111 protein-coding genes and 2 pseudogenes (1 of these 113 running past the window's edge) are annotated in these 115,343 nt (G+C 40.0%); 38 read left to right on the forward strand and 75 right to left on the reverse strand.

Features of this window, described 5'->3' with window-relative positions:
- On the forward strand, nucleotides 1-269 hold a 269-nt coding region (locus tag H6G79_RS36520), incomplete at its 5' end, for a hypothetical protein (RefSeq protein ID WP_206758803.1).
- A 653-nt stretch (nucleotides 270-922) separates the two neighbouring features.
- Nucleotides 923-2,167, forward strand: a complete 1,245-nt coding sequence (locus H6G79_RS22315; RefSeq protein WP_190592099.1) for a ParM/StbA family protein — start codon at nucleotides 923-925, stop codon at nucleotides 2,165-2,167.
- A 92-nt stretch (nucleotides 2,168-2,259) separates the two neighbouring features.
- On the opposite strand, the gene H6G79_RS22320 is transcribed toward H6G79_RS22315, so the two are convergent.
- The 3 genes and pseudogenes from H6G79_RS22320 to H6G79_RS22330 form a co-directional block, all read right to left on the reverse strand.
- Nucleotides 2,260-2,703: a hypothetical protein gene (locus H6G79_RS22320; protein ID WP_190592098.1), complete on the reverse strand. Its 444-nt coding sequence runs from the start codon at nucleotides 2,701-2,703 to the stop codon at nucleotides 2,260-2,262.
- Nucleotides 2,704-2,811: 108 nt separating this feature from the next.
- Nucleotides 2,812-3,153: a hypothetical protein gene (locus tag H6G79_RS22325; RefSeq protein ID WP_190592097.1), complete on the reverse strand. Its 342-nt coding sequence runs from the start codon at nucleotides 3,151-3,153 to the stop codon at nucleotides 2,812-2,814.
- Between the two features lie 153 nt (nucleotides 3,154-3,306).
- Nucleotides 3,307-3,450 (reverse strand): annotated as a pseudogene (locus H6G79_RS22330) (IS630 family transposase); the annotation flags it as partial.
- Between the two features lie 287 nt (nucleotides 3,451-3,737).
- On the opposite strand from H6G79_RS22330, the gene H6G79_RS22335 reads away from it, so the two are divergent.
- The 5 genes from H6G79_RS22335 (at nucleotide 3,738) to ppsA (ending at nucleotide 12,665) form a co-directional block, all read left to right on the forward strand.
- Nucleotides 3,738-4,187 (forward strand): pyridoxamine 5'-phosphate oxidase family protein, encoded by a 450-nt coding sequence (locus H6G79_RS22335; protein WP_190592096.1) that lies wholly within the window; start codon nucleotides 3,738-3,740, stop codon nucleotides 4,185-4,187.
- Between the two features lie 45 nt (nucleotides 4,188-4,232).
- Nucleotides 4,233-6,878, forward strand: coding sequence for a cation-translocating P-type ATPase (locus tag H6G79_RS22340; protein WP_190592095.1), 2,646 nt, complete (start codon nucleotides 4,233-4,235; stop codon nucleotides 6,876-6,878).
- A complete protein-coding gene (gene mgtA / locus H6G79_RS22345; RefSeq protein WP_277877313.1) occupies nucleotides 6,875-9,451 on the forward strand; it encodes a magnesium-translocating P-type ATPase in 2,577 nt (858 codons plus the stop codon). Before H6G79_RS22340 ends, mgtA begins: the two co-directional genes overlap by 4 nt.
- Before the next feature lie 183 nt (nucleotides 9,452-9,634).
- Nucleotides 9,635-9,913 (forward strand): hypothetical protein, encoded by a 279-nt coding sequence (locus H6G79_RS22350; protein WP_242048514.1) that lies wholly within the window; start codon nucleotides 9,635-9,637, stop codon nucleotides 9,911-9,913.
- A gap of 133 nt (nucleotides 9,914-10,046) precedes the next feature.
- Nucleotides 10,047-12,665: a phosphoenolpyruvate synthase gene (ppsA, locus tag H6G79_RS22355; protein WP_190592094.1), complete on the forward strand. Its 2,619-nt coding sequence runs from the start codon at nucleotides 10,047-10,049 to the stop codon at nucleotides 12,663-12,665.
- Between the two features lie 56 nt (nucleotides 12,666-12,721).
- On the opposite strand, the gene H6G79_RS22360 is transcribed toward ppsA, so the two are convergent.
- The 5 genes from H6G79_RS22360 to ssb form a co-directional block, all read right to left on the reverse strand.
- The gene (locus H6G79_RS22360; protein ID WP_190592093.1) at nucleotides 12,722-13,708 is read right to left on the reverse strand and encodes a ParB/RepB/Spo0J family partition protein; all 987 of its coding nucleotides are present in this window, start codon (nucleotides 13,706-13,708) and stop codon (nucleotides 12,722-12,724) included.
- A gap of 84 nt (nucleotides 13,709-13,792) precedes the next feature.
- Nucleotides 13,793-15,076 carry an RNA-guided endonuclease IscB gene (gene iscB, locus H6G79_RS22365; RefSeq protein ID WP_190592092.1) on the reverse strand — a complete coding sequence of 428 codons (1,284 nt, stop codon included), beginning with the start codon at nucleotides 15,074-15,076 and terminating at the stop codon, nucleotides 13,793-13,795.
- Between the two features lie 207 nt (nucleotides 15,077-15,283).
- Nucleotides 15,284-16,078 carry a ParA family protein gene (locus H6G79_RS22370; protein WP_190592091.1) on the reverse strand — a complete coding sequence of 265 codons (795 nt, stop codon included), beginning with the start codon at nucleotides 16,076-16,078 and terminating at the stop codon, nucleotides 15,284-15,286.
- Between the two features lie 138 nt (nucleotides 16,079-16,216).
- Nucleotides 16,217-16,636 (reverse strand): hypothetical protein, encoded by a 420-nt coding sequence (locus H6G79_RS22375; RefSeq protein ID WP_190592090.1) that lies wholly within the window; start codon nucleotides 16,634-16,636, stop codon nucleotides 16,217-16,219.
- Nucleotides 16,637-16,709: 73 nt separating this feature from the next.
- Entirely contained in the window at nucleotides 16,710-17,093 is a 384-nt protein-coding gene (ssb, locus tag H6G79_RS22380; protein WP_190592089.1) for a single-stranded DNA-binding protein, read from the reverse strand.
- A gap of 235 nt (nucleotides 17,094-17,328) precedes the next feature.
- Between ssb and H6G79_RS22385 the strand changes: the two genes are divergently transcribed.
- Nucleotides 17,329-18,504, forward strand: a complete 1,176-nt coding sequence (locus H6G79_RS22385; RefSeq protein ID WP_190592088.1) for a hypothetical protein — start codon at nucleotides 17,329-17,331, stop codon at nucleotides 18,502-18,504.
- A gap of 42 nt (nucleotides 18,505-18,546) precedes the next feature.
- Complete coding sequence (locus H6G79_RS22390; RefSeq protein WP_190592087.1) at nucleotides 18,547-19,245, forward strand: hypothetical protein; 699 nt, start codon at nucleotides 18,547-18,549, stop codon at nucleotides 19,243-19,245.
- Between the two features lie 3 nt (nucleotides 19,246-19,248).
- Here H6G79_RS22390 and H6G79_RS22395 read toward each other — a convergent pair whose 3' ends face one another.
- The 5 genes from H6G79_RS22395 to H6G79_RS22415 all read right to left on the reverse strand — a co-directional run bounded on the left by H6G79_RS22395 (nucleotide 19,249) and on the right by H6G79_RS22415 (nucleotide 24,638).
- A complete protein-coding gene (locus H6G79_RS22395; protein WP_190592086.1) occupies nucleotides 19,249-19,920 on the reverse strand; it encodes a hypothetical protein in 672 nt (223 codons plus the stop codon).
- 78 nt (nucleotides 19,921-19,998) lie between these two features.
- Nucleotides 19,999-20,874, reverse strand: coding sequence for a DNA polymerase III subunit delta' (locus tag H6G79_RS22400; protein ID WP_190592085.1), 876 nt, complete (start codon nucleotides 20,872-20,874; stop codon nucleotides 19,999-20,001).
- Nucleotides 20,871-21,830 (reverse strand): DNA polymerase III subunit delta, encoded by a 960-nt coding sequence (holA, locus tag H6G79_RS22405; protein WP_190592084.1) that lies wholly within the window; start codon nucleotides 21,828-21,830, stop codon nucleotides 20,871-20,873. The genes H6G79_RS22400 and holA overlap by 4 nt, the downstream gene beginning before the upstream one ends.
- Nucleotides 21,831-21,950: 120 nt before the next feature.
- Complete coding sequence (locus H6G79_RS22410) at nucleotides 21,951-22,733, reverse strand: hypothetical protein (protein WP_190592083.1); 783 nt, start codon at nucleotides 22,731-22,733, stop codon at nucleotides 21,951-21,953.
- 84 nt (nucleotides 22,734-22,817) lie between these two features.
- Nucleotides 22,818-24,638 (reverse strand): 3'-5' exonuclease, encoded by a 1,821-nt coding sequence (locus tag H6G79_RS22415; RefSeq protein ID WP_190592082.1) that lies wholly within the window; start codon nucleotides 24,636-24,638, stop codon nucleotides 22,818-22,820.
- Between the two features lie 146 nt (nucleotides 24,639-24,784).
- Here H6G79_RS22415 and H6G79_RS22420 point away from each other — a divergent pair, with 146 nt between their 5' ends.
- Entirely contained in the window at nucleotides 24,785-25,411 is a 627-nt protein-coding gene (locus H6G79_RS22420; RefSeq protein WP_190592081.1) for a 2-phosphoglycerate kinase, read from the forward strand.
- Between the two features lie 109 nt (nucleotides 25,412-25,520).
- Here H6G79_RS22420 and dnaX read toward each other — a convergent pair whose 3' ends face one another.
- The 18 genes from dnaX to H6G79_RS22510 all read right to left on the reverse strand — a co-directional run bounded on the left by dnaX (nucleotide 25,521) and on the right by H6G79_RS22510 (nucleotide 41,430).
- A complete protein-coding gene (gene dnaX, locus H6G79_RS22425; RefSeq protein WP_190592080.1) occupies nucleotides 25,521-26,810 on the reverse strand; it encodes a DNA polymerase III subunit gamma/tau in 1,290 nt (429 codons plus the stop codon).
- Nucleotides 26,811-26,872: 62 nt separating this feature from the next.
- Nucleotides 26,873-28,243 carry a DNA polymerase III subunit beta gene (gene dnaN, locus H6G79_RS22430; protein WP_190592079.1) on the reverse strand — a complete coding sequence of 457 codons (1,371 nt, stop codon included), beginning with the start codon at nucleotides 28,241-28,243 and terminating at the stop codon, nucleotides 26,873-26,875.
- 80 nt (nucleotides 28,244-28,323) lie between these two features.
- Nucleotides 28,324-29,316 carry a DUF5895 domain-containing protein gene (locus tag H6G79_RS22435; RefSeq protein ID WP_190592078.1) on the reverse strand — a complete coding sequence of 331 codons (993 nt, stop codon included), beginning with the start codon at nucleotides 29,314-29,316 and terminating at the stop codon, nucleotides 28,324-28,326.
- Nucleotides 29,317-29,427: 111 nt separating this feature from the next.
- Entirely contained in the window at nucleotides 29,428-29,715 is a 288-nt protein-coding gene (locus tag H6G79_RS22440; RefSeq protein ID WP_190592077.1) for a hypothetical protein, read from the reverse strand.
- A gap of 220 nt (nucleotides 29,716-29,935) precedes the next feature.
- Complete coding sequence (locus H6G79_RS22445; protein ID WP_242048515.1) at nucleotides 29,936-30,991, reverse strand: SAM-dependent DNA methyltransferase; 1,056 nt, start codon at nucleotides 30,989-30,991, stop codon at nucleotides 29,936-29,938.
- Nucleotides 30,954-31,301 (reverse strand): hypothetical protein, encoded by a 348-nt coding sequence (locus tag H6G79_RS22450; protein WP_190592076.1) that lies wholly within the window; start codon nucleotides 31,299-31,301, stop codon nucleotides 30,954-30,956. Before H6G79_RS22450 ends, H6G79_RS22445 begins: the two co-directional genes overlap by 38 nt.
- Entirely contained in the window at nucleotides 31,298-31,981 is a 684-nt protein-coding gene (locus H6G79_RS22455) for a hypothetical protein (protein WP_190592075.1), read from the reverse strand. Before H6G79_RS22455 ends, H6G79_RS22450 begins: the two co-directional genes overlap by 4 nt.
- 44 nt (nucleotides 31,982-32,025) lie before the next feature.
- A complete protein-coding gene (locus H6G79_RS22460) occupies nucleotides 32,026-32,883 on the reverse strand; it encodes a ThiF family adenylyltransferase (protein WP_190592074.1) in 858 nt (285 codons plus the stop codon).
- The gene (locus tag H6G79_RS22465) at nucleotides 32,871-33,467 is read right to left on the reverse strand and encodes a Mov34/MPN/PAD-1 family protein (protein WP_190592073.1); all 597 of its coding nucleotides are present in this window, start codon (nucleotides 33,465-33,467) and stop codon (nucleotides 32,871-32,873) included. Before H6G79_RS22465 ends, H6G79_RS22460 begins: the two co-directional genes overlap by 13 nt.
- 2 nt (nucleotides 33,468-33,469) lie before the next feature.
- A complete protein-coding gene (locus H6G79_RS22470) occupies nucleotides 33,470-34,192 on the reverse strand; it encodes a prokaryotic E2 ligase family D protein (RefSeq protein WP_190592072.1) in 723 nt (240 codons plus the stop codon).
- A complete protein-coding gene (locus H6G79_RS22475) occupies nucleotides 34,189-34,917 on the reverse strand; it encodes a hypothetical protein (RefSeq protein ID WP_190592071.1) in 729 nt (242 codons plus the stop codon). The genes H6G79_RS22470 and H6G79_RS22475 overlap by 4 nt, the downstream gene beginning before the upstream one ends.
- A gap of 43 nt (nucleotides 34,918-34,960) precedes the next feature.
- Nucleotides 34,961-35,383: a hypothetical protein gene (locus H6G79_RS22480; protein WP_190592070.1), complete on the reverse strand. Its 423-nt coding sequence runs from the start codon at nucleotides 35,381-35,383 to the stop codon at nucleotides 34,961-34,963.
- 5 nt (nucleotides 35,384-35,388) lie between these two features.
- Nucleotides 35,389-35,871 carry a hypothetical protein gene (locus H6G79_RS22485; protein WP_190592069.1) on the reverse strand — a complete coding sequence of 161 codons (483 nt, stop codon included), beginning with the start codon at nucleotides 35,869-35,871 and terminating at the stop codon, nucleotides 35,389-35,391.
- Between the two features lie 2 nt (nucleotides 35,872-35,873).
- On the reverse strand, nucleotides 35,874-36,866 hold the full coding sequence (locus H6G79_RS22490; protein ID WP_190592068.1) for a bifunctional DNA primase/polymerase: 993 nt from the start codon (nucleotides 36,864-36,866) through the stop codon (nucleotides 35,874-35,876).
- Between the two features lie 67 nt (nucleotides 36,867-36,933).
- Nucleotides 36,934-37,158, reverse strand: a complete 225-nt coding sequence (locus tag H6G79_RS22495) for a hypothetical protein (RefSeq protein WP_190592067.1) — start codon at nucleotides 37,156-37,158, stop codon at nucleotides 36,934-36,936.
- A 28-nt stretch (nucleotides 37,159-37,186) separates the two neighbouring features.
- Nucleotides 37,187-37,933, reverse strand: a complete 747-nt coding sequence (locus H6G79_RS22500) for a hypothetical protein (protein WP_190592066.1) — start codon at nucleotides 37,931-37,933, stop codon at nucleotides 37,187-37,189.
- A 100-nt stretch (nucleotides 37,934-38,033) separates the two neighbouring features.
- Nucleotides 38,034-40,754: a DEAD/DEAH box helicase gene (locus H6G79_RS22505; protein WP_190592065.1), complete on the reverse strand. Its 2,721-nt coding sequence runs from the start codon at nucleotides 40,752-40,754 to the stop codon at nucleotides 38,034-38,036.
- A gap of 322 nt (nucleotides 40,755-41,076) precedes the next feature.
- Nucleotides 41,077-41,430 (reverse strand): four-helix bundle copper-binding protein, encoded by a 354-nt coding sequence (locus H6G79_RS22510; RefSeq protein ID WP_190592064.1) that lies wholly within the window; start codon nucleotides 41,428-41,430, stop codon nucleotides 41,077-41,079.
- A 321-nt stretch (nucleotides 41,431-41,751) separates the two neighbouring features.
- Here H6G79_RS22510 and H6G79_RS22515 point away from each other — a divergent pair, with 321 nt between their 5' ends.
- From H6G79_RS22515 to H6G79_RS22545, 7 genes are all read left to right on the forward strand, one after another.
- A complete protein-coding gene (locus H6G79_RS22515; protein WP_190592063.1) occupies nucleotides 41,752-42,465 on the forward strand; it encodes a DUF305 domain-containing protein in 714 nt (237 codons plus the stop codon).
- Nucleotides 42,466-42,944: 479 nt separating this feature from the next.
- A complete protein-coding gene (locus tag H6G79_RS22520; protein ID WP_190592062.1) occupies nucleotides 42,945-44,627 on the forward strand; it encodes an efflux RND transporter periplasmic adaptor subunit in 1,683 nt (560 codons plus the stop codon).
- 23 nt (nucleotides 44,628-44,650) lie between these two features.
- Nucleotides 44,651-47,794: an efflux RND transporter permease subunit gene (locus H6G79_RS22525; protein WP_190592061.1), complete on the forward strand. Its 3,144-nt coding sequence runs from the start codon at nucleotides 44,651-44,653 to the stop codon at nucleotides 47,792-47,794.
- 43 nt (nucleotides 47,795-47,837) lie between these two features.
- Nucleotides 47,838-48,332, forward strand: coding sequence for a hypothetical protein (locus H6G79_RS22530; protein WP_190592060.1), 495 nt, complete (start codon nucleotides 47,838-47,840; stop codon nucleotides 48,330-48,332).
- 103 nt (nucleotides 48,333-48,435) lie between these two features.
- Nucleotides 48,436-49,374: a hypothetical protein gene (locus H6G79_RS22535; RefSeq protein WP_190592059.1), complete on the forward strand. Its 939-nt coding sequence runs from the start codon at nucleotides 48,436-48,438 to the stop codon at nucleotides 49,372-49,374.
- Nucleotides 49,375-50,133: 759 nt separating this feature from the next.
- On the forward strand, nucleotides 50,134-50,619 hold the full coding sequence (locus tag H6G79_RS22540) for a DUF2808 domain-containing protein (RefSeq protein WP_190592058.1): 486 nt from the start codon (nucleotides 50,134-50,136) through the stop codon (nucleotides 50,617-50,619).
- Between the two features lie 107 nt (nucleotides 50,620-50,726).
- Nucleotides 50,727-51,215 (forward strand): DUF2808 domain-containing protein, encoded by a 489-nt coding sequence (locus tag H6G79_RS22545; protein WP_190592057.1) that lies wholly within the window; start codon nucleotides 50,727-50,729, stop codon nucleotides 51,213-51,215.
- A gap of 156 nt (nucleotides 51,216-51,371) precedes the next feature.
- On the opposite strand, the gene H6G79_RS22550 is transcribed toward H6G79_RS22545, so the two are convergent.
- The 15 genes from H6G79_RS22550 to H6G79_RS22620 all read right to left on the reverse strand — a co-directional run bounded on the left by H6G79_RS22550 (nucleotide 51,372) and on the right by H6G79_RS22620 (nucleotide 66,947).
- Entirely contained in the window at nucleotides 51,372-52,310 is a 939-nt protein-coding gene (locus H6G79_RS22550) for an IS5 family transposase (RefSeq protein WP_190592056.1), read from the reverse strand.
- 366 nt (nucleotides 52,311-52,676) lie between these two features.
- On the reverse strand, nucleotides 52,677-53,558 hold the full coding sequence (locus tag H6G79_RS22555) for a hypothetical protein (RefSeq protein WP_190592055.1): 882 nt from the start codon (nucleotides 53,556-53,558) through the stop codon (nucleotides 52,677-52,679).
- Nucleotides 53,559-53,679: 121 nt separating this feature from the next.
- Nucleotides 53,680-53,925, reverse strand: a complete 246-nt coding sequence (locus H6G79_RS22560; RefSeq protein WP_242048516.1) for a hypothetical protein — start codon at nucleotides 53,923-53,925, stop codon at nucleotides 53,680-53,682.
- An 81-nt stretch (nucleotides 53,926-54,006) separates the two neighbouring features.
- Complete coding sequence (locus tag H6G79_RS22565) at nucleotides 54,007-54,168, reverse strand: copper chaperone (RefSeq protein ID WP_190592054.1); 162 nt, start codon at nucleotides 54,166-54,168, stop codon at nucleotides 54,007-54,009.
- Nucleotides 54,169-54,387: 219 nt separating this feature from the next.
- Entirely contained in the window at nucleotides 54,388-54,795 is a 408-nt protein-coding gene (locus H6G79_RS22570) for a heavy metal-responsive transcriptional regulator (protein WP_190592053.1), read from the reverse strand.
- A gap of 156 nt (nucleotides 54,796-54,951) precedes the next feature.
- A complete protein-coding gene (locus H6G79_RS22575; RefSeq protein WP_190592052.1) occupies nucleotides 54,952-58,131 on the reverse strand; it encodes an efflux RND transporter permease subunit in 3,180 nt (1,059 codons plus the stop codon).
- A 35-nt stretch (nucleotides 58,132-58,166) separates the two neighbouring features.
- Nucleotides 58,167-59,513: an efflux RND transporter periplasmic adaptor subunit gene (locus tag H6G79_RS22580; protein WP_190592051.1), complete on the reverse strand. Its 1,347-nt coding sequence runs from the start codon at nucleotides 59,511-59,513 to the stop codon at nucleotides 58,167-58,169.
- Nucleotides 59,514-59,620: 107 nt separating this feature from the next.
- On the reverse strand, nucleotides 59,621-59,815 hold the full coding sequence (locus H6G79_RS22585) for a heavy metal-associated domain-containing protein (protein ID WP_190592050.1): 195 nt from the start codon (nucleotides 59,813-59,815) through the stop codon (nucleotides 59,621-59,623).
- A 294-nt stretch (nucleotides 59,816-60,109) separates the two neighbouring features.
- Entirely contained in the window at nucleotides 60,110-60,736 is a 627-nt protein-coding gene (locus H6G79_RS22590; protein ID WP_190592049.1) for a class I SAM-dependent methyltransferase, read from the reverse strand.
- Nucleotides 60,737-60,753: 17 nt separating this feature from the next.
- Nucleotides 60,754-61,167, reverse strand: a complete 414-nt coding sequence (locus H6G79_RS22595) for a heavy metal-responsive transcriptional regulator (RefSeq protein WP_096585246.1) — start codon at nucleotides 61,165-61,167, stop codon at nucleotides 60,754-60,756.
- 150 nt (nucleotides 61,168-61,317) lie between these two features.
- Entirely contained in the window at nucleotides 61,318-62,232 is a 915-nt protein-coding gene (locus H6G79_RS22600) for an NAD(P)-dependent oxidoreductase (protein WP_190592048.1), read from the reverse strand.
- A gap of 154 nt (nucleotides 62,233-62,386) precedes the next feature.
- A complete protein-coding gene (locus H6G79_RS22605) occupies nucleotides 62,387-62,842 on the reverse strand; it encodes a DoxX family protein (RefSeq protein ID WP_190592047.1) in 456 nt (151 codons plus the stop codon).
- Between the two features lie 31 nt (nucleotides 62,843-62,873).
- Nucleotides 62,874-63,293, reverse strand: a complete 420-nt coding sequence (locus H6G79_RS22610; protein ID WP_190592046.1) for a VOC family protein — start codon at nucleotides 63,291-63,293, stop codon at nucleotides 62,874-62,876.
- A gap of 166 nt (nucleotides 63,294-63,459) precedes the next feature.
- A complete protein-coding gene (locus tag H6G79_RS22615) occupies nucleotides 63,460-64,398 on the reverse strand; it encodes a cupredoxin domain-containing protein (protein ID WP_190592045.1) in 939 nt (312 codons plus the stop codon).
- Between the two features lie 287 nt (nucleotides 64,399-64,685).
- On the reverse strand, nucleotides 64,686-66,947 hold the full coding sequence (locus tag H6G79_RS22620) for a heavy metal translocating P-type ATPase (RefSeq protein ID WP_190592044.1): 2,262 nt from the start codon (nucleotides 66,945-66,947) through the stop codon (nucleotides 64,686-64,688).
- Nucleotides 66,948-67,306: 359 nt separating this feature from the next.
- On the opposite strand from H6G79_RS22620, the gene H6G79_RS22625 reads away from it, so the two are divergent.
- From H6G79_RS22625 to H6G79_RS22635, 3 genes are all read left to right on the forward strand, one after another.
- Nucleotides 67,307-67,822 (forward strand): DMT family transporter, encoded by a 516-nt coding sequence (locus H6G79_RS22625; protein WP_082370731.1) that lies wholly within the window; start codon nucleotides 67,307-67,309, stop codon nucleotides 67,820-67,822.
- Nucleotides 67,823-67,846: 24 nt separating this feature from the next.
- Complete coding sequence (locus H6G79_RS22630; RefSeq protein WP_190592043.1) at nucleotides 67,847-68,308, forward strand: DMT family transporter; 462 nt, start codon at nucleotides 67,847-67,849, stop codon at nucleotides 68,306-68,308.
- A gap of 66 nt (nucleotides 68,309-68,374) precedes the next feature.
- Entirely contained in the window at nucleotides 68,375-69,568 is a 1,194-nt protein-coding gene (locus H6G79_RS22635; RefSeq protein WP_190592042.1) for a phytochelatin synthase family protein, read from the forward strand.
- A gap of 155 nt (nucleotides 69,569-69,723) precedes the next feature.
- Here H6G79_RS22635 and H6G79_RS22640 read toward each other — a convergent pair whose 3' ends face one another.
- Both H6G79_RS22640 and H6G79_RS22645 read right to left on the reverse strand, forming a co-directional pair.
- Nucleotides 69,724-70,083, reverse strand: a complete 360-nt coding sequence (locus tag H6G79_RS22640) for a hypothetical protein (RefSeq protein ID WP_190592041.1) — start codon at nucleotides 70,081-70,083, stop codon at nucleotides 69,724-69,726.
- A gap of 42 nt (nucleotides 70,084-70,125) precedes the next feature.
- On the reverse strand, nucleotides 70,126-70,431 hold the full coding sequence (locus H6G79_RS22645) for a hypothetical protein (RefSeq protein WP_190592040.1): 306 nt from the start codon (nucleotides 70,429-70,431) through the stop codon (nucleotides 70,126-70,128).
- A 280-nt stretch (nucleotides 70,432-70,711) separates the two neighbouring features.
- On the opposite strand from H6G79_RS22645, the gene H6G79_RS22650 reads away from it, so the two are divergent.
- The 13 genes from H6G79_RS22650 (at nucleotide 70,712) to H6G79_RS22710 (ending at nucleotide 80,633) form a co-directional block, all read left to right on the forward strand.
- Nucleotides 70,712-70,981, forward strand: coding sequence for a thioredoxin family protein (locus H6G79_RS22650; RefSeq protein ID WP_190592039.1), 270 nt, complete (start codon nucleotides 70,712-70,714; stop codon nucleotides 70,979-70,981).
- 391 nt (nucleotides 70,982-71,372) lie between these two features.
- Nucleotides 71,373-72,074 carry a DUF305 domain-containing protein gene (locus H6G79_RS22655; protein ID WP_190592038.1) on the forward strand — a complete coding sequence of 234 codons (702 nt, stop codon included), beginning with the start codon at nucleotides 71,373-71,375 and terminating at the stop codon, nucleotides 72,072-72,074.
- 99 nt (nucleotides 72,075-72,173) lie between these two features.
- Nucleotides 72,174-72,350: a YHS domain-containing protein gene (locus tag H6G79_RS22660; protein ID WP_190592037.1), complete on the forward strand. Its 177-nt coding sequence runs from the start codon at nucleotides 72,174-72,176 to the stop codon at nucleotides 72,348-72,350.
- 16 nt (nucleotides 72,351-72,366) lie between these two features.
- On the forward strand, nucleotides 72,367-74,541 hold the full coding sequence (locus H6G79_RS22665; RefSeq protein WP_190592036.1) for a heavy metal translocating P-type ATPase: 2,175 nt from the start codon (nucleotides 72,367-72,369) through the stop codon (nucleotides 74,539-74,541).
- Nucleotides 74,542-74,562: 21 nt separating this feature from the next.
- On the forward strand, nucleotides 74,563-74,805 hold the full coding sequence (locus tag H6G79_RS22670) for a hypothetical protein (RefSeq protein WP_190592035.1): 243 nt from the start codon (nucleotides 74,563-74,565) through the stop codon (nucleotides 74,803-74,805).
- A gap of 44 nt (nucleotides 74,806-74,849) precedes the next feature.
- Complete coding sequence (locus H6G79_RS22675) at nucleotides 74,850-75,083, forward strand: DUF2933 domain-containing protein (RefSeq protein ID WP_190592034.1); 234 nt, start codon at nucleotides 74,850-74,852, stop codon at nucleotides 75,081-75,083.
- 53 nt (nucleotides 75,084-75,136) lie between these two features.
- Nucleotides 75,137-75,790 (forward strand): isoprenylcysteine carboxylmethyltransferase family protein, encoded by a 654-nt coding sequence (locus H6G79_RS22680; RefSeq protein ID WP_190592033.1) that lies wholly within the window; start codon nucleotides 75,137-75,139, stop codon nucleotides 75,788-75,790.
- A gap of 21 nt (nucleotides 75,791-75,811) precedes the next feature.
- Complete coding sequence (locus H6G79_RS22685) at nucleotides 75,812-76,507, forward strand: VTT domain-containing protein (RefSeq protein ID WP_190592032.1); 696 nt, start codon at nucleotides 75,812-75,814, stop codon at nucleotides 76,505-76,507.
- 85 nt (nucleotides 76,508-76,592) lie between these two features.
- Nucleotides 76,593-76,907 (forward strand): DUF5676 family membrane protein, encoded by a 315-nt coding sequence (locus tag H6G79_RS22690; protein ID WP_190592031.1) that lies wholly within the window; start codon nucleotides 76,593-76,595, stop codon nucleotides 76,905-76,907.
- Nucleotides 76,908-77,052: 145 nt separating this feature from the next.
- Nucleotides 77,053-77,316, forward strand: a complete 264-nt coding sequence (locus H6G79_RS22695; RefSeq protein WP_190592030.1) for a peptidoglycan-binding protein — start codon at nucleotides 77,053-77,055, stop codon at nucleotides 77,314-77,316.
- A 261-nt stretch (nucleotides 77,317-77,577) separates the two neighbouring features.
- Complete coding sequence (locus H6G79_RS22700; protein ID WP_190592029.1) at nucleotides 77,578-78,090, forward strand: DUF1269 domain-containing protein; 513 nt, start codon at nucleotides 77,578-77,580, stop codon at nucleotides 78,088-78,090.
- A 179-nt stretch (nucleotides 78,091-78,269) separates the two neighbouring features.
- Nucleotides 78,270-80,129, forward strand: a complete 1,860-nt coding sequence (gene glgP, locus H6G79_RS22705) for an alpha-glucan family phosphorylase (protein WP_190592028.1) — start codon at nucleotides 78,270-78,272, stop codon at nucleotides 80,127-80,129.
- 30 nt (nucleotides 80,130-80,159) lie between these two features.
- Entirely contained in the window at nucleotides 80,160-80,633 is a 474-nt protein-coding gene (locus H6G79_RS22710) for a universal stress protein (protein WP_190592027.1), read from the forward strand.
- 22 nt (nucleotides 80,634-80,655) lie between these two features.
- On the opposite strand, the gene H6G79_RS22715 is transcribed toward H6G79_RS22710, so the two are convergent.
- Nucleotides 80,656-81,984, reverse strand: a complete 1,329-nt coding sequence (locus H6G79_RS22715; protein ID WP_190592026.1) for a hypothetical protein — start codon at nucleotides 81,982-81,984, stop codon at nucleotides 80,656-80,658.
- A 14-nt stretch (nucleotides 81,985-81,998) separates the two neighbouring features.
- On the reverse strand, nucleotides 81,999-83,096 hold the full coding sequence (locus H6G79_RS22720; RefSeq protein WP_190592025.1) for a cysteine synthase family protein: 1,098 nt from the start codon (nucleotides 83,094-83,096) through the stop codon (nucleotides 81,999-82,001).
- 806 nt (nucleotides 83,097-83,902) lie between these two features.
- Here H6G79_RS22720 and rppA point away from each other — a divergent pair.
- From rppA to H6G79_RS22735, 3 genes are all read left to right on the forward strand, one after another.
- Nucleotides 83,903-84,655 carry a two-component system response regulator RppA gene (rppA, locus tag H6G79_RS22725; RefSeq protein WP_190592024.1) on the forward strand — a complete coding sequence of 251 codons (753 nt, stop codon included), beginning with the start codon at nucleotides 83,903-83,905 and terminating at the stop codon, nucleotides 84,653-84,655.
- A complete protein-coding gene (rppB, locus tag H6G79_RS22730; RefSeq protein WP_190592023.1) occupies nucleotides 84,642-85,985 on the forward strand; it encodes a two-component system sensor histidine kinase RppB in 1,344 nt (447 codons plus the stop codon). The genes rppA and rppB overlap by 14 nt, the downstream gene beginning before the upstream one ends.
- Before the next feature lie 123 nt (nucleotides 85,986-86,108).
- Complete coding sequence (locus H6G79_RS22735; RefSeq protein ID WP_190592022.1) at nucleotides 86,109-86,519, forward strand: hypothetical protein; 411 nt, start codon at nucleotides 86,109-86,111, stop codon at nucleotides 86,517-86,519.
- Between the two features lie 55 nt (nucleotides 86,520-86,574).
- Here the strand turns inward: H6G79_RS22735 and H6G79_RS22740 are convergent, their stop codons facing one another.
- The 19 genes from H6G79_RS22740 to H6G79_RS22830 all read right to left on the reverse strand — a co-directional run bounded on the left by H6G79_RS22740 (nucleotide 86,575) and on the right by H6G79_RS22830 (nucleotide 109,988).
- On the reverse strand, nucleotides 86,575-87,423 hold the full coding sequence (locus H6G79_RS22740; RefSeq protein WP_242048517.1) for a hypothetical protein: 849 nt from the start codon (nucleotides 87,421-87,423) through the stop codon (nucleotides 86,575-86,577).
- Nucleotides 87,423-87,881: a hypothetical protein gene (locus H6G79_RS22745; protein WP_190592020.1), complete on the reverse strand. Its 459-nt coding sequence runs from the start codon at nucleotides 87,879-87,881 to the stop codon at nucleotides 87,423-87,425. The genes H6G79_RS22740 and H6G79_RS22745 overlap by 1 nt, the downstream gene beginning before the upstream one ends.
- 367 nt (nucleotides 87,882-88,248) lie before the next feature.
- Nucleotides 88,249-89,091, reverse strand: a complete 843-nt coding sequence (locus H6G79_RS22750; protein ID WP_190592019.1) for a hypothetical protein — start codon at nucleotides 89,089-89,091, stop codon at nucleotides 88,249-88,251.
- Nucleotides 89,092-89,119: 28 nt separating this feature from the next.
- Nucleotides 89,120-90,538, reverse strand: a complete 1,419-nt coding sequence (locus H6G79_RS22755) for a DUF6884 domain-containing protein (protein WP_190592018.1) — start codon at nucleotides 90,536-90,538, stop codon at nucleotides 89,120-89,122.
- Between the two features lie 73 nt (nucleotides 90,539-90,611).
- Nucleotides 90,612-90,812 (reverse strand): hypothetical protein, encoded by a 201-nt coding sequence (locus tag H6G79_RS22760; protein WP_190592017.1) that lies wholly within the window; start codon nucleotides 90,810-90,812, stop codon nucleotides 90,612-90,614.
- Nucleotides 90,813-90,816: 4 nt separating this feature from the next.
- Nucleotides 90,817-91,623, reverse strand: coding sequence for a hypothetical protein (locus tag H6G79_RS22765; protein ID WP_190592016.1), 807 nt, complete (start codon nucleotides 91,621-91,623; stop codon nucleotides 90,817-90,819).
- A 301-nt stretch (nucleotides 91,624-91,924) separates the two neighbouring features.
- Complete coding sequence (locus H6G79_RS22770) at nucleotides 91,925-94,429, reverse strand: hypothetical protein (RefSeq protein ID WP_190592015.1); 2,505 nt, start codon at nucleotides 94,427-94,429, stop codon at nucleotides 91,925-91,927.
- 85 nt (nucleotides 94,430-94,514) lie between these two features.
- A complete protein-coding gene (locus H6G79_RS22775; RefSeq protein ID WP_190592014.1) occupies nucleotides 94,515-96,281 on the reverse strand; it encodes a type IV secretory system conjugative DNA transfer family protein in 1,767 nt (588 codons plus the stop codon).
- 143 nt (nucleotides 96,282-96,424) lie between these two features.
- Nucleotides 96,425-97,837 carry a hypothetical protein gene (locus H6G79_RS22780; RefSeq protein ID WP_190592013.1) on the reverse strand — a complete coding sequence of 471 codons (1,413 nt, stop codon included), beginning with the start codon at nucleotides 97,835-97,837 and terminating at the stop codon, nucleotides 96,425-96,427.
- Between the two features lie 6 nt (nucleotides 97,838-97,843).
- Nucleotides 97,844-98,695, reverse strand: a complete 852-nt coding sequence (locus tag H6G79_RS22785) for a hypothetical protein (protein ID WP_313934010.1) — start codon at nucleotides 98,693-98,695, stop codon at nucleotides 97,844-97,846.
- Nucleotides 98,692-100,521 carry a TrbI/VirB10 family protein gene (locus tag H6G79_RS22790; RefSeq protein ID WP_190592012.1) on the reverse strand — a complete coding sequence of 610 codons (1,830 nt, stop codon included), beginning with the start codon at nucleotides 100,519-100,521 and terminating at the stop codon, nucleotides 98,692-98,694. Before H6G79_RS22790 ends, H6G79_RS22785 begins: the two co-directional genes overlap by 4 nt.
- Nucleotides 100,522-100,545: 24 nt before the next feature.
- Nucleotides 100,546-101,322: a hypothetical protein gene (locus H6G79_RS22795; protein WP_190592011.1), complete on the reverse strand. Its 777-nt coding sequence runs from the start codon at nucleotides 101,320-101,322 to the stop codon at nucleotides 100,546-100,548.
- Between the two features lie 13 nt (nucleotides 101,323-101,335).
- Nucleotides 101,336-102,487, reverse strand: coding sequence for a hypothetical protein (locus H6G79_RS22800; protein ID WP_010993862.1), 1,152 nt, complete (start codon nucleotides 102,485-102,487; stop codon nucleotides 101,336-101,338).
- Nucleotides 102,488-102,557: 70 nt separating this feature from the next.
- Nucleotides 102,558-103,289 (reverse strand): hypothetical protein, encoded by a 732-nt coding sequence (locus tag H6G79_RS22805; protein ID WP_190592010.1) that lies wholly within the window; start codon nucleotides 103,287-103,289, stop codon nucleotides 102,558-102,560.
- A 112-nt stretch (nucleotides 103,290-103,401) separates the two neighbouring features.
- A complete protein-coding gene (locus tag H6G79_RS22810) occupies nucleotides 103,402-106,230 on the reverse strand; it encodes a hypothetical protein (RefSeq protein WP_190592009.1) in 2,829 nt (942 codons plus the stop codon).
- On the reverse strand, nucleotides 106,227-106,595 hold the full coding sequence (locus H6G79_RS22815) for a hypothetical protein (RefSeq protein ID WP_190592100.1): 369 nt from the start codon (nucleotides 106,593-106,595) through the stop codon (nucleotides 106,227-106,229). The genes H6G79_RS22810 and H6G79_RS22815 overlap by 4 nt, the downstream gene beginning before the upstream one ends.
- Nucleotides 106,596-106,688: 93 nt before the next feature.
- Complete coding sequence (locus tag H6G79_RS22820; protein ID WP_190592008.1) at nucleotides 106,689-107,288, reverse strand: hypothetical protein; 600 nt, start codon at nucleotides 107,286-107,288, stop codon at nucleotides 106,689-106,691.
- Nucleotides 107,289-107,659: 371 nt separating this feature from the next.
- Complete coding sequence (locus H6G79_RS22825; RefSeq protein ID WP_190592007.1) at nucleotides 107,660-108,226, reverse strand: DUF192 domain-containing protein; 567 nt, start codon at nucleotides 108,224-108,226, stop codon at nucleotides 107,660-107,662.
- Nucleotides 108,227-108,350: 124 nt separating this feature from the next.
- A complete protein-coding gene (locus H6G79_RS22830; RefSeq protein WP_190592006.1) occupies nucleotides 108,351-109,988 on the reverse strand; it encodes an ATP-binding protein in 1,638 nt (545 codons plus the stop codon).
- Nucleotides 109,989-110,187: 199 nt separating this feature from the next.
- On the opposite strand from H6G79_RS22830, the gene H6G79_RS22835 reads away from it, so the two are divergent.
- A complete protein-coding gene (locus H6G79_RS22835; RefSeq protein ID WP_190592005.1) occupies nucleotides 110,188-110,766 on the forward strand; it encodes a hypothetical protein in 579 nt (192 codons plus the stop codon).
- Nucleotides 110,767-110,956: 190 nt separating this feature from the next.
- Here the strand turns inward: H6G79_RS22835 and H6G79_RS22840 are convergent, their stop codons facing one another.
- Nucleotides 110,957-112,321, reverse strand: coding sequence for a HEPN domain-containing protein (locus H6G79_RS22840; protein ID WP_190592004.1), 1,365 nt, complete (start codon nucleotides 112,319-112,321; stop codon nucleotides 110,957-110,959).
- 80 nt (nucleotides 112,322-112,401) lie between these two features.
- Between H6G79_RS22840 and H6G79_RS22845 the strand changes: the two are divergent.
- Nucleotides 112,402-112,542 (forward strand): annotated as a pseudogene (locus tag H6G79_RS22845) (tyrosine-type recombinase/integrase); the annotation flags it as partial.
- Between the two features lie 49 nt (nucleotides 112,543-112,591).
- On the opposite strand, the gene H6G79_RS22850 reads toward H6G79_RS22845, so the two are convergent.
- The 5 genes from H6G79_RS22850 to H6G79_RS22870 form a co-directional block, all read right to left on the reverse strand.
- A complete protein-coding gene (locus tag H6G79_RS22850) occupies nucleotides 112,592-113,572 on the reverse strand; it encodes an SLOG family protein (protein ID WP_190592003.1) in 981 nt (326 codons plus the stop codon).
- Complete coding sequence (locus H6G79_RS22855; protein WP_190592002.1) at nucleotides 113,562-113,783, reverse strand: hypothetical protein; 222 nt, start codon at nucleotides 113,781-113,783, stop codon at nucleotides 113,562-113,564. The genes H6G79_RS22850 and H6G79_RS22855 overlap by 11 nt, the downstream gene beginning before the upstream one ends.
- A 48-nt stretch (nucleotides 113,784-113,831) precedes the next feature.
- Nucleotides 113,832-114,206 (reverse strand): hypothetical protein, encoded by a 375-nt coding sequence (locus H6G79_RS22860; protein ID WP_190592001.1) that lies wholly within the window; start codon nucleotides 114,204-114,206, stop codon nucleotides 113,832-113,834.
- 183 nt (nucleotides 114,207-114,389) lie between these two features.
- Nucleotides 114,390-114,839, reverse strand: coding sequence for a hypothetical protein (locus tag H6G79_RS22865; protein WP_190592000.1), 450 nt, complete (start codon nucleotides 114,837-114,839; stop codon nucleotides 114,390-114,392).
- 428 nt (nucleotides 114,840-115,267) lie between these two features.
- Nucleotides 115,268-115,343: the end of a siphovirus Gp157 family protein gene (locus H6G79_RS22870; RefSeq protein WP_190591999.1), read on the reverse strand. It continues 527 nt past the right edge of the window; only the last 76 of its 603 coding nucleotides appear in the window; its start codon lies off the right edge, out of view; it ends in the stop codon at nucleotides 115,268-115,270.

Below are 115,343 nucleotides of genomic sequence, written 5' to 3' on the forward strand. Positions count from 1 at the left end.
CCTCTAAACTATCACTAACTGTCTCAAACCCTTATGGCTCCGTTTTTACGAAGATATCAAAGTTTTGCCTCAAAGCTTTGAACAATCTGGCTTTGGAGTTTTCGGACAAGTCTTTTGCCTTCGCTTGTGATACTTACGTAATTTCCTCCTTTGTCCCGTTTGTCATTGTGGGCAGTATTTTTCAGAGTGCGATGGCTACGCCTGCCGTAGGCATCGCGTTAGGCACTGTTGCTAAGAAGTGCTTTGTACCTCTTAACAAAGCACATTGAGAAGAAGTTTTTGCCCAAGCACCTGCATTATTCAAAGTTTCGATTAAACCATTTCGCCATACACTTGGTCAAAGCTTGTGATCGAGTGCATTAACAGTATTTGACCGAACTGGAGAGGCGATCGCACTCTAACTCCGGAGGTGCAATTGCCTTCATGATATTTCATTTGTAAAAGTTGCAATCAACAATTTTGCAGCAAAGCAAATTTGTAATAAACCCCATTGGACATACCTTGTTATTGTACAAGACTGCCCAATTGTGGTGCTTTTAGTGAGGTAAATGTGGGGATGATTGAGGTAATACTGGGTGTAATAATCACAATTACATTATTTATTTGACAAGCCAAAGACAAATATTATTTTGTAATTCAACTTTTAGTTGATACAGAATTAGGGTGTGATTGGGGTAATTTGTTCATGATGTAGGAGGTAATTTAACCAGCGCGTATTGAAGAAATTTTTAATACATTAATCTACTTAGAATCTACAGTTTTGGTTTGGTATTAGTGTTATAGAAGAAAATGATTGTAATGGTTTTTCTTTGTATGTAAAAAACCTGTTAACCCCTGTAAAGAAAGTGTTTTGCACTACAGCATCATTCCTATTTCAGGTAAATTAGTAACAATAGGAAAAGTTAATAAAACATCAATATATATGCCTAAAATTAAGGAGAAAACAGACGTAAAAAAGATAGTAATTACGATTGATATGGGTGCAAGTAAAACTAAGGCTATCGTTCAGGAGTATCCAGAAGGAAAGCCTGTTGTTTTACTTTTAGACTCAGAAATAGCAGATGTTGCTAAAGCCTCAATTGAAAGCGTCCAACCTGAAGGTAGTCCTGAATCTCGTGCTTGGGTAGGGATAGGCGATGAGTATTTCGCCTTGGGAGAACTTGCCCGTCGTCGGTTTGGGGGTATATCGCAACTGAAGGAGCTAAAGTACGAATTGGCAATCCCCAAAATTTGCGGAGCATTTTGGCTGGCTAAGGAGAAGTTGAACCTGGGTAATGATGTTTCAGCTTACTTGAGTGTCCTGCTGCCGCCGGGTGAAGTGCAAGACAAGGAACAGTTACAAATTCGGTTGAAGGATACGTTTCGGGGGTTTGATACACCAGCAGGTAAGATGCGGGTGAAAATGCTTCGTTATGATGCAGCTTCTGAAGGTAGTGGAATATTTTTCCACCGTAGGCGAACGCTTGGCGATCGTGTACCTGTTTCGATGTACGTAATGCTTGGTTATCGCAACGCGAGTATTTTCACCTTTCGGAGTGGTTCGATTGGCGCAGGAATAACCAGCAATTTTGGTATGTCTTGGTTAGTAAATAATTTGATTTCCAAAACATCGGGACTAAGCCCTGATAATTCCAATATTATTGAGGTACTGATAGAAGCTGGAGCCAGTTGTGACTCCCAGGTGATGCAAAAACTCTCACGCAAGCGCAAAGGTGATGAGATTCAACTTGATGGAGAGTCGATGTCCAAAGCTTTATTACTTGCCAGAGACGAATATTGGCGTGCGATCGCCAGGTGGTTGCGCTCAAAGATGGATGAGGATATTGAAGAACTGGTATTTTGTGGAGGAACTGCGGATTACATTCGTCCTGAAATAGATGCTTACTTCCAGAAAGAGGGGATGAAAGTATCTTGGCACGCTAATATTTTTATACCTGATGAAATATCTTCTGGTATGGGCAATCGGATGGCGGATGTTTGGGCTTTTCACCAGCACATGATTATTCAGTTTGATAAGTTAACTGGTTATATACGCTCTGAGGTTGTACCGTTAAATAAATCTGTTGAAGGTAATACAAATAATACAGGTGAAGAAGTCAAACGTAGGTATAACTTTACGCCTTGTGAGCGGCCTAGTACCTTTATTGCTGTAAACGAGAATGTTTGATAGGTTCAGGCAAAAATAAATGTAGTAAAAAAAGAATCAGCTAGAGTGAAGTGCTGCATAAAACAGTACTTTCTAACTGATTCTTTGAGATTTTAGTATGGCTGTTGATCTAGCATTTGGTAGCAATCAACATGAGAATTGGTAATTTCTGGAATGTGTTGAATTACAGAGTTAATTTGCTCCATGTCTGCATATTGTTGTTCTCGTCTTTTGCGGAGTTCCCATGATTTACGGTTATAAGCTAACAAGTCTTCCAAACTCATGTTGAATTTGTATTTGGCGAAATTCAATAATTGTTCTGTGGTGTAACGACAATCTTCAGGACGACCAAAACAAATTTCAAACTGAAGCTTAAAAGCTTTCCAATCGAAATTGTCAGACCCCAGTTGCCGTTGTGATTCGCGTCCGTAAAGGTCACGAATTGAATAGAAAATTGTGTTGTATTTACGCACGTCGAATGATTCAATCTTGAATTGCTCCATTGTTGAATCATCGACTGTAGCAGCTTGAGGTTTAGTAGATTTATTAGTAGCCATAGTTGTTTCCTTGATGAGTGTTTCGCTTTTAGCTGCGTCAGCATTAGTCAAAAAAATAAATCCCACTCTGTATGAGCGAGATTTTCTGTAAAATCAGATGATTTGTGATTATTTTGCTAATAAACGTTCGCGTTGTAGCCAAGTACGTTTGTTGACTTCGAGTAATTCTTCTAAGCCTTTGTTGAAGTGCTTAATGGAATAGTCAACTATTTGTTGTACACTGTATTTGGGGTTTTCGACTGAGCCGAACGTAGCAATAAATCGAGCTTTAAAAGCATCCCATTGTGTTTTATTCCAGTTAGTCTGTGACTGTGCTTGAATAGTTTTACCCCAGGTTTCTTGTAGCCCGTAGTAGACTGCTTTAAACTTACGCTCGTTGTAGTCAGCAATTTTGTAAATACCCATTGCGTTGTCATCAATTAAACTAAATTTTTTGGTTCTAGTAGCCATAATTTTTATCTCCTATGTGAGAGTTACTTCTTAAGGATTTGAGCGTTAGCTATAGTGCTTTCTCTTCTTTATTTGGACGTAAGTCCGCGTAGAAAATAACAATCTTAAATTGGAAATGAATGCTAACGCCTCTGCTACTAAGCTAATCAGCATTTAAGCTGCAATATAGCTAAAATTACCTTTATGTTTGATTTTCCGATGCCACTTAATAACTAACTCACCTTGATGCAATAGCTTATCTAGCAGTGACCTTAACTCATCTACTGATTTAAATAAGCGATGAGCAATATATTCCTTAATAAGTATAAACTTTTGCTGTCAAATATCATGTTTGATTGAATGTTTTAGTTCTAGATAAAATATACAATTCTTAATAAAATATTCAAAAGGATTAGATAAAAATTAACTTATTTACCTAGCAAGATAGAAGAAATATTTGCTGTTTTATATTTTATTGGGAAATCAGGTTATTAATCAGTAATTTGTGCAGACATTGAGAGTTAATCAACAGAAAGTAAGTTGGGACAATAAAATCAAATTATCCGAACGATAAACCAATTAATTGAATATTAAGAAAAACAGTCATGTTAGATATTGATGAAATGAGTTTAAAAGAAATACATGAACTGCTACACAAAGTAGGATATGGTCATCTGGGCTGTATACATGAAGGTAAACCCTACGTGATACCAATGTATTATTATCTCGAAGAAGAGGACATCTACCTGTTTACAACAGTTGGGATGAAAACTCATGACATAGATGCGAATCCAGAAATCTGCCTACAGGTGGAAGAAATTAACGGGCCTCTGCATTGGCGTAGCATAATTGTGAATGGTCAAGCCTCACGCCTCACCGAACAACCAGACATCGATCGCGCAATGAACTTGATCAAAGAGCGCAATACAACGCTGTCACCTGCCATCAATCGAACTTGGATTGATGCTGAGGGACGTTCAGAAGCCATCGCCATCTACCGCATTCATGAGAGTGAAATAAGTGGACGAACCACTAATGGAATTAGCAGTCGCTAAGAACCACAATACTGTTTTTGATGTTTCATAGGAAAAAGCAGAATTATGGTTTCGACGGTCGATATCAATACCGTAGCTGGCTTATCTGAGCAAGAGGCGATCGCTCGGCTCAAAGATGAAGGCTACAATGAACTCCCCTCGGCTCGCTCTCGCACTATTTTATCGTTTGCGTGGGAAACCGTTCAAGATCCGATCTTCCTGTTGCTGGTCGGTGGTGGTATCATCTATTGGATTTTAGGCGACCTACACGAATCCCTGATTTTACTGGGTTTTGTCTTCTTCATCACAGGGATCAGTCTTTACCAGGAAGGTAAAACCGAACACGCCCTAGAAGCCTTGCGCGATCTTTCCAGTCCTCGCGCCTTGGTGATTCGGGATGGTGAGCGAAAACGGATTGCGGGGCGAGAAGTTGTTAGGGGAGATATCTTAGTTCTAGCAGAAGGCGATCGCGTACCTGCCGATGCAATGGTACTATCTTGCACAAATCTTTCAACTGATGAGTCATTATTAACTGGGGAATCTTTACCAGTCCGTAAAATTGCTGCTGCCGGTACTGTGGAAATGGCACGTCCAGGGGGAGATGAGTTGCCGTTTGTATATTCTGGAACCTTAGTAGTTCAAGGACAGGGAATTGCTCAAGTTCAAGCGGTGGGCGCTCAAACGGAGATGGGTAAGATTGGTAAGGCTTTGCAAAAAGTCAAGCCAGAACCAACTCCTCTACAACAAGAAATGACTCGGTTGGTGAGTCGCTTATTTGGCATCGCTTTATTGTTGTGTGTGGCGATCGTTGTTATTTATGGAATCACACGAGGAGATTGGCTCAAAGGATTCCTTGCGGGTATTACCTTAGCAATGGCAATTTTGCCGAATGAATTTCCAGTTGTCGTGACGATTTTCTTAGCATTAGGAGCTTGGCGCATTTCTCAGAAACACGTTTTAGCTCGTCGCGCTTCCGCCGTGGAAACTTTAGGTTCTGCAACGGTTCTGTGTGTGGATAAAACTGGGACACTAACCCTGAATCAGATGGCTGTACAACAGCTATTTGCATACAACCAGGCAGAAAACCCCCACCCATATAATTTGGAATTGCATTTACGCGAGTTGCTCCCCGAAGCATTTCATGAATTAGTCGAGTTTTGCATTTTGGCGAGTCAGCGAGATCCCTTTGATCCGATGGAGAAAGCATTTAAGCAATTAGGCGATCGCTATCTCGCACATACTGAACATCTGCATAACGATTGGAAGTTGTTACGAGAATATCCGCTTTCACCGCAGCTATTGGCAATGTCTCACGTTTGGCAATCAGCCGATGGACAACAGTATGAAATTGCTGCCAAAGGAGCGCCGGAAGCGATCGCGGATCTCTGTCATTTCACCCCCCAACAGCAGAAAATTCTTGCAGCCCAAATCAGTGAAATGGCAGATCAAGGATTGCGTGTATTAGGCGTTGCCAAAGCCTCTCTTGTTGATGCACCGCCACCATTTTTACCACCTCATCCCTCCCTCAATCCGCATCATTTACCCGACGAGCAACATGACTTTCCTTTTCAATTTCTCGGATTAGTGGGACTGTCTGATCCAGTGCGTCCAAATGTGGCGGCGGCGATTCAAGAATGTTACACCGCAGGTATTCGAGTGGTGATGATTACGGGTGATTATCCAGGAACGGCTCAAACTATTGCCCGTCAGATTGGATTGATGCAAATGGGAGCTATTTTGACGGGAGCAGAATTGGATCTCATGAGTGACCTTGAACTCCAGGAGCGCATTCAAAGTACAAACATCTTTGCACGCGCTGTTCCCGAACAAAAACTGCGGTTAGTTAATGCTTTGAAATCCCAGGGTGAAGTCGTCGCCATGACTGGGGATGGTGTGAATGATTCCCCTGCGCTCAAATCTGCCCAAATTGGGATTGCGATGGGACAGCGAGGTACAGATGTGGCTCGTGAGTCGGCGGCTTTAGTGTTATTAGATGATGATTTTTCGTCCATTGTGCAAGCGGTGAAAATGGGACGGCGAATTTTTGATAATCTCCGCAAAGCAATGGCATATTTGCTAGCGATTCACATTCCCATTGCTGGGATGTCTTTAATTCCAGTGTTATTTAAGTTGCCGTTAGTATTACTTCCCGTTCACGTTGCCTTTCTACATTTAATTATTGATCCAGCTTGCTCAATTGTTTTAGAAGCCGAACCCGCAGAAGCAACAGTGATGCAGCGTCCTCCCCGCAACCCCAAAGAACCATTATTTGGTAAGAAGACTTTGGCTTTGGCAGTGCTACAAGGGCTAGGGATTTTAGCAATCGCTCTCGTCATCTTTGTCGTTGCACTATATCGCAGACAAGGCGAACTTGATGCCCGTGCTTTAACTTTTACGACGTTGATTTTGGCAAATTTAGGACTAATTTTGAGCGAAAGTTCTTCATCTCGCCTCAGCCTCAAAATACTGAAATCTCCCAATAATGCCCTTTGGTGGGTGATTGGTGGGGGACTGGTTTTTCTCGCCTTCGTATTGTATGTTCCCTTCTTGCGTCAATTGTTTAGCTTCTCCTTCTTACACCCAATCGACCTGGCAATTTGTTTGGGCGGTGGGGTGATCGCTCTACTTTGGTTTGAACAGTTAAAGTTTCTCAATCGACCCCAACGAGCTATTCAATCCAAATCAAGAAAACCTACCCCAGAAAATCTTTGATTTACCTTCCCCAACTGTCCACGTTTTGGAGCTTATCCAGCGAGCAGGTGCTTCAGCAGATGCACTCTACAACCGCAGGGTTAAGCCGTCAAGATGCCAAACAACGCCTAAGCGAGTTCGGCGCAAACAGCCTCAAACAAAAACACAAATCGAGCGCATGGATGCTGTTGCTCAATCAGTTCAAGAGTCCGATTATCTTGATTCTGATTTTTGCGGCAGTGCTATCGATTTTTCTGAAAGATCCGGCAGATGCCATAATCATTTTGACGATTGTCTTCATTAGTGGGCTATTAGGATTTTGGCAAGAGCGAGGAGCCTCGAACGCCGTCGAAAAACTATTGGCATTAGTGCAAGTTAAAGCAACTGTTTTAAGGGATGATCAATCTCAAGAAATCCCCACAGAGGAAATAGTCAGGGGCGACATTGTGTTGCTGAGTGCAGGTAAAAATATTCCAGGTGACTGTCTAGTTTTAGAGTCGAAAGATTTATCGGTGGATGAAGCAGCACTGACAGGAGAAACTTATCCAGTTGACAAATTAAGTGGCGTATTGCCTGCGGAAACTGGACTAGCCCAACGCACCAATTCCCTCTATATGGGAACTAATGTTATAAGTGGAACGGCGAAAGCAGTAGTCGTTCATACCGGAAAGGAAACTGAATTCGGCAAAGTATCGGAACGCCTGAAACTCAGACCGAGCGAAACGGAATTTGAAAGGGGACTGGGCAAGTTTGGCTACTTTCTCATGGAAGTAACGCTGATTTTGGTAGTGCTAATTTTTGTCGCCAACGTCTACCTCCATCGCCCAGTACTCGAATCATTTCTGTTTTCGCTGGCGCTGGCAGTTGGTTTGACTCCCCAACTGCTACCTGCGATCGTTAGCGTTAATCTGGCTCGTGGTGCCAAGAAAATGGCGAAAAAGCAGGTGATTGTAAAGCGCTTACCTGCAATTGAAAACTTTGGCAGTATGAATGTGTTTTGCACCGATAAGACGGGGACGCTGACGGAAGGAGAGGTGAAAATTCACGCTGCGGTTGATGTAGAAGGGAAAGAAAGCGATCGCGTTCTGCTTTACGCTTATTTGAATGCCGCATCTGAGTCTGGTTATGTTAATCCCATCGATGCAGCGATTCGCCAACACAAAACCTTCGATATTTCTGACTATCAAAAGTTAGATGAAGTGCCTTATGACTTTAACCGCAAACGTTTAAGTATTCTATTCAAAAAAGCGGAAAATGCGGTCTTGGGGTCTGCCCAAGTAGAGCAATTTTCCAAGACAGAAAATACGCATTTAATTATCACGAAAGGCGCACTGAAAAATATTTTGGATGTTTGCTCAAATGTTGAGACTGTTGAGGGGAAAACAATCGACATTGCAGATCAGCAACAAAAACTCCACCAACAGGCTGAAGACTTGGGAAAAAAGGGATTTAGAGCCTTGGGTGTGGCCTATCGTGATTTTAATCGAGATTCTTTCAGTAAAGACGATGAAACGAACATGACATTTCTCGGCTACCTTGCTCTCTTCGATCCGCCAAAAGCTGGCATTGCTGACACCCTCAAAGAGTTGGAACTGCTGGGAATCACCCCGAAGATGATTACCGGAGATAGCAAGGCAGTGGCGATGAGTATCATTCAACAGGTAGGACTGCCTCAACCAAAGGCATTGACAGGTTCCGAACTAGAAAAGCTCAGTGATGAAGCTTTGATACATCGAGTACAGCAAACAAATGTCTTTGCTGAGGTAGAGCCAAACCAAAAAGAGCGGATCATTATCGCCCTCAAAAAAGCAGGGAATGTAGTTGGATATCTGGGAGATGGCATTAACGATGCTTCTGCGCTTCATGCGGCTGATGTTGGCATTTCCGTTGAGAGTGCAGTTGATGTCGCTAAAGAAGCTGCTGATATTGTGTTGATGGCAAAGGATTTAAATGTTCTCGTCGAAGGTGTAAAGGAAGGACGGATTACATTTGCCAACACTTTAAAGTATGTATTTATGGCAACTAGCGCCAATTTTGGCAATATGTTTAGTATGGCGGGAATTTCTCTGTTTCTGCCCTTTTTGCCGCTACTACCCAGTCAGATTTTGCTGACGAACCTCCTCACCGATTTCCCAGAATTGACGATCGCCACAGACCGGGTAGACAGGGAGTTAGTCAACAAACCTCGTCGGATGGATATCAAGTTTATCCGCAACTTTATGATCATCTTTGGTTTGTTGAGTTCAGTATTTGATTACCTCACCTTTGGGGCGCTGCTGTTGCTGCTGCACGCTCAACCAGAACAGTTTAGAACAGGCTGGTTTTTGGAGTCTGTTATTTCTGCATCGCTGGTTGTGCTAGTCGTTCGTACTCGCCAATCCATTTTCAACAGTAAGCCAGGAAAATACTTGTTGATGGCAACGCTAGCGACTATCGGAGCAACAATAATTATTCCTTGGACACCGTTGGCAAGCCTATTCGGATTTCAACCTTTGTCGTTGAGTTTTATGCTAGTTCTGGGGGCGATCGTGGTGTTCTACGTGACTGCGGCGGAGAATGTCAAACGAGTTTTTTACAGCCACGTAAAATTTTAGTAGTCAAGTGTACATACTCACCGTTCGCGTAATGGGTGATGAGTTTGGTGAAATAGATGAAATAAGAGTAGAGTATCAAAACAGGCGATGGCGTTCCGCCCACCGTAGGTGATCGTTTCCCGCCGCCTTTGTGCTAGGAAGAAAGTTGTGCAGGGTGTAACAGTTTAATGGTAAGTGTGAGAAATGGCACATTTACCCCAACAAATCATCTCAGAACGAATCGACGATGTGGTTCTGTTGCTAGAGGTGATGAAAAAAATGGGACTACCACAAATCCTCAACCAACATTTGCCACGTCACTGGAAACAGGAAGGACTGGATTGGGGATGGGTGGCTTGCATTTGGTTATCATATATCATCTCACAGGGCGACCACCGAAAAGTACGTCTGTTTTGTTTATTGCCTGAACCGAGCAGATTGGCATCCAACAAAACACGATCGCATCGCGGTAGCGGCAGCTAGTGAGCGATGGCGCAGAGCGTCCAGCATAGCTGATCGCCGCACAAAAACGCCCATGCACACCGACCGTCGAGATTCTAGAGGTTGTGATGCAGTCAAAATTACCAAAGTATGAATTGCCAAAGGAGGAAAACTGATGAGTTCATTTGTCCTTTGTTTTCAAGATATTGACAAAACAAAACTCAAGCTTGTTGGGGGTAAAGGCACGAACCTGGGGGAACTTACCAAGATTGAAGGAATACTTGTACCAGATGGCTTTTGTATTTCTACTGAAGCTTTTAAAAGAATAATTGGGAAAACGTCGTCGATTAACGAATTACTCGACCAGTTATCGCATCTATTGGTGGAAGACCGGGATAAAATCAGTGAACTTAGCGGTGAGATTCGCTCTTTCATCGAAGGGATAACCATCCCTCAAGACATTAATGAAGAGATCGCGCGCCTTCTCTCCAGGCTTGGAGAAAAAAATGCCTATGCAGTACGATCCAGCGCAACTGCTGAGGATTTACCGACAGCCTCTTTTGCAGGTCAGCAGGATACGTATTTGAATATTATCGGAACGGAGGCAATTTTAAAGCATATCAGCAAGTGCTGGGCATCGCTATTTACCGAGAGGGCAGTAATTTACCGCCTTCAAAATGGCTCCGACCACCGCAAAGTCCACCTGTCTGTGGTTGTTCAAAAGATGGTCTTTCCGCAGGTGGCAGGAATTTTGTTTACTGCCGATCCCGTCACTTCTAATCGGAAGGTGTTATCCATTGATGCGGGCTTCGGACTTGGTGAGGCTATGGTCAGAGGCCTTGTGAATGCTGATATCTATAAAGTGTGTAACGGCAAGGTGATCGATAAGAAGATACCCACCAAAAAACTAGCTATTTACGCCTTAAAAGATGGCGGTATGAAAGAACAGGAGATTGAGCCTGAACGCCAGAACAGGCAAGCACTGACAGACGAGCAGATTTTGCAGCTTGAGGGCATCGGTAGGAAGATTGAAGCACATTTCGGACACCCCCAGGACATCGAATGGTGTTTGGTTGATGACACATTTCATATTGTCCAGAGTCGCCCCATCACGACTTTATATCCTATTCCTGAAGCAAATGATCGGGAAAATCACGTTTATGTATCTGTTGGTCATCAACAAATGATGACTGACCCCATCAAACCATTAGGATTGTCTTTATTCCAGTTAACAGCTGCTCGACCCATGCATAAAGCTGGTGGACGGTTGTTTGTTGATATTACACAGGATCTGGCTTCACCTGTGAGAAGAACAATTGTGGTAGATGTTTTGGGAAAATCCGATCCGCTTATAAGGGACGCACTTATGACCATACTAGATCGGGGAGATTTCATAAAATTGTTACCAGATGACAAGCAAGAACAAAGTTCCGGTAACACCAATAAGGGTGTATCGTCTTTGGATTTTCAAACGCTGACTGAATACGATCCGGCGATCGTTCCCGATTTGATTGGGCGTAGTCAAACATCGATAGACGAGTTAAAACAGAACATCCAGACGAAATCAGGAGCGGCTCTGATTGATTTTATTCTGGAAGGTATCCAGCAATTAAAGAAGAGTTTATCCGATCCACAAAGTTTTGGTGTGATTATGACTGCTATGAATGCTTCATCGTGGATCAATGAAAAAATGCAGGAGTGGTTAGATGAAAAAAACGTAGCAGACACGCTTTCTCAATCTGTACCCAACAATATTACTTCCGAAATGGGACTGGAATTATTGGATGTCGCAGATGTGATTCGTCCTTATCCTGAAGTAATTGATTATTTACAACAGGTAAAAGATGATAGCTTTTTGGATGAATTGGTTAAGTTTAATGGAGGAAAGGAAACCCAAGACGCTATCTATGCTTATCTCAACAAATACGGAATGCGATGTGCCGGAGAAATCGATATTACTAAAACTCGTTGGAGTGAAAACCCAGCTACACTTGTCCCCATGATTCTCAGTCACATCAAAAACTTTGAGCCTAATGCCAGCGATCGCAAATTTGAGCAAGGGCGACAGTCAGCTTTGAAAAAAGAACAAGAGTTATTAGAGCGATTGGAGCAATTACCGGATGGTGAACAAAAGGTCGAACAGACAAAACGAATGATCGGCTTAATCCGGAATTTCGCTGGTTATCGAGAATATCCAAAATACGGCATAGTTAATCGCTACTTTGTTTATAAGAAAGCTTTACTCAAAGAAGCCGAACAACTCGTAAAAGCCAACGTTATTAATGAAAAAGAAGATATATACTATCTCACTTTTGAAGAACTTCACGAAGTCGTATGCACAAATAAACTGGATTACCAGATCATCAGCAAACGAAAAGACGATTACAAATTATATGAAAAACTAACTCCCCCACGTGTTATTACCTCTGACGGTGAAATCATTGCGGGTAAGTACAAACGAGAAAATCTCCCAGCCGAAGCTATTGTAGGTCTACCTGTTTCTTCTGGAATTATAGAGGGACGAGCGCGTGTCATCTTAAACATGGAAGATGCTGATCTAGAAGATGGAGATATATTAGTCACCTCCTTTACTGACCCTAGCTGGACACCATTGTTTGTATCCATAAAAGGTTTAGTCACCGAAGTTGGTGGACTAATGACACATGGAGCAGTTATCGCACGTGAATATGGATTACCAGCAGTTGTTGGAGTGGATAATGCTACCAAACTGATTGATGACGGACAGAGAATTCGGGTTGATGGAACGGATGGCTATGTAGAAATCCTAAGTTAATATACTCTGTAATGATGACTTAATGTATGAGTTGACTTCTAGCCATCCACTACCTTTTACAAAGAGTTCTCCGAGACTAGACTACCTTGCTGTAAAGAAGGATCATCTTTGTTTTCTTCTTCTAGAAGTGCTTCAATTTGAGCAAAAAGCTTATTAATTTTTTTTAGCTTTTTCTCATCATTCCAAATTTTACTTTTTCTAAGTGCTTTGTATATTTTGTCAGCTTTTTCTTTTTGCTCTTGGTTATGAGATGATGGCTTATTTTCTGACTGTTGCTGAAGAATATTTCCTACTAGAATCCTAATTTCAGATAGTGATAAACCTTCTGCGATCGCTTTATTTAAAACTTCCTGCCTTTCATCATCATTTTTTATCCGGTTGATTTCCTTAGCTTTTGTATATTCAATTTCACCTTTCTGCAATGCAGTTTGGATATCTAAATGGAGTTTGAGTAAAGGAAGACGATTGGCTACAAATGACTGCCAAGTAATTTTTCCTAACCTCAAGAATACATCTTGTATGATTCGTCCTTCATCACTAACCATAACGTTATGGTTAGAATTACCTTTGCTTTCGTTATTCATGTCATAGAGCAGTTTGACCACTGTCTCTTGGTCAACATCGAGTTCTTCGGCTAGTAATTCGAGAATTCCGATAGTTTCTTCATAGGCATTGAGGTCTTCCCTTTGGAGGTTTTCAACTAAGCGTAGTTTACGAGCTTTTTTCTCGTCGCATTCAATAATGACTACAGGGATTTCCTCAAGTTTTACGATTTCACAAGCTTTGAGACGGCGTTCACCAGCGACCAGCTCGTACTTATCTTCCTCAATCTTTCTAACGACAATGGGTTCTAGTAACCCCACTTCGTTGATGCTGTCAGCGAGCGATTTGAGTTTTACAGGGTCAAAATAGCGACGAGGCTGACTCGGGGGAAGGATGATTTGAGATAAAGGTAAAGTGGAATCAGATAAAGATTGTTCGTCTTCATCTCCAAATAAATTATCCAGTCCAGTAAGTTTTTCTAGTTCGCGTTTTTGGCTCATACAAAATCCTCGGTAAGCGGGAAACTCAGAGGCTTTAGCCCTGAGAGGGAAGCGACGGGAGCGAATTTATTCGCTGAGGTCTTTTTAACTTGAATAACTGTAACCATCTTTTTTGTGAATTGATTTACAGAACTTATAGTTTATTCCTTGAATCAATCCTCTCTGAGCAGAGATATTAAAGCTACCTGTAGAACGTACAGCTACACGTCCAATGTATTCACCAATTTTTTTTCCATTGGTGACAACAGCTTTAACAATATCACCTGTCTGAAAACCTTTGATAAATTTCAGTTTGGGAACATATCTATTAGGAAATCCAAATTTGTCAGTTCTACACATCTGCCTTGTTCCGTGCCCATTAGCGGTAATTAACAACGGTTTGATACCTTTGATAATTAATATTGGAGTTGATTGACCAACACAAGCAGCGTCTAACCAATGAGTTTTTTGTAATTGTTGATTAGTTCTGTTGAACTTCGTTAATCCACCAGAACCACACTCAACGGGTAAGTCAGTTGATTTTAAAACTTCTAGAAGTTTGTATCTAGTGGCATTGACTGCTGCTGTATCAGCTAATGGTTTCTTAGCTTGTGCCAAAATTTTCTGTAATCTAGTGGGATCTTTTTTGAGAAAGTCTTTAATATCTTTAGTCCCTTTTTTGACGTTACATTTTTCGCAACTCAAAGTAAGGTTAGTGATTGAATTAGAACCTCCCTTTGAGCGTGGGTGAATGTGTTCAATCTGTAAAGGTATATCTTTGATACCACAATAGGCGCATTGTCTGTTCCATTTTTCTAGAAGAAATTCTCTGGTTTCATATCCAGCTAACGTACCTTGTTGATATTCCTTACCTTCGATTTCAGGATTACGCATTAATTGCATATCAAACTTGACTAATTCGGTACTAATCGCTGTGATTGGTGCGAATTTGCGTAATCTGTTTACCCATGTTTCAACATTGTGAACCCGGCTCATAAGGCTAGGAGCTAACCATCCTTCTGGTCTAGTTCTGTTGAGAAATCTGGGTTTTCTGTATCGTGTTTTGCGATTCCTCCTACTACATCTTAGTTGCCTTCTGGAAATCAAAGCATCTCTGATAGCGAAGCCTCTATGCTTTAATTCAGCAGCAAAAACTACTTCACCTGTGGAATCATTGACTAATGCTATTCCCGTTATTTTAGCTCCAGGGTCTAGCTTAATCCTCAAGTCAGATACAGATGCATCTGGTCTAGATTCTTTCAGAATAATTGTGAAAGGAAAACGCCGAAATACTGCTGCTTTTTTGTTTCGTAATAACTGTCTAGCTTGCGCCGAGTGAATTGGGTCTAAGGGTCTTTTTTCGGTGTCTAAAACAAATACTTTGGACATTAGTCCCTCCTTTTGGGTAATGTTAGCTTCGTCAATGTTTTAAGAGCTTTTTACACTTGCAACACTGTTTCAGTGACTTTAAAACTGTTTAATTGCAAATGACAGAGCGGAAAACTAGCTTCGCATTCTCCGGTGTCGTGACTCAAAAAACGTAGTCAGTTAAGACTTAGACTGGTCAGTACAGCTTGCTTGATTTCTCTTACAAGCTCAGTGGCTTTGTCCCTGAGTTACTGACAGTTGAGTAATATATTTTGTAATTTCTTCGAGTATGCTAACTGCGGGGTGGTTTTTCTTGTGGAGTGCAAGTGGTAGATGTGCTTGGGTTGCGTCAGGAAAAGCTGTTGATTTAGGAATGGGGGCAGTAACGTGTATCCGTCCTTCAACCTGTTGTTTAATTTCTTCCAGTATTCCTGTGTCTTGAAGATTACGATTATCGTATTTGGTTGGAATTATACAGGCAATTTGTAATTTCTGGTGTCCTCCTTTTTTGAGTCGGGCAATTGTTTCTAGCAGTTGGTTGGTGCCAAGATAGCACTTATATTGCGTTTCAACAGGAATAATAACGTGTGAAGCAGCTACTAAGCTCATAATGCTTAGGATTCCTAGAGAAGGCGGGCAATCAATCAAAATATAATCATACTGATCAAGTACATTTGATAGCACAAACTTGAGCCGTTGGCGGTTGTCGATGGTCAAGTCATGAAAAATTTTTTGCTCCGTACCTGCCAATTGGATATTTGTTGGTACAATGTGCATCCCGTGAATAGATTTTTCCCATATATACAGGGGAGTTTCTTCAGCGATCGCACCATAGATAGTTTGTTCAGTTTGCAGCTTGACTTCCCCCAATCCCATAAAAGCTGTTAGCGATGCTTGTGGGTCCATATCCACAAGCAGTACACGGTGTTTTTTAGCAAGGTGGTATCCAAGATTGTGTGTAATAGTCGTCTTAGCTGCACCACCTGACTGATTGAAAGTGGCAATTATTTTGGTTGATGACATATATTAATGAAGCGATTTTGTGAACCCATGTCAGCGATTCTACCAAACAGTGGATTTTTATTTTGGATTTTTGAAAAAAAATAACGCTAGTTCAAACCAGTAAACCTGTCTGGACTAGCATTATTCAGTTAGTTGGTTCTAAAATGGAGGTTCTTCGTCTAGGTCTTCATTTGTCGAAGTAACGTTATCTTCGAGTAGTTCCTTAGCAAAATCGGGAGTTTTAGGCGAGTGAGAGTTTTTGCTAACTTGGGTGAGTTCGTTAATCGGTTGTGCTGAGATAAAGTTTCTAATTACGAATGTGGCAATCTTTTCTTTGTACTCGCCCCTGTTATCTACCACTAAATCAAGATATCCTTCTGCTGTACCATGTACGCCTTCCCCTTGTTCGTTGATGACGACAGCAGGTGCGCCTTTGGAACGGAATGGTATCTCGTCAGTGACGACTCCTTCCTTGGAACGGTAGTAGAATTCAGCAATTCCAAAAGCAATCAAGGAACCTTCTTTGTCGTGGGTTGTGTTCACGGATTTAAGATTAATAGTTGCAGTATTATGAATCATGGTCGTTTGGTTTGTAGATTGATTAGATGGTTGATCGCCTATGATTTATACTGCATAGGCGATTTGTAATTTTCTAGAAATTTGCGTTAGTTACAGCCTGTGTTTCGTTTGGTACAGAAGTAGATGTAGATTCTTCCTTACGGGGTGAACCTAATAATTCGATGGTGTTGATTGTGATTACAGGTTTTTGCCGCATAGTGCCAGAATTTTTATCAGCCCAACGATCAAATCCAAACTCACCAGTAATTGCAATCTGAGTTCCTTTACGAACGTAATTTCCAATCACTTCTGCTTGATTTCCCCAAGCGACTAAATCAAACCAAAGAGCTTGTTCACTTCTGTAGGGTGGTCTTACTGCAATAGAGATTGAAGCCTTAACTGCGCCCGACTCGAAAAATTTTAGATCGGGTTCTTGTCCACATCTGCCAACTAGCATAACTTTGTTGATATAGTTCATAACGCGAGAATTGATATATTTCTCTTATTGCTGCGTCAGCATTAGTTCTTTTAGGATTTATCATTTTGACGAATTGTTTTATTTAAAGCACACTTTTTGATTCATTCTTGTGAGTTATTTTTTATCCCTGTTTCTCATACCATTGCGGTTTTTACTAAGGAACGGCTAATAATCCTGTGCTATGGTGGGATCGCAAATGCCGTGGTATGTATCTAAAAATTATAAGTAATGACTTATGCTTGAATATCTTCTCCTGAAGCGAGTAAGTATTTGTAAGCTGATGCTCTTGGCTTTGATGTGGATACAGTTCGATGAAGATAGCCAAAACCAGCTAACTCCTGACTACTCTTCACCTTTGCAAGTAGAAAATCTTACGTGGTTAGGAGAAACATCTGTTGGAGAAGAGGTTGAGCATTTTTGTGATGTTTCTAATACCGCTAGGATAGGCGTTTGGGGAGAAATTCTAGAACTAAAGTTAGTAGATTTAATTGCTGATTTACCGACTTGTTTGCACGATGCTTCATGGTTTGCTCTACTGGCAATTACTATGATGTTGGTGGATAAGGAATTAGAGGGGATATGCGTACACCCACAAGATGAGTATTTTGCCCGGACTCTTGCGCTTGAAAGTTTGGCAGATTTGAGTGATTCTTACTTAGCCAAAGGTCATCCTTATTTAGATTTTCCTTTATCATTAGAAGACGCTAAATCATTACTGCCAGTTAATAGAAAGCAGGAGCTAGAAATTGAGTTAGAGAAATTTCTTATTGATACTTATGAAGACGATTTTGATGATGAAGCACCTCATATTAGTGAGTTTTCATCCATCTACTTACAGGATATTTTAAAAGAGTTTTTTGTTGAATCTGACTGGCAAGGTGATATCAATCAAGAGGCTGTTGCACAGCTTCAAGAAAAGTATGGTTTACAGTACTCGGAAGGTGCGTTCTCTCCTGAAACTAAGGAACACGAACGTTGGGGCAAAACGCTTGTTTTTCTCAAACAATTTATAGGTCTGGATTCTAATTTTATCGAAAGCCAGAGCGATTTGTTCCTTGATGAATCTCAAGCAGCTGATTTACCTGATTACTTCTGTATTAAGTCTCATTTAGAACGTTGGCAAGACCGAACAGTTGTTTTATCCCAGTTGGTTCATACTTTAGTTCATTTTTTACTGGTAGGACAAAATTATCATCCCAGTCATATACAAGATTTGATGGCTATCCCAACTTCATCACGGGCTATATCCAGTCTACAAGCTTGTTTAGGTATAGCTGCTTACAGAAGTGGTTATTACATGGCTACTTCAAATATTCCCGAATCAGAAATTGGGCGGAACTGGTTGCTACAAAAAGCTTTCCCTAACCTGCTTGAATTTTATCAAACAGGTCGTTTGAATGGAAAACAATAATTAATATTCTGCTGTTGGATTAATAAAGACAAATTTATTTTTATGAAAAAATATTTATTTATAGGATTATTATTCTTACTGGTTGGATGTTCATCTCCAGAAAAAGAAAATAAAGTTTCAGCTATAGAATCGAATCCTTCACCTACGCCTTCATTATCCTCAGCTAATGTTAATAATGCTACGCCGTCGTTAAATTCAGAAGTGTTACCTGATTTATCAAATAAAGAGAAGCTTGGAGAAGTTAGTGCAGAGAACGACTTAATTGACTCGTTTTATTTTGATGGTAATGGTGTAAAAGTGAGTTTGACTGTAACGGCTGATAAAGCTTGTTTTATCTACGTGCGGCGTAGTACTCCAGACCGAGTTGGTGAGGTTGAAATTGAGTCACTACAGCGCGAAAAGTTAGGTCTGTGGCGTTCGTATAATACCCAGCGTCTTCTAACTCAACCTGCTGGCAATAGACTAAGCGTTTATTCATCAAGTGAGGAACTTTCTTCTACTTATGAAAATCCTGCTATATCACCAGAAATTCTTGTAGCAGCAAAAGAATTGAAGGAGCGTGAAAAATCATTTAAATTACTTTTGCGTCAGGACTTGAGGGCAAGTGATTCAGCAAGACGAATTTATGTCAATCAGTGTCAGAAATTAGGCAATTTTTATTACAAGGAAGAACTTCCTCCTCTCACGGACAAAGAGAGGAAGGAATTTGGGAGGAGTGTTGAAAAAAGTACTAACAATTAGTTATTAAAACAGTGACAATTGCTCCATCTTAGTATTACTTTCAGTTGAATTTGCTGTAACAGGGTGTTTGTTGTTCTTTGAAGACTTCTTACCCCATCCCTCTTTCGCCGCGTGTTTGACTACACGAGAACGAATATCAGCAGCCAGGGTTTCATAATCAGAGCGAATTTTGTCATACGAAACTGGAGTTGTACCAATCTTCTCCCAGAGGTTTTCGTAGTTAAAATTCTTGAAAGGTCTGTGCCTAACGAGGGCATCATAACTTGCCCAGAGATAAACATCTGTCCATTGGGATGATAGCGGCACTTCAAAAGCAATTGGCATCATCAGTGCAACAACTTCGCTACTAGAAGCGAGTTTACCTACTTTTCCCTTGTCTATCTCTTGTAAAGCTGCATCTAATCTATCAACTGCGATCGCGCGCCAAACCCAGGACGGAACTGTCTGTTGCCAGCCGTTCTGCTGAGTGACAATTGGCCCGGCGATGTATTGAACAATTTCACGACTTGCTCCTGCTAGATCGAGTAGGCTGGCTGTTACAGCTTTGTTAATCCCTTGGCTGGTTAGTAGCTGAAGTATCTTTCTAGTGCTAGGGTTTAATATTTCGCTGGTTTTTTGGCTTTTACTGTTACGGATGGTTTCTTCGACATCGAATAAACTGTGCTGCTGGTTCATATCTTTTATGTGTAAACAAATACTGCCAGCTAGAAATACTTCTAACTGGCAGTGCTTTTTGATAATGAGTGGGTTTTGTTATGGCAGAAGTAGGCTATCCCAAACGCTTCTGGGCGTAACGTGATGCAGTAATTGCTTTCTTGCTTGAGTAAATTTAGCTAGTAGCTTAGTGCTTTTTAATTTCTGCCACCAGTTGTATTGCAGGTAGGTAAGCAACCATAACTGCGTCTGGTGATTCCAGCTTGAGATGGAGTTACTCAAACTGAGTGCCTTGAGGATATCGTCAGGAGGCACTTCCAGTTGACTTGTGATTTCTTGTGAGATGGAAGCTAACATTTTAATATTGGCGATCGCTTGACCAGGACTGCCGGAACTGATAGCTAGTATTTTTTCTGTTACCTCAATTTGTTGGTCTTTAAGGACAGAAATAACCTCCTCATCAGTTAACCTTTGGAAAGGTATGATTTGACACCTACTCTTGATAGTGGGTAATAGCTTTTGAGGATAGGATGATATCAGAATAAACGTTCCAGTTTTAGGTTCTTCCAGCGTCTTGAGAAGTTTGTTAGCGGCGGTAGGGTTAAGCATATCTGCTTCGTGGATAATCACAACCTTTTGCTTGCCCTCGACTGCACTAGTTGAGAGAAATTCAATTACCTCGCGCACCTGTTCTACTCGGATACCAGGGACACTTTTCTGCTGGGAGGTGTTTTCGGTATAGGTTGGTTTGATTTGTAAGATGTCTAGATGTTTAGATTCTCCTGCGATCGCGGATCGATTTCCTCTTGAGAGTATTGCATTTGCGAATGCCAAAGCAATTTTTCCTTTGCCCACTCCCTCAACTTCGCTGCTAAATAGATATGCGGGAGCAATTTGATTATGTTCAATTGCTTTAGTTAGTAGAAGTTTGGCGGTATGCTGTCCGATGATTTCTGTAAATAAGTCGTTTTTCATATCGTGCAAATTTCGATAATTCGGCTAGTTAAATTGTTAGTGCCGCTTTTGAGTTCGGTTTCGAGTTTTAAAAGTAAGGTAAGGCTGTTTTTCAGTTTTTGAATGCCTACAAAATTGATTTCATCTTTGAGGTAATACAATCTTTTGGGGTTCTTCAATTCGGCTATTTCTGCAATCTTCATGTCAGATAATTTAGCTTCTAAACCACCTTTAGTTATTAGCCAAGTGCGAAAAACTGACGTAAGAGTTGCTACTATTTTGAGTGGATGTTCATTACTATCTAGTAGTTTATCTACCTGCGCTATTGCCAAGTTTGAATGATTCCTTAACATAGCCATAGTAAGCTTTTGATACTCAGTATTGTGATTACTAACTAATTGTTTTATTTCCTCAAAGGAAATAATTTTTTCACTTGCATAAATAGCAAGTTTAGCAAATTCGCTATCGGCTCTTGCAGTGTTATTACCAATTGCTTCAACCAAATAATCAGTCACATCCGGTGTAAGTTTAACTTGATGGATAGCTGCATACTTCCCTATCAAATTAACTATCCCCTTTTTATCCCAACAAGGAACGAGAGGAAACTCTTCTTGTTGAGCATATTTTAAGATAGTTTTCACTACTGTTCTTCGGGAATCTGGCTTTTTGTTACTAGTAATTAAAAGAATGTTACTTGCAGGGATTCGAGAAAGTTGATTTTCAAGTCCTTGGTTATTATCCTCATTTGATAAACCTCCAATTAAATGATCGCTGTCTGTATGAACAATTTTATTACCATCTCCAAAGGGTAAAGTCATAACCTCAGTAAAAACCTTAGCAGCAATATTTTTCTCATTTCCAGATAGCTTGATGTAGTTAAAAGCTTTCCATTCAGTATGAACATTTTGATTCACCAAATGGTTTATTTTTTGATTGAGCGAATAGGTATCTTCGCCGTAGTATAGGTATACTGGCATCACAAATTAGATAAACATCTAATTATCATGCGTTAGTTATAAGCAGTGGTTAAAAAAAGAAGAGTTAGTATTAACTCTTTCTGCTTGGTATTTATTATGTGTGACCAGTAAATACCTTACTTAAGTTTGTGCTGGTTGTACGAAATTTTGAATTGAGTCTTTCTCAATATGGTTCTCTACTGGTTTATTACCCAAGTATCTGCGCCAAGAATCTAACTGTTGAAGATACTCTATTACTCCACTAGAACCAGCTACCTCGTATAGTGTAATAGCTGTTTCCCATTCCTTTAAGTCGGCTTGTTTCTCTGAGAGAATTTTGACTATAGCTTCGGGAAGTTTAGTGTCTTTACCAGTATCTAAATTTAAGTGTGGTGTGTTTTCTAGTAATATTTTTTGTCCAGATAGAGTAACACCATCATCTTCTATATTTGTAGTATGAAGTTGAATACTAATCTCTGTTAGAGGAAGAGTATATTGAAGAAATTTTTTAACTTTTTTGGTTTGAGTATTTCTCCTTTTTGGTTTAATGATAACTGGGTTGTTTGGTTCTGCAACTTCGTAACATTGAGGGAGTTCTAGAGAGAGTTGACCTGTTAAGTGCCATGATGCGCTTCGTTTTTCTGGTGGGGTAATGCGATAAGAGAACTCAGATGTTTTCCTGGGGTCGCCAGACTTTCTTAATTTGACCCACATGTTGTAGCTGATAATTCCTTGAATGTAAGTTTTCGGGTCTAATATTACTGGGTTTGTGTTTTCCCACCACTCAATTTGAACTACGCGATCGCCATCTAATTCGTAGATAGTTCTAACTCTGGCATTAGGATGAGACGACAGGAATGAGTTTACCCAAGCCCTTTGCTTTTTATTAAGCCTGGGCTTGCGAGAAGAGGATTTATTTTTCATTAGTTACAGACAAATCAGAATGTATGAATTTGAAAAACCTTTATATTTAGTGCCTTCAAAATTTACCTAAAATCTCAACTTTGTTCATTTAAAAAGAGATAACTGACGTTTGTTACTTTCTAGTGTTGCAGGAGCAGCTATTTTAAGAATTTCTTCTCGCCTTTTTTCAATAAAATGAAGATAGTATTGACGTGAGTAATTCTCATTACTGCTGATATTGGTTATGCCACTAATTCCGTAATAATAAGTGACTACATCTCCAGGTTTCCCTAGTTTGAGGATTTCTTTTTCGCCCTCTTTAATTTTGCGTGTGATTGCAAGTTTTTCTTTTGGATATTCCCTTGATAAAATCTGGGATTTGATGTGTACATAATAATCTTCTGCTGCTGATACATTTTGAATTAGCAGGGTTAAATACTCAATAGAAAACTCTTTCTCCAGTTGAGAGCGATCGCGGTTGCGCCAGTTGCCTTTAGTGATGATTTTCCCGTCTGGAAGCCATAAAAGGTAATTTTTGGTTCCCCGTTCGGGGATAAACATAGCGTCAGCGATAAACTCTAGCTTGACAGTTATCCCTTTAGGCAATTGAGATTGAAGTAAACTACGTACCTCTTCTGGGTTGGGATGGGTGAAAAACACTCCATCGGTGTCAACTTCCACAGGAGTACCGCCGTGCCGAGTGATAATTTCAATCATTAGCTTGAGTACTTTTCGACTGTAGGCTGTAACTAATGCAGCAGCCTCCATATCATTGAAGGCGAGTTCAGAGGTGCCGAAGAATCCAAACTCGGAGTTAGCTAAAACCTTGACGGATTCTCTTTTTTCCTTAGCAGCAATATCTCCAGCAGATGCAAGTTGTTCCAACCTAAATTTTTCATTCACCAAATATTGCAGAATACTTAGCCCAATACGTTCTGTATCTTTAATTGAGCAAATACCCTTGTCTAGCATTGCCCAAGGGTGCATTGAGCTAATATCTGCATATCCAACCCTTCTATACAGTCCAGGAATAGAGTAAGCCATCCCTCCTTGAAATTTGTACTTGCGATCGGGTTTTGGTTTATAACCTGGATAATGATGCTCAAATATTCGTTCCCATTTAGTACCATTACCAGCAAGTGTTAGCTGCTGGAGATTCATTTCCGGTACAATTAGTGCTTCGTAATAGTATGAGGGTACAAGTCTATTCGCAATTAGCCGGGTGTCTTCAAGGTCGTAGACAAGATACTCTTTCAGGCGTTTCCATCCCTTACTGTTGGGGCCATCTTTCCAACAACTGAGGATTTCTTCATAGGGAAGAACTAGCCTAGTCTTCTGGCGCAGTCCCATGTCCAATACAGCCTTTTTGAGCGATCTGCCGTTAGTTAGCTTTTTGGCTATGAAATCCCACCTCAGAACGCAGATATAAATGTCTACGTGTTGGCTATTTTGGATGAACACCTCCTGAATTTTTAGTGGCTCGCCCCGTACTTGGGCAGTACGAATAGTCCGAGATTTAGATGCAACTTTAAATGGGTGTTTTATACCGTGCAAGTTGCATCGCGTAATAATAAATGGAATATCAAATGCCATCCCGTTATAGGTGAAAATGACATCTGGATTTCTTTTACTGAGATGGTTGATAAATTTGGTCAGTATTTTAGCTTCTGAGATATCCATGAAAATAGTAGAATATCCCCTTGAATCCATACAACCAATAGCATAGATACGGCTTTCAAAGGGGTTTATTCCTGCTGTTTCGATATCGACAAATATTTGTGAAAGTTCCTGATACGGCTTGAGTTGTATTTTGGGCTGCCAAGGTTTTATTGGAGAGGGGTCTTTCCAATAAATGTTTAGTTTGTCTTCATCAACAACGATTATTCCTCTAGATTTTTTTACAAAATCTCTGTGGTTATAATTCATTAATTAGAGATTTTCCTAATTCATGTTGATATTAATTTTTAACTATCAACTTAATTGCGTATGCTGCTGTGGTAGTAAATGTTAATTTATTTGGTTATTTGATTAAATAAATAAAATACAGAAATAAGTATGGTTAATCAGTACTTATGAATGAATTAAGTAATGAAACACGAGTGATTTTAATTGGTGGCTCTTCTCATGTAGGCAAATCCACCCTTGGCCAATCTTTGGCGGCGAAGCTTGGTTGGAGTTATCGTTCTACAGACAAACTCGCTCGACATCCTGGACATCCTTGGGTGGGTGTAAATAGAAATGCTATTTCAGAACACGTAGCAGAACATTATGGAACTTTGTCTGTTGACGCTCTTTTTGTAGATGTATTGTCGCATTATGAGAAAAATGTGTTACCGCAAGTCGAGATTATCGTTCATTCTCATGCGTCTGATTTATCAACGGAATGCCTTATCCTTGAAGGCTCTGCATTATGGCCTGAATTTGTAGCGAATTTAGTTAGCGAAAATGGTGTTAAAGCGATTTGGCTTACGGCTAGTGACCAACTCTTCTCTTACCGAATCTTTAGTGAAAGTAATTTTTATAATGTAAGTGAGGATAAAAAGCACCTAATTCAAAAGTTTTTAGACCGTACCTTATTATATAATAAACGCATGAGGGAGAAGGTTGAAAATCTCGGATTTATATGTATTGACGTAGAATCTGTGTCAGTGGCAGACGAACTTTCAAAGAAATGTATGGAATTAATGCAGGTTACCTAAATGAGAGTATTTTAATAAATATTAAGCCCTTTAGTAGTTTGAGCATTTTAACTGTTACTAGAAAACTATAAAAGGAGGGTTATTACTATAGTTATAACCCTCCTTAAAGTTAAGCTTGCTGTAGTTGTTTTTGTTGCAGCTTTTGGACAGCTTCTACCCAAGCTGGTGCCTTTTTACCATTAATAGGTGTCAGCTTTTGCCAGTGTTCTTGTAACTGCGCTTGTGTTAAGTGGGGTAACTGTTCCTTGCCCCAGTTAATCGCATCTTGAGCAGTTTTCCAATCTTTCCAGGGTTGTGATTGGTGACTACCCTTGTTGGTTGGCACTATCTCGACAAGTGTAGCTTCTAACCAAAGGTGCGCGTCTTCATCCCGCATGAGATTTTGGCGTGCCATTAAAAGTGCGATCGCGTTTCGGATCTGGTCGATATTCCACAACTGCGAGATACTTACTAATTCCTCCCAGGTGTCCTCTTCTAGCTGTGTAAGATATCTGCCATTGGGATTAGTTTTGCACACAAGTAAGTCTTTGAGGAAGTTGACAAGACTTGTATGGATGGCAGTTGGCTGTTTACCAGATTCAATCCAATCTTGAAGGATGCCTAAATTGCCCGTAATTTCTCCTTTGATGATATTTTCACAGACGGTGAGTAAATCGTATTCGGGAATAGTGCCTGATAGTTCCCAAACCCAGTTAGAAGTAATTTCCTCTTCACCTAGTAAAGTTAACTGATCTAAAAGTTTGAGTGAGTCGCGCAGATGTCCCTTGTTTGCTTTAGCTACGGCGGTAACTGCTGATGGCGCAATGTTGATACTTTCTTGGTGAGATATTTGTTCTAGGTAGCTTGCAACTAGCGAGACAGGAACTCTCTTAAAGTCAAACTTTTGGCAACGGGAGACAATGGTTTCTGGAACTTTGTGTAACTCGGTTGTGCAGAAGATAAATACTACATGACGGGGAGGGCTTTCAATGGTTTTGAGGAGTGCTTGCCACGATTGGCTGCTTAGAGCATGACATTCATCAATAATGAATATTTTGAATCTACCTTCCACTGGTGCAAACTGGATAGTGGATATAAGCTCTCGGATCAGTTCTACTCCACTATTGCTTGCTGCATCCAGTTCGGTTACATCAACAGAAGAAGATGCTGTAATTCCCTTGCATGAATTGCATTCTCCACAGGGCTTGGTTGTCGGCTCATTGCTTGATTGACAGTTGAGGGATTTAGCGATGATGCGGGCGGTACTGGTTTTGCCCGTACCTTTGGGGCCACTAAATAGGTAAGCAGGTGCAATCTTTTGGAGAGCGATCGCATTTATGAGAGTGCGAACGATATGTTCTTGTCCAATAACTTCACTAAGAGTCTGGGGACGGTATTTGAGATGTAGTGGTTGGTACATAGTTCTTTCCAATAATTTATTTTAAATTCCTCCTACCAGTTATCTGGTAGGAGAGTTTGCTTTTATACAGAAGCAGCCTCTTTCTTGGCTCGTGTACGCGAACTTGGCTTACTTTTGTTACTAGCTTTGGCCTCAGCTGTTGATGTCTCTACTTCCGAGGTTTCACCATTGCTTTCCGTTTGAGAAGTCTGAGTATTATTTATGGCTTCTTCTAGTTCGGCTACTACAGTAGTTTCTGTTGTTTCTAATGCTTCAGGAGTTTTCTCTGCTGTTGTCGTTTTGCTTGGGGTGGATTTATTTTCAAACCCCTGCTTAATTTCTACAGGCATTACCAGATACAGCTGATTGAGCAGTCCTCCCATCGGGCAGATAATAACTGGTTGCGTGGGTTTGTTACACCGCACCACGATTTCATCAGTACTGATGTGCTTTAATCCTTCGAGAAGGTAATCGATATTTAATCCAATACTGATGTTTTCTGAATGACTAGTTGCTGGTTTCATCAGTACCGAGTCAACTGCATCCCCGATATCAGTAGCTTCAGTGTATAGTGTTGCCTGTGTAGCTTCCAATTCCCAGAGAATTTTGACAACCTTTTGCTTGCGTTCGGCTAGATAACTTACCCGCTTCAGTGCGCTCTCAAATCCCTTGCGTTCTAATGTAAATTCATACTCAAATGTTCTGGGAATCAAACTATTGATTTTGGGGTATTCTCCCTCTAAAAGTCGGGAAATGACCTTTGTATTAGGAAGACTAAACTCAATAGTTTTATTTGATAGAAGAATATTGCACACGCTTGTATCGGCACTTTGAGAGAGAATTTTGTTTAACTCGCCAAGTGACTTACCTGGAACAGTAAAGTCAATTGGGTCAGAATATTCGCTATCAAGTATTCCTGTGACTAGTGCTAATTTGTGACCATTTGTACTAGCAGCTTGCCACTTATTGGTATCAATTTTGAAGTTGACACCAGTTAAAACTAACTTTGTTTCGTCACCATTGGTGCAATAGAGTGTCCCTTCAAGTGCAGCTTGGAGTTTCTTGGCACTTAAATTTACTTCTATTGGATTTTCTCCCTTGGGAAGAGTTGGAAACTCGTCAGGTTTTCCGCCAATCAGACGGCATTTACCGCTATTGTGAGTAATTATGCAGGCTTGGTTTTCTACCTCTAAGGTAATTTCTCCTCTGACATTGTTAATAGTGTCAGTTAATAGTTTGGCTGGTAGTGCTACCTGACCTGAAGTTTCTACATTAGCCGTCGTTGTAGTATGAATTGTGAGGTTAAGGTTTGTTCCTGTTGCTGATACCATCCCATCTTCATTTGCTATCAGTAAGATATTTCCTAAAATTGGGTCAGTAGGTTTAGGACTAATTGCTAGATAAGCGGTTTCTAGAATTTCTGCGAGTTTAGATTGTTCAATGTTTAGTTTCATTTGTTATTTTGCTTTTAGTAGATGATGTTTTAACGGGTGCTAGAAATAGCACCCTTTTCGGTTACATGAGATAGTTTTTTTTAGTAGGGCAGTTCTTCCATCTCAGTACTGTATGCTGTATAAGCTTGACCTGCTGTACTAGGAGGAAGTGCTGCTACTGGCATATCAGCTGCACCTACCAGGCGATTATGTTCTGCTACAACGGTTGATGTTTTACCGATGCGGTGAGAGAATTCGGGGTTTGCCTGCATTGTTGTTTGGATATCGATTTCTTTGCCTTCTGAGAAGAATTCGAGAAAATCGCTTCCATCGGGGTTTGGTGATTTATAGGAAGTGACAACTGCTACCCAAGATTTATCTCTTTGATTGACTGCTTCTTTAGGTTCAAGAGATGGCGTAAAGGTGGGTTGAAATACACCGAGGCGATGAAACTCTGCACGTTTTTCAGCAACAGTTGTATCAGTAAATCGGGCGAATGCAACCTCTAGTTCGCGTTGGAACTGTTTATAAGCCTCGCCAAATTTTGATGATGCAACGCCTTTAATTGATAAGACAATTGGTACTGAGTGCAGGTTATGATTATTTTCATCAACAAGCTGCAATAAGTAGAACCTTCTCAATACTGCGGCATCTTTGCCAAGTGCTTGGTACATTTCGTACCCATCAGGTGATTCGTACACTCCTACAATTTTGCCGTCATCGCGCTGTTCAATATATCTGGGAGAAACATCAAGAATGTGCATCCTGGGCGATTGCAACAACACTCCCATTTCTGGCGTGCCACTAGAGAAGGTGTGCTTGTGTGTAGGTTCTTGTCCTTGCCAGTTAATTGCTGCTAAGTATTTATCTTTGATAAACAACCCGACTTTTTCTGCTTCCATGTGATTGATTACTTGGCAGATGCAGATATTACTAATCGGCGCATTGTACTCAGGATTTGCAAATTTAGAAATAGCTAATTTACGCTTTTGTATTTTTGTACTATTTTGAACTGTTTGTTCAGGGGGTTCAGACTGGGATACTGTGCTTTCTTCAGTAGCAGAATTAGTAGGCTTTGTTTGACTTTTTGGCATAATTTTAATTAATTGAAATCAATCTTTAATGCGTAAAGCAAAAAGTCGTTGTAAAAAATAAAAGTCGTCTGTTGTTAAGACGACTTGAAAGATTGATTGATGCTTAGTTATTTAGATGAACTTTTCATCACACTCTCCCCTTAAGTCTGTAAAGCTGTCAATGGAAGTATCTCCCTGAATAATTTCAGTTTTAGTATTTATAAGTGTCTGGTAGATTTGCTGAAGACTGATGATAATTTGTCTAAGAATAGATGTGTTTTCAGTTGTGAAAGTCAATGACACAGATGCCATGCTTGAATTATGAATTGCGACTGTTTGTTCTTCAGGAGATCCATAACTAGTTATTTGACTGTCTTTACCAGGAATAAATCTATAAGAAGCAATAGTTTCAATTGCCATATTTATCTCCTTGTTCGTTGGGGTTTAATTTCAAGCATTTTATTACTAAGTTTGGTGATATTACTGACCTTCCAACCAGCAAGCTTGCACTTATTAAGTGCTACTTCTAACTCTTGCTGTGTAAGGATTTTGTATCTCATATATTGTCCCCATATAGGGAAAATATACGTGACATATTTAGTTTGATCAATTTGGCAGTATGCCATACGCTTGTAGTACACTATGGTTTAATGAGTTTAATGATTCTGGTAGCTACGTTTGTAGGATTATTTGAACTCAAGAAGGCATCTTTATCTACCATTTCCACATAGCTATTATTGGCTTGTAGCCAGCCTTTGAAGGTTTTGTACTTACGATTGAAGAAAACTGATTCAGGTATAACTGAAACTAATACACCACCCGGTACGAGTAACTTCCAAGCCTGGTAGATATGTTGGACAAGTTCACAAAATGGAGGATTCATGATACAGGCATTGTACAAATGACTGGGGTTAAACTCCAGAAAATTTTTCCCTACGAGATTAAATCCTTTGAGTTCTAGAATTTGTCGTAAATCGTAATTAATCTCAACCACCTCTAGTTGAACATTAGGATAGGTATCAGTGATATACTCAGCAATATTTCCACTACCAGCACTAGGCTCTAAAATTTGCCAATTTGGTTTAATATCTGCCAGTTGAACAAGCCGTTGACAGACTAGTTTAGGAGTAGGGAAGAAATCTCCATCTTTCATCCCAATGATTTCTAACTCAAGCTTATTGAGTAGTTGCTTGGTAGTATCAATTGCTTCAGGTTTTACTACCCGTTGAATTTCTGTTATTGCGGATATGATTTCGCTTGGTGTATGTAATCCGGCGCGACTCAAAGACTTTACCCAGTCTCGGTAATATTCGCCTGCCAATTTTTCTTGGACTTTCTGAATTGTTTCTCCCATTTGGGAAATCCTAAATAAGGCTTCTACTTGCGATTTGTGAGATATACCGCGTAGTATTAGTGGGATATTTCCTGTTTCCCACATTTGTGCGATCGCAACTAACCAAGACTGGATAATCTCAAGTTCAATTCCTTCTTGGATTATCCCTTGAGCTATAGTTTTACGATGCTTTGTTACTCTTTGATTTCCAATAGCAGGATTTTTCTTTTGGTCGATTGTTGGCTGCATGGAAGCAGCTAAATTACGGAGGGCTTCTGCTTTTTCTAAATTAGGAATATTGAAAATATCTACTATAGGTGAATTATCATCGTTGTAGGGTAGATTTAGTAGAGATAGTTGCATTGCTTGATTCCTTTAAATCTTTGACGGCGCATTCAAGAATTAGGGAGGTTGGTACATTCCAAGCTTTTACCTCCCATTCAGTAGCTAATCGTTCTGAGTGACGGATAACTGCACTACTACATTTGTTTTTTCTGACGAGCCAATCTCTAAACTTTTCGCCTTGTTCTTTGGTATCGAACCCGAAGTAGCTGGTTTTTCTATTTCCCAAGGGGTCGGTAATGGTTGCTACCCGACGCGAGAGAATATTGAGCGTCCAACCACTGTTAGGACTGAGTTCGATTTTCGTGATATTTAATTCTGTTGGATTCATATTTCAACTTCAGGAATTGCTGCTAAATATTCCATAGTTGATATTTCTTTGGCTAGCCATTTATCATGTGCTTCTTGAGGGGTCATTTTGTGGACTAAAAGTTTTTTCTCTTTATCATCTTCTACAAAAGGAGCTAGTGTTTCTTCTAGCCGGGCTTTGAAATTTAAATGTTTAGCTTCAGAATAAGTAAACTGGTAAATACTATCAGTGTTAACGAACAAGTAAACCAAGCTAATTTGCTCCAATGGTATTCCAGTTTGTTCGTATAGGAGAAATAACCTCAGTTGAGTTTGCCATTTGCTCTCAAGAATTTCAAATTTAGGAGGTTTTTGTATTGTCCAGTCAAAACTAACTACTTGATTTTCACCGTAGATAATCAGGTCGCACTCGCTGTAGAGAAGAATGTCGTGGTATAAATATTGAAGTTGGGCGTTCCATTGTTTGTTGCCAGGAATATTTAGAAAAGGTTTTACCTTATCGACCCAGTTATTAATTTGGGGGTATGCCTTTAATAAAGCTTCGACTGGTAGCCCTAGCCCAATTTGTTGCATAATGAGGTGAAACTTACCGCCAGCAACTTCAGATTCACTTTTGATAGTTAGATTACGATAATTTATCGTTGATAAACATTCTGGATTCTGTTCAACTAGTTCAAGTGTTTTGTGATTAAAATGATTCATAAAAATATATCCCAAATTTAGTTTTTGGGATATATTTGCGTCAGCTATTTGTGGTAATTTGTTTGCGGAATATAGTATTTTTTGAGTTGGTCGATGCTTGTATATAAACTTCTAGTTGACATTGCTTTGAGGTCAAAATAACTGGCGAACTTTTTCAATCCCCCAGTGAGGGTTAATTCTAGTAAATACTGGGCTGCGATCGCACTCGTCATTTTATTAACGAATAGCGATTGATAATTCCGTGCTTGAATTTCTGCACATGAAAGGTTATTGTCAGTAAGTTCTTCTGGCTGAGGAATTAGCAGTTCTGGGTGAACCAGCACCGGGGAGGGAAGATGCAACCAGAATTGAGGTTTGTCTGGGTTATTGGAAGCTTGGACTATATCAAAATTAGAGTGCGTTCCAATTACTACTTGTCCAGAGTAGTTGCTGTTTCCACAATCCAGCCAAAATAGAGATGCTGGCTCATTTGCACTGTTGATTTTGAGAACAGAGTGAATTTTGCTCCTGGCGGCGCTGTTATCTACACAGCCAATAATTACCGTTAGGGTATTCCACCAACTAGCCGTGCGAATCATATCTTCTTCAAACCAGTCGCAAACGGCTGTAATCTCTATTCCATACTTGGCACTGCATCTTGCAGCCAGTGTTTCTGCCTTTGGTAGCCCAATTTCAGCTTGTTGATAATTTTGGCGGCTGATATTCTTGAGTTCGACAGTATCGCCATCAACGATCGCAAAGTTAATTTCTTTCCTAGTGCGCTGGAGTTGCAGAATAATTCGACATAAATCTTCTGCAAGAAACCCGCCTGTTCCTCCTATTCCTACTAAAACAAAGTTGATACGAGTATGATTGCGAGGTAAAACGGGTAAAGCTTGTTGGTAAGTAGTTAATTCAAGCATTTTACCTGTGGCGGCAGTTCAAAAATTTGATTGGGGTTGATGTCGAAAAAGTGATTGTATATCCCGATGCGGGTATAGATTGTAGGAATGGTATTCAGTGTGCCAATAATCGCGAACACTCGAAATTTGCCTTTTTCTTCCTGATTATCTGCACTTGAAGGATAAGCAGCTAGAGTTCCATGACTGTGCATTTCCACTAAGCTATCTGTATAGTTTTTATTGAGTGCGCTTTCTAAAGATAAGACATGAGTAGAGGACGCGGTTTGCAGTGGTGTATGACACCACCATTGGTTGTTTGTCACTCCCAAGTAGAATAGGATTTCCTGTTGGGGGTTGATACTAGCAGCATTGATAATCTCGGCGATCGCTTGGCTGGGGACTTTTGGGACTTTCAGACGAAAGTAGGGTTCAAGGGGTTGGAGTCCAGCGACTTGAGTTTGAGTTAGTTGCAAGCAAATCTCTAACTCGCGGCGGTGCGATCGCAAGAAAAGCCCATTTGCAGCCAGCCAGTATTCCTGGAGTTTTTGGCTGTAAGGAGGAAAGTTATTACTTGTAGCGAGGTGATAACCGATAAAAGGATTCATGGTTAACTGAACAAATGATTGATAATGTCTTCTGGGGTTGTGACTTTCCAGCTATGAACGGGAACAAGGTCACTTGAAGGGTAGGATTTAGCTTTAGATTCGTGTAATTTGATTAGCTGATTGCAGATATTATCGGGATGAGTTTTTGACTTGCCTTGAGACAAATCCTTGTTAAAAGGTGATTTCCAGAACAGATCCCAAACTTGGCTTATGGTTGCAGCACTGCACATACTGAGAGAATTTCCCCCAAAGCAAATACTAGAGTCGTCCCAAATATTAGGTAGAGGAGGCTTGTACAGTTGTGCGTCTGGTTTAAATACCCTCCCTTTAACTGCCCACAGGTAATATCTACTACCGCATCCAGCAAATAAGAATGCAGGCATAGGGACAGTCATTACTTCAGTTTCCTGTCCCATAATTTGAATTTGATATTTTTGGGGAGAGTAAAACTGAATAATGGCCTCTCCCTCTGGATTTTTACCCCACCAAATCGTGTTGCTAGAAAGCCATCCAGATGCAGCAGTTTTACTTGTGAAGGCTTTCTCTACTGCTTCAGGAGACAAGAATTTATATTTAGACTCTTTGCCTTCGCGTTCGACTAAAATAAACTGTCCTTTGAGGATAATTAACTGCCCTAGTAAATCATCTTGGGGAATATTGGCAAGCAGGATTTGGGAGACATTTTCTAAGTTGATTATTGGTAATATATTTGTGTCTACATTCATGCTTTTGATGCTTGGTTCCAAATTTTCACTGCTGCTTTTCGAGCAGAAAGAGATGTTTCTAACAAATGGCTAACCTCATTTGATTTCTCCATCATCGAGACGGCTTCTCGCCACTTTTGAGCGAGAAATACGATATTGTCATAAGTCCATTCCAGCCAATCGCTTGTTTCACACGTAATATCTAGCCAAATATTTTCAGTTGAGTAATCTATAATTCGTATGGCTATATCTAAATATTGCAGGGGACTTTTATAACGACGACATAGCCTTACAAATTTCTCGAAGTAAATTTCTTCTGCTGGAGCAATGTAGTCAGGAGTAAAACCAAAATTTAGTTTCCATTGGCTGATATTGTACCCTTGCCCCATCAATGAAAGTAGGAACTTCTCTGAGTATACCAGTTCCTCAAAATCTTCATTCCACCACTCAAGTCTTTGTGGTGAAACTAGAATACTATCACGTTCGGGATTAAATTCGATTTCATCGATATATTCTACTGGGAATAAATTTTCATTCACTAGGTTAATAAATTCAATTTCTCTATCTAGGTAAGCACTTGTTGGATGTGATTGTTTATTAATAGGTATGGTTGATTCTAACCATTTTTCTGGAAATAATCTTTGATACAGACTTAAGATATTTACTCGTTCGGAAAGATTTTCTAGGTAATTAATTGCTGTTATACAAGTAATAGGTATTTTGAATGAGTGTATGTTGCCAAGCATAATGAATCAGCCGCTACGAGTTATAGCGGCTATAGATTTGTGATTACAGTACAGGATATTTACTCGTAATAGCAGGTTGCTGTTTAAGACTTTGAGCAACTTTTTCGCTGTAAGTCTCCCAAGATTGACCGAGCTTGATAGCTTTATCTATCTCAGGTTGTAAGGTAATTAAACTTTCGAGATTAATTTGACTGTTTATCTCTAGAAGCTTTATCTGCCATCCTAACTTTAGTGCAGGATTTATTTCTTCAAAACTGCTTTTCAATTCTCTAAATTGACTTCCTTTAGTACCTGCTTTTTTTACTAAACGAATTGAAATTGTATCATCAGTTGTTTGTCGTTCAATTTCGGCATTAGCATACTCTGGAAAGTAGACGCTAATAGCTGTTTTGAGTGTATTGTCATCCTGGGCTATCGCCTCATCCAGAGAAATTTCTTGTCCTTCGATAATAGCAATGTACTTCATGGTAATTAAAATAGTGACAGTTGGTTGTTAGGTGCAAGTTTTTTATCTTTATCTTCAGGTAGGTTACGCTTTTGTACTTGTCTGGATTGTTCCTGTTGATTCTGAACTTTAGTCTGCTTTTCCATCCTTTGTTTGCAAATATTTAGCATTTCTGGGAGAGATTTTTCTAAATCATGTAGCCAGTTATTTATGATAGGCTGAGATTTAATCTCAGCTAGGGGAATTATCTTTATGATTGGAGGTGCATCTTGAATTCCAATTGAGACAATTGCTTTTTCAGAATTTTGTGTTAACTGAATTGTAATTATGGCGGTTTTGGTTAAAGTTATATCGCTAGATGAATCTTGACTTGTAACTTCAGTATTTCCTGATTCATCTAATGTTTTTTCTAAATTTAGACTGTCCTGAATATCAGGATTAAAATCTTTACTGCTATAGCTATTTTCAAAGTCAGTTGTATTCTCGTCAGGTGATGTTTGATTATTCATGATTAAGAGAGATTGGCTAATCTAAATAAGGTGCGGATAGTGATACCTGTCTTGTTAAAAGACTGCCATTTGTAGGCGCATTCGCCTGGTTTGTATTTAGGAGAAAGTTGGCTCCAGGTGTCCCATGCCTTAAATAAAATGGGACTAACACTATGAAGTGCCATCCCGACTTGAATCCACGAATTGTAATCATCTGCAAATCGAGGGTGGATGACTTCGAGTAGCACAAGTGCAGTCTGGATATTAGTTTCTATTGAGGGAATTAAATGAGCGTACCTGTCTACCCCATATCTGCGGTTATATTTTTCTTTGGGTAGGTTAAACTTTCTTGTTTTCTCCTGTTTGGCAAGCATTTGGGCAATTACCCAATCGGGAGCTATTTCTATTTGGCGTTCAGATGGACTACAGCCGGGAAGCCATCTGTAATTTCTACCTTCTGGATGAAAGGACGGGGGGAGGATTGAAGCTAGGTTTTTGCCTCGAAATTCCAGGTGTTCGTCCTTCCCAGTTTTGATTTTGCGAGATTTGACATCGCAAGCTTTTGATTTGGGAATGAGGTATAAGCGTTGGCTGCGATATTTCCTCCCAGAGGTAAATGCAATTGTGGGAGGGAGATATTTTTGAGCGCGATCGTGTAACAACTCCATAGGAGTTTCGCTGATGGGTGTTAGCTGGTTAAGTTCTTTTGGTTCTAGGTGTTCGTTAATTTGAATGATTTGTCGCCAGGATGTTTCCCCATCGCAGTCAATAGCTACTAAGTACCCTTGAGGATGATTGAAACCGCATACCAAGGCTACACCAGTGGGTGTGATAAATCTGTTATTTGTCCAAACTTTTAGCCGACGGCGGACGAGTTCAGTTTGTAGTTGTTTGGGAGAGTAAGTGTTTTTTTCCCATTCTTTCCCTAGAGGACGTTTACCAAAGGTAGGGACGATTCGCCATTCTTCGGGTAAGTTGTCAAGCGAAGATACCAAATGACGGATTTGGGCGTGCATGAATTCATGTGGCTAATTATTTCGATAATTCATGCACGAGTGCGTTAGTAACCGTAGTGGTTGGAAATTATGACTGTGGTGCTAATTGATGGCCAGCTTCAACTAGCTTAACGAGTGTATTGTGGTCAAACGCTTTAATACCAGATCCAAATTGTTGCCACTGCTGCCATTTCTCTTTTGAATAAATGTGGTTAGGGTCAAAGTTGTAGACTTGACAGAATTTATGAAAATCAGCATTCCAGTGAAATGTACAAATACCTGTTATGAAATAGTTAATTTGTTGCTCGTCCATGATTAATATTTCAGATAGAGATTATGTTTTAAGCTAACCTTTTGTTAAGTGCATTTTCGACTTGATAAGTCCCAAGAGTACAGTTTGCATTGCAAGGAAAGGTAGGAAATTCAAGATAGTTATTCATAGTTTTTGTTACCTTGCACAGTACCATTATCCCCTCCCTACCCTTATTTTTTTGATTGTGATAGTAGCTGATAACCTCAAACTCATTATTGCCAGCCTCAAATCTACTTCCTCTATATTGAGAGATAGCCTTGTTCCAATCTGGTTGCCAGAGCATGAGTGTATCTATTGCCATTGCTCTCACAGTTGGGTTATCTAATTTCATTAGGATATCTGGTAAGTAATGACATTGTTTGGCAATTACTTCTCGTGCGTAATTTATCAGCCAATACTCTGCTTCTCTTAAAAGAGCTTTTGATTCAAGATTTTGGCACACTTCATCGTAAACCTTAGACATTAAATATGCCCTTTGTTCAAAAACCATCCCATTAGTTCGCAGTTTTAAGTCGGATGGATAATTAATTATCAAATCAGCTAGTTCATCACTGATTTTGGGAAGAGAATATTTATTATATTGTTGGGTTTCAGGATGAGATATTTTGACCTGATATCCTAGATTAACAGCATAATTTATAATAAAATCAATATTGTTAGACTCAACAAAATCTCCTATTTGAAAATTTGTTTCCATAAGTAAATATGATGGTGCGTGAATAATTTGAAATCTTTTAGGGTTTGGATGTGAATCAGCTAATAGTTCGACGTACATCGCTTATTCTCAAAACTTTCATCAATCTTGTGCGTAAGCGATGTATGTGGTTGAATTACTAAAAAAATAATCCTACCCAAGCTGGATAGGATTATCTTAACTATTGATTAATAGTTCTTGTCTCTGTTGGATTGATTATTTCCTTTAGTAGAGATAGCCCAACTGATTTAAATAGTGCTTCGTTATCATCAGGGCAGCGTTGAATTGTTGTACAAGAAGAGCAGCCGTATTTACAAGGACAATTATCGACTAGAAACTTTGCCTTAATCAAGGCACTCTCTAAATACTTGATGAGGGTATCACACATACCTGTACCATGTTCACAAGTATCAAAGAAATAGCCAACTATCTTAGTATTAGACGGCACTTCTACTAACATGAAATCTATATCTCGACTGTTTGCTCCATGTTCGACAAGTGGTAAACTGAGTATAAGGTGATGAGCGAGAGTATGAACGCAAATTTGGGTTTCATTGCTTTCAAATAGTTGTTTCTCCTCATTGGTAATATATTTCTGTTTATTAAGTATCTCTTTTCTGTGATTTTTGACCACAACTGAAAAATATTTTCGTGCGTCAGCGTTAATTTCAACTCTGACGCAGAATGTATTGTAGTTAAGAGCAAGTGATTCTTCGTATTTATTTTCCTCCAAGAGTTCGACAAATTCTCGTTCAACCAGTTGGGTTTTACAAGCAGGACAAGTTTGTAAGTGTCCAGGTAAATTTAAATTGAAGTTGCGACATCTGTTACTACTGCAAGTCCATTTTTGTTCCAGCCTGTACAAGTTGTAGCCATAAATTTCTTCTTTGATTTTGGCTGAAACAGGTGTAAATCTAGCAGCCCCTTGGGGAATATTGATAATTTTGGCTTTCCCGATAATTTTAATTTCCTCGAAATTTAGGCTTCCTTCAGGACGACTAAATAAATTGGTTGCTTCAATTGGCTTGAGAATTGCTTTCCCTTCGCTTAAATTTAGCTCTTGTGATTTATACTGTACGGGGTTGCCATCAAAGTCTTGAGCAAGATATATAGCACCAGGGTAAACTTCTCTTAGTGCAGAAGATGCCGAACTTTCCTCAAACTCTTCTGCGCTATCTTGATTGATATAACTGATGTTTTGGTCAGTGTTGCCTCTAACTTTAATTTTTGAGTGGACATAACCGAGGTTTCGATTAGTTGTCAGTCTTTGATTGTAGCTGAATATCAGTTGATTTTCACCGATTAACTGTCGGGCGATCGCATCACCAGAACTACTAAAATGTCGGGCAATTTGAGCTTGTGTCGGCTTACTTTCTTTGCAACAAGCGAGAATATGCTGCTCCAAAGTTGTTTCATAATTGTGGTTAAAGTTGATAATTTCTGGAGGATCGGATAAAAGGCGTTCTGGGTAATTGGCGTAGTAAGAATCCATAATCGACCTTTTCGACGGAATAAACACCAATAGTCCTGCTTCCTGTCTCCCCGCACGTCCTGCCCTTTGGCGAAAGGCAAGAATTGAGCCGGGGTAACTATGTACGATAGTTGCATCAATACACCCAATATCTAGACCCGCCTCCAAAGCACTTGTAGATATAATGAACTTGACCTTCCCGCTTTGTATATCTGCAATAATTTTGTTACGCTGATTTGCCTTCATGCTCCCATAAAATGCTGAGATGCTTTCTCCCAGATGGGGCAGTTGCATCTCGATTAAAGCCTTACGTATGGCATTAGTTAAAACCTTAACCAGTTCTCTACTATCGCAGAAACAAATCCCGACTATGCCTTTACTTACGAGCATAGCTGCGACTTGGGCAGTTTGGTAAAATGTATTGTTCCGTGCTTTAAGGCTAATAAAAGTAATCTCCGAGCGTTTTGCCCCACTTTGCTCAATAATAGCAAGATTACTTTGGTCTTCTCGATTAGATATCTTCTGGGCAATTTCGCTGCTGTTACTAATTGTTGCAGAAGCGAAGATGTACTGTAATTTTGAAATATCATTGCCGACAGACTCTATCATAAGTTGAGTTCGCCGATTAAGTAGTGCAAAATGCGAACCAAATATGCCTTGATAAAAGTGCATTTCGTCACAGACAATGATTGAAAGTTTTCTGATTGTTTCTCTAAATCCCCAGTTTGAATTGAATTGAAAGTTGTTAAGTTCGTGGTTCCATACATCAGGAGTCACGCATAAAATTGAAGGTTGATTGCTGTAAAGTAGTTTGCGCTCTTGGGGAGGAATATCTCCATTAATATTGAGAATTTGGGGGCGAATATTTTCATCTAAGTGGCTAACAAAGGAACGTATTTTCTCTACCTGGTCAAATGCAAGTGCTTTCAAGTTAAAGAATATTAAAGCTGATTTACCTTTTAGACACTCATGAATGATTGGAATGAGAAAAGAGATACTTTTACCACTGCTGGTAGGAGTTTGGAGAATTATATCTTCTCCTTTTTTGTAAGCTTGCCATGCTTCAACCTGATGAGAGTATAGTTGGGTGATTCCTGACTTACTTAAGGCCAGTTTAACTAGAGGGTGAATATCATCCGGGATGGGATAAAGTTTAGCTTCTTGAGCAGGAATTACTTCGCAGCTTTGTAGCTTTCCAGAGCCGTCAAGTATAGCAGCTATCTCTTGGTAGAGAATGCTTTTACCTGTTGGTGCTTGGTTTAGAGGTAATAAGTTACCGCTATTGACTTCATGCTCCCAGTCAAAAATAATTTGGTTTAAACTACCCTTTTTAAAGTAAAGGTTTTTCTCAATGATGGCGGCGATATGGATAACACCATGTTCTTTGGAATAAACCTGCTTGTTTGCTTCTAACCATTCAGGTTGGTTCATAAAAAATTACCTACTTGCTGTTTTAGCAAATAGGCGTTAGTTAAAGTCGTAGTTTCTATTATCACGACTTTTTTATAGTAATTTATGATAGGGAATTACAGCTTCTAACAAGAAATTTAATTACATATTCTATTTGAGTAAATTTCAATATATCTAAATTAATTTAAAAAATAAAAAGTATTTGTTTAAATATAAAATAGTTGTATCTTAAAAGCATAAGCAGTAAAAAATATAATAATGCTGTTTAGTACTTTTATTTATGCTGCGGTCAGCGCTCGCAGCATAAATAAATTGCAACGCAGCAGTCAGCAATTATACATACTTACACCATAGCTGTAGCCATTTGGCGACAAGACTCGGCGCAACGACGACAAGATGCAGCACAGCGTTTACAATGGTCGCTATCGTGTTTTTCACATTCGCTAGCACAGCGATCGCAAGCTTCTGCACAGACTCCACATATTTGAGCATGGAGAGCAGAATTGCGCGACATGAAACGGGCGCAGAGAGCGCAGGTATCAGAACAGTCTCGGCATAGCTTAATACATTGAGCCATCATCTGTACCATATTGCTATTTAAGCAAGCATCGGCACAGTTTTCACAGTCGCGTAGGCAATTAAAGCAAGCCTCTATGCAAGTTTCAAGCAAGGATTGGTGAGATTGAGTTGTCGTCATAGTTAGACCTCCGATTTCAAGTTATCAATTTCACAAGAGGTTGTATTCGTACCTCTTCGCCCTTAAGTTAAAAAATTACTAATATGGTTGCCTCTGTCTCATGATATAAAGAATATTTATTACTAATTAGCTAGAACTATTTCATCCTAATTTCATTTAAGTATGTATAAGTAGTTTTGTAATTAAAACTTTAGTACAAATTTCTAACCTTTTATAACTGCTGCATGCCATAAACAAAATTAGATTTCATCCTGATTTCATTTTTGTCTGTCAAACTATATAGTGGCAACAGTGTATTCTAAATAATTAGTTATTTTGCAAATGTTTAATTTAACAAATAGATTTTTGTCATTAGCCTTAGTCGCGATCGCCTCTTTTAGCAGTAGCGTGTTGACTGCCTGTTCTACTACCACTTCCCAAAATCAAGCATCAAACCCTACTACCACCGCTACTGATACGAGTGACAAGCAACCGATGAATCACGACAGTGGGATGATGAATCATGGTGGTGGCATGAACCACAGCATGACAATGGATTTAGGTTCAGCCGATGCTAATTATGATTTACGCTTTATTGATGCGATGATTCCGCACCATCAAGGGGCGGTTGATATGGCAAAACAAGCACTGGAGAAATCAACACGTCCTGAAATCAAAAAGCTGGCTTCGGAAATCATTAAAGCTCAAGACCAAGAAATCGCCAAGCTAAAGCAATGGCGTAAAGCATGGTATCCCTCTGCAAGTAGTACCCCAGTAGCTTATGATGCGAAAACAGGTAAGACAGTCTCCATGCCTCACGAGCAGATGCAAGGCATGATGATGAATATGAATTTAGGATCTGCTGATCCTGAATTTGATTTGCGGTTTATCAATGCGATGATTCCACACCATGAAAGTGCGATCGCAATGGCTAAAGATGCATTGAGTAAGTCTCAGCGTCCTGAAATCAAGAAATTGGCTCTGAGTATTATTGATTCACAGCAAGCAGAGATCAACCAAATGAAGCAGTGGCGAAAAACTTGGTACAACAAGTAAATTCAGTCGTTTATGGGGGAGACCACATCAGTTGCTAATCTGTGACCAACTGCACAGAGCGTGTCTAAAAGTTGGCAGATTTGATGACACTTACTTCAACGTGGGAAAATCGTGAAACCCAGTGTTTCCACAACGTAGTGCTTCCTCTGCAAGCAAGTGGTTTTAAGTCCTACCGACATTGCTGCTTTAGTCGCGGCATCAGGGATGTAATCTTACAAGCTACCCATCACTAATTGTCAAAAGCAATATGGCTGTATAAGTTATTTGTTAATTGTGCGAAGTCCCCTTGTTAGGGTAGGTGAGAGTTTCCTAGCAGATTTTGATGAAATTTCTCTAAGTTTGGAATGCTCAAAACTCGATTTCATCCTGATTTCATCTCTACATGAAACACTAGTGTAAGAGTGCATTTCTCAAACCTAAAAGCACTTTTAACAGATCGCAATTCCTGATGCTTCCTACTCAAAAACCTAACAAGCGCAATGTCTAACTCAGAGCGTTCCCAAATACCTACAAAGATTTGTTGTGTGTCTAGCACATTCCTCAGTCTGCTGTTATTAGCAAGTCCCACACTTGTTATGGCTCATGCCGGACATGGAAACGAATTTCACCAAGAAAGTGAAGCTACTGGGACTAGTAATTCCATCCAGGTTGATGCTGACACAGCTAAACGACTAGGAATTAAAGTCGAGTCAGTCAAACGTCAGCAGTTAGCCATCGGCATTAAAACCACTGGGCAAATCGAAACTCTTCCCAGCCAAAAAGTAGAAGTTACTACGCCAATTCCAGGGGCGAAAGTGGTGGAATTATTGGTAGAACCTGGTGCATCAGTAAAGAAAGGTCAGCCTGTTGCTGTTGTAACTAGTCCAGACCTAGTAACATTGCGCGTAGAATCTCAGGAAAAATTAGCACAAGGTCAAGCTGATTTACAACAGGCCCAAGCAGACTTAAGACTAGCTCAACAGAATTACCAAAAATACCAACAAATAGCCACCTCGGAAATTGCCCAAGCACAAAGTCAAGTTGAATTTGCTCAAGAAAAGTACAGCAAAGACAAGCAGTTAGCTGATGATGGTGCTTTACCTCGTCGTAATGCTTTAGAGTCCCAAACTCAGTTAGCACAAGCAAAAGCCGAACTCACTAAAGCCAATAGTCAAAGAGAGGTGATTGAGGCAGAAAATCAACTCAAACGCGCTCAAGCAGCAGTTGAGTTAGCCAAGTCAAATATTAGTCGCAGTAATAATATTTATCAAACCCGACTTGCTCAATTGGGAACTCTTGCTAATGCTAAGGGATTGGTTATAGTAACTGCTCCTATCTCCGGCAAAGTGGCAGATCGAGAAGTTACCCTTGGTCAAACCTTTGAAGATGCTGGTGGCAAATTGATGACGATTGTCAACGACAGTCAGGTATTTGCTACAGCTAATATTTATGAAAAAGATTTAAGCAAGCTAAGAACTGGTCAAAGAATTAATTTACGAGTTGCTAGTCTACCTGAAAGTACATTTTCAGGACGAATTTCCCGGATTGGGACATCGGTAGAAGGAGAAACACGAGTTGTACCAGTACAAGCTCAAGTGAATAACTCAAGTGGTCAACTCAAACCCGGAATGTTTGCTCAACTGGAAGTTTTGACAAACCAAACGTCCTCTGCTGTTTTAGCTATTCCTACCTCAGCAGTGGTTGAGGCAAATGCTAAAAAATTCGTCTATTTGCAAAATGGTAATTCTTTTCAGTCCACTGAAGTAACTTTAGGGCAAACTTCTGGAGATATGGTTGAGGTCAAAAGTGGTTTGTTTGAGGGAGATATGATTGTGACTCAACGCGCACCACAACTTTATGCTCAATCATTGCGGGGTGGTAGCAAATCTGCAAGCGGAGACAAAAATGAAACACATACCAACACAGAAGTAACCCAAGCAAAAACAAACTTACCTATACCTTTGTGGCTATTGGGAACAGGAGGAGTAACACTTTTTGGTGTTGCTGCTTTTGCCGCAGGTAGTCTTTGGTCAAGTCGTCGCATACGTCAGCGTTTTGTATCAGTTGGTCATCCCGAATATGATGGCTTTAATTATGAAACTGAAACTCATATTGATAACCATAAAAAATCAACCACATCAAATTCTACTGCTGTCTTTGATCAACCAGACAATAACATTTAGTAATTTCAAATTTCAAATCTAAAATGCTCAATAACATCGTCAGGTGGGTGATTGACCGACGTTGGCTCGTTGTTTTAGCTACAGCGATCGCTGCATTGTGGACATTCTACGTCATTCCCCAAATGCCATTGGATGTGCTACCACCCTTTGCACCGCCCCAAGTAGAAATTCAAACCGAAGCACCGGGACTTGCGCCGGAAGAAGTTGAATCTTTAGTAACTTTACCCATCGAAAGTGCAATTAATGGTACACCAGGAGTAACCGCAGTTCGTTCATCCTCAGCAGCAGGAATTTCTGCTGTCAGGGTTATTTTTAACTGGGGGACAGAAATTTATCAAGCACGTCAGCTAGTTACTGAACGATTGCAACAAGCTGCAAGCAAGCTTCCCCCAGGAGTAGAAACGCCGCAAATTTCTCCCACTACTTCACCTGTTGGTTTAGTGGTTCAATACGCTTTTACAGTCGAATCAGAAAATAATAATTCTCAAGTCAAAATAGACTTGATGGGAGCTAGACGAATTGTTGATTGGCAAGTCACAAATCGTCTTTTAGCTGTTCCAGGTGTGAGCCAAGTAGTAGTTTTTGGTGGTGATGCTCGTCAATATCAAGTTTTAGTAGATCCAGCAAAATTAGCAGCTTTTAATGTTTCTTTAGAGCAAGTTACTAATGCCACAAAATCTGCTAATGGTAATGCACCGGGCGGTTATTTAATCACATCAGATAAAGAAACATTAATTCGAGGTATAGGACGCATTGAATCAATTGCAGATTTGCAAAAATCAACTATTACTGCACGTAACGGAGTACCTGTTAGACTGCAAGATGTAGCAGAAGTAAAAATTGGTGGCGCAATTAAACGGGGTGATGGCAGTTTCAATGGCAAACCAGCAATTATTTTAATGGTTAATAAACAGCCGCTTGCAGATACTCCTACTGTTTCCCGTGCAATAGAAGTGGCGATGAAAGAAATTCAAGCTGGTTTACCCCCAGAGATTAAAGTCACAACGACATTTCGCCAAGATAGTTATATTGATTCCTCAGTTCAAAATGTTAGTTCATCATTAATTCAAGGCAGCATCATTGCGGCAATAATTCTTATTCCCTTTTTAATGAATTGGCGGACTCTTGCCATATGTTTACTAGATTTTTTCTTAACTTTACTGTTTGGATTGCTAGCCCTTTCTTGGCTAGGTATAGGTCTGAATACAATGACTTTAGGAGGTTTAGCAGTAGCGATTGGTACGGCAATTGATGATGCTATTGTTTATGGAGAAAATACTTATAGAAGATTGCGAGAAAATAAAATTTCTGACAATCCATTACCGCCATTAGAAATTATTTTTGAAGGTTCAGCAGAAGTACGAGAATCATTGATTGGTGCAACTGTTATTGGCATTATTGTTTTTTCACCAATTTTTACTCTGCCGGGTGTAGAAGGAAGAATTTTTACACCAATGGGAATTTCTTATTTAGTCATAGTTGTTATTTCTAGTTTAGAATCACTGTTAGTCTCCCCTGCTTTATGTGCGATTTTATTACCTAATGTCAAAGTGACAAAAAGAGAACCTTGGTTGGCGAGATTATGTAAGACAATTTATAGTTACTGTCTCAACTTTTCTTTTCGGAATTCTTTACCAATCATTGGTGTTGCATTGGGTTTAACAGTAGCAGCGATCGCAGTTATTCCTTCATTCGGTAGAGCTTTTTTACCAGAGTTCCAAGAGCAAACGATGGTAAATACTTTAACTTTATATCCTGGTGTGTCTTTAGAAGCGACAACAAAAGCCGGTTATGTAGTGGAAGATGCGCTCAAAAATGACAACCGCTTCAAATTTATTCAAACACGAGCTGGACGTGCTGAGGGAGATGCAGATGCGGCAGGTGTGAATATTGCACACGTTGATATTGAACTCAGTGATGAGGGAATGAAAGACCGCGCGAAAACTTTAGAAAAGCTGCGTCAAGAGTTTGATAAGATACCAGGAGCAGCACCGAATGTAGGTGGATTCATCTCCCACCGCATGGATGAAGTTTTGTCTGGAGTCAGAAGTGCGATCGCAGTTAAAATTTTTGGTTCAGACTTAGCACAACTCCGTCAGATTGGGGAACAAGTAGAAGCCCAGATGAAAACGATTGACGGTGTTGTAGATTTATTGCTAGAACCACAAATTCCCATACCGCAAATTCAAATCAAATTTGATCGAGATGCAGCTAGCCGTTACGGTTTATCAGTCGGAGAAATTTCTAGCATTATTGAAACCGCACTCAACGGACAAGTTGTTTCTCAAGTTTTAGAAAACCAACAATCATTTGACCTTTTAGTGTGGTTAAAGCCGGAAGCACGACAAGATTTGTCCACCATTCGAGATTTATTAATTGATACGCCCAATGGACAGAAAATTCCTTTAGGGAATGTCGCAATAATTGACAACGGTACTGGCCCGAATACAATCAATCGTGAAAATGTTTCCCGTTTGATTGTAGTTTCAGCTAATGCTAAAGGTAGGGATTTACGCTCGATTGTCAATGAGATTGAAGCCAAAGTCAAAAGTAATGTCCAAGTACCTGCGGGTTATTTTATCCAATACGCAGGTCAATTTGAAGCAGAAGAACGCGCTACCCAAAATATCCTGGTGTTCAGTGCGATCGCATTTGTGGCAATTACAGTTCTCATGTATATTTCAGTGAAATCTATACCTTCTACCATCATGATTATGATTAATTTACCAATTGGTTTGGTAGGAGGTGTAATCGCGGTAGCTTTAACTGGAGGCGTGATTTCTGTTGCGTCTTTGGTTGGATTTGTTTCCTTGTTTGGCGTAGCAACTCGCAATGGTTTGTTATTAGTGGATAACTACAATAGTAAATTTGCCGAAGGAATGCCGTTAAAAGAAATCATTCTTAAAGGGTCAATGGAACGACTTAACGCTATTTTAATGACGGCTTTGACTTCTGCATTAGGTCTAGCACCAATGGTATTACAAGGTGGCCCAGGACAAGAACTTTTGCAACCACTTTCTATTGTTGTTTTTGGTGGATTGTTTACATCGACAGCGATAACTTTGGTTGTTTTACCTGCTTTGTATGCCAAGTTTGGTAAACATTTATTCCCCAAGAAAACGGAGGAAAGTAAAGAAAAAGACGAAAAATTTTTTATGCACATGTAGCTACTCAAAATGTCTGCACATATATACAGAGAGGAATAAACCAATGAAATCACTTAAATCTGGCTTGATAATTCTTGGAAGTGTGGGACTACTATTTTTAGGATCTTGCAGTAATGCTAATCAAGCAGCTAATACAGAAAATAGTCCAACTGCTTCTACCTTAACCACTCAAGTACCATCTGTTTCTGCCTCACCAGCAACTAAAACAGATAGCGAGCATGGTGCATCTCATGGAGGACAGGTTGTAGAGACAGGAAACTATCATTTAGAATTTGTGCCTGATAAGGAAGCAAATGGAACTCACATGGATTTATATTTACAAACAGGTGATAACCACGCCACAGTGCCTAATGCAAAAGTAACGGCTCAAGTGCAGCTACCTGATGGTCAACAAAAGACGATTCCTTTTACCTATGATGCTAAAGACAAACACTATACTGGTCTACTGAATGAAAAAGCATCTGGTCAGTATCAAGTGAAAATTACAGCAGATATTAAAGGTGAACAAGCAACCGGGCGTTTCAACTTTAATCGCTAACTAGTATTTATCATGCTTTGATTTCGACGCTGATTATTCTAGTTTTCGGAGCAATATCACCTTTAAAGCGTACATTTTACACACAAATCCTATTTTCATCAAAATGAAAAGTTTTTTGACTGCACTGGCTATCACTTCAACTCTTGCATTGACTCAAGGTTGTGCTTCACAAGTTAAATCTGGGGAAATTTCAGAGACTAATCCCACCAGCATAAGTAATGCGAATCCCCATACTGGTCACAATATGAAGGATTCTAAAAAACCAAAAGAAAAAGATAATCCTCATGACGGACATAATATGGGGGACTCCCATGATGAGCATTCTGGTCATTCCCAGTTAGAACCTGCGAACGCTACTGCAAAACTTATCCTTCCCAGCAAAATAACTCCTAACACTCCTGTTCCTATAGCGATTGAAATAAAAGACAAAAATGGTAAAGCCATTGCTAATTTTGACAAATTTCAAGAAGAACTAATGCACTTAATTGTCGTTAGTGATGATTTACAATCTTTCCAACATATTCATCCTGCATATAAAGGGAATGGACGCTTTGAAGTTCAAGTTTATTTTCCCTATCCTTCTAACTATACTCTTTTCAGTGATTACAAAGTAGCAGGAAAAGCAGAACAAGTTTCAGTTCTCAAAGCACCAGTTCCAGGTCAATCATCAGCTAAACCAAAAATTGATTTAGCTACTACTAAAACTTTTGATAACACTCAAGTTAATCTCAAGTTATCTCAATCCACCATTAAAGCTGGACAAGAGGTACATTTAATTTTTAATTTACAAGATGCTGCAAGTAAAAAACCACCCACAGATTTAAAACCTTATTTAGGAGAAAGGGGGCATTTAGTTATTCTTAAGCAATCATCACCGTTAACACAAGCAGACTATATCCATGCTCATGCTATGAAAAACACTCCAGATTATGAGGTTCATTTTATCACCCGTTTTCCAAAACAGGGAAAATATAAAATGTGGGGACAATTTAATCGAAACGGGAAAATTATTACTGCTGATTTTTGGGTAACCGTTATTTAAATACATTGATATATCCTAATTTCATCTTGATTTCATCTATACTTTGTATAATCTAAATAGAAACATGCTCCTCATGTTTACCCCCACCAAGCTTTTTATTCATGCCACTTTCAACATGAATAAAAAGCTTGATTTCTTATTAATTAAAAGATTTGTTATTTTATAAGTAATTTTATTAAATAGATTATTTTCCTGAGAAATTAAGTTACTTGCTACAAAAATTAATTATATTTTTTCACTAAATTAAAACTTAATTATTCAATTTCAAAACTAAATCCAGTAATTTACTTCTTTTGTTGTAATAGTATTCTTAAAATTAATAGTGCTATGCAGTTATTTCTAGCACTAGCTACTTGCGAATAAGCTTAAACACATTACTATAACCAAGTATTAGTTATAATTTTACCTATCATCTTTCGGCTAAAGTCGTTAGCAGTGACGTAAAGATTTCTTTAGATGAAGTTCAAGTTCCTTCATATTAATCTATTTGTAAATTTTAATGATAACTACTGAAATTTCATCTTGATTTCATTAGGACTTGTCATGCTAGTAGATAGAGTTAATATAGATCGTCAGCGAAAAATTACCAATAATTTTAACGTAATAAGGGCAACTTAACAGGCTACTTCTCGTGATTGATCAGAGTATCAATGGGGTAGTTAAATATAGCTTTGCCAAGTTTGATGTATCTATTAAGAACAGATTAACTCATAAATAATGCTCTGCTAGCTGATGTATTTGATTATTTTGGAGGTAAATATGAAGAGATCATTGATTTACGCTGTTGTGTTTACTCTGAGTAGCACAGCTATTATTTTTCCTAGCTATGCAAGTCCTAGAACAGACAATGGTAAGGTTCCCCATATTGATAGAAATACACAATTTCCCCCTACACGTTGGGGAAGTTTTAGACATACTTTCCAGTTACACGTTCCCCAAAATAGTAAAGCTGTTACTCAACTACTTATCAAAGTTCCAGACAATGTAACTATAAGTAATGACATTCAGGATATCGATGTTGTGGATGAAAAGGGACAGAAAATTAATACTAATGTATCTGTCAACGGTAAAACAATACTACTAGCTTTTGCTGAACCAGTTGCCCCTAATACTAAGTTTGATATTGATCTTAACAAAATAAAAAGACAAAATCTTGGTAATGGTTCTGTTTACAGTTTCTCAGTTAGAGAGGTTGGTATTGATGCAGAAATCTCTATAGGTGTTGCTTGGTTTCGTATTTACTAATCGAATCTTTTTCTAATAACAAATTAAGGAATTTCATGGAGATTTCATTTATGAATGTGAAACTGATAATAGGAACAAAATTTACGTAATTTTTGAGGAGAAACAAAATGAAAAGACTGATTTATCTGACTGCATTTACTTTAGCAGTGACATCTTTTTCAGTTCCTGCTGTATGGGCAAGTGGAAAACCAGGTGATTTTAGAGCTTCTCATCTGCTCAGAGGTGCTGCCATTCCTAATACTACTTATGTCACAGATGCTACTCATAAATTTGAAGTTCATGTACAAGGTAAACCTTTGGCAGAACTCGCAATTAATTTACCTGACGGAGTGAGAATTGATAAGGGAATTGAAGTTAAAAATCAATCAGGGGAGGAAATTTCTACGACAGTTTCTATTAATGGACAAAAAGCTACAGTAGCTTTTTCACAACCAATAGCTCCTGAAACAAAGCTCTCAGTTTTAATGAGAGGAGTCAATACTCAAGCGTATGAATCAGGCTATGGTGCAACTTGGCAGTACCAAGTTTATGCTAAAAAAGTTGGATTGACGCAAGAAATTCCACTTGGTCTAGCTCAGATTCAGACTTATCCTTGATCCAAATAATACAAACTAACCACTTACTCTTGGTATTGAGCCGAGATACGCGGCTCAATACCCTCTTCTGTTTGACTGGAGATTTAAATCTAGTTTAGAACGGCTTTGTTGCATGAAAGGAAAAAAGGACACACCAATCCGAAGTAAGGATAGGAATTAGTCTTCGACTTTATAAGAGTCGGGCTTACCTAACTGGATCATGCGGTTAAGCGCAGCACATTGCAGAAATAACTCGACAGCTTGGTTATCAAAAAAGCGTCGTCTTAACTTACCACCAAAGATGGTTTTGAGCCGAAAAATGGCAGTTTCAGATAAAGAACGGCGATGATATCCAGTTTCTTGTTTCCATTGCTTACGCCCGACTTGGTTCACCCGCAGCAGATTTTCATCTCTAGGGTGTGGCCGTGCTTTATTATTTGGTTGTTGAATTTTGGCGTTAGTGCGCGGTGGAATTACCGCTTTTGCCCCGCGTTGTGAAATGGTATCGTAACAATCTCTTGTGTCATATCCACCATCACCAGATACTTGCTCTATCGGTTGCTCAATCTGCTCCAATATGTCAGGTAGTACCTCGCAATCACCTACATCATTAGTAGTGACAACTGCGCCCAGGATTTCGCCACTTTCACAGTCAACTCCTAAATGCAATTTCCGCCATGTACGCCTTTTACTAACCCCATGTGTACGGACTTTCCATTCGCCTTCACCATATACTTTCACCCCAGTTGAATCTACCACTACATGGACTGCCTCATCTTTTGGCACTACAGGTAGTTTCACCGACAACTTATTTAATCGACGCGACAACGTGGAGTGGTCTGGTACTTGTAGCTCAACTCCCATGAGCATAAATAACGATTCCAAAAACCCTTCTGCCTGCCGTCCTGGTAAATGAAACACCGATTGAATTGTTCCCATTGTGGCGATTGCCACATCAGAATAATAATTCGATGCTCCCTTTTTACCCGTTTTCTGCTGGTTGCGCCACTGCTCGATTACCGTTTCATTTACCCAAAAGGTAATACTACCTCGTTGCTTGAGCGCAGCATCATAAGCGTTCCAATTCTTGACTTTGTACTGAGCTTTCGTTTTCATTTTTCAACGGCAGTGGGCAGAGTCCATAGGTCATAGGTAAAATTTACCATTTTACTTATTCATGCAACAATGCCGTTTAGAACTAGCAAATTGATATAAAGCATCAAATAAGAGCAGAAAAAAGCTCAACATTTTGGAGTAAATGTAGTGAAGAGATCGCATCAATGGATAACTTGTCTGAACTGAGAAACCGAATTTAACACAATCGCTAGCTGTTAGCATAGGTCAACTCCTAAATTAGAGATGGCCAGAAACAAGAATTCACCACCTATTTAGGTGGTGAATTCACATAGGTACTATGTACATCCAAAGTTGGAAGGTAGGAAGTTCTGCCCTTCTTATTTTACTAAGAAAACATCAGCTAAATTAAACCACATTAATCCAGAAATCAGCAGTAATAATTTTACCGTTGCGATTGAATTGTCCCCAAAGTTTATACTTTCCTGCTTGCGGAAAGCTAGTCATAAAATGAACCTGTCCAGTTGGAGTATTGTTGAGTGCGTGAGCATGGATGTAATCTGCTGCTGTTAATGAGCTTGACTGTCGCAGGATAACTAAATGTCCTTTTTCTCCCAAGTAAGGCTGCAAGTCTGTAAGCGGTTGATTGTTAGTAGCATCTTGTAATTTAAACATTAAAGTTACTTCTTGACCTGCTTTTACAGTGGGTTCAGAAAGAGCGAGATTGACTTGAGTATCATTGAAAATTTTACTACGCTTAATGTCAATTTCTGGAGCAGCAATAGTGATTCCTGGAACTTGTGTTTTTAATACTGAAATTTGTTCTGACTGACCAGCAGGTTTGTAGTCACTAAAGAATGTGTAACCACCTGCTTTTGGAAAACTAGCTTCTACTTGAAACTGACCATTATCTTTGTATGTGGGATGAAGATGGCTGAAAAACTGAAGATCGTCACTGACAATAATTAAGTGCATGAGCTTTTCTTGGAAATTGTCAAACTTGGCGATCGCCTTTCCTTCTAAATCTTGAACATCAATCAATAGCGAAATATTTTTATTTGGGGTGATGTTACTGGGAGCTTTGAGTTTTGCTTGAGTCAATGCTTTTTTCTCACCATGAATTGTGCTACTTGTTGAATGTTCTCCATGATGGCTCTCGCTCATTGAACGCTCCTCATGCTGATGTGTACTAACAGACATTGCTTTTTCTTCAGCTTTAGGTAATGATGAGCAAGCTTGAACTAGAACCAAAGTAGTAGTGATAGCGATCGCATTTAGAAATCTATTCATTGATTTTCTCCTTTTCGTAACGGATTAAGTTATTCAAAAGACTCAAGTTGAGTAGTAAGGCTATACGAGAAGCAAGAGTTTTGTTGATTAGAAATAGATAATTTCCTAATCTTGTCTTGGGCTATGCCTTGAAGATGACAAGTATTAAAATCAAAATCTTTAGTTGCCAAGGTGTTAATATTACACTGACAATTAGGCAAGCAATTGTCAATAAAACTGTTAATTCTGCTAATTCATCAGTAGAATTTTTAAACAGATAACTCACTCCTAAAGCAATCATTAGCGGAATCAGAAAAAGTAAGCCCATAGAAATTACGTCTTTTACTAAAAGCAAAAGGGCTTTTCTGAATTGAGTTTTGTCTACCATCAGTAATTAGCATTTCAATAATTATTGAGACTAGACAAAACTCAAAAACTAAATAGATAGCCAACATCAGCTATTGATTAATTATTTAATCTGTGTCTCAGATGCTTGAATTGCTATACTTACAAGTTTTGTGGTTGGTTTAGCTGAAAATGTGGTTATAGAATCGATAAATTTAATTGCTGTGGTAACAGTATTCACACAAACAGAACAAACTAGCTCAAGAATAGTAAATTGTATGCTCATAATGTTTAACCCTCATCGAACATGACTAATTTTTGAAGATCAGCGAGTGATTTATGAATCATCTACTCAACATAAAGTGAGTTTAAATTGTCTAGTTGAGTGGAGAGTCAAGAGAAAAAATCAAGAAATTTTTAGTTTTTTGATTTGAATTAATAAAAAATACGTTCATTTTTGAGTGAACGTATTGTTAAAAAATATTTTTTAGATCGACACTAGTTTTTAGTTAATGATGGGGCAAATTGTTGGATGATATGTTTCAGATTGAATTTTCCAGCCAGAAAGCATCCCTGACAAATCTTGTCTCAAAACAAGTAATTGCTGAATTTGATCATCAATAGCTTGTACCTTATCCTCAAGCTTGGTTTTTATATGTTCACACGGTAATTCTCCCTCATCATGAACATTCAAAAATTCTTTGATTTCGGATAAAGTTAAACCCAGACTTTGGGCGCGTTTAATAAAGTGCAGGCGAGCTAAAACATCAGTGTTAAATAATCTAAAACCACCTTCAGTTCTGCCTGATGATTTGAGTAGACCAAGCTCCTCATAGTAGCGAATGGTTTTAATCGGTACTCCACTTTCTTTAGCAACTACACCAATCTGTTTTGACTTTTCTTGAACTAGCATAATTACTTCTCTTAAATTTAATCGTCTACTTTATTCTAGATTCTCCAGTCAGATGGAGAGTCAAGTATCAACTCGATTAAAAATAATGGGGTAAAGTGAAAACCCCCTAAGCTCAAGCCAGGGGATGTACGCCAAGTTAAGAATTCTCGCTTATTTTCAACGGAGTATGTCAATTCCTGATTGTTTTGCTAACTTACTCTCTTGATTCCTTAACTTTGGTATACCTACAAACAGTAAGCGAATTTGGGTAATCACGATATACAGGATAGGTACTACAAACAAACTCAAGAAAGTTGCAACGAACATTCCACCAAAGACAGCCGTACCCAGAGATTGTCGGCTGGCCGAACCTGCTCCTGTAGCAACAACAAGCGGCCAAGTTCCCAATAGAGTAGAAATAGCAGTCATGATAATTGGTCGTAAGCGTTCTCCAGAAGCTTTTACGGCTGCTTTGGTAATTGAAAAACCTTGTTCGCGCAATTGGTTAGCAAATTCAACAATTAAAATTGCATTTTTACTAGCTAAACCAATTAACATCACTAAACCGACCTGACAATAAACATCGTTATACAAACCGCGCCATGATTGGGCTAACAATGCTCCTAAAACTGCTAAGGGAACTGATAATAAAATAATCAAAGGGTCAACAAAGTTATTGTATTGAGCAGCCAGCACTAAGAAAACAAAGAAAATTCCTAGACCAAAAATAATTGGTGCTTGACCACCAGATTCTAATTCTTCTAAAGTAATACCTGACCACTCATAGCTCATGTTTTTTGGTAAGACAGTAGCCGCTAAATTTTTCATAGCTTCTATTGCTTGTCCAGAGCTAAAACCAGGAGCAGCTGCACCGTTGATTTCTATTGAGCGATAGAGGTTATAGTGATTAATTGTTTGCGGCCCGGTGGTTGGTGTAACCTTCACCAAACTACTGAGGGAAATCATCTCACCCCGCCCAGAACGCACATATAATTGCCCAATATCTTCTGGGTTAGAGCGAAACTGTTGATCTGCTTGGACATAGACTCGGTATGTGCGACCAAAAGCGTTAAAGTCATTGACATAGCGTGAACCGATGAAAGTCTGCAAGGTGCTAAAAATATCTCTGACAGGGACTTGTAAGGCTTCGGCTTTTTCTCGATCTACTTCGATAAGTAATTGGGGTGCATTAGCGGTGTAGGTACTGAAGACTCCTTGCAGTCCTGGTGTTTGATTAGCTTTGCCGATTAAATCATGACTAATTTTGACTAAATTATTGATATCACTATTATTTCTGTCTCCTCTATCTTGCAACTGAAACACAAAACCACCGACACTCCCTAAACTTTGGATAGTCGGAGGATTTACCGCAAACACGGCTGCGTCTTTAATTGCTGACAATCCACCTCTAGCTTGATTTACAATTGCTGATGCAGTTTGTTCGGCTGTTTTTCGTACATCCCAAGATTTTAGCGGTGCAAATATCAAGCCTCGGTTGGGAGTATTACCACTAAAACCCACACCACCCATTGCAAAAGTACCTTGAATCTCTGGAATTTTCAGCAGTGTTTTTTCTGCTTGCTTCGCAACTTCACGGGTGTAGTTGAGTGAAGTGCCATCTGGCCCCTGCATTAAATTAATAAAATAACCTTGGTCTTCTTCTGGTAAAAATGCTGTCGGTACGCGCAGATAAAGCCAGCCTGTCCAAACCAAAGATGCAATAAACAGTACCACAACAACAATTTTAAAGTTGATCAGCAACCGGAGAATTTGTTGGTATCCTTTTTGCATCCAGTCAAGTAACCAATTAATCGCTCCAAAAATCCAGCCTAGTAAACCGCGTGGTTTTTGAGTTTTCCGCAACAACATAGCTGCCAGAGCTGGAGTTAAGGTAATAGCAATAAAAGTCGAAAGTACAATTGAGAAAACAATTGTCAGTGCAAATTGTTTATATAGTTGTCCCGTTGTTCCAGGGAAGAATCCCACAGGAATAAACATAGCCATGAGTACGAGAGATGTGGCAATGACCGCCCCAAACAGTTCTGTCATGGATTCACTAGCCGCGCGCCGGGGATTCATCCCTTTACTCTGGATAAAGCGGTTAATTTGTTCGACAATGATGATTGCATCGTCTACCACCATCCCCGACCCTAAAGTCAAACCAAACAAAGTCAAGCTGTTAAGTGAAAAATCGAAAACCTTTACAAAGGCAAACGTCCCAATTAAAGAAACCGGAATTGTAATTGCGGGAATGAGGGTAGTGCGCCAGTCTTGTAAGAAAACAAAAATTACTAAGACAACCAGCACAATTGATTCCAATAAATTTTTGACAACTTCCTGGCGAGACGCTTCAACAAATAGTGAAGAATCATAGGGAAATTCATATTTCAAACCAGGTGGAAAGTCCTTTGCAATTTGCTCCATTTCGGCTTTGACCGCATTGGCAATCTTTAAAGCATTGCTTCCAGGAATTTGCAGGATTTGATAGCCGACAGCAACGTGACCACTATAGCGAGCAAAGGAACTGTAATTTTCTGCCCCCAGTTCAGCACGACCAACATCTTTAAGCTTCACCAGTGTGCCATCTGTACCTGCTTTGATGACCATGTTTTCAAATTCGTCAGCTTCTTTTAACCGCCCTTGGGTTTGCAACTCAATTTGATACATTTGCCCATTGGGTGCAGGTGGTTGTCCTATACTTCCGATACCTAACTGTAAGTTTTGTTGGTGAAGGGCGTTAATTACGTCCTCAGTGGTAAGTTTACGATTAGCAAGCTGAGTCGGGTCAAGCCACAACCGCATCGCATAGCGGCGATCGCCAAAAGTTGCAATATTACCTACACCTTTGATGCGTCTGAGGCGGTCTAAAACGTAAAGGTCGGCGTAGTTACTAATAAAAGTGTCATCATACTTATCGCCTTCACTATATAAAGCCATCGCTAAGACAATGCCACTGGATTGCTTAGTAACAGAAACTCCTGTTTGTCGGACAACTTCTGGCAGTTTTGGTTCTGCCAGCAAGACGCGATTCTGCACATCAGCCGCCGCAGTATCAATGTCATAGCCTTGGTCAAAAGTGACGATGATGTTGCTAGTACCGTCACTGCTGCTAGTTGAGGTGATATATTTTAAGCCTTCGACACCATTAATTTGGCGTTCTAAAACTGTTGTGACTGTATCTTCTACAACTTGCGCGCTAGCACCAATATAATTAGCGGTGACATTAATTTGTACGGGGCTGATATCTGGGTACTGCTCTACTGGTAGTAGCGGAATGCTGATTATGCCTACCATGAGCATTACTAAAGCGCAGGCGATCGCAAATACAGGTCGCTTAATAAAAAAATTCGCAAACATAAACTTATTTTTTTCTGGTAAAAATCTTGATTTAACTAAGGTTCAGGAATAATAGGAGCGCCATCTCTTAAGTTGAGTAAACCGGAAACAACAATTTTCTCGCCTGCGGTTAACCCTTTCAGCACTTGATACTGATTACCCTGGATACTACCTAGCTCTACGGGTTTGAGTCTTGCTACTAGCTGTTTTTCTTTGGGGGATGATTCGGCTACATAAACAAAGGTTTCCGCACCCAAACGGATAACAGTTGTTGTAGGAATTAATACTCCTGGGCGTTTGTCCCAAATCACTTTAGCTTTCACGAATTGGTCGGCTCGCAACTGTCTGCGAGAATTATCAAACAGTGATTTGACTAAGACTGACTGAGTATCGTTGGCTGTGTTGGGAGCTATAAAAAATATGCGACTGCTACCGAGATTTTTACCCCGTTCGTCAATTAACTGTAATGTCATTCCAGGACGCAATCGGGTTGCTTGCTGAACTGGTACGGAGATATTGACTTCTAGAGTTTGATTTTCGGTAATAGTTGCCAATTGAGTAGAGGTATCAACAAAATCACCGATTTTGATGGGGATGTCACCCACTTTGCCAGCAAAAGGAGCAGTAATTTTGTAGTATTTCAATTGGACTTGTTGTTGTTTGGTAGCTGCTTGAGCTTGCTGTACAGCTTTTTCGGCTTGAGAGATAGCAGCTTTTTGGGCTTGAATTTGGGCATCAATTGTACTCAAACTAGCTTTAGCTGTAGCTAGTTTGTTAGCGTATTGATCCTGAGTTTGGCGAGGTATAGCACCTTCCGCAGCCAAGTAAGAGTACCTTTGATAGTCCAACTCGTTTAGCTTGACATCAGCTTGCTTAGATAAACGTTCAGCTTCTATAGATTTGAGAGTCGCTTTGGCATTTTCGAGTTGCGATCGCGCCGCCATTGCAGCTGCATCCACACCGCTAACTGCTGCTTTTTGTTCTTCTGCATCTATTTGTAGAATTGGTGTACCTGCTTTTACTTCATCGCCGGATCTGACAAAAATCTGACTGATTTGTCCTTGAATTCTGGGACGCAGAATGACTGAACGACGCGATTGGAGGTTAGCAATAAAATTTGAACTTTGTTCAATTGTGCTGGCTTTTAAGGAAGATAATTTTACTTGTACACCAGGAGGCGCAGCAGCAGTAGCTACTGGGGGTTTTTGACTGGGAGTTAGTATACGCCAAACTGCAATTCCTCCACCTGCTAATAGTAGAGTGAGCAATAGCCAAAGCCAAGGTCGCTGCGATCGCGGTGATGGTGATTCATCTGTTAAATCATCGTCATTTGGAATGAGAATCTGATTTTCCAAATCATTGTCTGAATCTAGAATAGTCGTTTGGTTTTCCAAAGGGTTCATGTTTGAGCAATTTCCTATAATTTCAATTGAGTCGAAATAATTCCTAATTGATAAATTTTTTATCAACAGTTAGCTTTTGCGAACTGTTGATATATGTTTGAAAACCTCTAGATGGATGGATAACCAACAGAGGCGAGTGCTTCTTTAATCGCCGTCTCTGATGCTTGAGTTTCTACACTGATAGTTTTGGTTTTTGTATCAGCTTTTACAGTGGCAGCAGCATCAACTTTTTGAATTGCTGTGTTGATAGTATTTACACAAGCTGAACAAGCTAATTTAGGGATAGTAAGTTGTAGTGTCATCTCTAAAAACTCCTGATTTTTTTACTACTAAAGCGTGGTTTGTTTGAGTAAGTTTTTAATTTTTTACTCAACCTGGAATTAGCTTAAATTCTCCATCTGCCTGGAGAGTCAAGAGGAAAAATAAAAAAATAACTACAGATAAAAATAGATGCACACAGATAAATCATCACTGTTTATCTGTGTGCATCTGTGGTTTTATATAAAATTGGAATTTTTGTTCTTGTAATTAGTGAAAAGCTTTTGAAAGTATTAATTTTAGTAAAATTAAAAGTGTATAAGCAGCAATAAAACAACTTAATTCTTGAGAATTGCTGTAGCTACCATCAACCCCCATACAACACCAAAGCGAATTCTGGTTGCGCGATAAACCGCAAAATTTGCATCTTCAAGCAAGCGGTGAAATTCATTTTGGGTATAACACTGCTGATGAGCCGGATCGAAACCTTTAAGGATAATGTCACATATTTTACAAAGTAAATAATCTCTACACCAATCCAGGATAATAACTTTACCATCAGGCTTCAGGACTCGTCTCATCTCCTTTAATGCAGCAAGTGGATCGTCAAAGTAGTGAAACGCATTGGCAGACACAATCACATCAAAACTATCATTGTCAAATGGCAAATTTGATGCACTCGCAATCTGGAATGATACTTGAGGATAAGCACTACATTTCTGTTTGGCGATCGCCAGCATTTTATCTGAAATGTCTATCCCAACAATTTGTTGTGATGAATATTCAGCTAGCAGTAAACGTTCAAACTCACCAGTACCACAGGCAACATCAAGTATAGTATCTGTTGGTGATATCTCTGCCCATTTTTTGAGGAAAGATAGTGTATTAGTTATATAACTTTTCCAACGTAAATCGTAAACACCCGCTAACTGGTCGTACTGTTTGCGAACTATAGTTTCACTCATATTATTTTTTGTAATATTTATTCATGTTCAATAATTGGACAAATTGTTGAATGATCATTATCAAGCTTTATTTCCCAACCAGATAGCAATCCTGATAATTCTTGTCTCAAAATCAGTAATTGCTGAATTTGTTCATCAATAGCTTTTACTTTATCTTCTAGTTTAGTTTTGATATGCTCGCAAGGTAATTCTCCACTATCATGAATATTTAAAAAGTCCTTAATTTCTGACAAGCTTAATCCTAAGCTTTGAGCGCGTTTAATAAAGTGCAGTCTTTCTAAAACATCAGAGTTAAATAATCTAAATCCGCCTTCTGTTCTTCCGGATGATTTGAGTAGATCAAGTTCTTCATAGTAGCGAATAGTTTTAATTGGTACGCCGCTTTCTTTGGCAACTACACCAATCTGTTTTGCTTGTGCTGGAGCTAACATACTTACCAAACTTCAGTGAAATATGATTACTGAATCATATCCTAAACTCTCCATCTAACTGGAGAGTCAAGGATAAAAAATATCATTTTTGAAAAAACTGCTCTCTAATGATTTGGGCTTCTCTGGCTTATACAAGTTAAAAGCCAGAGTTTAATCTAGCCATTGGAGCGATCGCGGCTGAAACTTCAATTCCTGCTTGGCTTTGAGATTAGATGCCCCTCGCAGTTGAGTGGCATAGGAAACTGCATCTGCTCCTTGAGTTTTGAGTGTGTCTTCAACGGATACCCTTACAGGTGGCTTTGCACCTAACCAATCAGCATAGGCAGATAGCCATATTCGCAATTCTAAAGGGCGATCGTCAACGATGTTATAAACCCCTGGTTTACCTTGCTCAACAGCCGCAACAGTGGCAGTAGCAGCATCTTCAACGTGTATCCATGACCAAACACCCTGTCCGTCATCAACAATGGGAAATTGCTGTTGTCGCACAAGATTTGCCATATCTCCGTCTGATGCGTACCAAGTTCCTGAACCATAGAGAAAACCATAACGCAGGACAACACCTTCTAAAGTATTTGCAGACAAGAGGCGATGTTCTATATTTGCATACATCCGTGTTCCTGCTGCTATGGCAGGTGTGCTATCAAAGGCAAAGGGCGTTTCTTCATCGGCTAAACCTACACCTGGAGCATACCAAAATGCGCTGGACTGGAGAAGATAACGCCGGACTCCTGCTGCTTGCGCCGCCATTTGCAGATTTGCACCTCCTTCTCTGCGGGTGCGATGGTCTAGGGCAGTTGCAGCACTCATTGACTCAGGAGTATAGTTTTTGGGTAAAGCAGTGAGTAGGTCAATGACAACTTCAGGCTGAATATGGCTAAGGGTAGTATGAACAGCATCAGCATCAAAGATATCAATGATTTCGGATTTTGCTCCCTGCTGAGTAAGAAAATTGGCGTTTTGGGGGGAACGAGTCAAGCCAGTTACATCATATCCAGCTTGAATTAATTGTGTGATGAGTGGACGACCGATCGCACCGGTAGCTCCAGCAATTAATACTTTCATAGTCATCTCTGAATTAGAATACGTTGAATTAAACGAGATGAAAAATTAATTTGTGATACCCAATTCATCTAAAGTTGTAGATAATAAGATATCAAGAATAATTAACCGCAGATAGAAGCAGATGAGCGCAGAGAAAGACGGATAATTAAACCCATTAACGTGGTCGCCAAGCAATGTTGCCAGAACCGTACTGAATGACCATTAGTAACCCACCGATGATGCACAGATTTTTCATGAACATGATCTGCTCAATTGGGTTAGCAAAGTTGCTATGGAAAATAAAGGTAGCGATGAAGGTGAATATGGCTAAGGCCGCAGCTCCTAAGCGTGCATAAAAACCCAGGAGTAAAGACAGTCCAGCCGAAAGTTCTAGGGCGATCGCTGCTGGTAAAAATAGCCAGGTGAATGGCATCCCATAGGCTGCCATGTATGCTTGTGTATCAGCTGGGTGAAGAATTTTATTAAACCCTGACCACAGGAATAAGCCAGATAAAAGAATGCGGGCAATCAATGGCAAATAATTGCGAGTTGCATGAAGTCCAGTATTGTATGGTTTTTGTGGTTGTAAATTTGTGGCTTGGGTAGTCGAGCGCAAATGATCACCTTTCATAAAAATTCTCCTATTTTTTCAAAAATGTGTGCTAAATATTCCCCTGCTCCACTGTTAGACCAATCTCCTGGCCGTAAGATAATTCCAATGTGTGACCATCTGGGTCTCGCAAGAATGCCCAATATCCGACCGGATACCCAGAATCTTTGGGTTCGTCAACCAGTACCCCCGCTTGACGAGCCTGATCACACAAAACATCCATTGCTTCACGACTCTTACAGCCAATTCCCAGATGTGCTAATGGCGAGAGAACAGGATGTATTGACTTAGTTTCAATGAGAACAATTGCAAATGGGCGAGTATGGTCTGTTAGCCAAGCAACCACAACTTCTGTGTCAGTATCAATGCGACGATGAACCACTTGCATTTGTGCGTAGGTAGCGTAAAACTCAATACTTTGTTCAATATTTGAGACAGGCAGAGCAATATGCGTAAGTCCAATATCAATCATTTTCGATTCCTTAGAAAGTTAACGAATGAATCCTGTCCCCTAAACTGACTTCAAGGACAGCTTGACAAAAAGCATACATATCTCCGAACTAGGCATTCACTAAGCTAGACGAGATAGGCAATCCAGTTGTGACAGCAGGGGCAAAATTCACCTGCTTTCACCATGCTCAGGAGAAACTAATTTGAGTAGAAGTAGTTTTTTCACTATCATCTGTGGCTTGGACTGAAATTGCACCACGAAACATATTCATCCCGCAGGTGAAAGCATACTCGCCTGGTTTTTCGGGTGTAAACTCAATTGAGGTTAATTGATTGACTGGTAAATCAGCAGCAATACCAAAATCAGGAATTAGCACTTTCGCAAGGCAATTACTGGGATTTTCGCGCAGAAAGTTGAGTTGTACTCTTTGCCCCGCTTGGACAACAACATGATTCGGTGCATATCCCTTATCTACATTGATGGTGGTTTTCTGAATTCTTTGCTCTACAGTTGTTTCATGCTCATCGATTGAACTGAAGGATTTGGGTTGTGGTTCTTTCATCGTTTTTTCTTCCTTTATGACTGTTGATTGAATGTCTGAAGCTTCGGCTTGAATTTCACCACGAAACATATTCATGCCACAGGTGAAGAGATAAGTTCCAGCTTGTTTGGGTGTAAATTCCACAGTGGTTACTTGATTTAGCGGTAAATCTGCGGCAATGTAAAAATCTGGAATCACAACTTGTTCTAAGCAACTGCTGGGATCTTTGCGTTCAAATTTCAGCCTTACTGGTTTCCCTACTTGCACCACAATTCGACTAGGATCATATCCCCCATCAACAATGACGGTTACTTCTTGGACATTTCCACCTGTTGCCACTGCTTTCTGAGACTTAGGTTTACTCAGCAAGAACCACCAAAGTTGTAGGCCAAGTAGTCCCAATCCGCCGAGGGTGACGGCTATCTTATTCTCTAATGGCTGTTCAATACGTTGAAATTGATTAGTTTGAACTGTTGCAGATGAGTGTGTATCGTGAGATTTTTGTGCTGCTGCTTCACCAGATGCAATTGATAATACAATTCCTAAACTGGCTATACTACCGATGAGTGCTGTTTTGTTTACCATTGAAAAACCTCCTACATGGATATAATTCGTGGTTCGTAATACTTCTCTACGTTCGCGTAGCGTGTCGGAGACAGACGCTCCGCGTAGCTTGCTTCCACGGAGTGGTACGGCTGCGCTCAGTACAAGTTCGTAATTAAGAAAGTCAGCTATGGTCTGAGTTTTAGGGATTGAAAGAGAATTGGTGTAAATTATTAGCTACACTAGCGTTCCTGAAATCACTCCCAACAGAAATCCAAATCCTGCTAAAGTCCCGAAAAATATGGTTTGATTGAGCATTGTTATTTCCTCTATGCAAGTGTTTTAGGTTGGAAGTTGCGTAAACGCAGCGCATTAGTGACTACGGAAACTGAACTAAATGCCATTGCTGCACCGGCGATGATGGGGTTGAGTAACCAACCGAAGATGGGGAAGAGAATTCCGGCGGCGATAGGAATACCAGCAACGTTGTAAATGAAGGCGAAGAATAGGTTTTGGCGAATGTTGCGAATTGTAGCGCGGCTGAGTTGAATGGCTGTAACTATGCCTTGCAAATCACCAGAGATTAAGGTGATATCACTAGCGGCGATCGCCACATCTGTACCTGTACCAATTGCAATTCCCACATCGGCTTGAGCTAAGGCTGGTGCATCATTGATACCATCACCAACCATCGCCACAATTTTGCCTTCTGCTTGTAATGCTTGTACTGTCGCGGCTTTTTGGTCGGGACGCACTTCTGCCAAGACTCTTTTGATACCAACTTCACGGGCAATACTTTCTGCGGTGCGGCGGTTATCACCTGTGAGCATCACAACTTCTAAACCAAGTTTTTGTAATGCTCTCACAGCCTGGGTGGAAGTAGGTTTAATGGCATCAGCAATCCCCATCAATCCTTGTATTTTGCCGTCAACTGCCAACCAAACTGCTGTTTTACCCAGGTATTCTAAGCGTTCTTTGTCTTGTTGCAAGGTTTGGGTGTAAATGCCTAACTCTTCCATCCAGCGTTGTGTACCAATTTGCACAAGACGGTTAGAAACGATACCTTGGACACCGCTACCTGCGATCGCTTCAAAATCTCTGACATCTGCTAATGGTACTTGCTGAAATTCGGCGTATCTAACAACTGCTTCTGCCAAGGGATGTTCGGAGTTGCGTTCTAAGGATGCGGCTAGTTGTATCAGCTTCATTTCGTTGCCGTTACGTGTACCGTCAACTGTGAGAAAATCTGTAACTGTGGGTTTACCTTGGGTAATTGTGCCTGTTTTGTCCAAGACAATTGTTTGAATCTGGTGTGCTATTTCTAAGCTTTCCGCACCTTTAATTAAGATGCCGTTTTCTGCACCTTTACCTGTACCTACCATCACAGAAGTCGGTGTAGCTAAACCCAATGCACAAGGACAAGCGATGATTAATACCCCAACTGTGGTAATCAACGCCAGGGTGACATTGCCCATGATGTTGTACCAGATGATAAAGGTAAGAATGGCGATCGCAATTACCGCCGGCACAAACCACCCAGTAACTTGGTCTGCTAGTCTTTGAATGGGGGCTTTTGAGCCTTGAGCTTGCTGCACTAGTTGGACAATCTGCGCCAGTACGGTATCTTTACCAACTCTTGTCGCTCGAAATTTAAAACTTCCAGTTTTGTTGATAGTAGCTCCGATGACTTCATCCCCTGGTTGCTTCTTCACGGGTACACTTTCCCCAGTCACCATCGCTTCATCAACTGTCGATGTCCCGTCAACTACTTCGCCATCAACGGGAATCTTTTCCCCAGGACGAACCAACACTACATCACCAATTTCTACTTCCTCAATCGGTACATCTATTTCTCGTCCATTGCGAATCAACCGAGCAGTTTTCGCTTGTAAACCAATCAACTTACGGATAGCTTCTGAGGTTTGTCCTTTGGCGCGGTTTTCAAATAGTCGCCCTAGTAAAATCAAGGTAATGACGACAGCACAAGTTTCATAATACACATCTGGCATCAATCCCTGAGCAATGAAAAACCCAGGAAATATGGTGGCAAATAGGGAATAAAAATATGCTGCACTTGTACCTAAAGCAATTAAGGTATCCATTGTCGCGGCATGACGCTTAAAAGCTTTCCAGGTATTAACGTAAAAGGAGTAACCACACCAAAACTGTACAGGAGTTGTGAGGACTAATTGCACCCAAGGATTATGCAACCATGTGGGAATAAAAGGTAGGTTTAACCCTGTCATCATTGGTAGTGAGCCAATCACCAGCACTATGCTAATGATGCCCCCTACTGTTACTTTTTGTTGTAAATCGCGGGACTCTTTCAGGCGATATCTTTTCTCTTCATCATCTTCTCCCGCCATCAGATTTTGTTCTTGGAGGGGATAGGCAGAATAACCTGCTGCATCTACCGCCTCTTGTATAGCTTGTAAATCTGTTGTTCTGGGGTCATAATCAACTGTTGCCTGTTCTGCCCCAAAGTTCACGCTACATTCATTTACACCAGGGACAGAACTAATCGCATCTTCAATACTTCTGGCGCAGGAAGCGCAACTCATACCGCGTAGTTTAAGTGTGGCATTTTCCATTTCAAAGCTCCAATTATCAAGTCGTGTTCAAGACTGATTTCATCTTGAATGCTCCAGTGAACTGGAGTGTCAAGGGGGTAGAAGAAAAAAATTGGAACTACGCAAAAAGTCCTTTCTCAACTAGCTTTGCAGCTATTTCCCATACATTAACTGAACTGGGGAAAAATTTCTGTTCAAGTCTCTTGACTCTCCAGTGAACTAGATATTTGAAGATAAACTCCAGCAAACAATAACCAGCTTGAACTAAAGTTCGGAAAGCTTTTGGAATGCGCTATTGGCAAAATTTGCCTATGGTTGTACCATTTCAGCGGTTCTGGCATAGTTCAGCGTCGGACTTGTAATTCACTGGACTAACAGCTATGAGCATCATCCATTTACCCTCAACAAAAACCACTGTTTCAAAATCTCCCACTGTTTCAACCTTAATTCGTCCCCCTTCACCTTCTCTGTTAATTGCTTTCTTTAATGGAGCCGTACTGCCTATTCAAGCAGCAATTAATGCTCAGTTAGCTCGGTCAATAGGTTCTTTCCCTCTAGCTGGAGATATTTCCTACTTCGTAGGCACTATCGTTCTCGTAAGTCTTCTATTAACTGGCAAATTCGGACGACCAAATTGGTCTGCGTTACCCAAAGCACCTTGGTGGGCTTTTTGTGGCGGATTGGTGGGTGCTTGGTACATAACCTCAAGTGCATACTTGACAACTAACTTGGGAACTACGCTCACAATTGCGTTGATTGTCAGTGGTCAATCTTTCATGGGGATGCTGGTAGATCATTTTGGATGGCTCTCAGTGCAGCCTCGTCGTCTTACGCCTAACCGACGCATTGCTGGAGCATTATTACTCTTAGCCGTTTTTTTTCTCACTTTGAAATAAGAGTTTTTAGTTTGGAGTATTAGTATGGAAATTTTGCTAGCGATCGCTGGTGCTGGTTCTGCTGGCGGACTGCTTGCTTATGGTAGTGCTGCTAATGTTCGATTAATGCAAGTAATTCGTTCCGCGATCGGTGCTGCTACTGTTAATTTCACTATTGGATTTACAACTTTAGCACTACTGATGGTGCTGGGAGTCATCGGCCCGCTATCCCTCAACCAATTGTCTCAAGCTCCTTGGTGGGCTTTCTTTGGCGGTGCTTTGGGAGCAACTTACGTAACGCTCAATACTCTCAGCATTCCTAAATTAGGTTTGACAAACACAACAATGGCTGTAGCATTTGGACAGATGCTGATGTCACTGATCATTGACCAGTTTGGTTTATTTGGGGTTATGAGTCATATCGTCAGTGCGCCCAGATTATTAGGAACTGGGCTTTTATTAGCCGCAGTTATACTTACACAATTAGATGCTAAACACAACAGATAACTGACCAATGATATATCTGAATATCTGCAATAATTCAATCCATCATAGTTGAGATTTTCTTTGTTCATGATTACTGAAGGATTTTATCGTCGTCCCTTACCTCCTCCTAGTATTTCTTTTGCTTCCCCTGATGGACGACAAATCTTTCAAGAAGCGATCGCATTAGGGGGTATGGAGGGTTATTTTCCGCTGGCTGAACAATTCCATACTCAATCAGAGCCAGCTTTTTGCGGGTTAGGTACTTTAGTCATGGTTCTCAACGCCTTATCCATTGATCCTGGGCGAATTTGGAAAGGTGTATGGAGATGGTACGGTGAAGAATTTCTCGAATGTTGTCAACCACTGAGTGCAGTTAAAAATCAAGGTATTACTTTTGACGAATTTGTCTGTTTAGCACGTTGTAATGGAGCTAAAGTACAACCCTATCGTTACGACCAAAGCAACCTACAGGAGTTCCGAGAATCTGTTAAGCAAGCCACTTTTCTACCTCAAGGTTTACATTTAGTTGTTGGCTATTCACGACAAGTTGTAGGACAAACTGGGGATGGACACTTTTCACCAGTGGGAGGATACCATCCGGAACGTGACCTTGTGTTGCTTTTAGATGTAGCTCGTTTTAAATACCCACCTCACTGGATTCCCCTAACTGTTTTATGGGATGCTCTACAACCCATTGATACTGCAACTGGTAAGTGTCGTGGCTATATCCTTATTTCTAATAAGAATATTTCCAATCAAAACTTTTTTCATGTAGGAATTGATATACATCAATGGGCGAAAGTTGCGCCTTATTTTAAGGATATTGCACCAACTTTATTGGCTCAACAACAGCCAGATTCATTATTTTCATTGCTGGATACGATATTAATAAATTTGCCACCAGAGTTAACTTCTGTTCTCTGCATTACTGGAGATAATCTATCAAATGAATTGTTCGAGATATGGTGCTGTTTATTGGAAGAAATTAAATCGCATCCTTTATGGACAGTTGCTCAAGAAGTACTGTTGACTAGAAATTGCTCAGAAACTTCTGTTACAGGAAAATGGCAACTCCAAGAGAAAAACTTAGCTCATTTGCTAACAATGTTTCTTTTATCTTGTCCAGAGGAAATTTATCAACCGCTAAATGAGCATTTGCGTTCTCAGATTTATCAACTCCGAGAAGTTGATAGGCTGCCACCACTGATGCGTCAGGAAGTAGTTAGCTTAAAAGAACAAATGTTAGCTTTACAGAATTTATTTCAAACATTATCAAATTAAATGTACAACAGTTTGCATATTTGTGTAATATGTGTAGAGACCTTACGTATAAGGTCTCTGCATTTCTTCCTGTTTAAGTTTTTTCTCTTTTAGATGAGTGTATCTTCATACAGAATTGGTATTACCTCTGCCTTTCTGTTTCTGTTTGTTATAAACTAGATTTTTTTGATAATAAAGTCTACATCACTTGAAATACTCTGTGATGAGTTAGGTTTAGCATAGTGATGTTGTGCAAGCCAAGCACGAACTTCCTCTTCAGATAACGCATGGAAACGATTTCCGATCAGTGAATCATCAATAATCCACCAGATATTTCCCATGCGATCGCTTGTCTGCCAAATAAAAGGAGTTGAACTATCCATCAAAGCTAGAGCGATCGCCCTAGCCGCATGATTCAAAGGTTGGCTGACTTCTTGAAATTGAAGTCTAAATCCATCAGAAATATCTGAGGGTGTCCATTTTTGTTTTTGGTAAGTTTGAAAATCATCAAAAAATTTACTGGGTATTATTCTCATAACTAATCTCCGTAGAACTAAATATTCAACTTAGGCTTTGCTTTACCATCTATGTTTGTTAGCAGTTAAAGTTTTTTGATAATAAAGTTGCTCAATCCAAATTAAAACTTCCTGTTCCGAACCCAAAGAAGCAGATTTACCTGTTGCTGGATCATAGGCAAACCACCAGATATTACCTTGGCGGTCGTGCCGTTCCCAAACTTCTGGTTCTGGTTCTTTATAGAGGAAGTCAACAAACGATCTCCAGAATTTTCCCAAAAATAATTGAACGGTGAATTGATTCTGATGAGGTACTTTAGAATCAGCACTTGATGTGAATCTCTGATGTAACTTTTGTCTGCTTGTCATAAATAAATTCCCAGGTATAACTATTGAAAGGACAAAAAGTTATCCTTTCTTTTCGCAAGTTAATAATTTAATCTTTAATGCTCCATTTAACTGGAGAGTCAAGAGATCGCGAGAAAAACTTTTATGAAGCAAAACATAGTTATAAATTTGTATGAAGAAAATTAATTTGTAATTAATATCAAATAAATTTATACAAATTATTAAGATTGTATTCATAAGCTTGAATCTCCCCTTAACAGGAGAGTTGACAATATTAGTAAAGTAATTGTTGGTGGAGATTATGACAAAACGTCAAATTGAGATATTTACAGCCAATTGTCCTCTTTGTGACGAAACAGTTCGTACAGTGCAAGAATTAGCTTGTTCAAATTGTGAAGTATTAGTCTATGATTTGCGTTCAAGTCAGGAGCAGCAGACTTATCTAGCGAAAGCTGAACATTATGGAGTTCAGTCAGTGCCAGCGATCGCTATCAACGGAGTGTTAGTGCTGACAGGTAAACCAACTCGTGACCAATTGCTAGCAGTGGGTGTGGGTCAACCCCTGAATTAAGCATGGATGTTAAACAAAGTCCAAACAGCGCGATTGTCTTTAGCAGTGTCCTTCAGGCAATCGCATTTATCACTAGATCAGTAAGGATGCGATCGCCTTGATTTGTAAAGAAACGTGTACAGAAAAAATATTTCATCCTCTTTTCATCTCTAGGTGAAAAGCTTAAAGTATAGGATTTTATGGAAGATAGAAACATCTAACTAAGTGCTTGGAAAGAAAATTAGCTTAATTATTTCAAGAAAGTGAAGCTTTAAAAAAGCCTTTATTACTGCTGTCTAGTTGAACAATTTTATTAAGTTACTCGAAGATTTTTTATCTCACAAGTTCCTCATAATTTTCCGATAATTTAATGAATGGAATTTGTGTTTAACTTCTACAATGAGGTAAGATTATGAAGACAAAAACATTGTCTTATGGCTTGGCTGGTATATTAACCAGTAGTACGCTCGCTGGATTAGTAATTTTAAATAACGCACAAGCGCAGGTTTCAAACTCAGAACACAATACTCATCACCCATCTACAGAAACTAGTCCTCCTCCCCAAAGAGGGATGATGAATAATATGGATCAACATTTCATTGAAATGATGGTTCCTCATCACACTCAAGCAATGGAAATGGCTGATATCGCATTAAGTCGCGCTCAACGCCCAGAAATTAAAAAGCTAGCGGCAGCGATTAAAAATGACCAAAACCGCGAAATTCAGCAAATGAAATCTTGGTACAAGGCATGGTACGGGAAAGAAGTACCTGTAACAGCCATGACTCGTCAAGAAATGATGGCAATGCATCAGCGTATGTGCCAACAGATGAACCCAGGCATGATGAAAATGCCGATGAACTGCAACATGATGGGTATGAATGTAGATTTGGCAGCCTTGAAAAATGCACCAGATTTCGACAAAGAATTTATCCGTCAGATGATTCCTCATCATCGCATGGCTCTAATGATGTCGCAGATGGCTACTAAAAAAGCTACCAAACCAGAAATTCGTAACTTAGCTCAGTCCATCATTAAAACTCAAACAGCTGAAATTAACCAGATGCAGCAGTGGTATCAGGCTTGGTATAAGTCAAAGCCTGAAGCAAGTTGAATTCCAAGTAGGAAGCAGTAGGAAAGAGAATTTGGCTTGTTTCTTTGATTCCTAGCAGGTGGTTTACCGCAAGTACATCTGTTCTCAAGGAGGTCAATTATGTGGAATTTTTTTAGACGCAAGCGTCAACAAGATAGTGAAAAGACTGCTGTAGACCCAATATGTGGCATGACTGTAGAAAAGGCTACAGCATTGAAGTCCGAGCGAGACGGACAGACTTACTATTTTTGCAGCCAGACTTGCCTGCATACTTTTAAATCACAACCAGCAGGATGAAGGAGTTCATTGAAAAATGGCAAGAACTCACGAGCATCACGGACATAGACACGCCAGCATTGTACCCCAAGGTGGGATGGCGAAAGATCCTATTTGTGGCATGACAGTACCTAAAGCCACATCCTTGAAGACAGAAAGAGGTGGACGCAATTACTATTTTTGCAGCCAAACTTGCTTAAACACATTTTTAGATCCTGAGAAGGAACTTAAATCAATGCGGACTCGCGTCACCATTGCGATGACGGGGGTACTATTTTTAGCAATTCTGCGAGCGGCTGCATTTTTGGGACTGGCAGCTGGTGTAAGTATCTTAAGCTGGGTGCCGATTTCTGCTCTACCCTGGTTCACTTGGGGAGTCTGGCTTTTTATCCTGGCTACCCCTGTACAGTTCATTGGTGGCTGGTCATTTTACGTGGGAGCGTGGAATGCCATCAAAAGCCGCAATGTAAACATGGATTTCCTGATTGCTTTAGGAACCAGCGTTGCCTATTTCTATAGTGTGGCAGTGATTTTCTTTCCTAATGCTCTACCTGTTGGAGTTGAGGAACGTAGCGTTTATTTTGAAGTTTCTGCCGTCGTTATTGCCTTTGTTTTACTAGGCAAGTATATGGAAGAAATTATCAAAAAGAACTCATCGGCAGCAGTACGCAAACTTCTAGATTTAAAACCTGCCACTGCCAGAGTCATCCGAGATGGTATGGAGATGGAAATTCCGGCAGAGCAATTAATGGTGGATGAAACAGTTGTTGTCCGTCCGGGAGAAAAAGTACCGACGGATGGAATTGTGCTGGATGGATCTTCATCTGTAGATGAGTCAATGCTGACAGGGGAGTCACTACCAGTAGAGAAGCAAGCCGAATCTGCGGTGATTGGTGGTACTTTAAACAGAACCGGACTTTTCCGTTTTCGGGCGACTCGTGTGGGGGCGGAAACGGCTTTAGCTCAAATCATCAAAATTGTAGAGGAAGCCCAAACAAGTACGGCTCAAGTCCAACGGTTGGCGGATAAAGTGACGGGTTATTTTGTCCCTGCGGTTGTGGGAATTGCCGTGCTTGCTTTTATTGGTTGGTTACTTGTCGGGAACTTTCCCCAAGCTTTACTGGCATTTATTGCTGTGTTAATTATTTCTTGTCCCTGTGCTTTGGGTATTGCGACTCCAGCCGCGTTGATGGTTGGTGTGGGTAAGGGAGCAGAAGCCGGGATTTTAATTCGGGGTGGGGAAATTTTAGAAAGGGCAGAAAAGCTCTCAACTGTAATTTTCGACAAAACTGGAACTTTGACTCGTGGTGAGCCTAGTGTGACGGATATTGTCCCCTTAGCAGAACGCCCAAAGGATGAAATTCTGCGGTTAGCAGCGGCAGTAGAAACGGGTTCAGAACATCCTTTGGGTGAAGCAATTGTGCGAGCAGCCAAACACCAGATGCTAGATATTCCCAAAGTGAGTAATTTTGAGGCAATTCCCGGACATGGGATTCGGGGAGAAATCAATCGAGATAGGATTTTGCTGGGTAATCGCCGCTTGTTCCGCGAGCAAGGCTATCAAATAAATCCGGCAACAGAAGAGATATTGACTCGTCTGGAATCTGATGGTAAAACAGCCATGCTGGTTGGTTGTAATGGTCTGCTGATGGGGATTGTAGCAGTAGCGGACACCATCAAACCTGAAGCCAAAGAAGCGATCGCAGCTTTGCGGCGGGAAAAAGTTAAAGTCGTGATGCTCACTGGAGATAACCAGCGTACTGCCGAAGCGATCGCTCGTCAACTAGGAATCGATAAGGTAATTGCTGAGGTATTGCCCGGTGATAAAGCCCAAGTCGTTAAAGATATTCAACGACGCGGCGAAGTTGTGGCAATGGTGGGAGATGGTGTTAATGATGCACCCGCTTTAGCAACTGCTGACATTGGGATTGCGATTGGTTCTGGTGCGGATGTGGCTAAGGAAACAGGCGGGATCATTTTGGTTAAAAACGATGTGCGAGATGTTGTCACCTCGATTCGCCTATCTCGTGCCACGATGCTCAAAATTAAACAGAACCTATTCTGGGCATTTATTTACAACTCCATTGGCATTCCTATCGCTGCCTTCGGTTTACTCAACCCAATGATTGCCGCAGCTGCAATGGCTTTGAGTTCCTTGTCAGTAATTGTCAATTCATCACTGTTGAAAGGATTTAAGTTATCCAGCACATAGTCCTAGAAAAGGAGGTTTTTTATGATTCATCAACATAAACATTATTCCTTCCAGCTTGATAACCTATCTGCAAACCAGGCATTATTTGTTGTCTTCATTGTTAGTGCTTTTTTACTGGTAGCAGTTTCTATCTTTCTTTACACCCTGCCACTGGTCTTTATTTTGATGTCTCTTCCTATCTCAATTACATTTTTTAGGAAAAAGCCAGTAGCAAATAATATACCTCTAATGTTGCCGCCAGCTAAAAAGCTGATTTCGCTGTAAAGCTAGACAAGTAAGAAATTTTAATTACTACAACTTAAGAAAACATGGCTCATCCACACAATCATCAATCTAGCACAAGAATATCAGTTGTAAAAATCGCATTGTTTGTCTTTCTCGCTATCATCGCCTTCTTTCTCATAACAGAACATTGGGCGCATATACTTGGTCTTCCGCCGCTATTCTTAGTTCTGGGAATTTGTATACTTATGCACTTATTCATGATGCATGGACATGGCGGGCATGGGGGAGGCGGTGGAGATAATAACCAATCTCAATAAAGGCAATTGGCACAAAAGAACTAGTACTTCACCACAAGAAAGGAAAATGAATTATGAAAGATATCCCTGCTTATGGTCTTTGGTCTTTAGTAATTATCAATTCACTGATATTCATCATTTTTGCCTTCAGCTTCACAAAGCCAAAAAGTCCTCGTGATTGGCGTTCATTTGGTGCTTTCTCAGCCTTTATTGTCGCTTTATTTACAGAAATGTATGGGTTTCCATTGACCCTTTACTTACTATCAGGTTGGTTGCAAACTCGCTATCCCAAACTGGATATTTTCTCCCATGATACTGGACATCTCTGGTGGACATTACTAGGTTGGAAAGGCAACCCCCACTTAAACCCAATTCACATTTTAAGTAACGTGTTAGTTTTTGGTGGACTCATCTATCTTAGCTCTGCTTGGGAAGTCCTTTACAAAGCCCAGCGCAGCCACACATTAGCGATCTCTGGACCTTATGCAACGATTCGTCATCCCCAATATGTTGCTTTTATCCTCATTATGTTCGGATTCCTGCTTCAGTGGCCGACAATTTTAACGCTGTTGATGTTCCCAATTTTGGTGTGGATGTATACCAAGTTGGCACACCAGGAAGAACGTGAGGTACGAGCAGAATTTGGCGAAGAGTACGATCGCTATACCAGCAATACACCAGCTTTTTTCCCTCGTCTGGGAGACAGCACCAAGAGAAGTAATACCTAAAATATTGGGAGAACTAAGTAAGTGAAAAGACAGGAAAGAATCAAAATCCTGTTTAATCGTCAAAACGCCTTTGCGTTGGCAATTTTGCTCCTATGTTTAGCCGTCTGTTATTGGCTACTGAATCCCCAGGTAAATATATTAACACCGGAAGGATTTAGACAAAAGGTTAAAAATTTAGGCTTACTTGGCCCATTTGTCTATATTGGTATTTTGGCTTTATCTGTAGTTATTAGTCCTATTCCCAGTGCGCCACTCGCAGTTATAGCTGGCACTATTTGGGGAGCAGTTCTAGCAGGAATCTACAGTATAATAGGAGGTTTTTTGGGTGGTTTAATTGCTTATTTTTTGGGACGAACTTTGGGGCGATCGGCAATAAAAGCTTTAACTGGTAAAATCATTTATTTCTCGAAAAACAAAGGAGAGACATATCTAAGCTGGTTAATTTTTATTACTCGGATGCTGCCAATATTTTCTTTCGATTTGATTAGCTACGCTGCGGGAATCGCAGGTATTTCTCTCCCTAAATATGCCCTTGCTACTTTTTTAGGCATGATTCCTTCAACATTTTTACTTACATATATGGGAGGAGAATTAAGCGTAGGAACACCTTTAGGAATGGTTATTTCTGTTATTTTCCTCATTGTAATTATAGTGTTGCCTTGGGTGATTCGACGCTATAACTGGCTAGGAATGAGAGATATTGTGCGTGTGGAATAAATATATATTTTTTTGATTTCTTAAAAACTTAATTTTTTTGATTTAAATTATTCAAGCTTTCCACTCAGTTAATCAGAGGTGAATTATGGTATCGCAAAGTCATCATCGAGAAAATCAACATAATGTCAGGCACCCTATTAACAAGCTAAACACGCGATCGCTTGCCCTTGCTACAGCTATAATCACAGGCTTAGTGTATATAGCCTGCATTCTGTTTGTAGCAATAGCACCAAAAGCGGCAATGGCTTTTTTTAGTTATGTCCTGCACATGGACTTGAGCAATATTACTAGAGTTATTACCTGGGGAAGCTTTATTGTTGGCCTTCTATTTTGGACTATAGGCACAGCTTTATATGCTGCCCTGATAGCTCGACTCTACAACAGTCTCACAACCAGGTAGGAAGTTCAATATGCACGAAAAACCTTTATAAATCTATGGCAGTAATGCATTACAGCCACCTTGCGAAAAGTTACTGCACGTCTACATCTAGTACATCCTACAAAATTAGCAAACGTCGAGTAGCAGTACAAACACGAGGTATTCAATGAAAAGTCAAACTGATTATTTACCTAACTACTTACCAACCTTGTCTCAATGCGATGACAACTACAGTGTAGAAGTTGCAATCCTGCAACGCCTTTTAGCCTTCTACAGCTACCTTAAGAGCAATGCTGTTAATGGTGTCTTCGGATCTGACACCGATAACGCAGTGAGACAATTTCAACATGACAATGGACTTTACGAAGATGGCACCGTTGGTCCTCACACCTGGGCGAGATTAGCTGATGTCCCTTTTAAAGACATTTAGAGACAGAGGCTTTTGGATTCGGAATGAAATTGACTAAGGGAGACTGCACTAGTGCAGTATGTCAGCAGAAATCAACAATCAGTTGACAAAAGGTCAAAAGCAACAGAGTAAAAGGTTTTTTAACTTTTGACCTTCTAAATGCTTAACTTCCACGTAAACGTGCGTAGTTTGGCTTTTTGCAGAATAGCGGTTAGTGTTTTCTAATTTTTTGTCAAACAACCAAATTAAACATTTAAAGCCTAATTTCTACAGGAGGAAACTATGAGCGATTTAATTGCTATTGGCTTCAAAGATGAGTTTAAGGCAGATGAGGTTTTAATTGATCTGAGAAAACTGGAACTAGAGTATCTTATCGATTTAGAAGATGCGGCTATCGTTGTCAGAAATAAAGAAGGTAAAGTCAAAATTAAGCAAACCCAAGAACTTGTAACTTCTGGTGCATTAACAGGAGGTTTTTGGGGGCTACTTCTTGGTTTAATATTTTTCCACCCAATGCTGGCTCTCTTTGGCGCGGCGGCTGGCGCAATTTCGGGAGCGCTTACTGATATTGGCATTGACGATAACTTTATTCGAGAACTTGGTAACACAATAGAGCCGGGAACATCTGCTTTATTTATACTGGTGAAAAAGTCTACTCCAGACAAGGTTTTAGACGATTTGAGCAAATTTGATGGTAAAGTTTTACGAACTTCACTATCAAAAGAAGATGAGGCAAAATTACAGGCAGCTTTAACAAAACTTGAAGTCCAAGAAGAGCTTTTTGACAAGATTTAATTTCCACAACTGACTGCAAAATTTTTCATCCTCCCCTACTGTTGATGCTACCGCCTATGCCAGAAGGGGAGGGGGAAATTGCAGGAAGATTATGTTTACGACTATGGGACTTCAGACTCGAAAAAAATCAAAGAGTGGGCATCACAAGGGTTAATAACTATCAGAACAAGAGAAAACCCATGAACCCTATTTTTAAAGACCCAGTTTGTGGTATGACCGTTCAACCAGGCAGTGATTTCTCTGCCTTTTACCAGGAGCAAAAAATTCACTTCTGCTCCGAATTTTGTCGAAATAAATTTTTTGAGCATCCGGAATGGTATATTACAACACTACCTACCACTAGTTACGACGAAGCCAAAGAAAATCGGCGGGTTGCCTATTTCTCGATGGAGGTGGCTGTTGGTTCTGCTATGCCAACTTACAGTGGCGGCTTAGGTATACTGGCTGGCGACACTTTGAAATCCTTTGCCGATTTGCGAATACCTGCGGTTGGGGTAAGTCTACTCTATCGCAAAGGTTACTTTCACCAAAAGCTGGATGAGTGGGGAGGACAGCAGGAATTTCCTGTTTTGTGGAGTCCCGAACATTTTCTGCACCTTTTGTCTGAAACTGTTCAGGTAGAAATTGAACAGAGAACTGTACAAGTTCGAGCTTGGCAATATGACATTGTTGGCTTAAGTAACTACAACGTCCCTTTAATTTTGCTAGATACTGGTGTTGAGCAAAATACCGATTATGACCGTACTTTAACTGATGTTCTCTATGGCGGAGATGAGCGATATCGGCTGGCGCAGGAAATTCTGCTGGGAATTGGTGGTGTCAGAATGCTCAACGTCCTTGATTACAAGGGAATTGAAAGATTCCATATGAACGAAGGACACGCCAGTTTGCTGCTTTTAGAGTTGCTAAAAGAACGAAACGGGATAAATACAGAAACATGGGATTTTAGTAGCATCAGAAATCAATGCGTTTTTACTACTCATACCCCTGTTCCAGCAGGACACGACCAGTTTGACTACGGCTTAGTGCAGTATAGTTTGGGACACATAGTGCCGTTTGATGTACTGCAAATGTTGGGGGGACGTGATCGCCTAAACATGACTATGCTAGGACTAAACTTGAGCCACTATGTCAACGGTGTTGCCAAGCGACATGAGGAAGTTTCGCAAGAAATGTTCCCCGGCTATCCCATCCACCACATTACAAATGGTGTTCACTCATTGACGTGGACTTGTGACAGCTTTAGAACCCTCTACGAGAGATATATTCCTGGTTGGAGTAACGATCCCTCAATGCTAAGGCACGCCATCAGTATTCCCCAACAGGAGATTTGGTCAGTCCATTTAGCGGCTAAAATTCGTCTTTTAACTTACATTCAGGAAAAAACCGATTTTTCGCTATCTGCAGAGACTCTGACGATTGGCTTTGCTCGCAGAGCTACTCTTTACAAGCGGGCAGATTTAATTTTTTCAGATATCGATCAACTTTTGGAAATTGCCAAACAGGTTGGTTCTTTACAGTTTGTTTTTGCTGGTAAGGCGCACCCTAAAGATTACGCTGGCAAAGAGTTAATTCGACGGATATTTGAAATTTCCCACCAATTACAGAAGCAGATACCTATAGTTTTTTTGGAAAATTACGACATGGAGCTATCCAAGCTGATTGTATCTGGCGTGGATCTATGGCTCAACACGCCACAGCGACCTTTAGAAGCTTCTGGAACATCGGGTATGAAAGCAGCACATAACGGTGTTCCCAGTTTCAGCATACTCGATGGTTGGTGGATTGAGGGACATATCGAAGGGGTGACTGGTTGGTCTATTGGTTTTAGAGAACCAGAGTTTTCTGGTTCAGATGTCCTGAACCGCCAGGATGCAGAGGACTTATATCAGAAGTTGAAAAACGTAATAGCTCCAATGTTTTATCAAGAGCGCGAGCGGTGGGTCGATGTAATGCGACATGCGATCGCACTAAATGCCTCATTTTTCAATACCCACCGTATGGTACAGCAGTATGTCACGAATGCCTATCTGCCCTGAAGGTTTTTCTAAAACTCAGGAGATATTTTTATGTTTCACAAGATTCTGGTTGCAATAGATTGTTCTAAAGTTAGCAAGCGTGTTTTTGAAAAAGCACTTTCTCTAGCAAAGCTCACCAAGGCTAACTTGATGATATTTAATGTTGTATGTCCTGAAGAAGATGGATATCTAGATAACTCTGAACTGTTAAATTACTATGATCCAGATAAAGACAGCGAAGCCGTAAAATATAGCCAAAAAATGTTAGATAAATTCTCCCAGCCAAAGTTAGAAATGCTGCATTTATATACAGCAAAAGCAACAGCAGCAGGTGTAGAAGTAGAATACAAACAACACGTTGGTCAACCTGGCGAAACCATTTGTGAATTTGCGCGAAATTGGCAAGCAGACTTGATTGTAATTGGACGGCGGCGTTGGCTTTCAGGTATGGAAGAATTTGTTTTGGGTCGTGTTAGCAATTATGTACTTCATCATACTTTTTGTTCCGTGTTAATAGTACCATAATAGCTAGTCATAATTGATCTGATTATTTCCTTTGAAGTGCGAAAAAAAGCACTATTATTTCACTAATTACACCCGCAAGCATTCCATAGGCTGCTGAAGTAGCTCCGCTATGTCTGGTAAAAATTAAACTTCCACATACTACTAAAGTAAAGGTTGCAGCAACTACTGTTGCTATGTTGATGAACCAGTTTTTACCCCTGTGAATTAGTAACCCTTGAAACGTATTTTGCAGAGCTAAGAGCAGGGGAAAACATGAGAGTATTTGTATAACTGGACGAGATGCTTCTACAAGAGAGGGATTATTCCCCAAAAACTGACGCAGTAAAAATAATCCGTTATCTGTAAACCCAAGAAAAAACGGTATGAAAGTAAAACTTAGCCCGACAATCATGACAAAAGCAACCAGTGTTCGCCTAGAAGTTTCTTCATAAGCAGAAATGATCACTTGTTGAATCATCCGTGTACCGTTAGCAACTGAAAGAACTAGCCCCCACGCCGCAGGCCACACTGCGAGGGCAAGACTACCATCAAATGAGCGAGCAATCAAACTCAAAAGTATGGCTCTTGCACCCCAAACCAAAAGCATTGTTGAGGCTAAAGGAAGGTAATAAAATGTTACTCCACCCAAGGTTTGAGGCAGTTTCTTAGTCTCAGAATATCCTTGTTGGTTAAGAATAGAAATAGCACCAAGACGCATACAAAACCATGTCACCAATACTGCTTCAATGAGTATGGCTCCCATCATGGTGATCCCTGCTAATAATGCACCATCTAACCGTAAACTTACTCCCACTGCCAGCGACACAATTACCCAAGTCAATCGCGCTACACTTGCCCAACCAACAGCTATGCTCTTTTGAGCGCGAATTAGCAACCCTTGAAAGAATCGCCGCCAAGCAATCACGAAAGGCCACAGAAACATCAATAAAAAAGCAGTTCTTCCTCTGGCAGCAATTGATGAGCTAACGCCAAATACATCAAGCAATAGCCAGTTATACAAGGGTTCCCAGGTGAGTAACAGAAAGATACCACTTAGAGAAAATCCCGCAATCATCGTAAACTGCCAAAGTGCGCGTCGAGATTTGGCTTGGCCTCCCAGTGCGGTTGAGGCATGAAGAATCATGATGATCGGGCTTTCCAGAAATACTGCAACTCCTTTGACTACCCCGACTCCAGCTAATGTCTCTTGTGGATAGGCTAGGCGACTGAGTGCAGATGTTTGAAGCGGATCGCCGAGAGTCATTGCCACATCAGATAGAGAAAGTGGAATAAACTGCGTCAGTAGTGCTAACAGCGATCGCCCTGAAGTTATTTGACTACTTTCTGGTTTGGGCTGGGGTGAGGTATTCATGTTATTTTTCAGCACTACTTAAAATAAATGGGACTTAGTGAAGCGATCGCATCCTCAAGACGTTTCCCTTGTTTGAGGTTAAATCCATGATGGTCGAGCCAATCGGCATCATACACTGTCTCAAGGTATCTGTCCCCTCGGTCTGGATTGATCATCAGAATCCGCGCACCCTCACCCAGTTCATGCGCCAGATGCAATCCTCCTGCTACAATTGCGCCTGTTGATGCACCTAGAAGCAATCCCTCACGACGTGCCAGGATGTGACATACTGAGTAAGCCAAATCCTCTGGTACTATATAAGCACGGTCAAGCAGTGAAAGATCCAGATTCGGGGGAAAGAAAGATAAGCCAATACCCGTCATCTTGTAGGGTTTTGCTGGCGTTCCCATAATTACTGAACCCTCAACATCAACGCCAACAATGCGTATGTTTGGGAATCGCGGTTTAAGATAACGAGCTATTCCCATAATTTGTCCTGCCGTGCTGACACCAACTACAACAGCATCCAGATCAGAAGAAAAATGTGCTTCAATCTCACGGGCAGTATAGTATGAATGTGCCTCCGTATTTAAAGGATTAAGGTGCTGGCATGGATACCAAGCATTAAGTATGGTTGCAGCCAGTTCCTTTGCTCGTTTCATTCTTGCCTTCTGCATTGAGCCTGATTCATCGGCCTCATGAAGCGGTACATCCACAAGTTCTGCACCGTATGCTTTCAACATTCGTCTAAAAGGTGGAGGAGTTTTCGCATCGACGACAATCATCACTCGATAACCGCGAACTGCTCCTACCATCGCCAGCCCAACGCCGAAATTTCCTGAGCTTGACTCGATAATCGTACCACCAGGTACAAGCAGCCCTTCTTCCTCCGCACGCGTCACGAGGTAGACTGCATTTTTTTCTTTAATTGAACCCCCAGGATTACAACTTTCCAATTTCAAGAAGCATTCTGAGATAGCACATATAGGAGAAATATTCTTGAGTTTTACAATTGGAACATTTCCTATAGCCTGGGTAACATCAGCAGCCGTAATATTTTTCCATTGACTATGGTTGTTCCACTGAGAGTTGACAATGCTTTCAAAGGATGAAGATTTTGCCAGATAATTCATATTAAGTACCCAAAAATTCAAAAATTAGTACAAATTCTCATAGCTACATGAACTTGCTCATTGGGGTTGATTTTATTGGAACATCGTTACTAGATTGCTTTCTTGAAAATAAAAAGATTAATAACTATTGCCGGTATAGTTAATTACCTCTTAAATCTGCTTCAATTTACTCAAAAATAGATAGCAATTAAGTTTGAATCGGTAACTAACTAAGTAAGTATTTCAGTTACGCCCATAAAAATATTGACACCCATCACGAACTCGACATATTTTTATGTTGCAGAATAAATATGAAATCAAGATGAAATTTTTTATTTAATATTTAAATTTTTTAAAAATCAGTAGTGATAATTTATTTGTGTCAATTAATTAACTTTAGCAGAACGCAAAGCATCAACAAAAAAGAGATATTGAATACGTATTAATTATAATCCTCTATAATATGTATTACATAATCTATAGCTTTAGTTAAAAAACAAATGTATTTGTACATTAAATAACGATAATTATAAAATTTATGAAATCTATTTAATTACTCTGAATTTCATCTTAATTTCATATCGAGATGTCAAAATTATTATTGACTCAATAAACATCTTGTAAAACTTAGTTTCTATAACTCCTCAAACTAAGCTCACACCATACCTTAGCGAGTTGTTTACTGAGTCTTTTCTATTTAGTGATGTATAGACAAGATACTAGCCTACTATCAGGTTTTGTATAGCTTAATCCTAATTTTTAAGAATTTCATCCTAATTTCATAAATTTCTGCAACCCTATTAATAGGGGTATCCCTATGGCGAACTATGCTAGAATCACAAATTTACAAAGAACTTTTAACTACCCAATTTGATATGAGGGTGCTACTAGTTGAAGATGAGCCGGATTTGGGGGCTGCTATTAAGCGTACTTTAAATCAACAAAAGTACCTAGTTGACTGGGTTATGGATGGTAATGACGCATGGGCTTACTTAGAAAACAGTTCGGCGCAATATACAGTAGCGATTCTTGATTGGATGCTTCCAGGAATTAGTGGTTTAGAATTGTGTAAAAGACTACGTTATAAAGGTAATCCTCTTCCTATCCTGATGCTAACTGCTAAAGATAGAATGGAAGATAAAGTTGCCGGACTAGATGCAGGTGCCGATGACTACTTAGTAAAACCCTTCGGCATGGTGGAACTTCTAGCACGATTGCGGGCTTTGCAGCGTCGTTCCCCCCATTTTCAACCTCAACAATTAACTGTTGGTAACTTGACTCTAGATTATGGCAACAGTACAGTTGTTAGACAAAATACAACAGGTGAACAGCAAAGTATTCCATTAACTAATAAAGAATTCCAACTATTGGAATATTTCATGAATCATCCTAACCAGATTGTTACGACTGAGCAAATTCGTAATCAAATTTGGGAAGTTAATGCGGAATCTAGTAGTAATGTAGTGGCAGCGCAAATACGTTTGTTACGTCGTAAACTCACAAGTAACGACTGTCCTAACCCAATTGAAACTTTGCACGGTATGGGGTATCGTCTTAATTTCTCAGATGAATCAAAATAAACTGTTTCGGCTCACCCGCGTTCGTTTAGCTTTGTATTATGCTATTGTTATGGGTTTGATTTTAAGCCTATGTGCCTTTAGCTTTTACAGGTCTGTGTTTCATGCTCATGTGGTAGCTTTAGACAGTGAAATTGAGACTGTAGCTGGGACACTGCACGACAGTATTGAACTAAAACTACAGTCACCTGGACGTTTGGAACCATTAGTAAATCAGTTATTTCCAAATACAGGTAACTGTAGAATTGGGGCTAGTAATTGTATTCAAGAACAGCCCCATCCTAAACGTCATCTTCTGGGTATTGTTACTAAAACTAGCTACTATATACGTTTTTTTGATACTTCAGGCAAATTAATTGCTAATGCTGGTTATTATCCAGAGGGATTACCTAATATTTTTAATCCAAAAACTTGGCAATTTCTCAAAGATAGCAAAGGCAACGAATACCATCAAATTACTCTATCTCTGCATACCCAAAATTATCAAGATTGGGGATATATGCAAGTAGGGCGAAGTCTAGAAGAGTTTAATCATTATTTGGATAGCGTCAAGCTAATTTTGATATTAGGGCTGCCGATGGCTATGGTTATGATTGCAGGTGCCAGTTGGTGGTTGTCAGGATTAGCGATGCAGCCAATTTATCAGTCATATCGACAAATTCAACAGTTTACAGCCGATGCTGCACATGAATTACGAACGCCTTTAGCTGCGACAAGTGCAACTGTAGAATCAGCACTTTTAATGTCAGAAATAGATGAACAAGAAACACGAGATATATTGCAAACTATACAGCGTCAAAATCAGAGGCTAACAACTTTAGTCGTTGACTTATTGATGCTAGCACGTTTAGATAGACAAGCTCAAAAGTTACAGCACGAAGTTTGTTGTTTAAATGATATTGTTAGCGATTTAATTGAAGAATTTGAAGCGATGGCAACTACTGCAGGAGTAAAGTTGACATCATCAATCCGAGTTAAGCAAAATATGAATGTTATAGGGAATTCCGATCAGCTTTATCGATTGGTTTCTAACTTAATTGTCAATGCAATTCAATATACACTCAAAGGAGGGGAAGTCACAGTTATCTTAGAAAGCAATGATAATTATGCTGTAATTAAAGTTCAAGATACAGGTATTGGTATCCCACAACATGAACTGAGGCGAGTCTTTGATCGTTTTTATCGGGTAAGTAGCGATCGCTCTCGTAACACTGGTGGTTCTGGATTAGGATTAGCCATTGCTCAAGCAATTGTTCAGGCACATCAAGGCAAATTAAATGTACAAAGTGAATTCGGTAAAGGTAGCATTTTTACAGTTCAATTACCCAGGTAACATGAGCTATAATAATTTAATTGCAATTCTGTTTGTCGTGTATATTTAATTATTAATTTTCTAATTAAACTCATATTTAAAATATTCAGAATTTAGTATTATTTATGCTTGCAAATGTGTATTATGAAATTTATAGATAAACAACAAGTTGAATTAATTATCCAACAAGCTTGCAAGGAAAATTTTACTGATAGCGAGAAAGCTATTTACGATGACTTTATTCTGGAAGCGGGGGTAACAGACCCAGCCAAGATGACTGAAACTACTGCTGATATGTTGATTAGATACCTTAATGGCTGCGAAGCATCTAACGAGTTTGTTGCTAATGTAGTGAATCGCCTCGTGCAAGTTGCCCCGGCTAATATCATGACCAAGATTCTTCTCAGCGATAATGATGGTGATGGTGTGCCTTTATACCAAGAACTCCAGCTTGGTACAAAGGCTACTGTATTTAATACTCCGTCAGAAATAGCTGCTGCACAGCAAAAGCAATATCAGTTTTTTCCGATTCGGAACAGCGATATGGAATTGTAAGTTTAAGCCACCAATAAATTTTTTACAGCGATCGCAAGACTCCCAGCCCCAATAATCAGGCGATTCCCTGGTAAGGATAACTTTGGAAAATTACGCCAGTATCCTTATCTTCATCCCAAAACCACCAACCTTGAGATAATTCACAAAGAACGCGCATTAGTGCTAATTGTTGATGTGTGATTTCCCCACTACCGTAGCTGACGTTACTAGTGCCATCCCATGATTTAATAATTGATTCTAAATTGTATCCATTGCCCATAATCCAACTGGCGTAGAAGCAGTCTTTGGATATTTCTTCCATGATGGCCAGTAGTTCGAGTGCAGCATCAGGATTGGGTGATTTCAGGGCTTCAAGTGCAAGGCGGAGGTTTTCTTCTCTATCTGCAAGAAACTCCGAAAAAGCTGCTCTATTTGATGGTAAATCGTCCTTTTCAAGTGTGATTAATTTTCCATTTCCAATCTTGACTGGAATTATATTTGAGTAGTCAGTTTTGTCATCTTCACTTGCCTTTGCTTTTATAGCTAAAGGATGCCAATGGATGCGTTCAATTTTATTAGTTTGAGGATTTGTCCATGCCCAGAATAGTTTGTGAGATGCAGCACCCTTAACTGTAAGATAAGTTCTTTTATGTCGAATGGGATAGTCTACACCTTCCTCTTGTTTCGCTTGTAAAAAATCTTCTATCGACGGATATTCTTTATTGAGATATTTCATTATCTGTGATGTTGTCGCATCTGTATAATTCGAGATACTGATATCACCATTTTTAAATGGTATTAGATTCCATTTTCCGTTTATTGGATTCTGTATCCAAAACTCAAGTGATATTGTCTGTACAAACTGATCTAAAATCTGAACTACACAAGGATAGTAAAGTGTGAGTTGTTGGTTGCTATTATTCATTATTGTTCCATCCATTCGATAGGGGATATGGTTTCTTTTTTGGCGGGAAGTATTTTAACTTCATAGCCATAAAGAATTAATTCGTGCAAAGTTGCTAGTAGTTGCTTGAGTGATATACTGTCCCATTGGCTGCACTCTAATATATGTTTCAATACCTGAGCGGGAGCATTAACCACCCAAAGACTATGAATTCTTTTGTTCCTAAATCCAGCACATAATTGAACAATTGGTTGTAACTCAACTGTTATTTTTGGTACATGAATAATTGCTGAACTTATAGGGATTACTGGTTTATATTCTAAGTTTTTAGATTGTGAAAAATATGGGTCACTGTACCATTGTCCGTCGATTTGATATGCAATCATTAGGTATGGCAATGCTTTAATTGCATTTATAGTTCCCCATCTAGCAGTTTGTCCTGCATGAAACCAGATATAAGAGCCGTTGTGTATTATCATGTGCAAGTTTTATAATTTTGACTTGAGGCTTTGCTTGTCCAGCTAATTGATAACTTCGTCTGTGGTAGAAAGTTTTGATACTTTGTTTACTGAACAATGATTTCGTATTTGTATGAATGAATACTTAGTTTCAAATTGCAAATATTATTCATTGCAGTAAACTTTATATTCAGGTACAACACTTTAGATATTAGTGATTATTTCCTGAATCACAAATCAGCAAGGTAGTCATTGCTGATTTGTGTAACAACTGTGGTAATTAATCTACTATGAATTTGATATGCTTTTTAAAACTAAGTATTTGCTATAAAATAAAAAGTGCGCCTTTTTAATTGATGGCGCACTTTTATTAAAACTAAATTGATAGTTAAACGTGGTGAAGGATAATATTTATTGCGTCTTGAGTGCTGATTTTATATTGTGTAGCAAGTTTATTCATGTTGGCTTCACCATTTGCATGATCTTTGATGATTGCTCGAACAATGTTTGGTGAAACATTAATCTCACTATTGGTAACGACTGGTTTAGGTAAAGTTTGAGAAATAAAGAATTCTTTTCTTCTTAATACATGTATTTGACGATAATGTTCTTTTCTGGGTATCCACAGACAATTACCAGGGGCAAAGTCGCTCTCTTGGTCAATACGAGATATAACTGTTCCTTCGGGTGCTAATCCCATATCTTTTAGAAATTGGGTAAAGTTATCACGCCAGGATGCATCAACTTCAATTCCGCACCCGCCATGATATTTGTACTGATGGTGGTTCTTGTTATAGCAGATGCGCTTGATGTGTAACCAGGAGTTATACTCGTGGCTTTTGCAGTGACCGTGGATAGTTTTATCGGTCTTGAGGCTGTCCCGTTGCAAACATCCACAACTTTGTGTAAGCCCTCTTTTTAAGCTATTTTTACTAACATATTTTTGGGTTCCGCATCTGCATAAGGTAAGGAGGAGTAGTTCGCCCCTTTTCCCCTTAACTTCTACATCAGATATCACTGTTAGTCTCCCAAAATTTGCACCAACTGGGATAGATTCTTTTCTTTTCTTACAACCGCAGTTAGTTGAGCGACCATTGGTGAGAGTGTGACTGTAGACAAGTTTTTGAATTCCACAATCACACTTACATAATACTTGCTTTCCTTGTTTTTCTATTACAGTCCAACTACCGAATTTTCCACTTATATTAATTACTCGCTTTGTAGTCTCCATAAATTATTTTGGTGTTATTACTGCTGGGTTAAATATTTAAAACAAGCTGTTTTTCTTGCTCCAGTTCCTTCTTTATCCAAGCAAGTTGTTGTCCAATGGCTAGGTGCTGCATGGGTACTTTTGTCTCGTATCCCTTCGCCTGTAAAATAGGTGTTACCTCCTGTCTGTAAAGCTTGCCCGTCAAGAATACAAACTCTATTTCCAAAGACGCAACTTGTATGAGGTTTTCTGCTACTTGTTGCGCCCATAGTATACGTTCTTGATGAGATAAGGAATAGGGGGATTTATCGTAGGGCTTGATGATTGTTTCTGGCTTAAGAACTTGATGTAAAGGTGACAGGATATACCATCTTGATTCTTTTTCTTCTACGTAGCGACGGCAAGCTTGAAAGTGCTGCGAACAATATAAGTCTTTGGCAGCAGCAGAGTAGGGAAGCTGCTTGCCACATCCAGCAACCAGGTAGATTTTTTCCTTGGGAGTGAATTTTCTGTAAGTGGCAATCGCCAAATTGAGGTTGTGGGCGATTCTTCCTATGGTATGCGTCCGTCCTTTGTTCGTCAGCCGAGGGTCAATCTTATGTCGGTGGAGAACCCTGCAAACATGACAGTTGCACTTTGGCGTGCAGTAGGCTGGCATCCGAATTAGTTTTTCCTCATTGCTGACGAACATCCCACCGCCTAGTCCTTCTCGGATAAAAGTTGAACCATCAAAGGATAATCCCATCTGAGTAAAAGCTTTGGCATACTGGGGCGAACATAGCCCAAAAACGTGTAGATGAACATTTGGCTTGTGCGATACTCCTGTGGAATCGCTGTGCGATGGCGAAACGCCCGCCTTGTCCTGTCGGACACGCTTCGCGAACGGCGATACTCGTTCCGAGTCACTTCGTGAACGCACAACCTCAGTGATTGTTTTGACAATGTGCAAGTTAGTCGAATACTCTCTCGCCTGGGAAACAAGCCCACCGATACCGAGATGGCGGTATCCCAGTCCCAGAAGATATTTAGCTACTTGGAGGCGTTCACTAAGAGACTGCCCGTGGATGACTGCTAGGGGGATTCTATTGGGAAGATAACTTTTAGCAAGTTGGATAAATGTTTTTGCTTGTTGAAGGTTATATTCTTGCCGTTCTCTAATATTTTCTCCTACAAGTAAATGGTCAGGACAAACAATAATATCACCGACTTTTGAACGTTCTCGATATCTATGAATAGACCAGTGGGCATCAACATATTTACCATTGAGAGTAGGAATATCTTGGTCGCGGTAGTTAAACGATCCGCAGTCATGAATAATCAGACTATCTGGAACAATTTCTGCTTTTGTAGCGAGTGAGTATAGCCAGCCCGCAGGCTGATATTCAAGCAAGTGCCAAATCGGGATTTTTTCACCCTTGATTTTGAGAAAATCACTCTTACCTAGTACTGGATAAAAACCTAATTTCATAGTATTTAAACGAGCAAATTTTGCTTTTTATTCGTTAAGTTAACCCTCTGCTTGGAGAGGGCTAATTAGCCGATTACTGCTTGTATTTATTTGCAATACTTAGAAGATACTGCCGCCAACGATTAGAGACTTTAGTAGCAAGAGAGCTAATATCACTTGCTGCAATTTCTTCTGCTTCAGTTTCAAAAGCATCATCAAAGTGAATCTTGGCGTGATACTCCATGCCATCAAAGTAAATATTGAAGCTAGGATTAAGTTGAAAGTCTTGAATCATATTTTTATCCTTCCTGGGGAAGATATAAACACTTATTTTGTTCTGCTAGTCTATTTGTTTCATAATTATCAAGAATCATTTTATTAAATTCTTCCCTTGTTGCTTGCAAGTCGCGGAATATTTTGTTTGTGGGATAGAAGAATACTGATTGTTGGCGGCTGTAAAACCAGACTAGTTGATTGATACGATAGCTGTCATTGCTATCAAGCAGAACATAACTAATTTGTTGGTAAAAATTTTCTAAGGAGAAGGGACGCTTCTTGGCAGTTGTTCGTACATCAATAAGAGTATTTCCAGCGATTATCTGGCAATCAGCACCTCCAAGATATTCACTTAAAGGGTATGAAGCATTGCAGGTGATATTTCCACTCACTTGATTAGCTACAGTTTGCCAAGTACGGGGTAAAATACCGATAATTTGAGATGTATCTTGAATACTAGGAAGCCATTTTTTGAAATATTCTGGTTCAAGTTGAAGGGTTTTTTCTCTTTGTAGAAAGGGTTGAATAATTTCATGTATGTTACGGCTACGTGCATAGTTTTCTAACGCACCCAGTAGCATACACTTTAGAGCTTCTTCTTCAAGGGAAGTTGAATTGGTAACGCAGTAATCAAAAGCATATTCTATTTTGAGGGCTTTGGCTCCAACCTGAGCAAGACAATTAGTAAACCATCTTTTATCTTCATAGATACTTCCTAGATATTTAGCAAGTGCTTTGGCAATCGCATTTCCTACTAATGGAAAATCTACACCATCAACTGGCCTGATAATTTCTTGATTTTCTAATAGTTGGTTATGGCTAGTAATCATTTTAATAACTGTCTGGTTTAGTCTAGAGTCAAACCATCTCCTGATAGATGAATTTCTATTTTTTAATTCAGATGTTAAGCTCACTTTTTGATTTTTTGCTTGAAATACTACATTGAGTATCTGCGTGAGCTTTACGTAGTAATTTTTCCTTGGATTGTGTTATTCAAAACAATGAACTAATCATTTAAATAAATGAAAAGCTTGTTGAATTTGAAATTTGCAACTGATGTAAATTTGCGTAACTTCTAAACCCAAGTTTTTATATTGCCAATGCAACTTTGCAAACTGAGTAACGGGTAATTTATAGTTCAACTTCTCTTGACTTGGTTTTAGGTGCAGCAGCGACAGTTTGCTTTTGAGGGGAGGGTATGTGTTCAGTAGGGGTATATTGCTGCCGAATTTCTTCTCCTCGCCATGCTTGCAAGTCATTCATAATATCTTTAAGCGGAACAAAATCGACAACTGTTTCTCCTTGCTTTTGTGCCTCAGTTGCCTTATAGGTCATAATCTTGAAGTACATCTCTCGCTGATCGGTAATTGGTAACTTGCCGTTGTTCTCATTTATCCGTTGAAGAATTTCTTCATTGCCTTGATTCATTGCCTCTCCCCAGTCGGGGCCACCATGCTTGACCATATTTGCCCATTCCTCGGCGATGTAGGGGTGAACTGTGACAGGCAAATCGCCAACTGCTTGTATTACTCGTTTTTTGGGTGCAGATGCGGCGGTGGGAGTAGATTGTTCGTTACCAAAGATTTGTTCCAAGTTGAGTTTGCTGGCGTTTTGGGCAATAAACTTAATTTGGTTGATATCGTACTCAGAGATATTCATCTTGCTGACTTCTTTGGTAATGCCAGCTTCGGTTTTAGTTAGGTCAAACCGGACAAGTTCCTGAGTACCTTTTTCTTCGGTAGTTTTAAATAATTGCAAGCTGGCTCGATTTTTTTCGGGGTTGCGTGATCGCTTGATGGTAAATTCACCTACTGTAAGTTCTTCCTTATCCGCCTGGATGAGGACATTATTCAGGGTGTGCAACATCTCATTTTGTTTAAATACTTCCAGCGTTTTAATCGTGCCGGCAGGTGCAAGACTTCCCAAGCTGTTTGCTACATCACGGATATCGGCATTGTTGAGGTCAGGTAGCTTGCCATTGTCGCTCAAGTATTCTGCCACAATGAGAAACTCCTGACGTTCAACAGGTAACATCTCTGTAGGCTTTTTCGTGATTTTGGGTTCCTCTTTTTTGTTGAGTTTAAAATCCATCAAAGAGTTCTGCCACCCAAATAGTTCATCACTGCGGCGATGAATGCTAACAGTGTCTGCCTGTTGGCGAATTACAAATGTATCGCTATGGTAAATACGTGACCCATCTTGTTCAAGAGTGCCGTATTTTTTTAACATTGCGATCGCGGTTTCAGCAATGTCTTTATTTTCCCCGTTGTAACGTTCTTCCCGCGCTTGTTTATTATTTATTTGATAAATAGGTACTTCAACCTGACGCGCCCACTGCTGCGCTGCTGGCTCTACATCTTGAGAATTAGCTACTTCTTGATAGGTAAATTCAGGTGTATATTTTTTTCGATTATTAGTTGCTTGTTCTTCTAGCTCTTGTGGAAAAAACTGATTGTGAGTTACATTTTTATTTACCTCCTCATCAGCTTGATTTTGAGATTGAGGGTTACTAGTAACTATCCGTCGAATTTGAATAGTTTCTTCGGGCTGTGTGATTTCTTCTTGAAAATTATTGACCACATCATCTTCAATACTGTTATCTACCTCTATTTCAACAAATGAGTTGATTTCTTGATTTATGGGCGAACTGTTTTCACTGTTTTCATCTTGTAGTAACTGTTGTGAAGTATTTGATTCGACTGTCTGAATGTTAGTTTCAAATTGTTCGCTGAGTGTCTGCTCTACTGCTTCAGGATAGTTTTTGGCTACAGGAGACTGATAATAATCTACATCTGGTGGGGAGTCAAAGTCGGGTGGATTACTAATATCGATATCATCTAGAAAACCTACCACAGCTTCTTCTTCGTAATCCCAGTTAACTGGTGTGGTTACAATTTCAGAATTTAATGGTTGATTATCTTCGTTCAGTGTTACTGATAAATTAACTAATGGTGGAGTTACTTCTGTTATATCTGGGTTTCCATCATCAAATAATAACTCTTTTGTATCTTTATAATTGTTAATAATATCAGCAGATGGAGGTAGTAGCTTAACTAGTGGTTCACTTGCCACATCTATTATTTCATCTGGAGTAAGTATTTCAGTGACGAGATTAGTTGTACATTTACCTTCGCTATTTTGTTCGTAGATAACGATTTGTTTTTCTGAACTACTTAACTCTAGATAAACTGTAATTTTCAGAGTATTATCGCTTGTTTGTTGATAATCACTATTGAAATTGGGTACATCTTCTACTAATCTTGCAGCAATTGTTTGTGCTTGATAGTCAGTAAAAGGTTCAGTTTCTATTGTGTATTGACCTTCTACTAATAAATCGGGCATTAACACAATATTAGTTTCTTGATTGCTTTTTATACTTTGGCTGGTTAAATCTACCTTTTCCCATTTATATGCACCAGGGGTAGATTCATCAGGTACAAGATTGTAGATATCTTTGCCAATTTCAACTGCAATTTTACTTGCTTCTTGGGCTTCTTTGAGTTTTTCGAGAATTACTTTAGTTATCTTAGTAAGTACATTTATGAGGCTTTTACTTAATTGTCTACTTGTTTGAATTGCAGTATCGGCTGTACCTAAATATGATTCATTAATTTGAGTGTTTCTGGAGTCAAACATATATTAAATTTGGTAAAAATAATCTATAAATTCAAACAGCCTGATGTGCTTTATAAAAACAAGTTGGTCATCAAACTTAAAGTTTTTAGAAAAAGCTCTTGTACGCGTCAACAGGCAAAGGTGCATTGCCCGCTTGTACTGGTGTTTGTGGGATAGGAAACTTCCGATCTACTTCCTTGACTCGTAAATCTAAATCTTCCTGTGTCGGTTTTTTCTGGGTACTTTTCCTAGCAAGCTTTTTGATGAGGTTATCCCAGTTAGCGTCATTTTCTTGTTCTAATCCAATGATATATTTGGGGATTTTGATGTTTTTTAATAGTGGTACTGAACCCTCATTTTTATTACTATAAGCTGGGTTGATAAATAGACATTTACCAGGTGGTAATTTCAGGAATTGGGCTGGCTCAAATAGCTTGCGAGTCCGTTCTTGTTCGCTGATAGATGTGCTGGCTTTACCCCCTCCCGTTGAGCGAGATTTTTGTTTATATTTAATTTCCTCTTCACCTAAATATGCAGAAAATAATCGTGCTGATTCTTCTTCACCAGGATTAAAAACAAATTTTGTACCGCACGCGCCAAGGATAGCTTTAGAGATTTCTTTACCATAAATCTTTTCAAGCTGACCCATATTTTGCCAACCCAGGATACCGCAGAATCCTTCGGAACGAGATTCGTTAAGCCATCTAAATAAATCTGGAAGGAAGATACTTGGCAACTCGTCAAGACACACTACTAATGGTCCGTCTTCCTTACGTTTTTTAGCAATACTGCGGGAAACTACCATGTGAAGAATACTGGTCATCAGGGGGCTGACAGCATCGCGGCGTTCTCGGTCTAACCCGAAGATAATCATCTGTTTGCGTTTTACCTCCAGGGGCAAGGTTGTTTTACCGACAAAGCATCCCAATGTACCCCTTGCCATGAACCGGGTGAACATCAATGAAGCACTACCAGCAATACCCGCTACAGTTTTCTCTGAGCCAGCCGAGCTAAATAATTGACCAAAAGCTATCCTAATCCAAGGATTTAGTTCGGCTGCCATCAAGCGTTCGACCATCTTCTCGCTAGAAAGTATTGCCGCAGCCGTCATAATATCAGCGCGGTCGCCAAACTCTTTAGTTAGCATTAAAATAGCCTGCGTCAACTGGTCGCCGGCGGGGCCAAAGAAAGCATCCTCAGACGCATTACCTAACAGGCGGAAGTTTTTGTTAATTACCGTAGCTAACTGCCGTGCGGTTTCAGCATCGCTACTGTCGCGTAAAAAATCGATTGGGTTACATACCTCTGATTCGGGAAATCCCGGTGCAAAGATATGTACGTCATACCCCTTGGATTTGGCATAACTGGCGATTTTGGCTTGACTAGCATACTTGAAGTCGTATAGTACTATACCAAAACCTTGGTCAATTGCTGAGTAAATCATCGGGTTGATAGCCGAGAATGATTTACCACTACCAGGTGCGCCAATTACAGCAGTTCCCCGTTGGACATCGGGTACATAAACTGGAACTCCCCCACTCCCCTTGGGTAATTTTTGACTCTTGTATTTGTGTACTCCAATATATAAACTGGCGCTATCACACCTAGGTGTGACGATTTGCTTGAGAGCTTTTTTCTTAGCTTGGGCGGTTTCCTTTGCTCCACCCCAATAGCTAGTAGCAAGCTTGCCTTTTTTACCATTACTAAAAAGCTGTAAAAGCAACAATAAGCCAATTCCCCCGGCAAGTGCCAAACCTTGAGGTGACATGAACCTATCTGTATACTTACTAAAGTCAGTATTGCTATTTTTATTGTTAGCTTTTACTTCTCTAACAGTCTTAGTTTTAGCTGTTGCAAACAGATAATTATTCATAATAATTTGTATTAATTGCATGAGGAAATGGAAGAAATATGCGGTGAAGTGAAGTTGCATATTTCTTCATTGGTTGTCTGATGTGTCCTCTCCAAGTCAAAAGTAAAAGAGGATAAATTCTTCTATAATTACCTTTTTACTTGTTAATTTTTAGGGACGGTGAGAGGCGTACCAAGGATAATTGGGTCTATCTCGCGGTAGGTGAAGAAGGGAACTGGGCCAATGAAGTATGGCGAGCAGCCCAAGTCAACCCATCCCCGCTTGCAGATACGGAAGAACATCGCGGTGGTGATACTCCCGTCCGCTTCGTTAATGTCCCAGATGACTTGTTTAAATGATTTCCCAAAGGGGTGGCGACCTGTAGGTTCTTTTCCACCGTTGAGGCTGCCCAAGATGCCGAATCCGCCTTTAACTTTTTGGTCTTTGCCAGACATCCATTGTGCGCCAGTCACAATATCACTTCCTGAAACTTCGATGTGACCACAGGTTTTCTCGCATGGGACATTAAACCCAGCTTGATAGCTACCACTTATTGACTTCCAGCGTCCACTTTCAAGGGAACCGAGGGGTAAGTCTAATTTGCCGATAAAGCTAACATCAGGGATGGGAACGCTGGGGAACCGATCGAACGGTACATCAGCCAATCCCGGAACTTTAGCAATTGTTGTATTTTGCCAGTTAGTGAAGTCTTTTAGCTGTGCATCCTCAATACCAGGGATGCTGGTTAGTTTATATTTATCAAGTTTGACATACTCACCAAGTTCCACTTCTCCCAGTTGGGGATAATTGTCTAGCACTTCACCAACAGTTTGGTAGCTTGCGGTGCTGCCTGTAACTTTGCTCACTAGTTCTTGAATTAGTGGAATGGCTCCGACTTCTGAATCTTCTAAATTAGGAATTGCTTCGGCGAGGTCTTCAAGTGTTTGCCAATCGAGTGTTTCAAAATCTGACAGTTTGAGATTTTTGAGTTGAATGCCCGTGATTTCGGCGATATCTTCAAGCGTGAAATCTTCAATATTGAACTCGGTTGCTTCAAAATCACCCAGTTCCATGACTTCGGCAAGGCTTTGTCCAGCACTCCAGGTGCGTGCCTCCTTCATACCAGGGTTTTTGATATTAGGGAATTCAACGTTGCCAGCACCGCCAAATTTCATGTTTCTAAACGTGATACTGCTCCAATCGGGAGTAGGTGCGCCATTGACGTATTTAGTTGCAACCGGCTGTGGCTGTTTGGTTTGTTTTGTCTTATCTATCGAAGTGTTCAAATTTGAATACTTCGATGAAACTGTTTGAGCTACCGCTTTATCGCCGAATAAGAGACTGCCGATATTATAGCTACCTCCATATCGGATTAATCCGTGTAGGGCAAGCCCTGCAATAAGTCCTGCAACCATCAGGTAGCGTAATTTATTAAATTTTTCCATCCGATACTCAAGCCCTCGGTTGGTTTTGTTGTGAGTAGTTTCCTGGCTTGCAGCTCTCACTGGTACAATCGCAGTTACCTCTGCTGTAGTATCTAAAATTTGGTTGTTAGAGGTGAGATTTTCGGTATACATCACTATTTATTTAAAACTTGATTTACCTAGATTTGTTGTTGTGAGAGGGTTGTTGTGTTGTGGTGGTATTTCTAACAAGCGCTTTCCACCTAGTAGCATGAGTTTTTCAACCAATTGCATTGATACTCCGGCGGTGCTGGCGGCGACGACAAGTTCCTCTCCTTGCGATCGCAACTCAACAAGTTGGTTCAGACGCTTCCAAAGTTTGCTGTCTGTCGTAACCCACTGGTTTTTGAGGGCAACTTGCATCCCTTTGGCGATATGTCTGCTATCAGATAATGCGGTGTAACTGACCTTTGGTTTTACTTCTTCAGGTTTGCTGAGAGTGTCGCCAATAATTTCAATTTGGCTGTACTCTGGTGTGCCACTGCCCGCTACAATCCGGAAATGATAGCTTTTCCTTGTTGAGCCAGACTCAGTAATCACCGTCATGTGCGCCCCGTAAGGAGCTGGTGGTAAGCCAGGGATTTTGACTGTCTCGATGCGGCGAATGTGAATTAGTCCTGCACCCGTACTGCTTCCAGAACACTTACCCAAGCCCTCAAGACATCCGTCTACATCAAAAACAAACCTAGATGGGTCATCCAGCCAGATTTTCTTGATGATTTCTCTGGTGTTGTAGAACGATATTGATACCCCATGTCCAGGCCAGACCTTAACTGTTTGCAATTGGGCATTTTCCCCTGACACCTGGGACGCTGCAACTTGACGGATAGTATTTGCTAGTACAAGTTGATTTGGTGCAAACACGGAGGCGATCGTGAGGCACCCGCTAAAGACGATTGCGCGGAGCGCAGTGCCAGAGGCGATCGCCCAAGGCATCCTTAAACTAAAATCTGCTATATCTCTTAGTTTCACAGCTTGATTGACCTATCGACTTTGATTGTGATTTTGGTGTCTTTAGGCACATACCAGACATTGGGACGACGGTTGATTTCGTCAGTAGCACGTTCTGTCCGCTTGCTGATTGTTTCGCCAAGTTTGCCAAAAGCACCTTCAAGGAAAGCAGCTCCCAGGTTGCGATTGTTATTGCGGCTGCGAGTTCTTGTCCCACCTAAAGGCAAATCTTCTGTGACTTCTTCATCCGGCTGGTTAATAATTTCCCCTACCTTGGCAAGACCAGCTATAGTTCCTAACGTGGCATCATATTTGGCAATTTCAGATCCCTTGTCGTCGTAAGGTCTGGCGATGAGGGGTGAACCCGCCTCTCCCAAAACTGATATCGTTCCAGGTGATAGAGGATATTCTGTGCCGTCTTTGAGGATGGCCGTGACTTCGGCACGCACACTTGATGTGCTATCAACCGAAATCATAGCGATAGTTACCTGCGTTCCTGCGGGAATGGCTATTTCGCCAGTATTGCTATAAAGCGGCTCATTCAACCGGGCGACAAACCGTAATGTATTTGTCTGCTCCTGGGAACGAGCGTTATTACTGGTTTGGGGCATAACGAGCGGAGTTACCAGGGTTGCACTTGCAAACGAACCGACAACTAAATACTGCGGTTGTGTTTCTTGGAGTATCTGCGCTTCTTCTGGCAAGTAGTTATTTGCAACTTTTTCAACTTGCTGAGTGGAATTGTTTTCTTTATTACTAGCAAAACTGGATTCTACGGTCTTTTCTTTGTCAAGTTCTAAGCTAATTTGTGGTTCTTTTATCGAGAAACTATAAATAACTGGCACGGCTTGATTGTTATCTTTGTCATCAGTATTGCTATACTCAGGAGTACTATCATTTGTGGTTATAGGTTGCCAACGCGGGCGCAGTTCTTCAACTTGATTAGGGGTATTGGTAACTGTTTCGGTATTCTCGCTGCGTCGGCTACGGCGACGGCGGGAGCGATCGCTATTTTGTTCTGCTGGGCGTAATGTTTCTTCAGTTTTAGCTGTAACTTCTTGTACTGTTGTGTTTGTAGGTTCACTGACAGTGGTACTGGCTAGCATATACTCAACTCGACCAACCGAACCCAGGTTACGTAGGCGTTCGAGTTCGGCTATTGGATCTTTGGCGACACTCTGGTTGCTGGCAACTAATTGTTTGGCAAATTTTGGCAGAGGAGCGCTAGGACGCAGAGGTGGTATTGGCTGTGAAGCCACTACTCTACGTGTTGGTCTAACAGGTTCGGATGTTTCTTCCCGGTATACACGTCTTCTGGAAGTAGGGGGAGTTTCTTGAGCAACTACCCTTCGTTGTCGAATAGAACGGGTTTTTTCTTGGTTTTTGGCTTGTTCTTCTTCAGTAGCTTCTTTTTTCTCCTCTTTGTCTCCCGTATTAGCTTGACCATTTAGGGCATCAAGTTCTTCCTGTTGCTTGGCGAGAGCAAGCTTGGCATAAACATCGCCTTCTTTTTTCTCAGATGTGGCAACCGTGGGAGTTGGAGTAGTAGTTAATTCTGGTTTTTTGGCATTTTTGCCACTCCCATTCATCATGCCGTTGAGGACAACAAATATAACTAGAAACCCAGCACCAAATGCACCACCAATAATTCCTAATCTTGACCAGGGAGATGTAACAAAGTCGTGTTTAGTTTGGATTAACGCGGGGTCTTCTACTTCAGTTTCATCTTCTTCAACCACCTCAAATTGCGAATTTTCAACTTCATCTTCTTCTATCCTATCGATTGGTAAAAGACTATCTACGGAAGATATATCTTTATGCGAAGCCTCATTCTCTAGCTGTAACATAGTTCTATGCTTGATTAATGATTTTTATTTCTTACCGAGGTTATAATCAACGATTTGAGTAATTTCTAAACCTGGTTCTCGTACTAAATAAACTTTCTTATCGAGTTCAGTTGGCTTATTTGGTAACTTGGGAGTATCGACAGCCTCGACAGTAATTGTTTTGTTAAAGGCGATTCCTTTGCCTTGGTTTTCGTTCCTATTAAAGCTGACGAGCGTAGCGATATAATCGACTTCCCACTGTCCATCCTTAATTTTTCTGGGTTCAGAGATATGGCGAGTTACAAGTGAAACTTGAACTTCACCGTTAAATACACCACTTGGAACTATTTCTGCTAATTTCTTGAGAAAGTTTGCCCGGAAATCTTGATTTTCAGATAGTGCAAATGCAGCTTCCCAGGCTCTAGTGGGAATTTTTTTTCTACTATTTTTTGTTGTTTGAATATCTATTCCCCTATCAGGTTTAGTAACATTTTCGCCATTCTCTGTTGCTTCGATTATTCCGTTCCAGCCGAACATTTTAATCATGCTATCTGAGATAAAGCGTTTGATAGTTTCGGCTTCGCGTTCGTTAGGAGCGGCAAATTTACCAGGTGAAATAGACCCATCTTGGAGTTGAACAATCGTCATGCCTTTGACATGATGATTTGTACTAGCACTCATACCAATATTTATTATTTGCAATAGGGTAGATAAGATAGTTCCTCCTGCTGTTACGGCGATCGCCATTGCAATAGGTGTGGACGTGGATTGCCCATAACTCAGAAGCCGCGCCGGTTGAGATTTAGACTTAGGTTTAAGCATAATTATTTGTTAATTACTTTTTAACTTTGATTTTGGAACTAACAAATTTGGTGGCGTTGACAGCAACCGTAGCAGTTGTACTTGCTCCACCTGTAGCGATTCCTGCTGCAATTTCAGAGCCAAATGCTACTGTTTTACCTAATCCTGTCCAAACAGCTATTCCACCACCTGCGGCTAATGCAGATGCAAGAATAGGAGAAACTAACCCAACAAAAAGCAGAAATATCATCGGTTGATTTTGTTCGGAATTAGCGATAAGTTGTCCGCACAAACCAATAATCATGTTGAAGCAGAGTTTCGCCATTCCAACGGTGAAATAACCAGTTAGCCAAGCGAAAATAGGTTTTGCGCCAAAGGGGAGTAGCGAACCGCCTATTGCCAACGGGCCAAGTAGGGCAGTTAAAAGCATCGTGAATTCTATACCCCACTGGTAAGCGTTATTGAGGGCGAGGAGGATGACTGCGACAAATCCGGTAATCATCGAACCGATTGTACTGGTGATAGTATTACCAATCTTTTCGGCGATTTGACCAGGGGAGAGATTTTCGAGCGCGTCTTTGGCATCAGATAAAGCCTGAAGTGGGTTAAATTCCCAACTACCGCTATCGGGGGCTTCTCCTTTAAATAGATCGGGTGCAGAGGTTTTGAGTTCTGCTTCTGCTTGTTGCAAACAGGTGATTGAATCTTGCGTGTTACCAGGGATGGAACGGCATCTTTCCATTGCCGCTCCTACTTGCTGCTGGAGGGCAATATTGCCGACTGCGCGGTTGAATGCTACTTCTAGGTTGGCTCCGGCAGCAGTAAATTCTAGGATGTCATTATTAACAGTATTAATGTATCCCCGGATGGCGAGTGTTCCACTTCTGAGTAAAGTGCCATTGTTAGCTAGTAGCCCGATAACCAGAATGGGCCATATCCAACTGGAGAGGGCTTTCATATCTTCTTGATTTATCCAGTTTTTGCCTAACTCAACCATAAAAAGGGTGAGTGTGGCGATCGCAAAAAACTGACCAACTTTGCACATCGAGCCGTACAAGTTACCGTTGAGGGTTTCCTGCCAAAGTTCATTAAAACCTTCTGCTACTAGTTGCGCTCCAGCTGACGCATTTTCTAAAATGTCTTGCCCGAAGAATGGGTCGGTTGCAATTACAAGATGTTCTAACATGGTCTGTATTATGTACCTGATAGAGAGTTGGTCATCTCAATTGCAGAGATGACCAACTAATTAGGGTGAATTATTCACCTGCGGTAGTTTTGAGACTGCTAAACCCACTGATTTCGATATACTGGGCGCTGATACCGTCCATCATCAGGTTTTGACGACGGCGATCGCTTGCCCCTTGTTCGGCAAGTTGACTTAGCATCAGGTTAGTTTGCTGGGCATCGTGCCGTGTTTGCAGTCCGTCAATGCGAGATTGACCCAACATTGAGACAATTTGCGAGTTTTGGGCAGCAATGACCTTGAGGATGTTTTGTGAAGCATCCATTGGTTGTGCAGATTCTGCGAGTTCTTTGGACTCGGCTACAGTTTGTTCAGTTGCTTCTATCTCATTTTTGGTACGTTCCTGACCGACTTCCCCTAAGACGCTGGCGATCGTGGCGCGGGTAGTTTCTCTCTCCAGTTCGTTAGCTGCACTGACCGCAGCTTCAACTGTGTTGCTTTCATTCCAGTTACCCTTGCTTTTAAGTTGCTCTTTGAGCTTTTCGGCTGAGTTTACTGGGTCTGGCATATCCATACTGCCAGTCTGAATAGCAGTTTTAGCTTCGCCTTTCATCCCACCCCATTTATTAGTTCCTGAAGTGAGTTCCTTTTTGGTTTCCTCAAAATAGTTATTGAATTTCCCTAAAACCTTGAAGAAATCCTCAATTGAAAAGGCATAACTGGGTGCTGTACCGAGTAAAGTAACCAGACCAATTATTGACCCGATTATTACTCCTTTCTTAGGAAACTTGAATTTTGGTTTCATACCTTTGGTGGATAAAATAATCAATGTGGCAATTAAAGTTAAGCCACTTGTTTATGAGTTATTGATTCTTATTGTTATAAATTCAAATTATTCTTAGCTTTTCTTCTATAATTTATGCTGACTTTAATTGCTGATTGTTATTGTTATCCAATAATTGTTGTGCTTCTTGACTTAACTCATCTCCCCGAAGCATCTGTATGTAACTTTCTGTAAATCTCACCATACCCAGCATTGGATTATCGGCATATTTATTGAGAAATAGAGTGCGTAATTCTTGCTCATTTGGGTTATTTGCTACTGCTGCAAGTAAGCAATAAGCAGGATAATACCTACAGAAAGTAAGTTTGCCATTGTCATCAAGTAACCACTGTGAATAAATACTTTCGCGTTTTGGAAAGAATGCTTCGGTACTATTACGCGCGATAATTTCATAAGGATATTTAAACCTTTTCACAAATGGGTCAACTGCCGATGTTTGAATCCGACCGATCAGGCGGGTTGTGATGTTAGCAAATATTTTGGAAGCAGACTTACTTTGGAAAATACTTTCTGGTTCTTGGGCAGATAAAATTACACGTATACCTGCTTTTGCACCGTTAGCGCAGAGTCTACCAATTAGCTCGGCTATGCTCTCAAAATTGAATAAAATTGGTGCTTCATCTAAGAAAAATATTGATACTTTAGATGATAAAGCTCTACGTAAAGCTGCGGAATAGGCACTCAGGGCAAGGACTGCGGCATCGGCTTCACTCCCAAGCGATCGCAGTGCAAATACAAGCAATCGAGCATCAGTTCTAAAGCTAGATGGATTGGCGATTGATTGCCCAACTCGTGAATTTAGCCAAAACTTTAATCGCAATCTGATTTGGTCAAGGGCATCGAGAATTTCTTTACTATTATTGGTGATGGAATCGAGTTTGATAAATCCAGGCGAACAATAATTATAGAAATCTTTAAGTGTGGGAATATCTGCCCATTCAGGTGTTCCCAATCCATTTTCTAATGCTAGCTTGTACCGAAGTTTGATATCTTCATCGTTGTAAAAAGTTTCAATTGTGATTGTAATGATACTTTCAATATTTGATACTGTTGTCGGACTTACCCCTACAGGATTTGTCCCTAGTACCATAATCATTAATGTGGATTTTAAGAATTCCTTGAAATCGGTCATTCTCTCTTTAATAACTTCAGGCTCATATCCCCTTAAGTCAGGTAATTCAAATAGATTGTTTGATTCTTTACTAATATCGAAATATGCTCCTTCCTCTCCCATAAATTTGGTGTAGTCAGTAAACGTGCTAGTACCATCGGGTTTAGGATAATCAAGCGCAATTACGGGAATGTTTTGAGCCAAGGCAGGTGTTAATAGACCTGCTACTAAGACGGATTTACCCGCACGGGTAGTACCAAAAATGGCAAGATTTTTGTGCTGCTTGTACAAGTCAAGATGTACTGGGGTTCCTCCCTCTTCAGCAATTAGCTCAAACCCCGATTTATCTCCTGTAGCTGTTCTGACTATCGGCATGAGTCCGGGAACTTCTGATGAGAAATAAGGGAGGCGACGGTTAAAGGGTCTTGTGAGTAGGTTTTCCCAAACAACAGGTACACATTGTAACCATGTTTTCCAGGCATACTCGATTTCTCTATCAACTACAGCAGGTCGCAAGAAGCAGCTAGAAAGGTATTGACAAGCTTCATCAAGTTTTTGACGACTGTGACGATGGACACAAAAAACAACAGCAGTATGAATCGGGAGACTGCCTCTGAGGATAGTTTCTTGTGCCTTAACTGCCTCCTCGATGTTCATATTGGCTTTTACGTCAATTGACCCCTTCTCAGAAGACATCGCGCTGGAGGTAATTGACTGTTTGGTAATCCGTTGCAGAGCAGTTTTGGCAAGTCCCTGGTTGGCTTTAGATAGCTGGCAAATAATCTCAGTGTCGGAGATTTTTTCTTTGGATATTACCTCCCAGAGGTATCGAAGCTGGGCGTATTCATCTATCCAGCCTTGGGGCTTTTCGCTGAACTGAAGAACGCCGATATACTTGTCTTGCAGTCTTACCCAGCTGCGATCGAGAAACGGGACAGATTTTTCATTCTCCAGCATCAGGTGGCGAATGTGGAAATCGCTAGTTTGAACTTCTCGAAGTCCCTCTTCATCTAGTATGAGGGGATTGGGAACTTTGGGCGCATCGCTACGGTTAAATTGACTCCAAAGAATTGACCATATTTCTTCACTCGTGACTGCTCGTACTGCTAGCCCCATCGAGTTTGTAAAAAGTTGTTCCCACCGTTGAAATCCAGAGGTAAAACTATCCCGTAAGATTGTTTCGATTCGTTCTTGCCGAACACCGTGAATTTGTCCAGTAAATTGGAACCAAGCATTTTGCAATTGTTTGATAGTTTTTTCAATTGCATCATTTGAGCGACTATCTTCAGAAGCCAGGACACTATAGGTACACCAGAAACGTAAAAACTTATTTTTACGAGTTCCGGCTTTAGTGAGTTCTCTTGCTCGCAGACGTTCCGATCGCACTAATAAAGTTAGTTGCTCTAGGTCGCATTTATCCTCTATCTTTTTTAGTTCCTGCTGTCGGAGAAAATCATCAGTGAACGAACCAAGATGAATTGTTAAGGTTTCGCGTTCGGGAAGTTCTTTGAGTCCGCCCTCAATATTTTCAAAAATCGGCAGAATCTGTTCTTCGGGCAAGGATGGGTGAATTCCTTGTACGTCGAAGCAGAACTTAATTTGAATATCTTCTTTTTTCTGGAGGATGAGTGCGCCGATATCTCTACGACCAGCAAGCGAGATACTTGCAATCCCGGCTAAATGAGTAATATCCTCGAACGGTGTTAGGTTTTTGACAACACCTAATTGTTCGGTATCGAGGGATTTTTTACCAATTTTGTCCTTTGTTTTCGTTGAGGCGGTCGAACTCATAGCCTGTAGTTTAGTTCGGTGATATTTTTTACTTGAGCAGCTTTATCTGCGTTTTTTTTCTGGGATTGAGGTTGTAGAGGATTAACGAGAGAAATAAAAGGTTTATAACCACGGGTGATGCGGGGTGTGCCGACAAACTTACCCAAAAAAGCTTTGTTGGAACTTACCGTCCACCAAGTTGCCCATCCCCAAGCAGTTACCATTCCGGTTGCGAGCCAGGAAGCTTGCATAAAACCCTTGACTACCATGTAGGAGATGAGAGCGATCGCACTCCAGGGAACAATTTGGTCGGCGGGGAATGGCCCAAGGCGTGGCTGTTCTCCTAATACGCGGTTGACAGTACGAAATTCCCGTTCTCTGGCCATTATTACAAAAGGCAAAAGTCAGTTTTTGAAATTTTGATGAGTGGCACTTATGGAATTGTGCCACTCGTGGTGGCTTTTTTGACGAGTGACGTATCAGCCTGTTACCAGTCCTGCGAGCAAGTCTCCGACTACAACTGTGAGGGCAACGATAATTGGTGTACGGGCGATCGTTTGCCAATCTTCGTCGTTTCTGGCTGCTTGAACAACCCTAATAAGGCCAATACCCAGATAAATTAGGAACAAACCGCGCAGTACCGCAAATACGTACCTAATAATATCTTCGTTAACACCAGTGAAATACTCTGTGAAGAAGTCCTCTGCGTTTTGCATGAACTGGGCATTTGCGGGTGCAGTGGCAATGTCCAACATAAATACTACACCTACCAAGCAAAACAGAACAGTATAAATATTGATGCCATATTTGCGCTGCCATTTCTCAAAGTTGGAAAGTAGCAAGTTTGCTTCCTTGGGTAGTAACGCTACAATGCCAGTTCCAAACGCGAGTGATGCCATCACCATGTGGTGGAGTGAGATATCTGCAATCATCAAACCAGTACCAACTGCCATTAGTCCGGCGATGCTGGCGTTTTCTTTCCAGTTGCGCTTTTTGCGACGGGTGGAAGCAGGGTATCCGTATTCTTCGTGGGAAGGAATGCGATCGCTACCAAAATCAGATTCGTAGTCTGTTCTCATAAAAAGATTATTTCAGAAATTAGTGGATGAAACTTTGTAGAGTAACTAAGGCCGCAACACTGCTTTTTACCAAAGTTTTGATTGGAGTAAATATCTGCTCCAACTTCTCACTTGTGAAATTATTTTATGAGATTAATAACCGTGAAATCATCTAAAAATTTTCTATTTTTAGACACTATGTTTTTCAGTAAATCATTCAATAAAAACTCAGACAAATTTGCTTGACAACTTCCAATAATTAAATCAGTGATTGATTTCATAATGTTTGACCCCCGATATAAGCTATATCGGGGGCCAAAGATTGGTATATGAGGTAGCGTAATTACGGTTGTTTACCGCTAGGTTGCTGTGATGGCTCAACTCTCTGCCAACTAATTCTGCATTATATTTGTGTTGAAATCGAGTTGGATTTTCTTACCTACTTTGAGATTGAGGGTTTTAGTACTGTTAGCAGGTAATTCAATAACCTGGTTAACAGGATAGACTGAATCGTACTTAGGACAGGTTTTGGTTTTGCAAGGGGGAGCTGCTTCTACGATTGATTTGATAACTCCATCTCGCAGGAATATCATATCTAAAGGAATATACGTATCCTTCATCCAAAGTTTAACTTTTTCAGGTTTGTCGAGGACAAACAACATTCCGTGATTTTCAGGAATTGAATTACGAAATTTGAGTCCGTGGGCATATTCCTTTCTATCGTCTGCTAATTCGAGTTGAACTGTTTGATTGTTACTGGTAAAGGTTGCACCAATAGGTAAATACTGGGGCTGGCGAGTCCAAAAGTATAGCGGTAGGGGTGATAGGGCAGCAGTAAAACCAGCAATTGGCCCAACAAATTTGATAAATTTGATGAATTTGAAAAATAGGCTTTTTTCTGGATTTTGTGCTTGTTTAGTTTGAATGTTGGTTTGAGCAGTTTGTCTTGTAACTTCCATAGTTTTAGCTAAATAAGGTAGTAAAGTGGTTAGAAATGGCGAGCATTATGAACTGTTGAAATGTTTTGGTTACATTTGCTTTCGTCCAAACATGATGAAACTTTGAATTGATTTATGAGGTGTGCTAGCTGAAAATATCAATGTTGCCAACAGCAAACTTGCTTTCGTCTAGGGGACTACTAGGTAAAGCTTGTTGGTCAGCTTTGTTACGCATCGACTCGACTCTATCGGCTTCGCGGATGGCAAGCGGGTTAATCTGACGGCGTTCTTCTAGTAATGCCTCGATTGTTAGTTCAAGTGTGGGGACTTGGCTTTCTGAGTAGGTATCTTCTGTTATTGTTTCGCAGAATATGCTACTAGCGGCGCGTTCTACAATTGTCTGGATTTCTGCACCTACACAGCGATTGGTGGCTTTAAGAATTCTGCGCCACTGTTCCTCGCTCCAGGGGTCGCCGCCATTGCGAAAGCGTTTGTCAAACCGGGCAGCGTGCAGTTTGAAGATACTATATCTTTCTCCATTATTGGGCAGGTCTACTTTAAATAAATAGTCAAACCGTCCGGCACGGGTGAGTTCAGGTGGCAGCCATTCCATACGGTTGACTGACGCGATAACCAGTACATCTGACGTGCGCTCTTGCATCCACGTCAAAAGCTGACCAGCCAGCCGTTTGGCGAGGTCATCATCCCCGGCGAAGCCTTTATCAAAGTCGTCGAAATACAAAATTACTTGGTTGAGCCTATCTGCTAGTCGCAACAAGCGTTTGAGTTTCATTTCTGCTTGGTTGCCAAAACTTCTAAAGTTGCCCCAATCGACCATGATGAGGGGAATACCCATATTCTGGGAACAAGCTTTTGCTGAGTGTGATTTTCCCGTCCCCGGTGGCCCCACAAGCATAATTCCCTTGGGTACACGCAGATTGTATTGTTTGGCACGCGGGGAAAGCAATCGCTTGAACTTTTTGAATGACTGCTGCATGAGTTCTAACCCACCAAGTTGTACTTTTGGTGGAGGTAAGAATTCGATGTCATACAAGCGGTTGAGCAGTTGAATTTTTTTTGCTAGTAGTAGCTTTGCTATATCACTGGAATTTCCTAAGTCATGATTTTTTCTAATATCGGTTATGCAAGAAATAATATCAGAAATATACAGACCAGCACTAGCGTTAGCAATTTCTAAATAATCTTGTTCAGTATATATTAAAGGAAATAAATTACTGCTAATTAAACTAGCAATAATTTCTTGTGTATCTGGTAATTCTTGGCTCCAAAGGGGTATTTCTGCTGCTATTTCGCTGGCTATCTCAGCATTGGCTCCTAGTAATATGGTAGTCTTATTGCTATTTTTTGTATGAAATTTGAGATTAACTAGCGACGACTTAATCCATTCTGATAGAAGAACAAATTCAGTATCTTTAGTTATGCTTTCTTTTAACCAAGGAAAAATATTCTCAACAATTAGTATTCCAGAGCCAGAATAAACTCTCCAAAAATTGAGTACTTGAAAATAGTCTTCTTTATTCTGTTTTATGGAAGGTTTATAGTCGTGAAACTCTTGAAAAATAAGATTATTTTCGGTGCTGACGGCTAATTCTTTAATACTGTCTTCGCTTAAATTCCATATATAGACTTTTCTGCCTGCTTGCTGACAGGAAGTAGTAATACGAATGAGGAAGCGGTGACGTTCTTGGAGAGGGGATTCACAGGCGATGATTGGATAATTGTCCGCAAGCAGGTCTTCTAGATACTCAAAGCTAGACTTCATCTTAGTTGCTTGTAGCGTAATCAGAAGCAATCTTATCTAGAAGGGATGCTGTACGATAACTGATAATTTTCTAATTTATAAATCCAAAAAATTAGAAAAAAGTTGGTTTCTTTTCAGTATTTTGTTGATTGTGTAATAGTGTTGTGAATTTAGATAATTGCCAAGAGTTCTGATTTTCCAAGTTTTTCGATTTTCAGTTATGGCCAAAACACCGGAATATCCAATCGTTGTTATTCCAGAGTTAGTTAAAGACAGAAAACAGTTTACTCCTTTAGTTTTTCCGTCTGGACAAGGAGATGCACCAATTGGGGCAAGTGAGGGGCTGTTTGAAAATGTTCTCAAACATTATTTTGGTGAAATTGTTTCTCCTCAGCAGGTGATGTTTCCACCAGGGCATCGATTACCATTTACGGCTGATTTTCTGATGGTTGAACCAAATACTGGCTTACACATAGACTTGGAAGTTGATGAACCTATCTCATTTGCAACTGGCAAGCCCACTCACTGTATCGGCGAGGATGACTATAGAAACAAGTGTTTTGTTGATGCAAACTGGCTGGTTATCCGGTTTGCAGAAGAACAAGTCTCGTCTCAGCCAGAACGCTGCGCTCGATTTATTGCTGGTGCGATCGCTCAACTGACAGATAATAATACTTATCGCCAGAAGCTACTTCATGTAGAGAAAGTTACTCCTATGCGCCAGTGGTCTGCACGTCAAGCTTCCAGATTAAAGAAAAGTGATTACCGCCAAGGCTATCTTGCCCAAAGGAAAAACTAACAGATAATTTGGTGAAAGCGATTAGCGTTAATCAGTTTTGAAATTTATCAGTGAGGGTTTTGTTTTAAGATTTTTGGTGGGGCGATCGCAAAGATCATCGAGTTGAGTTGTTAAGCTAGGCAGCAAAAAACAATTCAATGTCGGTTCAATGATTGCGTTAGGTAGCGTTTTACACACTGTTTCAAGGCTATTAACCATTCCACTGTGAATATAACCTATTAATTTGATCGCTAACCTCTTGCATACTCGTGTAACCAATAGAACGTAGATGGAACAAGCTGAGAATACTCCATGCTGTGTACTTACAAATTTTAGAAATGTCAGCTTCGTTAATCACTTGATTGGCTAAATAATTCATACCTCGATGAATGATATCTGAGCGTTTGTCATAAAGCTTCGTCATATTTTTATACACTTCTTTGGCATCTTCAATCCTTATAAATTCATAGCCACTAAAAGCATTGAGTGTTGCAACCCCTTTCGCTAAAGCGTGTGTAGGTTGTTCAGTTCCAGTAAACATACACTCCAGTGCAGTCCAGTACTTCAGAAAAGACACATCTAGATCGGCTTCATTTTGGGCTTCACCTATCCAGTAAATTGCCGTCAAAATGCATCCTTCTAGCTGCGTTTGAGAAGAAGCATTAATAATTGTAGAGAAGTCATCTAAGAAACCATTAAAAGATAAATCATCAAGTCGGTTTTTATTGATGGAAAAAGTTTGTATAGGTTTGCGACCGCGACCAGAAACCAAAAAAATGGCATTATCTTTATTCCTTATAATTAAAGTTTTTTCGCTATTACCATATGCTTCAAATGAAAGATTTATCTTTATCATTTGCTCTGAAACTCTATCATGTATGAACAAACAGAGTATATATCTGAAATAGTTTATTAACTCTCGTGCTTGCCTGTAAGCTTTTTTATTAGCAGTATCATAATCTCCATAAGCAGTAGATTTCATACACAAGCGATTCAGGAAATTCTTATTAAAGAAATCTTGGGTATGCGATAACACTTCTGGCTTCTGTGAATCAATTTCTCCAAAGTAAGCAGTGATCATCTGATCGCACAACTCTTGATTAAAAGCAAAAATTTCAACTTTATTACAACTGATTTTATCAAGGTCTTCTAGCTCAAGTCCTTCAACTGCAAAAAAGAAGTCAAAATAACTAATCTTATCATCAATATAATTTTGAATACTTTCTAGCGCAACGACAAACTCTCTTTTGCTTTTTGAATCTTTGTCTCTATTAGAAATTTCTACTTCTAATTCCTTCTTTAAAGCAGTATAAACTGTTTCATAAGAAACTACTCCCTTTAACCCAGGAGCCTCATAAATTCTGTTAAAAACTTCATTAAATGCCGTTATTGCGTTTTCTAATAAGATCCAGTCTCGAAAATTAATTTGTAATCTGGGTGCAAATTTATCAAAATTATTGTACTCCTCAATACTGGTAGGAAGGCAATAATTTTTGTTTTTATTTTTGTTGTTTACTAACGTATTCCAATTCTGTGTAGCTGCCTTGAGATCACCTTTACTTAGCTGAATTTTCATAGATACTTCTTTTTTCAACTCCTATTTCGGATATCATACAGAATTTTTCCGTATAACCAACCTTCACTGAAGGATTATGCTTTGCTACCCGTTTATTACAAAACGGCTACGACATCCGCACAGTGGAGGAATTACTCGGACACAAGGATGTAAAAACTACGATGATTTATACCCATGTTCTGAATCGGGGCGGTAAGGCTGTGTGTAGTCCCCTTGATTAGAACTACTGGCCTATACCTTAACCAGCAGTCTTATTGACTGCTGTTTAATTTACCAATTTCCCAACTTTTGATAAGTGTTTGTAACCCAGTTATAAATTATGACTCTGCGGTTTAATTTTGCTGCATCAGCGATACAATTAGCTGTTCCTCCCGCTTGCCCATCCCAGATAGCAATCATCATATCGTGGGCATTTTTTATTTGATTAATTATCCATCGATTACGAGCATTTAAACATTTGATTCCTCCAGCTTCTTGATAAGGTAAGTTAGAGACAAATTTGATAGCGTTGCATTGGGATAACAGCCAATAATACTTCTGCTTATCGAGATTATTCCATTTGGCATCTTGGTTGATGCAGTGTACGGCAGCAGTGAGGTTTATCTCAATAGGGTACTTATCTTTTAAGCCTAAGATTATCTCTACTGCTGCGGTATCAACTCCCAATGCCATGCCTGAATAGAACTGGATGCGTTTGTAACCCCACTCAAGGGCGCGATCGCAAGCACGAACAATCATAGCTTCAAGTCGGTTACGCACCTGCTTCCATCCCTCCTCATCAAATTTTTTGTGGCTGTTTCCTGTAAATGCCACTTTTAGAGTTGGTTTATCTTCTATGAGGCAATCAACAAACTCCTGGGGCAGCCAGATATTAGGAGGAAGATTAAAATTGCTAATCAGGGAAGCTATCTCTAGGTCGGTGTACCCTGCAAGGTTGCATCCAATCCTAGTTGTTAGGAATTCTAGTTCAGGATGAGTATTTGCATATTCGACTAGTTTCTCAATTTGGGATTTGATTTGGGGAAGGGGAATTGACCGGATACCCTTATTTAGGTCTTTGGTTGCGATCGCCCAGGATTGTCCTTGTCGTCCTTGGGGATTACCGTATTCTGCATTGCAGTACTGTCGCGCAAATAAAGCACTTCCAGCACCATGTCTTCCTTCTGTGTTGCTGCCAAATACAAAAATCTGGTTTTCTGCTAGTTTGATAACTCTATCAGGAATAATTTTGTAGGGATGATTATTTGACATTTGGTTCTTTTAGCCAAAAGAAAAGATTGGGATATCTGTGGTTAAATTTTTTTACTTCTGCTTGAGCAGCAGTTAGGTTATCCCATAATTCCATCTCTCCATAATCACCTCTTATTATTGCTTCTTGTCTAGAATTTGGATGATTGAAAATTAGGGGTGTTGCGTCTTTACTAGAATTTTTTCTTCGCCAACAAATACAATACTTATCCATTTTATATAAACTGATAATAAAATTAATTACTACCAGTTTATATTTTTATTATGCTGACTCTTTAATCTGGTTTAGAGCTATTAACATTTCTTCTCGATTGAGATGTCGTTTCTTGCCTGTTTTAGATACTTGGATAGCGTAACTCCATTTTATTCCAGCTTGTGAGCATCTTTTCCTTAACTGTTGAACAGTGATATGTTTGTTTGTAGATCCTTGATTTTTGTTGGATATCCGAAGTTTGGATTTATCAGTTAAGTTTTCGATTTTACTTACAGTGGGTTTTATGGATATGGATGTAGTACAGTTGCAGTGCTTTTCAAAAGCGATAGATATCTCTAGCAAGAATTGGAAAATGAAGAGAGTAGAAAATCCGTAAATAAGAATATAGAGAAGCCCTGTTAGCATATACTGTGCAAATTCCATTGTTTTAACTCCTATTGATATAACTAGTAACTGGTTATTTAATGAAGCGGTATGCCAGCTTTCTATTTATATCAAAGCGTTAGCTTGTGTAAATTTACTCTGAAGTAAAGATCCGAGAATAAATCAATGGTGTAACAGTGATGAAATATCTTGGGCTTGGTTTGCTTAGATAAAGATGTCACTCTACATATATCTAACAACTGTTCTGATATTATCAACTAACTGTAGTATCATTCCCAAAATAGCTTTCCAGCCAAGCATTATTCCCCAAAATCCGCTAACAAATAGACCAAATACTGATTTTAGGAAGATAAGTCCCCTGTAATTTATCTCGACATTTGATTCGGCTCTGGCATAGATAAAACCATCCCCAATTTGATTTTTCAAATTCCTCATTTTTTGTTCTTCTTCTCTAATCCTTCTTTCTTCTTGCACCTTCCATCCCCAAGGGACAAATCCCAAAATAATCGAAATGGGAAGGTAGAATGGCCAGTTATATATGTAGCCCAAGGAAGCATAGATGATGAACAAGGTTAGCCCCAAACCAGTACGCCAAACCAAACACCAAATAATAAACAAACTGTTGATAATAGCGTTACGGATAACTATACTTCGATTTTGATGATATGACATTTGAAGATGTCTCCCGATAGCTAATATTTAATTTTTATTTATGGTGATTGCATACCTTAAGATTAAACTTAAGGCTAGTTTGAATTATCATCTTGATAGTTGGAAATTAGAAATACATAATCAATTTCAATTACTTATTGAACCACACCAAATAAGGTTAAATCTACCAACCTATCATAACAATGTTTGTACTTAGCCCGGTATAGTTACTGTTGCTAAAATTGATATTTACTGTTTTACCGATATTATATCTTCAATGATTTTAAATCTAAGCAAAGTTTTGATGATTTTTTTAATAAATTTAAAATTGAGGTATAGTTTTAAAAAAAATAAAAATGATTAAGATTTGACTCTTAACCATTTGATGATATATTTGTAAAATGATGGGATATACCTATGTTTGATTTACATGGTTGAGGCGTATGCCATTAGTTGTGGTTTTTCTTGTTGCGCCCCTTAGTAGCTGATTGCACCTTAAACCGTACCTGTTTCCCAATAGTTATC

Source organism: Anabaena sp. FACHB-83, assembly GCF_014697485.1.
In the GTDB taxonomy this organism is placed as follows: Bacteria; Cyanobacteriota; Cyanobacteriia; order Cyanobacteriales; family Nostocaceae; genus Nostoc_B.

Excerpts from the sequence above, each read along its gene's own strand:
- H6G79_RS22315 (WP_190592099.1), top strand. The coding sequence starts at position 923 with ATGCCTAAAATTAAGGAGAAAACAGACGTAAAAAAGATAGTAATTACG.
- H6G79_RS22320 (WP_190592098.1), bottom strand. The coding sequence starts at position 2,703 with ATGGCTACTAATAAATCTACTAAACCTCAAGCTGCTACAGTCGATGAT.
- H6G79_RS22325 (WP_190592097.1), bottom strand. The coding sequence starts at position 3,153 with ATGGCTACTAGAACCAAAAAATTTAGTTTAATTGATGACAACGCAATG.
- H6G79_RS22335 (WP_190592096.1), top strand. The coding sequence starts at position 3,738 with ATGTTAGATATTGATGAAATGAGTTTAAAAGAAATACATGAACTGCTA.
- H6G79_RS22340 (WP_190592095.1), top strand. The coding sequence starts at position 4,233 with ATGGTTTCGACGGTCGATATCAATACCGTAGCTGGCTTATCTGAGCAA.
- H6G79_RS22350 (WP_242048514.1), top strand. The coding sequence starts at position 9,635 with ATGGCACATTTACCCCAACAAATCATCTCAGAACGAATCGACGATGTG.
- ppsA (WP_190592094.1), top strand. The coding sequence starts at position 10,047 with ATGAGTTCATTTGTCCTTTGTTTTCAAGATATTGACAAAACAAAACTC.
- H6G79_RS22360 (WP_190592093.1), bottom strand. The coding sequence starts at position 13,708 with ATGAGCCAAAAACGCGAACTAGAAAAACTTACTGGACTGGATAATTTA.
- iscB (WP_190592092.1), bottom strand. The coding sequence starts at position 15,076 with ATGTCCAAAGTATTTGTTTTAGACACCGAAAAAAGACCCTTAGACCCA.
- H6G79_RS22370 (WP_190592091.1), bottom strand. The coding sequence starts at position 16,078 with ATGTCATCAACCAAAATAATTGCCACTTTCAATCAGTCAGGTGGTGCA.
- H6G79_RS22375 (WP_190592090.1), bottom strand. The coding sequence starts at position 16,636 with ATGATTCATAATACTGCAACTATTAATCTTAAATCCGTGAACACAACC.
- ssb (WP_190592089.1), bottom strand. The coding sequence starts at position 17,093 with ATGAACTATATCAACAAAGTTATGCTAGTTGGCAGATGTGGACAAGAA.
- H6G79_RS22385 (WP_190592088.1), top strand. The coding sequence starts at position 17,329 with ATGCTTGAATATCTTCTCCTGAAGCGAGTAAGTATTTGTAAGCTGATG.
- H6G79_RS22390 (WP_190592087.1), top strand. The coding sequence starts at position 18,547 with ATGAAAAAATATTTATTTATAGGATTATTATTCTTACTGGTTGGATGT.
- H6G79_RS22395 (WP_190592086.1), bottom strand. The coding sequence starts at position 19,920 with ATGAACCAGCAGCACAGTTTATTCGATGTCGAAGAAACCATCCGTAAC.
- H6G79_RS22400 (WP_190592085.1), bottom strand. The coding sequence starts at position 20,874 with ATGAAAAACGACTTATTTACAGAAATCATCGGACAGCATACCGCCAAA.
- holA (WP_190592084.1), bottom strand. The coding sequence starts at position 21,830 with ATGCCAGTATACCTATACTACGGCGAAGATACCTATTCGCTCAATCAA.
- H6G79_RS22410 (WP_190592083.1), bottom strand. The coding sequence starts at position 22,733 with ATGAAAAATAAATCCTCTTCTCGCAAGCCCAGGCTTAATAAAAAGCAA.
- H6G79_RS22415 (WP_190592082.1), bottom strand. The coding sequence starts at position 24,638 with ATGAATTATAACCACAGAGATTTTGTAAAAAAATCTAGAGGAATAATC.
- H6G79_RS22420 (WP_190592081.1), top strand. The coding sequence starts at position 24,785 with ATGAATGAATTAAGTAATGAAACACGAGTGATTTTAATTGGTGGCTCT.
- dnaX (WP_190592080.1), bottom strand. The coding sequence starts at position 26,810 with ATGTACCAACCACTACATCTCAAATACCGTCCCCAGACTCTTAGTGAA.
- dnaN (WP_190592079.1), bottom strand. The coding sequence starts at position 28,243 with ATGAAACTAAACATTGAACAATCTAAACTCGCAGAAATTCTAGAAACC.
- H6G79_RS22435 (WP_190592078.1), bottom strand. The coding sequence starts at position 29,316 with ATGCCAAAAAGTCAAACAAAGCCTACTAATTCTGCTACTGAAGAAAGC.
- H6G79_RS22440 (WP_190592077.1), bottom strand. The coding sequence starts at position 29,715 with ATGGCAATTGAAACTATTGCTTCTTATAGATTTATTCCTGGTAAAGAC.
- H6G79_RS22445 (WP_242048515.1), bottom strand. The coding sequence starts at position 30,991 with ATGCAACTATCTCTACTAAATCTACCCTACAACGATGATAATTCACCT.
- H6G79_RS22450 (WP_190592076.1), bottom strand. The coding sequence starts at position 31,301 with ATGAATCCAACAGAATTAAATATCACGAAAATCGAACTCAGTCCTAAC.
- H6G79_RS22455 (WP_190592075.1), bottom strand. The coding sequence starts at position 31,981 with ATGAATCATTTTAATCACAAAACACTTGAACTAGTTGAACAGAATCCA.
- H6G79_RS22460 (WP_190592074.1), bottom strand. The coding sequence starts at position 32,883 with ATGCTTGAATTAACTACTTACCAACAAGCTTTACCCGTTTTACCTCGC.
- H6G79_RS22465 (WP_190592073.1), bottom strand. The coding sequence starts at position 33,467 with ATGAATCCTTTTATCGGTTATCACCTCGCTACAAGTAATAACTTTCCT.
- H6G79_RS22470 (WP_190592072.1), bottom strand. The coding sequence starts at position 34,192 with ATGAATGTAGACACAAATATATTACCAATAATCAACTTAGAAAATGTC.
- H6G79_RS22475 (WP_190592071.1), bottom strand. The coding sequence starts at position 34,917 with ATGCTTGGCAACATACACTCATTCAAAATACCTATTACTTGTATAACA.
- H6G79_RS22480 (WP_190592070.1), bottom strand. The coding sequence starts at position 35,383 with ATGAAGTACATTGCTATTATCGAAGGACAAGAAATTTCTCTGGATGAG.
- H6G79_RS22485 (WP_190592069.1), bottom strand. The coding sequence starts at position 35,871 with ATGAATAATCAAACATCACCTGACGAGAATACAACTGACTTTGAAAAT.
- H6G79_RS22490 (WP_190592068.1), bottom strand. The coding sequence starts at position 36,866 with ATGCACGCCCAAATCCGTCATTTGGTATCTTCGCTTGACAACTTACCC.
- H6G79_RS22495 (WP_190592067.1), bottom strand. The coding sequence starts at position 37,158 with ATGGACGAGCAACAAATTAACTATTTCATAACAGGTATTTGTACATTT.
- H6G79_RS22500 (WP_190592066.1), bottom strand. The coding sequence starts at position 37,933 with ATGTACGTCGAACTATTAGCTGATTCACATCCAAACCCTAAAAGATTT.
- H6G79_RS22505 (WP_190592065.1), bottom strand. The coding sequence starts at position 40,754 with ATGAACCAACCTGAATGGTTAGAAGCAAACAAGCAGGTTTATTCCAAA.
- H6G79_RS22510 (WP_190592064.1), bottom strand. The coding sequence starts at position 41,430 with ATGACGACAACTCAATCTCACCAATCCTTGCTTGAAACTTGCATAGAG.
- H6G79_RS22515 (WP_190592063.1), top strand. The coding sequence starts at position 41,752 with ATGTTTAATTTAACAAATAGATTTTTGTCATTAGCCTTAGTCGCGATC.
- H6G79_RS22520 (WP_190592062.1), top strand. The coding sequence starts at position 42,945 with ATGTCTAACTCAGAGCGTTCCCAAATACCTACAAAGATTTGTTGTGTG.
- H6G79_RS22525 (WP_190592061.1), top strand. The coding sequence starts at position 44,651 with ATGCTCAATAACATCGTCAGGTGGGTGATTGACCGACGTTGGCTCGTT.
- H6G79_RS22530 (WP_190592060.1), top strand. The coding sequence starts at position 47,838 with ATGAAATCACTTAAATCTGGCTTGATAATTCTTGGAAGTGTGGGACTA.
- H6G79_RS22535 (WP_190592059.1), top strand. The coding sequence starts at position 48,436 with ATGAAAAGTTTTTTGACTGCACTGGCTATCACTTCAACTCTTGCATTG.
- H6G79_RS22540 (WP_190592058.1), top strand. The coding sequence starts at position 50,134 with ATGAAGAGATCATTGATTTACGCTGTTGTGTTTACTCTGAGTAGCACA.
- H6G79_RS22545 (WP_190592057.1), top strand. The coding sequence starts at position 50,727 with ATGAAAAGACTGATTTATCTGACTGCATTTACTTTAGCAGTGACATCT.
- H6G79_RS22550 (WP_190592056.1), bottom strand. The coding sequence starts at position 52,310 with ATGAAAACGAAAGCTCAGTACAAAGTCAAGAATTGGAACGCTTATGAT.
- H6G79_RS22555 (WP_190592055.1), bottom strand. The coding sequence starts at position 53,558 with ATGAATAGATTTCTAAATGCGATCGCTATCACTACTACTTTGGTTCTA.
- H6G79_RS22560 (WP_242048516.1), bottom strand. The coding sequence starts at position 53,925 with ATGGTAGACAAAACTCAATTCAGAAAAGCCCTTTTGCTTTTAGTAAAA.
- H6G79_RS22565 (WP_190592054.1), bottom strand. The coding sequence starts at position 54,168 with ATGAGCATACAATTTACTATTCTTGAGCTAGTTTGTTCTGTTTGTGTG.
- H6G79_RS22570 (WP_190592053.1), bottom strand. The coding sequence starts at position 54,795 with ATGCTAGTTCAAGAAAAGTCAAAACAGATTGGTGTAGTTGCTAAAGAA.
- H6G79_RS22575 (WP_190592052.1), bottom strand. The coding sequence starts at position 58,131 with ATGTTTGCGAATTTTTTTATTAAGCGACCTGTATTTGCGATCGCCTGC.
- H6G79_RS22580 (WP_190592051.1), bottom strand. The coding sequence starts at position 59,513 with ATGAACCCTTTGGAAAACCAAACGACTATTCTAGATTCAGACAATGAT.
- H6G79_RS22585 (WP_190592050.1), bottom strand. The coding sequence starts at position 59,815 with ATGACACTACAACTTACTATCCCTAAATTAGCTTGTTCAGCTTGTGTA.
- H6G79_RS22590 (WP_190592049.1), bottom strand. The coding sequence starts at position 60,736 with ATGAGTGAAACTATAGTTCGCAAACAGTACGACCAGTTAGCGGGTGTT.
- H6G79_RS22595 (WP_096585246.1), bottom strand. The coding sequence starts at position 61,167 with ATGTTAGCTCCAGCACAAGCAAAACAGATTGGTGTAGTTGCCAAAGAA.
- H6G79_RS22600 (WP_190592048.1), bottom strand. The coding sequence starts at position 62,232 with ATGAAAGTATTAATTGCTGGAGCTACCGGTGCGATCGGTCGTCCACTC.
- H6G79_RS22605 (WP_190592047.1), bottom strand. The coding sequence starts at position 62,842 with ATGAAAGGTGATCATTTGCGCTCGACTACCCAAGCCACAAATTTACAA.
- H6G79_RS22610 (WP_190592046.1), bottom strand. The coding sequence starts at position 63,293 with ATGATTGATATTGGACTTACGCATATTGCTCTGCCTGTCTCAAATATT.
- H6G79_RS22615 (WP_190592045.1), bottom strand. The coding sequence starts at position 64,398 with ATGGTAAACAAAACAGCACTCATCGGTAGTATAGCCAGTTTAGGAATT.
- H6G79_RS22620 (WP_190592044.1), bottom strand. The coding sequence starts at position 66,947 with ATGGAAAATGCCACACTTAAACTACGCGGTATGAGTTGCGCTTCCTGC.
- H6G79_RS22625 (WP_082370731.1), top strand. The coding sequence starts at position 67,307 with ATGAGCATCATCCATTTACCCTCAACAAAAACCACTGTTTCAAAATCT.
- H6G79_RS22630 (WP_190592043.1), top strand. The coding sequence starts at position 67,847 with ATGGAAATTTTGCTAGCGATCGCTGGTGCTGGTTCTGCTGGCGGACTG.
- H6G79_RS22635 (WP_190592042.1), top strand. The coding sequence starts at position 68,375 with ATGATTACTGAAGGATTTTATCGTCGTCCCTTACCTCCTCCTAGTATT.
- H6G79_RS22640 (WP_190592041.1), bottom strand. The coding sequence starts at position 70,083 with ATGAGAATAATACCCAGTAAATTTTTTGATGATTTTCAAACTTACCAA.
- H6G79_RS22645 (WP_190592040.1), bottom strand. The coding sequence starts at position 70,431 with ATGACAAGCAGACAAAAGTTACATCAGAGATTCACATCAAGTGCTGAT.
- H6G79_RS22650 (WP_190592039.1), top strand. The coding sequence starts at position 70,712 with ATGACAAAACGTCAAATTGAGATATTTACAGCCAATTGTCCTCTTTGT.
- H6G79_RS22655 (WP_190592038.1), top strand. The coding sequence starts at position 71,373 with ATGAAGACAAAAACATTGTCTTATGGCTTGGCTGGTATATTAACCAGT.
- H6G79_RS22660 (WP_190592037.1), top strand. The coding sequence starts at position 72,174 with ATGTGGAATTTTTTTAGACGCAAGCGTCAACAAGATAGTGAAAAGACT.
- H6G79_RS22665 (WP_190592036.1), top strand. The coding sequence starts at position 72,367 with ATGGCAAGAACTCACGAGCATCACGGACATAGACACGCCAGCATTGTA.
- H6G79_RS22670 (WP_190592035.1), top strand. The coding sequence starts at position 74,563 with ATGATTCATCAACATAAACATTATTCCTTCCAGCTTGATAACCTATCT.
- H6G79_RS22675 (WP_190592034.1), top strand. The coding sequence starts at position 74,850 with ATGGCTCATCCACACAATCATCAATCTAGCACAAGAATATCAGTTGTA.
- H6G79_RS22680 (WP_190592033.1), top strand. The coding sequence starts at position 75,137 with ATGAAAGATATCCCTGCTTATGGTCTTTGGTCTTTAGTAATTATCAAT.
- H6G79_RS22690 (WP_190592031.1), top strand. The coding sequence starts at position 76,593 with ATGGTATCGCAAAGTCATCATCGAGAAAATCAACATAATGTCAGGCAC.
- H6G79_RS22695 (WP_190592030.1), top strand. The coding sequence starts at position 77,053 with ATGAAAAGTCAAACTGATTATTTACCTAACTACTTACCAACCTTGTCT.
- H6G79_RS22700 (WP_190592029.1), top strand. The coding sequence starts at position 77,578 with ATGAGCGATTTAATTGCTATTGGCTTCAAAGATGAGTTTAAGGCAGAT.
- glgP (WP_190592028.1), top strand. The coding sequence starts at position 78,270 with ATGAACCCTATTTTTAAAGACCCAGTTTGTGGTATGACCGTTCAACCA.
- H6G79_RS22710 (WP_190592027.1), top strand. The coding sequence starts at position 80,160 with ATGTTTCACAAGATTCTGGTTGCAATAGATTGTTCTAAAGTTAGCAAG.
- H6G79_RS22715 (WP_190592026.1), bottom strand. The coding sequence starts at position 81,984 with ATGAATACCTCACCCCAGCCCAAACCAGAAAGTAGTCAAATAACTTCA.
- H6G79_RS22720 (WP_190592025.1), bottom strand. The coding sequence starts at position 83,096 with ATGAATTATCTGGCAAAATCTTCATCCTTTGAAAGCATTGTCAACTCT.
- rppA (WP_190592024.1), top strand. The coding sequence starts at position 83,903 with ATGCTAGAATCACAAATTTACAAAGAACTTTTAACTACCCAATTTGAT.
- rppB (WP_190592023.1), top strand. The coding sequence starts at position 84,642 with ATGAATCAAAATAAACTGTTTCGGCTCACCCGCGTTCGTTTAGCTTTG.
- H6G79_RS22735 (WP_190592022.1), top strand. The coding sequence starts at position 86,109 with ATGAAATTTATAGATAAACAACAAGTTGAATTAATTATCCAACAAGCT.
- H6G79_RS22740 (WP_242048517.1), bottom strand. The coding sequence starts at position 87,423 with ATGAATAATAGCAACCAACAACTCACACTTTACTATCCTTGTGTAGTT.
- H6G79_RS22745 (WP_190592020.1), bottom strand. The coding sequence starts at position 87,881 with ATGATAATACACAACGGCTCTTATATCTGGTTTCATGCAGGACAAACT.
- H6G79_RS22750 (WP_190592019.1), bottom strand. The coding sequence starts at position 89,091 with ATGGAGACTACAAAGCGAGTAATTAATATAAGTGGAAAATTCGGTAGT.
- H6G79_RS22755 (WP_190592018.1), bottom strand. The coding sequence starts at position 90,538 with ATGAAATTAGGTTTTTATCCAGTACTAGGTAAGAGTGATTTTCTCAAA.
- H6G79_RS22760 (WP_190592017.1), bottom strand. The coding sequence starts at position 90,812 with ATGATTCAAGACTTTCAACTTAATCCTAGCTTCAATATTTACTTTGAT.
- H6G79_RS22765 (WP_190592016.1), bottom strand. The coding sequence starts at position 91,623 with ATGATTACTAGCCATAACCAACTATTAGAAAATCAAGAAATTATCAGG.
- H6G79_RS22770 (WP_190592015.1), bottom strand. The coding sequence starts at position 94,429 with ATGTTTGACTCCAGAAACACTCAAATTAATGAATCATATTTAGGTACA.
- H6G79_RS22775 (WP_190592014.1), bottom strand. The coding sequence starts at position 96,281 with ATGAATAATTATCTGTTTGCAACAGCTAAAACTAAGACTGTTAGAGAA.
- H6G79_RS22780 (WP_190592013.1), bottom strand. The coding sequence starts at position 97,837 with ATGTATACCGAAAATCTCACCTCTAACAACCAAATTTTAGATACTACA.
- H6G79_RS22790 (WP_190592012.1), bottom strand. The coding sequence starts at position 100,521 with ATGTTACAGCTAGAGAATGAGGCTTCGCATAAAGATATATCTTCCGTA.
- H6G79_RS22795 (WP_190592011.1), bottom strand. The coding sequence starts at position 101,322 with ATGCTTAAACCTAAGTCTAAATCTCAACCGGCGCGGCTTCTGAGTTAT.
- H6G79_RS22800 (WP_010993862.1), bottom strand. The coding sequence starts at position 102,487 with ATGTTAGAACATCTTGTAATTGCAACCGACCCATTCTTCGGGCAAGAC.
- H6G79_RS22805 (WP_190592010.1), bottom strand. The coding sequence starts at position 103,289 with ATGAAACCAAAATTCAAGTTTCCTAAGAAAGGAGTAATAATCGGGTCA.
- H6G79_RS22810 (WP_190592009.1), bottom strand. The coding sequence starts at position 106,230 with ATGAGTTCGACCGCCTCAACGAAAACAAAGGACAAAATTGGTAAAAAA.
- H6G79_RS22815 (WP_190592100.1), bottom strand. The coding sequence starts at position 106,595 with ATGGCCAGAGAACGGGAATTTCGTACTGTCAACCGCGTATTAGGAGAA.
- H6G79_RS22820 (WP_190592008.1), bottom strand. The coding sequence starts at position 107,288 with ATGAGAACAGACTACGAATCTGATTTTGGTAGCGATCGCATTCCTTCC.
- H6G79_RS22825 (WP_190592007.1), bottom strand. The coding sequence starts at position 108,226 with ATGGAAGTTACAAGACAAACTGCTCAAACCAACATTCAAACTAAACAA.
- H6G79_RS22830 (WP_190592006.1), bottom strand. The coding sequence starts at position 109,988 with ATGAAGTCTAGCTTTGAGTATCTAGAAGACCTGCTTGCGGACAATTAT.
- H6G79_RS22835 (WP_190592005.1), top strand. The coding sequence starts at position 110,188 with ATGGCCAAAACACCGGAATATCCAATCGTTGTTATTCCAGAGTTAGTT.
- H6G79_RS22840 (WP_190592004.1), bottom strand. The coding sequence starts at position 112,321 with ATGAAAATTCAGCTAAGTAAAGGTGATCTCAAGGCAGCTACACAGAAT.
- H6G79_RS22850 (WP_190592003.1), bottom strand. The coding sequence starts at position 113,572 with ATGTCAAATAATCATCCCTACAAAATTATTCCTGATAGAGTTATCAAA.
- H6G79_RS22855 (WP_190592002.1), bottom strand. The coding sequence starts at position 113,783 with ATGGATAAGTATTGTATTTGTTGGCGAAGAAAAAATTCTAGTAAAGAC.
- H6G79_RS22860 (WP_190592001.1), bottom strand. The coding sequence starts at position 114,206 with ATGGAATTTGCACAGTATATGCTAACAGGGCTTCTCTATATTCTTATT.
- H6G79_RS22865 (WP_190592000.1), bottom strand. The coding sequence starts at position 114,839 with ATGTCATATCATCAAAATCGAAGTATAGTTATCCGTAACGCTATTATC.